This window comes from Variovorax sp. CCNWLW235, assembly GCF_037204085.1.
Taxonomy (GTDB): Bacteria; Pseudomonadota; Gammaproteobacteria; order Burkholderiales; family Burkholderiaceae_C; genus Variovorax.
On the sequence record NZ_JBBCBW010000001.1, the window covers coordinates 166608 to 277387 of the forward strand.

Below are 110780 nucleotides of genomic sequence, written 5' to 3' on the forward strand. Positions count from 1 at the left end.
CAGCGCGGCGGACAAGCGCGGGTCGGCCAACCCGCGGAGCAGCCCCGGCGGCGCGCGCTCCCCGGGCGTGGAGCGCAGGGCTTCGATCAGCAGCAGTTCGACAAGGCGTTCGAGTACGAGGTCGCGCCCGGGTTTCTGTTGGAGCGATTCCTCCCTTACGAGCTGCACCAGCACCGAAAGGCGCCCGATGTCCCTTACATGCAGCAGCGTGGGGAGCAGCGACGCCAGCAATGAGGCGTCTGGCGAATCGAAGGCAAAGTAGCCGCCGAGCATCCGCATGTCCGGCGGGCCTTCGCGCCTGCCGTGGCGAATTTCTTCCGTTGGCGCGGGCGCCTTCCTGGCGTCTACAAACACCGGCGCCGCCGGTTCGAGGCCCGACATGGTGAACCCCGGCGTGGCCGGCATGAGCACGAAGTCGCCGGCGGCAAGGGCAAGCGGCTCTTGCCCGTCTACCGCAAGGACGCATTCGCCCTCGAGCATGGTGCAGAAGCTGGGCTCGCCGAAAGCCGAATAGCGAACCGCCCAAGAGCCCGCGCCGCTGATGACCTTCGAGTACACCGCGCGCGGACGCAGCAGCTTGACGACATCGGCGAGCGGATCGGGCATGCCGGACTCCTGCAAATAAAACAAGGACTATAGGTTATTCAAAGTCCTGCCCTACGCCGATATCGTGACGCACCTTCACCAATCTCAAAGGAACCCAATGAAGACCGTCCTGATCACCGGCTGCTCGTCTGGCTACGGCCTGGAAACCGCGCGGCACTTTCACGCGCAAGGCTGGCATGTCATTGCCACCATGCGCACGCCGCGCGCCGAACTCCTGCCTTTGTCGGAACGCCTGCGCGTGCTGCCGCTCGACGTGACAAAGCCCGGGAGCATTGCCGCCGCGGTCGAAGCCGCCGGGCCCATCGACGTGCTGGTCAACAACGCGGGGCTGGGGCTCTTCGGCGCGTTCGAGGCAACGCCCATGGCCACCGTGCGCGAGATATTCGAAACCAACACCTTCGGCATGATGGCGATGACCCAGGCCGTGCTGCCGCAGTTCCGGCTCCGGAAGTCGGGCGTGGTCATCAATGTCACATCCACTGTCACCCTTGTGCCCATGCCCCTGGTGGCGGCGTACACCGCAAGCAAGACTGCCATCGAAGGCTTCACCGAGTCACTGGTGTTCGAGCTCGCCCCTTTCAACATTCGCGCAAAGCTCGTCGAGCCGGGCTATGGGCCGGGCACGCAATTCACGGCCAACGGCGCGGAGCGCATGCAGGGCCTGGTTCCCGAGGCGTATGCACCTTTGGCGCACAGCGTGTTCGCAGAATTGGGAAACCCGGCGGCAGTGACCACCGCAGCCGATGTGTCCGAGGCGGTGTGGCGGGCAGCGCATGACCCCGCCTCTACGTTGCGGTATCCGGCAGGCGCGGACGCGGTTGCGCTTTCCGGCGGCAAGTAAAGGCGCCGCGACGTCTACCGGCACATGGCCGCACATCAGGAGGCCACGTCAGACTACAGCCGGTTGGCCGCGAGCCTTTTAGCGTTCTGTTTTTTGCCGAGCCGCAGCATGGCGATCCGCTCCCGCTCGGCCTTGCATCGGAGCGCTGGCCTTGAACCCTTTGGATGATCCGGCAGAGACGAGTTTTTCAAGCCGCAAGCGCTGGCTCGGCAAGGCGTTTGCATGCGCCACGCTCGCTGCACTTTTGCTGGGCGCGTGGGCCGTCGCGACCGGCAGGCTCAAGATCCCCGACCGCTTCAATCCATGGGCGCCGCTCGACGTGACTGCGCCGCCCGGCTGGCTGACCGGCTACAAGCTTTCGCGCGCCCGCAGCGAGCCTGGGCGTTGCCTTGCTGCACTGGCGCAAACCGGCATGCAGTACGACCTGTTGCCGGACCGGGTCACCGGCCCGGGCTGCGGCTTCAAGAACGCGGTGAGGCTGCGCTCTGCCGGCGTGCGGCTCGGCACCGCGCCTTCGCTGAGCTGCCCCATGGCGCTGTCCTTCTTCATGTGGGAGAGGCACGCACTGCAACCCGCGGCCATGCAGCACTTCGGCCAGCCTGTGGCGGCGGTCGAGCACCTGGGCAGCTACGCCTGCCGCAACGTGAACCGCGGTGAAGGCGCCGTGCCGGGTGCTTCGCGCAGCCGCCATGCGACAGCCGATGCGCTCGACGTTGCGGGCCTGACGCTTGCCAACGGCCGGCGCATCACGGTGCTGCAGGCCTGGCCACGCAGCGGCTCCGCCGATGCGGCAAGCACCAATGATCCCGCAGCCCTGCTGGTGCGCGATGCGCACCGCGGCGCCTGCCGGTTCTTCAACGGCGTCCTGGGGCCCGACTACAACGCGGCGCACCGGGACCACCTTCATCTGGAAACCGGCGGGTACGACGTGTGCCGCTGACAGCGGCTTCTCTCCAAACACGCGTCATAGAGAAGGCGTGTTGATGCGCCTTGCGGAACAGATGAGAACCTTGGAGCTACATCGTCCGCGCTTCCCTGAAAAGAGCTAGGCGGCCGCATGGGATTCACACACAATCCCGCCGGTGTTGAAGTTTGCGCACGGCAAACACCCACCGCTCCCATCGCGAAGCTACCCAAGGACCGCCAATGCATTGCCCGATCCGCCGCTCCCTTGCCACAACCGCCGCGGCCCTGAGCCTGGCAGCCCTGCTGGCCTCGTGCGGTGGTGGTGGCGGCGGCGGGGGTGGAGGCGGCGGAGTGATCGGTGTTCCGGCGGCTCCTCCGCCCACCACGGCCCAGCTGCCCGAACGCGAAGCGCTCATTGCCCGGGCACGGGCGCTCGAACTGAACACGCCCTATGTGCCTCCGCCCGGCAACGTGCTGGAGCACCACACCTCCGGCTATGCCAAGACGATGTGTTCCGCCGTGTTCATCACGGGCATCGACATCGACGTTGCCGCCGAGAGCCTCGGCTACTTCGTGGCCCCCTATGAGCAGCGCAAGAACGTCGGCCAGCCCGTGGTCGACCGCGTGAAGAAGGAGGTCCGCATCTCGATTCCCAACGGCCCGACGCTCGTGGCGCGCTACCTTGGCTCGCAGGGCTGCGTCACGCTGCCGGCAGGCAGCGACGGCGTTTTCTTCACGCCCGTCGAGGTCAAGACCACCCTGCCCGACCCTGCGACGCAACCCTGGCCAATGGGCGACGTGCTCCCCGGCGACCCGCCACCCGCGGAAGTCAACATGGCGAAGGTGAACGAGGCGGTCGAGGCGGCATTCGGGGTGCCGGAGGCCTACACGGCGGCTTTCGTGGTCACGCACAAGGGGCGCATCGTTGCGGAGCGCTACATGAACGGCATCGGCCCGACGACGCCGCTCGAATCATGGTCGATGGGCAAGAGCGTCGTCGCCACCATGATGGGCGTACTCATCAACCAGGGGGTGTACAAGCTCGACCAGCAGGCACCGATTCCCGAATGGCAAGGAGCCGGCGACGGCCGCCAGCAGATCAAGATTTCCGACATCCTGCAGATGTCGAGCGGGCTGCGCATCAAGGCGCCCGACGACCCGGACTTTGACCCCAACGGCACCTATCCCGATCACACCTACTACTACACGGGCCGGATCAACGCCTTCAACTACGCCGCCACGCGGCCGCAGCAATGGCCGCCCGGTGCGGTGGGCCGCTACCGCAACACCGACCCCGTGCTTGCCAACTACCTGGTGCGGCTTGCGGTGGAAAAGCGCGGCGAGGAGTACCTCTCGTTTCCGCAGCGCGCACTGTTCGACAAGATCGGCATTCGCTCGATGGTGATCGAGACCGACCCCTACGGCAACTTTCTCACGCAGGGCTACGACTTCATGTCGGCACGCGATTGGGCCCGCCTCGGCAACCTCTACCTGCAGGACGGCGTGTGGAACGGCGAGCGCATCCTTCCCGAAGGCTTCGTCAACTTCGTGAGCAGCGTTGCACCGGCGTGGGCCGCGGACAAGCGCCCCATCTACGGCGGCTTCTTCTGGATCAACGGCATGAGTTCGCTGGCCGCGCCGACGTCGGCCTACTACATGCTTGGCGCGGGAGGCCAGTTCGTGCTGGTGATTCCTTCGCACGATCTCATCGTCGTGCGGATCGGGCATTCCAAGGGCCAGTGGTTCGCAACCTCAACGCTGAACAAGGCGCTTGCGCTGCTGACCGCCGCGGTGCCGCGCGTGCGCTGACAGCGGCAAGCAATCAGGACGCGGGCGCGCCCTTGCGCAAGGTGGGCAAGCCCACGCCTGCGGCATCGAAGCCGCCGTCCACCGCAAGCACCTGGCCGTTGATGAAGCTGGCCTCGTCGCTGCACAGAAAGCCCACCGTGTTGGCCATTTCTTCGGTCGTGCCGTAGCGGCCCAGCGGAATGGTGTCGTAGTAGTCGGAGCGGATTGCCACGGTGTGCACGAGCTTGGCCATTTCGGTTTCGACCGGCCCCGGGGCGATCACGTTCACGCGCACGCCGGCGTTGCCGAGTTCGACCGCATGCTGCTTGGTCAGGTGGATGAGCGCCGCCTTGCTGGTGCCATAGGCAACCCGCAGCGTGCTCGCGCGCAGGCCGGAAATGGAGGCGACGTTGACCACCGCGCCACGCCCGCGCGCCACCATCAGCGCGCCGAAGGCCTGAGTGCACAGGAATGCGCCGTCGAGGTTGGTGCCGAGCACCGTGCGCCACTCTTCGAACGACGTCTGGAGCACCGGCTTGAACACCGCCACGCCCGCGTTGTTGACCAGCGCATCGACATGGCCGAAGCGCTCGACCACGGCCTTGGCGGCAATGGTGACCTGCGACGGATTCGAGACGTCGCAGTGCAGGCCGAGCACCCTCTCGGGTTGAGCCAGATCGGCCACCGCCTGATCGAGCGTGGGGGCATCGATGTCGAGCAGCGCCACGTTGTAGCCATGCGCCAGAAACCATCGGCCGATGGCCAGGCCGATGCCGCGTGCACCTCCGGTGACGACAGCGACACGAGACGAAGCGAGGAGATCGGTCATGGAAGTTTCTAGCGTGAGCGGAGTGGTGCAGGCGGAATTGTGCGCCCCGTGGGCCAGTAGTCAGCGACCGAACACCAACAGCAGGTTGTTCGCAGGCATTGCACGGCGTTCACGCAACGAGAGGCCAGCTGCGCGCGCTTCTGCCGCCACGTCTTTCAGGCGGCGAATGCCCCAGGCAGGGTTGCGTGAACGCAAGTCTTCGTCGAACGCCAGGTTGCTGGGCGCGGGTGCGGCGTCTTCTTCGAAGTAAGGCCCGTAAGTGATCAGCAACCCGCCGGGCAGCAGATGCTGCGCGGCCCCTTGCATCAACGCGGCGCATGCGGCCCATGGCGCGATGTGGAGCATGTTGGCGCAGTAGATTGCGTCGAACTTCGTTTCTTCTTCGCCTTGGACGAGCGCAGCGCCTTGCGGTAGCCATTGCGGCGCCATCACGTCGAGCAGGAGCGGCGGCCGGAGATTGGGCAGCGCGGCTGCTTCGACGCGCCTCTCAAGAGCGGGGAGCATGCGGGCATCCGCGTCGGTAGGCTGCCATGTCCACTGAGGCATTGCCGCCGCAAACCAGGCGGCATGCTGGCCGGTGCCGGATGCGATTTCCAGCGCGGCGCCGCGCTCGCCGAGGATGCGTGCCAATGCCTCGAGGATGGGCTGCTTGTTGCGGTCGGCGGCTGGGCTGTGGGGTAAATCGGGCATTCTGGAATCGGCGCGGATGGAATGATCTGAAGGGTATCAGGACGAGGCTCGCTCGACGGTGTGAGCGGATCGGCACTGAATTTGAGCGACTTGGCGCCTTGCGCGCCTTCAATGCGTGCCTAAACTCGCTGCCTTGTCACATCGTCCAAAAGCATAAAAGGAGATACCAATGTTCAATCACATCATGATCGGCAGCAACGACATCGAGCGCTCTCAACGCTTCTACGATGCGGTTCTTCGCGTGATCGGCGCGGAAGGCGGGCCTGTCCGCAACGTTGCGGCGACGGGCCATGTTCGCCTGTTCTACCGGCACGACGGAAATACGCTCGGAATCAGCGAGCCCATCGACAACCAGCCTGCCACGTGCGCAAACGGAGGAATCATCGGCTTCAAATGCGCGACCCCCGAGCTGGTGAAAGAGTTCCATGACGCCGCGGTGGCGCATGGCGGCGTATCGATCGAAGATCCGCCGGGTTTGCGTGACGAGGCGCTGGGCCGCTATTACCTTGCCTACGTGCGCGACCCCGATGGAAACAAGCTGTGTGCCATTCACCGGGTGCGTTCCTAGCCTTCGTCACAGCTGGTCGTGACGAAGCACGTCTCGGTCAGGTCCCTGGTCTCGCGCCCTGAGATCGGCACCACGGCCGTGCCGGCCGGTGGCCAGAGCTTCGAGATGGCGCGCACCGGCGCTTCGGATCCCCTGCCTTAAAAACAAGCAGGCGATCAACCCCCCACTTTGCCTGCCCCGCGCTCCTGCAGCATGAGCGCGAACAGCTCGCTGCGAAAGTGGATTCCGAGCCTGCCGAAAGCCCGGTTGCGATAGGTCTTGACCGTTGGCAGCGCAACGCCCATATCCGATGCGATGCCCTCCTGCGTCATGCCGCGCAGCAGCCGGAGGCACACGTTCAGCTCCTGCGTCGTAAGGGCCGGACAACGGGCCACCAGCCGCGCCCTGAGTTCGTCGGCCGCGCCGCTCACGTCGACGCGTGTCAGGGCGATGTGCTTGCGCGTGAGCGCCATGAGCAGGCGCCCGGCAACGCCAAAGTCGGCCAGCTGCGCATCGCTGAGCGGACGCTGGTGAGTGTGCCGATAGAAATTGACTGCAAACAACGCATCGCCGCAAGCCGCGGGCTCCTCCTCGACCACCGACACGCGCTCCACCACCCCATGGGCTTCGTACACCTTGGCACGATGTTCCGCAGGCACCTCCGGCGCGGTGATGTGGCACACGCGCAGTTGCGGAGCGCTCGCTTCGCGCAAGGTACGGTCGCTTCGAATGGGGCCTGAAAGGTAGGCGCGCCAACAGTCCTGGGTGGTGTCGGGCATGCCCCGGCTGCCGCTCAGAAAGATCGACGGCCGCGCCCCCGTGCGGTAGACCGAAAACGAGCCCACCGGCAGTGCCGACGCCGTCGCCTCGAGAAGGCAGGCGCCGAACCCCGGCTCGCCCACCGCAGGCACCACCATCGGCAGGCACTGCAACAGCGGCGCTCCGACAGGTTCGGCGGGCAGATCGGGAATCCAGGTGCGCATGGGGCAATACGGGGAATCCCGTCATCTTCCAGGATGACAGCGCCGCCCGGCCACCGGACTTACGCTAGGGCATGGCTTCCATTCTTCAGCAAAACGATCCGCTTGCCGCACCCCGGCTCACCTGGTTTGCCGACATATCCGTCGACGTGGGCGAGCCGATGGTGCTCAGCGAAGGTGCCCAGGGGCTGCGCCGCGTGGTGCCCATTCTGGGTGGCCATGCCAAGGGCGAGGGCTGGACGGGACGAGTGCTGCCAGGCGGTGCCGATTTTCAGCGCATCGCGAGCGACACGGTCTCGGAGCTCGACGCGCGGTACGGCCTGGAGACGGATGCCGGAGACCGCATCTACGTGCGCAACCGCGCGATGCGCACTGCGCCGGCCGAGGTGATGGCGCAACTGCTGCGCGGCGACCCTGTGGCCCCGTCGCAGGTCTATTTCCGCTGTGCGCCCTCGTTCGAAACGCGCAGCGAGTCGCTGCGCTGGATCACCGAGCGGATGTTCGTCGGGGTCGGCGTGCGCCACCCGGCCCAGGTCGTCATGCGCTTCTTCGCGCTTCAGTAATTCCACGCGCCGGCCACGTCCCAATTTCAATACCGACAGGAGACCTGAATGACAACCGCCCTTCCCGCGGGCGCGCGCCGCCGCGCGCTCATCGCCGCCACCACGTTGATTGGGCTCGCAGGCATGTGCTGGGTGTCGCAGGCGGCCGCCCAGACAACGGCCGTTTATCCCCAGCGGCCGGTGCGCCTTGTTGTCGGCTTTCCGGCCGGCAGCGGTCCGGACATCGTGGCGCGGCTTCTGGCCCAGAAGCTGTCCGAGGGATGGGGAAACCTCGGCGTCATCGTCGACAACAAGCCGGGCGCCGGCGGGCTGATCGCCGCCTCTGAAGTGGCCCGCGCACAGCCCGACGGCTACACGCTCATGCTCGGCGAAACCGGCCAGCTGGCCATTGCGCCCAGCAGCTACAGCAAGCTCTCCTACGACGCGAAGAAAGACTTCGTGCCCGTGAGCCAGGTGGTTACCTCCAACTTCATGCTGGTGGTCAACCCGGCCAAGGTGCCGGCGCGCGACGTAAAGCAGTTCGTGGAATGGAGCCGCGCACAGAAGGGCCTGTTCATGGGCACCTTCGGCGCAGGCACGCCAGGCCACTTCGGCGCCTTTCTCTTCGGCGACGCCATCGGCGTCAAGCCGGAGCCGGTGCACTACAAGACCACGGGTGATGCGCTGGGCGGCCTGTTCAGCGGCGATGTGTCGGGTGCCTTCGCGAGCGTGGGCCTGTCGGCAGCCAACGTGAAGGCCGGCAAGCTGTTGGCACTGGCCTCCAGCGGCGATACGCGCAGCGCCAGCCTGCCCGACGTTCCGACCTTCCGCGAGCAAGGCTTTCCGCAGCTGGCTTTCAACTCTTGGTTCGGCGTCGTCGCGCCGGCCAGGACGCCGCCCGAGATCATCGCGCGGCTCGAGGCCGACATCCGCAAAGCCGTTCAGTCGGCCGAAGGCAAGGCCAAGCTGGAGGATGCGGGCTTCAGCGTCACGGGCACCACGTCGCAGGAGTTCGCCCGCGTGATCGCCGCGGACACGGCAAGCTGGGGCAAGGTGGTCGCCGCGACAGGCTTCAAGGCGGATTGAGCCGAGTGGAGGCTCGCATCACGTTTGCTTCTCGGCCAGAAAGTCGATCAGCGCACGCGACGCGGACGAGAGCCGGCGGTGCGGCGCATAGATCACCGAGAACGGCCGTGTGCGCCCGCGTGACTGTGCGAGCACCTCGACCGCCCGGCCCTGCGCCACGAGGTCTCGTGCGATGAAGTCATAGGTCTGGCAAATGCCCAGGCCGTTCAGGGCCAGCGAGACCACACCCAGCACATCGTCCGACACCTGCAGGCTGCCGTGCGGCAGCCAGTCGAGGTCGCGTCCATCCTCACGCAGCAGCCAGGGCGACACACGGCCGGTGCTTGGCATCACGAAAGGCAGGCAGCTGTGGTGCGCGAGTTCGGCCACGCTGCCCGGCGCGCCTGCGCGCTCGATGTAGGCCGGCGCCGCGATCAGGCACATCGGCGCGTCTTCGAGCTTGCGGGCGACCATGCCGCTGTCGGGCAACTGGCCCAGCCGGATCGCGAGGTCGTAGCCCTCGGCCACCAGGTCTACGTTGCGGTTGGTGATGTTCAGTTCGACGCGCACTTGCGGATGCCGCGCAGAAAACCGCAGCAGCAGCGCCGGCAGCCGGTGGTGGCCGTAGGTGGTGGGCACGCTCAGGCGCACGCTGCCCACCAGCGCATCGCCCGGGCCCTGCATCGCCCGCTCGGCGTCGTCGATCAGCGCGAAAGCCGCGCGCGACTGTTCGAGGTAGGTGCGCCCTTCTTCGGTCAGGCCCAGGCGCCGTGTCGTGCGGCGCAGCAGCTGCACGCCAAGCCGCGTTTCGAGCCGGGTAATGGCGCGACTGAGCACCGACGGCGTGGTGGCCAGCGCCACGGCAGCGGCGGTCATGGAGCCCTTCTCGACCACTGTGACGAAGGTTTCCACATCTCCCAGGTGATCGAATCGCCGCCCCATCTTGACTCCTGAAGAACAAATGTTTTCCTTGGAGCCCAGTTTATCGCCTGTGCAGCCATCAATACAGTCGAACCATGACTTGGGCCACGGCCCGAGCCCTGAAACAAGGCATCAAGGAACACACACATCATGGATCTGCAACTCAGCGGCAAGACCGCCATAGTCACCGGAGCAACGGCCGGCATTGGCCTGGCCATTGCGACCACGCTCGCGCGCGAGGGCGTGTCGGTCACCATTACCGGGCGCGGCGGCGACAAGCTGGACGCCGCAGTGCAGCGGATTGCAGCCGCGGCGCCGGGCAGCCGGCTAACCGCCGTGGTCGCCGACCAGAGCAGCGCAGAGGGCGCGGCACGGCTGATCGAAGCACAGCCGGACACGGACATCGAAGCGCACTTCTTCCAGACCTACCGGCCCAGCTCGCTCATCGCCCGGATGATCGAGGCCGACGAAATAGCGGCCATGGTGGCGCTTCTGGCCAGCCCGCTGGGCGCAGCGTCCAACGGCGCCGCGGTGCGCGTCGAGGGCGGCTCCTTCCGCTCCATTCTCTGATCCGGAGATTGCACCATGTCGTCTCCGCTCATCGTGCTGGCAGCCGCCTTCGCACTTTCCACCGCGTCCACCGCGGCCTCTGCCGCCGACACCGCACCCCTCGAACGCTGGCGCAGCTACGCCGGCGTGAGCTGGGAGGTGCCGAAGGACGGCGCCGATCCGGCGCCTTTCGAATCGTCGGTCAATGCACCCATTGCGGGCTTGCACTTCGACGCACAAGGCACTGCCTACGTCAGCACGCCGCGCCTGGTGTCTGCCGGCGCACCGGCAACCCTCAGCAAGCTGGACACCCGCGTGCAAGCCGGCCCGGCGCGGCTGACGGCATTTCCTTCGAAAGAAGGCAACGCCGTGAACGGCGCGCCGGACCAGAGCTTGCGCAACGTGCTCGGCTTTCATGTCGACCGCAAGAACGGATGGCTGTGGGCGCTCGACCTGGGCTTTGTGGCCGGTGAATCCGAAGCACCGCCGGGTGCCCAGAAGGTGCTTGTGCTCGACCTGAAGTCGGGCCGCACGGTGAAGCGCATCGGGCTGGACGGCGCGGCCGACCGCAAGGGCAGCTTTCTCAACGACATTGCCGTCGACGAGCAGCGCCGCGTGGCCTACATCTCCGACAGCGGCATGCGCAGCGCCCCCAACAACATGGTGGGCTTGATCGTGGTGGACTTCGCCTCAGGCAAGGCGAGGCGCGTGCTGGACAGGAACCCGAACCTGCAGGTCGAGCCCGGCGTGAAGGTGGTTGCTCACGGCGCCGAGGTTTGGCCGGGCAATCCGCTGCTGCTCGGCGTCAACGGCATTGCGCTGTCGCCCGATGGCCGCACGCTCTACTGGACAGTGACGACGGGCACGCGCGCCCGCGCACTTCCGACGGCGATTCTGCGCAACGCCGATGCGAGCGACGACCAGATTGCAGCGGCGATCCGCGATCTAGGCAGCGTAGGCGGCAACACCGACGGGATCGTGACGGATTCGGCGGGCGGGCTCTACATCACGGACGTTACGCGCAACGGCATCGTGAAGTACGACCCTCGCACGAAGTCGATGTCGCTGATCGCGTCCGATGAAGGCGTGCGCTGGCCCGACACCGCCGCAATCCATCCGGACGGCGACCTGGTCTTCACCTCGAGTGCCTTGAACGATCATTTCGCGGGGGCGGTGAAAAGCGGAGAGGAGCGATATGAGCTGTGGCGCTTGCGGATCGACGGGAGGAAGGCACGGCCGCGCTGATCTATGCGGTAGCACTGCGGTTTCGCGCCACGATTTGCGCGTGCGTCAGTGCGCCGCCTGCTGATGCAAACTCCTTCATCAAGGCATCCCGATTGCGGGGCGCGCGCTCCTTTTGCGCTGCTTCGACCGCCACTTTCAAATCACCGATCGTCAACTCGGTGCAGTACGCGGGCGTCCCCGGCTGCTGGCGCCAAGAGTCCTCGAGGCCCCCGGCGTCCAGCGCGTCAAACCCCGTTTGATCGACCAGTTGGCGGGCTGTCGCCGCTGCCTTCGCATCGTCTCCAGCCACGGGGATCGCAAGACGACCGGGTGTACCTGCAGGCCTTCCCCCTGCTTCCAAGGTCGCAGCCAGAACGGCGTTCCATGCTTTCACCACGGGACGTCCGATCTGTTCCTGGCTCCAGACGCTTTCAGGCTTTCCGGCGTCCACCTCGGCAATTGCGCCATCGCGAGACGGGTAGTAATTGGACGTATCGATGACCACGACCTCGGGCGCCACTTTCTCGAACAAGCTCGCGAGGTCTCGATGGCTGGCAAACGGAATCGCAAGGATGACGACCTCGGCATCTGCCACCGCTTTTTCCTTGGTCACGGGCGTGGCACCGACTTCGGCGGCGAGGTCCCGGATGGTTTGCGGCCCCTTCGAGTTGGCAAGCCTGACATCATGGCCGCTGGCTGCGAGCTTGCGGGCGAGGCACGCGCCGATATTGCCGGCGCCGATGATTCCGATCTTCATGCTCTTTCTCTCCTCGCACTCAGTCGGCGTATTCGCCGGCGTCCTTGATGACCTTCGCCCAGCGGGCCTTCTCGGCTTCCACGAACTTCCTGTGGCCGGCCGGGGCCAGGCGGTCGTCATTCACCACGGTAAGGCCCAGCGCCTCTTCACGCTTGATGAGTTCCGCGTCCTTCAAGGCGACGCGAAGCGCCGCGTTCAGCTTGTCCAGCACCGCGGGCGGCGTTCCCTTGGGCGCATACAAGCCGTGCCAGACCTGCACGTCGAAGTCCTTGAGGCCGGACTCCGACAGCGTGGCGGTGTCCTTGAGCGATGGCAGCGGCAGGCGCTTGAGGCTTGTTACGCCGTAGACCTTGACCTTCTTGCCCTCGATCTGCGGAACGGCGTTGGTGGCCTGCTCGCACATGAGATCGACCTGCCCGCCGATGAGGTCCGTCATGGCCGGCGCGGTTCCCTTGTAGGGCACGGCCGTCATGGTGGTCTTCAAGGCGCTTTGGAACATCAAGCCGCACAAGTGCGACGCGGAGCCCAGCCCCGCATGGGCCAGGTTGACCTTTCCGCCGTTCGCGGCAATCCACTTGCGCAGGTCCGCGAAGTTGTTGGCTTCCAGGGTCGGCTTGCCGATCACCACCGAAGGCGCTTCGTTGATCACGCCCAGCATTTCGAAGTCATCGGGCACCTTGTAAGCGAGCTTGCGATACAACGCGGGCGCGGTTGCCATGCCGATGTGATGCACCAGCAGCGTGTAGCCGTCCGGCGTGGCGCGCGCCACCTTGGCCGAGCCGATGGTGCCGCCCGCACCGGCAGCGTTTTCGACGACCACGGTCTGGCCGAGCGGCTTGCGCAGTGCTTCGGCCAGATCGCGGGCGATCTTGTCGCTCGGGCCGCCGGCTGCGAACGGGACCACCAGCGTGACCGGCTTGTCCGGAAAATCTGCAGAGGCCAACGCAGCCGAAGCGAACAGGCCAATGCCGGCGGCGTAGCGCCAAATGCTTTTCATGGTGTTGTCTCCTTGGGTGGGTTATTTGCCTCAGGCTGAAAGCGCTTGCATCTCCCGGTACAGATCGGCTTTGCCCTCGAAGCCGATCCCCGGCAAGTCAGGCAGGCTCACGAAGCTGTTCTCGACCTTCACGCCATCCGGGAACCCGCCGAACGGCTGGAACAGGTCAGGATACGACTCGTTGCCGCCGAGGCCAAGGCCGGCCGCAATGTTCAGCGACATCTGGTGACCGCCGTGCGGAATGCAGCGGCTGGCCGACCAGCCATGTTCCTTCAACATCTCCAGCGTGCGCAGGTACTCGACCAGGCCGTAGCTGAGCGCGCAGTCGAACTGCAGCCAATCGCGGTCCGGGCGCATGCCGCCGTAGCGGATCAGGTTGCGCGCATCCTGCATCGAGAAAAGGTCTTCCCCCGTGGCCATCGGGTTCTTGTAGAAATTGCGGAGAGCCGCTTGCAGTTCGAAGTCCAGCGGATCGCCCGGCTCCTCGTACCAGAACAGGTCGTACTGCGACAGGGCCTTGGCATAGGCAATCGCGGTTTCCAGGTCGAAGCGGCCGTTGGCGTCGACGCAGAGCTTCTGGCCGTCTTGCAGCACCTCCATGATCGAGTCGATGCGGCGCAGGTCTTCGTCGAGCGAGGCCCCGCCGATCTTCTTCTTCACGACCGTGTAGCCGCGGTCGATGTAGCTGCGCATCTCGTCCTTCAGCTTTCCATGGTCTTGCCCCGGGTAGTAGTAGCCGCCCGCTGCGTAGACGAAGATCTTGCGATTGGGCTTGCCGTCGCCGTAGCGGTCGGCCAGCAACTGAAACAGCGGCTTGCCTTCGATCTTGGCCACCGCGTCCCACACTGCCATGTCGATGGTGCCGATGGCCACCGAGCGCTCGCCATGGCCGCCCGGCTTCTCATTGGTGAACATGGTGTTCCAGATCTTGTGCGGATCGAGGTTGTTGCCGCTGTCGTCGACAAGAGACGACGGGTTCGCTTCCATGATGCGCGGAATGAACCGCTCGCGCATCAGCTTGCCCTGGCCGTAGCGGCCGTTCGAGTTGAAGCCATAGCCGACGACTGGCTTGCCATCGCGGATCACGTCGGTGATCACCGCGACAAGGCTCAGCGTCATCTTGCTAAAGTCGATGTAGGCGTTGCGAATGGGCGAGCTGATAGGGATGGTCTTCTCGCGGATTTCGACGATCTTCACGGTTGTCTCCAGAACGGGTGAGTGGGAGACTGAATGGTCGGCCGTGCCGTCTTTTTCTGCCAATGTTCAATTTCTCAACTTCTATGCGCTGGACGAACCGGACATGAACCTGATCTGGCTTGACGACTTCCTGGCGTTGGCGGCAACCGGAAATTTCTCGCGTGCGGCAGATGAGCGCCACAGCTCCCAGCCCGCATTCAGCCGCCGCATTCGTGCGCTGGAAGAGTGGATCGGCGCCGACCTGTTCGACCGCAGCACGCAGCCCGCCACGCTCACCGAAGTTGGCGAGTGGTTTGCCGGCGTGGCGCAGGAATTGATCGCAAGGGTGGCCCGCGTACCGGGCGATGCCAGGAAGGTTGCGGAGGCGAGTTCGGTCACCCTGCGCATTGCGTGCACGCATGCGCTTTCCATGACCTTCCTGCCGCGATGGATTCGCAGCCTCGAATCGAGCATCACGCTCGGACCGGTGCAGCTCATGTCTGACGTGCTTCAGCGTTGCGAATCGCTGATGCTGCAAAGCAAGGTCCAGTTCGTTCTGAGCCACGCACATCCCGATGCGCATGGCGCGCTCGATGCAGACACATACAAATCAGCCCGGATCGGCGGGGACATGCTGGTCGCAGTGTGCGCACCCAATGGCGCCGGCAAGCCGCTGCACCAGCTTTCACGCAAGGGCGCATCGGCGGTGCCGGTGCTCTTTTACAGCGAGGAATCGGGGCTGGGGCGCATCATGCGTGCCTTGGTGAGCCGGCGGCTGGAGTCGCTCAATGTCCAGGTCGTTTTCACAGCCCACCTGGCCTCGGTGCTCAGGACGATGGCGCTGGACGGCAGGGGCATCGCATGGCTGCCGCAGACCCTTGTGGAAGAAGACATCGGCCAAGGGCGCCTTGTCGCCGCAGCGAGCAGCGAGTGGGCCGTACCGCTGGAGATCAGGCTCTATCGGGACAGCGAGCTCCTGGGGAAGGCGGCGAATGAATTCTGGAGTGCTGCGATCAAGTGAGCAGCCAGTCGCAGTCGTTGACCGAGATTGTTGAGAATGGATGCTCTATGCGATACCGCTTCAACGTTTTCGGGCGAATCATTGCCATCGAGCGAGTCGGTGACGCATGGGCCGCTCACCTTTCAGGGGACGATGGCAAGCGTCGCCCGGCAGGACTCGCGATTCCGTCCGATGTGCCTCACGCCGAGCTGGCGCAGTATCTCTACGACATCTACCATGAGTCGGCGACGCCCACGAACGGCGATGTCTTCGAGATCGAGCCCCGCCGCGACGCCTAGCGCCGCTGGCCCACGCCCGGAACCAGCTACATTGGCCAAGAACAGCCATCCGCGCTTCGTTCCGAAGCCGAGCACCAAAGCATGATTTTGCGAATCCTCAAGTTCTTTTTCTTGATCGCAGCGATTCTCTCCGTGGGAGCCTTCGCCTTTCTGCACGGATTCAAGGCATGGCGTGCCGGACAAGTTGTCGTCTCGCGCAAGGGAAGCGAACCTTTTATTGCGACTGCTGACGGGGCTTTTCCCATCACGTTCGCTACGGAGGTTTGGGGATGGATGATCCTCGGGGCGGCCGTTGCCCTGTGCGGCATCGCAGGCATCGTCAAGTTCATCGTCGATACACCGGACCAGCGACGAGCAACGCTGGCCCGGTTGGGTGGTGTTCCGCCTCGCGCTCATAGCGACACCGACATTTCGTGGCCGACGGGGCTCGCAATCATCGGCGCTGTCGTCGCTTTTTTCCTTTATCTGGGATTTAGAGTCCATACGCAATAGGATTTCTTCCTTCTTGGCCGATGAAATTCGACACCATTCCCCAGGTCTGTCTCGTTGATGAGACGCTTGCAATTCGCGTTTTGGACCTTCGCCCCGGAGAGGTAGTCACCTTGAAGCTCTGGAGCAGCTTCAGCGATGTTGTTCTCTTGTCGAGTGCCGCTTTCAAGGCTGACGCCAACGGCGTTGTGGACCTCGGCAGTCATGCGCCGATTTCGGGGTCATACGAAGGTGTGGATGCCATGGGGCTCTTCTGGTCTCGGGCGCCGGTGGACGGAGACACTGCCAAGGGCTTCGCGCGCACGAGCAGTGACCCTCTGGTCTCGACGCTGGTTGCGGAACGAGAAAGCGGCGTCGCATCGACTATCTCCTGTCCCATTCGGCGCGTCTATGTCGGTCCCGGCGTGGTGTCGCGAGATGTGCGAGTGCGCGGGCTTTTCGGCAAGATGTACGAGCCCGCCCAACCCGGTCCGCACCGGGCTGTGCTTGTAGTCGGCGGTTCCAACGGTGGGCTGGCCTGGTCCCAGGAGGTGGCGGCATTGCTGGCGTCCCACGGGTATGCGGCGCTCGCGTTGGCGTATTTCGCTGCAGAAGGTTTGCCGCTGACGCTCGACCGCATCCCGCTTGAATACTTTGGCACGGCACTGGAGTGGCTATCGGCCCAGACGAGCGTCGCCGCGAACAACATCGGCGTCTTGGGTGTTTCGCGGGGCGGAGAGCTTGCGTTGCTTCTAGGTGCCACCTACCCCGAAATTCGGGCGGTGGTCGCCTACGTTCCCAGCGGCATCCTTTGGCCGGCGTACCCCGAAAGCGGATACGGCGCGTGGACGCAGAACGGCGAAGAGATTCCTTATGCCCGAACGCTTACCCATGAGCAATGGGACCAAGCACTGGCCGCCGGCGATGCACGAAAGGACAGCTTCGACTGGTATTTCATCCCTTTGAGAGATGCTGCATACGCGAACAGGGCTTCCATCCGCGTAGAAAAGATCAATGGGCCCGTCCTCATGATTACCGGCATCGACGACAAGCTTTGGCCGTCGACCGAATTGACAGAGTTTGCTGTGGAGCGCTTCAAGCAACAAGGCTTTCGCCATCGCGTGGAGCACCTTGCGTACGCGGGTGCGGGACACAGCATCGCTTGGCCAAACGGCCCGACAACGATGCTCAAGTCGAAGCATCCGGTGTCCGGCGAAGAGATGGACATGGGTGGAACGGCTGAAGGGACCGCGCATGCACGAGAGGACTCATGGCCAAGAATGCTCGCGTTCCTGCGCAGTGCCCTCGTGGACCACTAGGCCACAAATGACGAAGCACTCATCCGGGGGATTGACCATGTGGTGGTTCGCACTGGCGACGCTGCGCCGCTCTACGAGCTGTTCAGCGTTCATCTTGGCCTCCCCGTGACTTGGCCGCTTGAAGTCGCTGCCTTCGCGGAAGAGGAGGGCGTGTTGAACCTACTGCGGCCGATGGCTTGACGCCGGCTCCGCTGCCTCATTCGAGAGGGCACACGATATCCCGCGGCCCAGCAGCTTTCGCGATGATCCTCTTGGAACTCGTGTAGAAAGCGGAGCTGCGATGGTGGCAGCGCTCTTGCGAGCGACCGATTCTGACGGTGCCGGGCGAAAATCTCCTGTGCCAAGTCCACCCTTCCGCTCCCCCAGTTTTCCGCGGTTCTTCAGGCTCCCGTGACATCAACCGAACTCCAGGGCTTCATCCTTACCCGCCACTGGCGTGACGCGCCCGCCGGTACAGAGATCGAGTACTGGCTGGCAACCGATGCAGGGCCGAGAAAAGTGGTGCTGACCTCACGCCGCAGCGTCGCGTTCGTCGCCAGCCGGCACCGGACGGCGGTGGAAGCCCACCTCACGGCCGCGCCGGACGTGCAGTTGCGTGAGCTTGAACTGAAGACATTCCATCAGGAACCTGTCCTCGGTGTGTATGCGAAGCACTTTCGCCAGCTTGGCCGGCTGGCGCGCGCCCTACAGGCCCAGGGCATTTCCTTGCTCGAGGCCGACGTGCGCCCGCACGACCGCTACCTGATGGAACGCTTCATCACCGCCGGCGTGCGGGTGGAAGGTGGGCGGACAGAGCTCGCCACCATCGTCGACTGCAAACTGAAGCCCGCGCCCGAATACCGGCCCGTGCTGAAGGTCGTGTCGCTGGACATCGAAACGAGCCAGAACGAAGCGCTCTATTCCATTGCGCTGGACGGCACGCCGGAGCGCGTCGTCTTCATGCTGGGCGAGCCGCCGCCAGCGCCGGCAGCCGGGTCTGACGAGCCCATGGCCTTTTCGCTGATCTATTGCGCTTCCCGCAAGGCCATGCTCGAAAAGCTCAACGACTGGTTCGAGCGGAACGACCCTGACGTCATCATCGGCTGGAACGTCATCCAGTTCGACCTGCGCGTGCTCCAGAAGACCGCCAACGACTGCGGCGTACAGCTCCTCCTGGGACGGGAGCGCCGCCCGATCGAATGGCGAACCCATCCGGGCAAGCAGGGCTATCTGTTTGCGCCTACGCCGGGCCGAATCGTCATCGACGGCATTGACGCACTCAAGGCCGCGGTGTGGAGCTTTCCGTCGTTCAGCCTCGAGACCGTCTCGCAAGCGATGCTCGGCGAGGGCAAGGCCATCGGCGACGAATACGACAAGATGGCGGAGATCGAGCGGCGATACCAGGAAGACAAACCCGCGCTCGCGCTCTACAACATCCGCGACTGCGAGCTGGTGCTGCGGATCTTCGACAAGGCCAAGCTGCTGCAGTTCGTGATGGAGCGAGCCCAGACCACGGGCCTGCAGGCCGACCACTTCGGCGGCTCCATTGCCGCATTCAGCCACCACTACATGCCGCGGATGCACCGCCTGGGTTACGTGGCGCCGAATGTGGGCGAAATTGCGAGCAAAGCCTATCCGGGCGGGTACGTGATGGACTCGAAACCGGGCTTCTACGACTCCGTTGTGGTGCTGGACTACAAGAGCCTTTATCCGTCCATCATCAGGACCTTTCTGGTCGATCCGGTGGGGCTGGTCGCGGGCTCGAACGCCGGCGACCCGACCCTGTGCGTCAGGGGCCCGAAGGGGACCGTCTTTTCGCGCGAAAGGCACTGCCTGCCCGCCATCGTGACCACACTCTGGCGCGCCCGGGATGAGGCCAAGCGGGCGAAGAACGAGCCGCTGTCGCAAGCGCTGAAGCTGCTCATGAACTCCTTCGCCGGCGTGCTGGGCGCGGCCGAGTGCCGCTTCTTCAACCCCGAGCTGGTGTCCGCCGTCACCCTGCGCGGGCACGAGATGATGAAGCTCACGCGCGAGTTTGTGGAGAAGCGGGGGTATGAGGCCATCTATGGCGACACCGACTCCATCTTCATCTGGCTCAAGCGCACCCACACCAACGAGGAGGCGCACGCCGTTGCGGCAAGCCTGGCGGCCGACATCAACAGCTGGTGGACACATACCCTCCGCGACGAGCAGGGCCTGGAGAGCTTTCTCGAGATCGAGGTCGACACCCACTACAAGAAGTTCTTCATGCCCACCATTCGCGGCTCGGAGGTCGGCAGCAAGAAGCGCTACGCGGGCCTCAGTGTCGATGCCGCGGGCAAGGAGGAGATGGTGTACCGCGGCCTGGAGATGGCGCGCAGCGACTGGACCCCGTTGGCGCGGCAGTTCCAGGAGGGCCTGCTTTCACGCATTTTTCAGGGCGAGCCCTACAGGGAGTTCGTGACCGACTATGCGAGGTCGACACTGGCCGGAGCCAAGGACGACCTGCTCATCTACCGCAAGCGCCTGCGCCATCGGCTCGACGCCTACCTGGTCAACGTGCCGCCGCAGGTGCGGGCCGCTCGCATTGCCGACGAGCACAACGGTCGGATCGGCCGGCCCAAGCAATACCAGAAAGGCGGCTGGATCCAATACGTCATGACGCAGAACGGACCGGAGCCGCTGGAAACCCGCCATTCGCGCATCGACTACGAACACTACCTGACCCGGCAGCTCCAGCCGATTGCCGATGCCATTCTCCAGCCCATCGGAGAGAGCTTCATGGCTTTGACGACTTCACAGCGCGGGCTTTTCTAGCCGAGGTCGAAGTGGCGAATGCAGGCAGAATGCGGCACGGTCTCCTCGCTTTCGGTCATCTACCTTGTCACTGCTCTCGAAGGCACCTATGCGTCTGGCTGAGTTCATCAACATCCATAGCGAGACGATCGTCGCCGAGGCGGCACGGTACGCGCGTACGCTGGCGCCCCTTGCACATGAATCGGAGCTGACCCTCAGGGACCACATCCCCAAGATTCTCGAGGCGATCGTGCTCGACCTGGAGAACAGCCAGTCGTCCAACGAAGCGCATGCCAAGTCCCTGGGCCAAGGGGCGGCCCTTTCGGGCACCGAAGATTCCGCTGCTCAAACCCATGGGCGCCAAAGAGCGAGAAGCGGCCTTCAGATGACCCAACTCGTCGCCGAGTACCGCGCCCTCAGAGCGGGTGTGCTCAGGCTGTGGGCAGAAAAGGAGCCTGTTGCGGTTTCTGTGGTCGATGTCATACGGTTCAACGAGGCCATCGACCAGGCCGTGGCGGAGTCCGTCGAGTTCTTTTCCGAGGAAACCGATCAGCTCAGGAATGTATTCCTGGGTGTACTCGGGCATGACTTGCGCGGCCCGCTGAATGCGATTCTTCTCACCGCAGAACTCATTTCGAGGAAGACCAAAGAATCGCCGATGTCCGAGGTGGGTGTGCTGATACGCAGCGGCCGGCGAATGGCGTCGCTCCTGGACACTTTGCTGCAGTACAACAGGTCAGCGCTGGGTGGAGGCATGAAGATTCACCGGGAGCTCACCAACCTGGGCGAACAATGTGCCGCAGAAGTCGAACTGTTGCGCGCCGCACTTCCCGACGCGCACATCGATTTTTCGGCAGAGGCGGATACAGAAGGATTGTTCGACGCCTCAGCCGTGCGCGAAGCATTGGGAAACCTGGTCAACAACGCGGCGACCTACGGCGATGCCGGACCTATTTCGGTGACATTGACGGGCGGCGTGGATGCCGTCTTGCTGAAGGTGGCGAATACGGGTCAGGAGATTCCTTCCGCCGAAATTCCGAAGTTGTTCAAGGCCCTCGAGCGAGGTTCTACAGCTGACGCCGCCGGCAACCGGACAAATCTTGGGCTTGGGCTCTTCATCGTGCAGCAGATCGTTGCCGCGCATGGCGGACAGGTGCGATGCGTGAGCTCGCCGGCGGGCACGAGCTTCGAGCTCGAACTGCCCCGGGTCGAGGCGAACGCATTGCCGACTGCCTAGGCCCGACGGCTCACCCGCCCCCGAACTCCCGCGCATGCTCCACCGCGTACTTGATCAGTTCAGCCTGCCCCTCGATGCCCAGCCGCCTCTTGATGCTCTGCCGGTGCGCCTCCACGGTGCGAACGCTGAGCCCGAGGTCGCGCGCAATCTGCTTGCTCGATTCGCCCCTGCCCAGCGCGGTGAGTATTTCGCTCTCGCGCGGCGTGAGCAGCGGCTTGGGTGCCTGGTTGCGAAACAGCTTTTTTGAAACGGCCGGGCTCAGGAAGGTGCCGCCAGCCGACACGGCCTCTATGGCGGCAACGATTTCGGCAGCGGGCGCGTCTTTCAGCACGTAGCCGCGCGCGCCCACCTGCAAGGCCTTCTGCACGTACTCGGGGTTGTCGTACATGCTGAGCATCACCACGTGCGGCGCGGGCTGGCGTTGCAGCACGAGCGCGGCCAGGTCGATGCCGTTCATGTCTTTCATGCCGACATCCATCAGCAGCAGGTCGGGGCGCAGCTCGTCGACAAGCGCAAGCGCCTCGGCTGCGCTGCCCGCCTCGCCGACGATCTCGAGGTTGGGCATGGAGCCGAGCCGCGCGCGCAGGCCGTCGCGCACCAGCGGGTGGTCGTCGACCAGAAAGAGGCGAATGGTTCGGGCGGCGTCGTTCATCGCGTGATTCGGCTAGTCAGGCTTGGCACTCTGGGTCGGCACTTCGGCCACGATGGTTGTTCCGCCTTCGCCGGACCGCACGCTGAGCCGCCCGCCGATCGACTCCATGCGCTCACGCATGTTGCGCAGGCCGATGCCGCGGCGCGGGTCCAGCTGCATGGCGTCTACATCAAAGCCCTCGCCGTCGTCGCCAATCTCGAGCCGCACACCGTCTTCGTCCGAGAAGCCGAGGGCGATGTGCACGCGGTGCGCCTTTGCATGTTTGCGCACGTTGGTGAGCGCCTCTTGCGTGACGCGGAAGAGCGCGGTCTTGGCTTCTTGCGAGAGCTCGAAGGCCTCGCCTTCGATCATGATGGACGCATCGATGGTGCCCTCTTCCGCAAACTCGTCGCCCAAGCGTTGCAACGCGGCGGGCAGGCCAAGGGTGTCGAGCAGCGCCGGCCGCAGGCGGTGTGAAATGCGGCGCACTTCAAGCAGCGAATCGTTAAGCCTTTGCAGCGCCTTGGTCAGTGCGGGCGGTGCGGCCTGGCTTCCACGGTCGAGCGCGTCTACCGCGGATTCGATGAGCAGCTTGGCGGACACCAGCGTCTGGCTGGTGCCGTCGTGCAGCTCGCGCGCCAGGTGGCCGCGCTCTTCTTCTTGCGACTGCACCACGCGCCGCGCGAGCAGCCGCAGCTTGGCCTCGGCCACGCGGTGTTCGCTGAGGTTGAGCAGCAGCCCGGTGGCGCTCACCACGCCCAGGCACAGCGCGGCAATGCCGGCAATCCAGAGAAGCGTGGTGGTGACATTGGCGCTCATCTGCCGGTCGAGCGCCTGCATGGTGGTTTCGATGTCGTCGAGGTACAGGCCGGTGCCGACCATCCAGTTCCAGCGCGGCAGCGCCGTGACGTAGCCGAGCTTGGGCGCCATCTGCTCGCTGGAGGGTTTGCGCCATTCGTATTCGACATAGCCGCCGCCCGCGCGCGCCCCCGCAATCAGGTCTTGTATGGTGAAGCGGCCGCGGGAGTCGCGCATGTCCCAGAGGTTCTTGCCCACGAGGTCGGGTTGGCGCGAATGCATGAGGGAGCGGCCCTGCATGTCGTAGACGAAGAAGTAGCCATCGTCGCCGTAGTCGAGCGCGGCCAGGCGGCGCAGGGCTTCGTTGCGGGTTTCTTCGTCGTCCAGGCCCGCGTCGTACAGCGGCCGCACGATGCTCACGGCCAGGTCGACATAGCTGCGCAGTTCGCTGCGCCGCTGGTCCATATAGCTTTTTTCGATGAGCGCACGCTCTCGCCGCGCCAGGTCATGCTCCTGGTGGCGCACCGCCAGGGCAACCAGCACCAGCGCGATGAGCAGCGGTGCAACGGCCAGCGCGACGATCTTGGTGCGGAGGTTCATCGGGGGGCAAGACTACCACCGGGACGGGGAATGTCCTGCCCGATGACGCGGCTGGACTGATCAGTGCAGGCTGGTGGGCCGGCCAGAGGCCACCCAGGCGTCGAGCCCGCCGGTGAGCGGCAGTGCACGGCGCGCGCCGCGGGCCAGCAGCACGCGGGCGGCTTGGGCGGCCGACACTTCGTTGGGGCAATTGCAGTAAAGCACCACGTCGCGCCCGCCCACCAGCGGCAGTTCCCCGTGCCGCTGCTGCAGCGCCTTGAGCGTGTACGACAGCGCACCCGGAATGCGGCGCGGGTCGACCTGCAGGCCGGCCTCGCCGCGCACGTCGATGATCAGCGGCGGCGCCTCGCCGGCCAGCAGATCGTGCAGCTCGTCCACGGTGATGCGCGGCATGCCGGTCAGCCGCATGAACGCACGGCGGCGCCAGTAGCGCACCACCAGCATCACGGCCAGCACCACCACCAGCGCCAGCGTTGCAATGCCGCCGGCCTGCGCCAGCATGGCCAGCACCTCCTGGATCTGCTCGCGAAAGGCCCAGCCGAGCCCGAGGAAAACGCCGGTCCAGATCAGCGCGGCACCAATGTCGAACCCGATGAAGCGCCACACCGACATGCCCAGCGCGCCGGCCATTGGCGGCGCCACCACCGAGACCCCGGGCACGAACTTGGCGGCCACCAGCGAGAGGCCGCCCCATCGGCCGATGAGCGATTCGCCGCGCCGCACGCATGAGTCGGGCGACAGCGAGATGCGGCACAGAAGGCGCATGAAGCGGTAGCCGAAGCGGCGCCCCGCATAGAACCACGCGCCGTCGCCCAGCAGGTTGGCCAGCACCGCAGCCAGCACCACGCCCACCACCGAGACATTGCCAGCCGCCAGCAGCGCGCCCGAAACCACCAGCACGGCTGCGGCGGGCACCGGCAAGCCGAGGCGCGCGGCAAAGCTCGCCGCGAAGACGATCGCGATCGCGTTTTGCACCAGCAGCGACATCAGCTGTGCCATGGCAGCAGCGCGAGGTGGGGGTTCACTCGTTCAGGGCCTAGCGGGGCGCGTCGCCCTTGCGGTATTCAGCCGTGAGCTCGTCGAGCTTCTGCTTCAGGGCTGGCTCCAGCTTGTACTCGGCGGCTGCCAACGTGGCGTCGAGCTGTTCGGGCCGGCTGGCGCCCAGCAGCGGCGCGGTGATGAGCGGGTTGGCCATGACCCACGCGACCGCCAGCGTGGCCAGCGGCACACCAGCCTCATCGGCGAGCTTGTGCAGCTGCGTCACGGTGTTGAAGCTGCGCTCGTTCCAGTAGCGGTCCTGGTACATGCCACCGGCGGTGCCCAGGGTGAAGCGGGTGTTTTCCTCGGGCTTGGCGCCGGGCTTGTACTTGCCGGTGAGCAGGCCGCCGGCCAGCGGGTTGTAGGGAATCACGCCCAGGCCTTCTTCGTTTGCAAGCGGCAGCAGCTCGCGTTCGATTTCGCGGAACAGCAGGCTGTAGCGCGGCTGCACCGACACGTAGCGCGTGAGCTTGTGCAGCTCGGCCTTGCCGAGCGCGCGGGCCAGCCGGTAAGCCAGAAAGTTGGACACGCCGATGTAGCGCGCGCGGCCCGACTTGACGATGACGTCCAGCGCCTCCAGGCTCTCTTCGAGCGGTGTTTCGCGGTCGTCGCTGTGCAGCTGGTACAGGTCGACGTGGTCGGTCTGCAGCCGCTTGAGCGAAGCGTCGATGGCGTCGAGCAGGTGCTTGCGCGATGCGCCCTGGTCCCAGCTGTTGGGGCCGACCTTGCCGACGGCCTTGGTGGCCACCACGAAACGGCGGCGTCCGGAGGGGCCTTGCTTTTGCAGCCAGCGGCCGATGATCTCTTCGGTGCGGCCCGTGGTCTCGACGGTGCCGCCCAGCGGGTACACGTCGGCCGTATCCAGAAAGTTGATGCCGCCTTCCGCGGCCTTGTCGAGAATGCTGTGCGACACGGCCTCGTCGGTCTGCAGGCCGAAGGTCATGGTACCGAGTGCAAGGCGCGACACGGTCAGGCCCGTGCGGCCGAGCCGGGTGGTGGGAATGCTCATGGTGGTCTCGATCCGAAGCGATGAGAGAGGTGTGGAAGGGCGGCGGTCATCATAGACACGGCCGCGCAATCCTGCATGCCCCGGCTTTTCAGGTGGCTTCGAGCCGGCCGCCCTGCCGCGCGCCGGCGCGCGCGCTCATCACCGCCCAGCCGAAGATGCCGATGCCGGCCAGCGCCAGCAGCGCCCCGACCCACCCGGTCGAGGTCCAGCCCAGGCCCGCCGCAATGGCCACGCCGCCGAGCCACGCGCCGAGCGCGTTGGCCATGTTGAAGGCCGAGTGGTTGAGCGCGGCGGCAAGCGTCTGTGCGTCGCCGGCCACGTCCATCAGGCGGATCTGCAGCGCCGGGCCGATGGCGACGGTGGTGCCGATGAGAAACACGTTGAACGCAGCGGTAAAGACGTTGTGCGCCGCGAACGTGAACATGGCGAGCACCAGTGCCGCATACACCAGCAGGCCACCGATGGTGCGCATGAGCGACTTGTCGGCCAGCCGCGAGCCGACGAGGTTGCCCGTGACCATGCCCAGGCCGAATAGCGCAAGCACGAAGGGCACGCCGCCCAAAGGCAAGCCAGCCACTTCGATGAGCGTGGGCTTGATGTAGCTGAACACCGAGAACATGCCGCCAAAGCCGATGGCGCCGATGCCAAGCGTGAACCACACCTGCTTGCGCTTGAGCGCGCCAAGCTCGCGCCACGGGCTGGCACCCGCGGGCGCCGCAAGATCGGGAATGTCACGCCGCAGCAGCGCCACGGCAATGAGCGCGATGACGCCGACGAACACGAAGGCCGCGCGCCAGCCGAACAGTTGGCCGAGCCAGGCGGCAATCGGCACGCCGACAAGCGTGGCGCCAGTGAGCCCCAGCATGACAAGGCCCACGGCCCGCGCGCGCCGTCCGGGTGGCGCAAGCGTGGCCGCCACCAGCGCGGCAACGCCAAAGTAGGTGCCATGCGGCAGGCCGGTCGCAAAGCGCAGCAGGTTGAGCGACATGTAGCCCGGCGCCATGGCGCTGGCAAAGTTGCCGGCGGCAAAAATGGCCATGAGCGCAATCAGCAGTGCGCGCCGGCGCCAGCCCGCGGCAAGCACCGCGAGCACGGGCGCGCCGATGACCACGCCGAGCGCATAGGCGCTGATGACGTGGCCCGCCTGCGGAATCGTCACGTCGATGTCGCGTGCAACCTCGGGCAGCAGGCCCATGATCACGAACTCACCCGTGCCAATGGCAAAGCCGCCGACGCCGAGCGCGAGCACGGCCCGCAAGAAGTTGACGGGCCGAGGCGGTGCAGACGAAGAAGAAGAAATGTCGGTGTCCGCGCCGGCATCGGGCGCGGGTGGGGAGGCGTTCAAGGCCAGGCTCCTGGGAGGGTGCCCGGCGGCGACGGGCAAGGCCCGATTTTAGGGTAAACCCTGAATTGCTGCCGATACGCAGATGGCGAGGGGCCGATACCGGGATGGGCCTTCTTGATGCCGCCCCGGCGCGGTCAAATGGCGACGAGCTGCCGCACGCCCTGTGCTTCCATGTCCTTGCCCAGGCCGCGCGCGATCACCTCGCCGCGTTCCATCACAAGGTAGTCGTCGGCCAGCTCCTGGGCAAAGTCGTAGTACTGCTCGCACAGCACGATGGCCATGTCGCCCCGGTCGGCCAGCATGCGGATGACGCGGCCGATGTCCTTGATGATGCTGGGCTGAATGCCTTCGGTGGGCTCGTCGAGGATCAGGAGCTTGGGCTTGGGTGCGAGGGCGCGGGCGATGGCCAGCTGCTGCTGCTGGCCGCCCGAGAGATCGCCGCCTCTTCTGTTGATCATCTGCTTGAGCACGGGGAACAGCTCGAAGAGTTCCGCGGGAATGGGCGTGCTGCCGCTCTTGTACGCCAGACCCATGCGCAGGTTTTCCTCGACGGTGAGTCGCGCGAAAATTTCGCGGCCTTGGGGAACGAAACCGATGCCGGCCCTTGCCCGTTCGTACGGCGTGGCCTTGTGGATCGGCTTGCCTTCGAGCTCGATGCTGCCGCTCTTGATGGGCACCAGGCCCATCAGCGACTTGAGCAGCGTGGTCTTGCCTACGCCGTTGCGGCCCAGCAGCACCGTGACCTTGCCGAGCGTGGCCTCGAAGCTCACGTCGCGCAGGATGTGGGAGCCGCCGTAGTACTGATGGATGTTTTTTACTGTCAGCATTTTGTTGACGCCTTCCTTTGTCTTTGTTGGCGGCGCCCGGTATGCGGCACGGCGCGGTCGGCCCCACTATGCCGGCCCTTCGGGCTCCCCTGTGGTGCTCGCGTTTCGCGGGGTCTCGCAGAACTCGCTTCGCTCAAACAGCTGCGAGCCCTGATCCGCGAAACGCTGCGCTCCTCGGCGGCACAGAGGGGCCGCCCGCACCGCGCCGCATACCGGGCGCTGGTCGTGATGTTGAGGCCGTCTGCCCTCACCCCAGCCCTCCCACAGAGGGAGAGGGAGGAAGTCAGGGAGCGCACCACCGCTCTGACCACAGCCCTCGTCGCCGAGCCCCGGACAACAGCAGCGACGAAATCACCGCCCAAGATAAACCTCGATCACGCGTTCGTCCGACTGCACCTCGTCCAGCGTGCCTTGCGCCAGCACCGACCCATCGCACAGCACCGTCACGATCTCGGAAATGGTGCGGATGAAGCTCATGTCGTGCTCCACCACCATCAGCGAATGCTTGCCCTTGAGCGTGAGGAACAGCTCTGCCGTGCGAGCCGTCTCTTCGTCCGTCATGCCGGCCACGGGCTCGTCGAGCAGCAGCAGCTTCGGGTCCTGCATCAGCAGCATGCCGATCTCGAGCCACTGCTTCTGGCCGTGGCTCAGGTTGCCCGCAAGGCGCGACACGCTGTCGGCTAGGTGGATGGTGTGCAGCACTTCCGCCAGCCGGTCGCTCTGCGCCGAGTCGAGCCTGAACAGCATCGACGCGCGCACGCCCTTGTTGGTCTTGAGCGCGAGCTCGAGGTTCTCGAACACGGTGAGATGCTCGAACACCGTCGGCTTCTGGAACTTGCGGCCGATGCCCAGCTGGGCGATTTCGGCTTCGCGGTGGCGCAGCAGGTCGATGGTGCTGCCGAAGAACACCGTACCCGAGTCGGGCCGCGTCTTGCCGGTGATGATATCCATCATCGTCGTCTTGCCCGCACCGTTGGGGCCGATGATGCAGCGCAGCTCGCCCGGCGCAATGTCGAGCGACAGCTTGTTGATGGCCTTGAAGCCGTCGAAGCTCACGCTCACGTCTTCGAGGTAGAGGATGCGGCCGTGCGTAATGTCGACTTCGCCCGGCGTTGCGATGCGGCCGAAGTCGGCGGAACGGCCGCCCGACTCGGTGCTGCCGCTCACGTAGTGCATGCCTGCCGCGCGGGCGGCGCGCTCGGCGCCGGCTTCCATCAAGTCGGGCGTCATGCGCGCGCTCCCTTCACCTCGGCGGCCAGCGGCGCATGCAGCGCCTCGGGCTCCATGCCTTGCGCGGCGGCCATGGCGCGCTGTGCTTCTTCGCGGCCTGCGCTCGGCGCCGCCTTCTCGCGCGACAGCCACTTCTTCACCAGACCCACGATGCCGTTCGGCAGGAACAGCGTGACAGCAATGAACAAGGCACCCAGGAAGTAAAGCCAGTACTCGGGATAAGCCACAGTGAGCCAGCTCTTCGCACCGTTGACGATGAAGGCGCCGATGATCGGCCCGATGAGCGTTGCGCGACCGCCCACGGCCGCCCAGATCGCGATCTCGATGGAATTGGCCGCGCTCATTTCGCCGGGGTTGATGATGCCGACCTGCGGCACATAGAGCGCACCGGCCACGCCGCACATGATGGCGGAGATGACCCAGATGGTGAGCTTGTACGGCAGCGGGTTGTAGCCCGAGAACATCACGCGCGTTTCCGCATCGCGAATGGCCTGCAGCACGCGGCCGAACTTGCTGCCGATGAGCCACCTGGCAAAGAGAAAGAAGCCCAGCAGCGTGATGCCCGTGAGCGCGAAGAGCGTCATACGCATTTCCTGCGTCGCAATCGGAATGCCGAGGATGCGCTTGAAGTCGGTAAAACCGTTGTTGCCGCCGAAGCCCGTCTCGTTGCGGAAGAACAGCAGCATCGCCGCAAAGGTCATCGCCTGCGTGATGATCGAGAAGTACACGCCCTTGATGCGCGAGCGGAACGCGAAGAAACCGAACACGAAGGCGATGAGGCCCGGCACCGCAACGATGAGGACGAGCGTGGCGATGAAGCTGTCGCTGAAGGTCCAGTGCCAGGGCAATGTCTTCCAGTCGAGAAACACCATGAAGTCCGGCAAGTCGCTCTTGTAGTTGCCGTCGCGGCCGATCTGGCGCATGAGGTACATGCCCATCATGTAGCCGCCCAGCGCAAAGAAGAGGCCGTGGCCCAGCGAGAGGATGCCGGTGTAGCCCCAGATCAGGTCCATGGCCAGCGCGCAGATGGCGTAGCACATGATCTTGCCGACGAGCGCCACGGCGTAGTCGCTCATGTGCAGCGGACTGTCCGCAGGCACCCACATGTTGAGCACAGGCGCCACTGCGCACACCACGATCAGCGCGACGAAGAAGGCTGTCCAGCCCTTGCCGCTCAACAGCGGGCCCTTGGTGGGTAGTACGACCTTGCTCATGCTTCCGCGCTCCGGCCCTTCATGGCAAAGATGCCCTGAGGTCTCTTTTGAATGAAGATGATGATGAAGACAAGCACCGCGATTTTCGCGAGCACCGCGCCCGCCCAGCCTTCGATGAACTTGTTGAGAATGCCGAGCCCCATGGCCGCATACACCGTGCCCGCAAGCTGGCCCACGCCGCCCATCACGACCACCATGAAGCTGTCGACGATGTAGCTCTGTCCGAGGTCTGGACCCACGTTGCCGATCTGGCTCAGCGCGCAACCCGCAAGGCCGGCAATACCGGAGCCGAGCGCGAAGGCGTAGGTGTCGATGCGCGCGGTGTTCACGCCCATGCACGAAGCAATCGGGCGGTTCTGCGTCACACCGCGCACGAACAGGCCTAGCCGCGTGCGGCCGATAAGCCACCCCATCGCAAGCAGCACCAGCGCCGCAAAGATGATGATGCAGATGCGGTTCCACGGCAGCGTGACGTTGCTCAGCATGGTGAAGCCGCCGCTCATCCAGCCAGGGTTTTCGACGCCGACGTTCTGCGCGCCGAACAGCGATCGCACGAGCTGCTGCAGCATCAGGCTGATGCCCCAGGTGGCGAGCAGCGTTTCGAGCGGGCGGCCGTAAAGAAAGCGGATCACACCGCGTTCGAGCACCGCACCCACCAGCGCCGATGCAAGAAAGGAAACCGGAATGGCCGCCACCAGGTACCAGCCGAAAGCCGCCTCGGGCATGTAGCGCTGGAAGATGCCTTGCATCACGTAGGTGGCATAGGCGCCGATCATCATCAGCTCGCCATGCGCCATGTTGATGACGCCCATCAGGCCGTAGGTGATGGCCAGGCCCAGCGCGGCCAGCAGCAGCACCGAGCCCAGGCTGATGCCGCTGAACACGGCGTTGATGCGGTCGCCCCACACCAGCGAGCCGTCGATGCTGGCAATGGAAGCGACGATGGCGGCCTTGACGTCCGCTTCGGTCTCGTCGGCCAAGCGCTGGTTGAGCAGCAGCTTGGTGTCGGGACTGCTGTTGGCGCCGAGCTCCTTGGCCGCAGCCAGGCGCTTGGCCTTGTCGGCGCTGGTAAGCATGCTGGCGGCGCGCACCAGCTGGAGCTGCGCCTTGATGCCGGGGTTGGTCTCGGCGGCCAGCGCCTTCTCGACCATCGGCACGCGCGATTCGTCGGGCTCCTTGAAGAGCGCCTGCGCGGCTTCGGCGCGCACCGCGTCGTCCTTGCTCGTGAGCTTGAGCGCGGCCTGCGCGGCATCGAGCGCACCGCGCATCAGGTTGTTGTTGACCACGTCCTCGGCGGTGTCGGGCACCTTCAGTTCGGCGCCGGTCACCGGGTCATAGCCTTTGTCATCCTTCATCACGAAGACCTTGTCTTCGGTGTACTTGACCGCGTCTTCCGACATGGCCTGGATGAAAGCGGCGGTTTTTTCGTCGGCTGTGAGCACGGCCTTGTTGAGCGCGGTGATGCGCGATTCGGATTCGCCGGAGGCTATGGCCTTGGCTTCGTCGGCGGTCAGCGCGTGGACGGCCGTTGCCATGAGGAGCATGGCGGCGAGTGCGCAGTGAAGGGATCGTCGAAGCATCGTGAAATTCGTGTTGCTCCCTCTCCCCCAGGGGAGAGGGTTGGGGTGAGGGCCAGCGGCCTTCCAACAGAGACGGCGGCCGAATGACCGCCGCTGCCCTCACCCCCGCCCTCTCCCCGAGGGGAGAGGGAGCAAGGCAAGGGACTTGCTGATGATTTACAGCGACTTGCCAGCCGGCTGATCCGGCTTCTTGTCGTTGCCTTCGATGTACGGGCTCCAAGGCTTGGCCTTGACCGGGCCCGGCGTCTTCCACACCACGCTGAACTGGCCGTCGGCCTTGATCTCGCCGATGAACACGCTCTTGTGCAGGTGATGGTTCTTCTCGTCCATCTTCGACACGATGCCGGAGGGCGCCGTGAAGGTCTGGCCGGCCATGGCGGCAATCACCTTGTCGGTGTCCGTGCTCTTGGCCTTCTCGACCGCCTGCTTCCACATGTGGATGCCGATCCAGGTGGCTTCCATCGGGTCGTTGGTGAGCGGCTTGTCCTTGTGGCCGGCAATGTTCTTGGCCTTGGCGTAGTCGCCCCACTGCTTGATGAACGCCGTGTTCGTCGGGTTCTTGATGGACATGAAGTAGTTCCATGCGGCCAGGTGGCCGACCAGCGGCTTGGTGTCCACGCCGCGCAGTTCTTCTTCGCCCACCGAGAAGGCCACCACGGGCACGTCCTTGGCCTTGAGGCCGGCGTTGCCGAGTTCCTTGTAGAAGGGCACGTTTGAGTCGCCGTTGATGGTCGACACCACGGCCGTCTTGCCGCCGGCCGAGAACTTCTTGATGTCGGCAACGATGGTCTGGTAGTCGCTATGGCCGAAGGGGGTGTACTTCTCGTCGATGTCGGTGTCCTTCACGCCCTTGCTCTTGAGGTAGGCGCGCAGGATCTTGTTGGTGGTGCGGGGGTACACGTAGTCGGTACCCAGCAGCACCCAGCGCTTGGCGCCGCCGCCTTCTTTGCTCATGAGGTAGTCGACGGCCGGAATGGCTTGCTGGTTGGGCGCTGCGCCCGTGTAGAACACATTCTTGGAGAGCTCTTCACCTTCGTATTGCACGGGGTAGAACAAGAGACCGTTCATTTCCTCGACCACCGGCAGCACCGACTTGCGCGACACCGACGTCCAGCAGCCGAAGATCACCGAAACCTTGTCCTGGCCGAGCAGCTGCTTGGTCTTTTCGGCGAACAGGGGCCAGTTGGAAGCGGGGTCGACCACCACGGGCTCGAGCTGCTTGCCCAGCACGCCGCCCTTCTTGTTGATGTCGTCAATGGCCATCAGCACCGTGTCTTTCAACACCGTTTCAGAAATGGCCATCGTGCCCGACAGCGAGTGCAGCACGCCGACCTTAATGGTGTCGGCGGCAAAGGCCGGCGCAGCGGAGATGCTGGCCAGGGCGACAGCGGCGGTGAGCGCCTTGAGGGTGAAACGACGTTGCATGTGGACTCCTGCTCCGGGGTGGTTGAAACCTTGTCGCCGGGCTCGCCGGACGATGGAGGGGAGTCTGCGGATTCGACCGCGCGCGAGAAATACGCCGGGTGGCGTACACGGAGGTACTCAGGGGCTGGCCTGGCCCCTAGCGGGGTATCAGGTCAAGCTCCGGCGCTGCGCGCTTGAACTGCGCCGCCGCAAAGGCCCAGACCATCCGCGTCGCGTCCGGCCCGGCCGGGTCGCTGAAAAGCAGGCTGGCGGCGCCGCCGCTCCAGGCGTGGCCCAGGCCCGCAATCTCGCACAGCGTGACCAGCGTGCGGCCCTTGCGCCGGAACTGAGTCACCCGCATGGGGTGCCGCTTGCCGCGCTGGAGCGTGCGCGCGAGGCCCGGCTTTGCGCCCACCGCCGTGGCCCACACGGCCGCGCTGTTGACGGCGTTGCTCGGCGCCACCACGGCGTCGGCATCGCCATGCAGCACCAGCATCGGCGGCAATGTCGCGAAGACGGCAGCGGCGCCCATTGCCTTTCCGACGGCGGTGGAGGGCATCGGCGGCGTGTGCTGGCCGCGCATCGCGCCCAGGGCGGTGGCCGAAGACTTGGCGGCGCCCGGCGCCACACCTGAATGCATGACCACGGCGCGAAAGCGCAGCGGGTAGCGCGTTGCCAGCAACGCGGCCATGCTGGCCCCGGCCGAGAGGCCGGCCAGCGCAATGCGCTCGCGGTCTACCGGATACAGCACGCAGGCCTGGTCGATAGCCGCCATCAGCGTGGCGGCCTCGGCGTCGGCCTTGCCCGAGCGCCGCTCATACCAATTCCAGCAGCCTTGCGGATGGGCCAGCCTGTCTTGCTCCAGGTAGAGCACCAGAAAGCGCTGCCGCACCGCGAGCGCGTTCATGCGCGTGCTGGCCGCAAAGTCGCGCCCGGTCTGGCCGCAGCCGTGCAGCATGACCATGAGCGGCAGCCTTTCGCCGGGCTTCAGCTTCAGGTCGGCCGGGCGAAAGAGGTGATAGCCCCGCGCGCCGCCTGGGCCCAACGCCATGCCGCTGAGCCAATCGCCCCGGCCCGGCGGCGGCTTGAGGCGCTTGGCGGTGGCGCGCTGCACCTGCCCCGTCACGCGCTTGCTGTTGCTCAGCGTGAGCTTGGTCAGGGCTTTCAGGTTGCGCTCATAGGCGCGGGCAAAGAGAGAAGCAGTGGTGGAGCGACGAACCATGGGCGCAGTGTGAAGGCAAAGCGCCGGGCGTCCAAACGAGGCGGTGAAGGCCTGGAGCCCCGCCCCGTGCCTCAGTAGATTTCCGGCACGATCATGCTCGCCGGCACCGGCTGGCGCAGGTAGTCGGCATGGCGCTCCCGCGCGGGCAGCTGAACCGGCGGATGCGCAACCTCCTGGTAGGGCAACTGGCCCAGCAGGTGGCTGATGCAATTGAGCCGGGCCTTCTTCTTATCGACCGCCTGCACCACCCACCAGGGCGCCTCTGGAATGTGGGTGCGCTCCAGCATGATTTCCTTCGCCTTGGTGTATTCCTCCCAGCGGCGGCGGCTTTCGAGGTCCATGGGGCTCAGCTTCCATTGCTTGAGCGGATCGTGAATGCGCCCGAGAAAGCGCATGTGCTGCTCGTCGTCGGTAATGGAGAACCAGTATTTGATGAGCTTGATGCCCGAACGCACCAGCATCTTCTCGAACTCCGGCACGGTGCGGAAGAACTCCTCGTACTCGTCGTCGGTGCAAAAGCCCATCACGCGCTCGACGCCGGCGCGGTTGTACCAGCTGCGGTCGAACAGCACCATTTCGCCGGCCGCGGGCAGGTGCGCGGCATAGCGCTGAAAGTACCACTGGGTGCGTTCGCGGTCGTTGGGCGCCGGCAACGCGGCCACGCGCGCCACGCGCGGGTTCAGGCGCTGGGTAATTCGCTTGATCACGCCGCCCTTGCCCGCCGCGTCACGGCCTTCGAAAAGAATGACCACCTTCTGCTTGCTGTGCTGCACCCAGTCCTGCAGCTTGACGAGCTCGCCCTGCAGGCGGAACAGTTCCTTGAAGTAGGCTTGCCGCGCGGCCTTGTCGGTGGCGCGGGCGGCGGGATCGAGGTCGCCGATGTTGCGGTCTTCGATCTCCAGCTCCAACTCCTCGTCATAGCTGTCGATCAAATCGCGGGCGATGCGTTGCATCAGGTCTTCGTGGTCTGGAAGTGCGCTCGTCAGCATCATGGCTAGCAAAGAGGGATGTGTGAGGTGGAACGGGGCATGCTGCACGCAGCGTATGACCGTTGCGTGACGGATTGGCGTCGGCGGACACGAGGTTGTCATATAGGTCGAACACCATCCGGGGGCACACCCCTTTGGCCTTCCTGATCCACACGCACCTTGCCGGCACTCCATGACCTGGCCGCCAACTCGTACGGCGGCGACGAAGCCGGGCTGATCTGCGGCTATTTGTTCGACGCCGCCGCGCCGGAGCCCGTGCGGTCAATCGACTCGGCGCAGGCCGCGGCGTGGCTGGGCACCGGCGCGCCGCCCTCGTCGGACTCCGCATTCTTGTGGTTGCACTTCAACCTGAGCCATGCCCAAGCCGAACGCTGGCTGCTGCGCCATACGCAGCTCTCCGACACTTTTTATGAGGCGCTGCACGAGGGCCTGCCCTCCACGCGCATCGAACGCGCCGACGATTCGCTGATTGCCGTCATCAACGACGTGCACTTCGAATTCAGCTTCGAGCCCTCGGACATTTCCACGCTCTGGATCAGCGTGGGGCCGCGCCTGGTGGTTACGGCGCGCGCCAAGCCGCTGCGCTCGGTCGATGCGCTGCGAACGGCGGTCAAGGCCGGAGACGCGCCGCGCTCGAGCACCGAACTGCTCGAGCACCTGCTGCGCGCCCAGGCCGACGTGCTGGTGAAGATCGTGCGCGGCGTCACTTCGCGCATCGACCGCATCGAGGACGAACTGCTCGCCGGCCGGCTCGACCACAAGCGCGCGCGGCTCGGCGTGCTGCGCCGGCTGCTGGTGCGGCTGCAGCGGCTGCTCGCGCCCGAGCCCGCCGCCCTGTTCCGGCTGCTTCAGGGGCCGCCGGCCTGGATGGCCGAGCCCGACGCGCAGGAGCTGCGCGGCTCCACCGAAGAATTTTCGGTGGTGCTGCGCGACATGCAGGCGCTGCAGGAGCGCATCAAGCTGCTGCAAGAAGAAATTGCCGCCAACGTCAATGAAGACAACAACCGCAGCCTGTTCGTGCTGACGGTGGTAACCGTGCTTGCGCTGCCCATCAACATCCTCGCTGGCCTGTTCGGAATGAACGTGGGCGGCATTCCGCTGGCCGAGCACAAGCACGGGTTCTGGATCGTGGTGGCCATCGTCGCCAGCTTTACCGCCGTGGCCGCATGGACGGCTTTTCGCAAGAAGCGCTAAGCCGCATCGGCTGCGGCAGTAATGCTATTTATTTAATAGCAACCACAATAGCATCCATGCGCCCGCATCGGTGTTGCAGACCCAATAGAATGATCATGTGTCCTCTATTCTCAATGCCGATCTGCACTGCCATTCCGTGGTTTCCGACGGCACGCTGACGCCCGAAGAACTGGCAGCGCGCGCCGCCGCCAACGGGGTCGAACTCTGGGCGCTTACCGACCATGACGAAGTCGGCGGCCAACACCGCGCGGCCGCAGCGGCGCGCGCCAATGGCATCCGTTACCTAACCGGCACCGAGATCTCGGTGACCTTTGCCGGCGAGACCGTGCACATCGTCGGCTTGGGCTTCGACCCGGACGACGCCGCCATGAGCCAGGGCCTCTACGACACGCGCGGAGGCCGCGGCAAGCGCGCGCAGGAAATGGCCGAGGGGCTGGCCAAGGTCGGCATTCACGGCGCTTACGAAGGCGCACTCAAGTTCGTCGGCAACCCCGAGCTGATCTCGCGCACCCACTTTGCGCGCTTCCTGGTCGAGCAAGGCCATTGCCGCGACACGCCAGAGGTGTTTCGCAAGTACCTGACCGAAGGCAAGCCTGGCTATGTGCCGCACCGCTGGGCCTCTCTGAAAGACGCAGTCCAGTGGATCACGGCCGCCAAGGGCATGGCCGTCATTGCGCACCCGGGTCGCTACAAGTTCACCGCCAACGAGGAATACGCGCTGTTCCTCGAGTTCAAGGCGCACGGCGGGAAGGCGATCGAAGTCGTCACCGGCAGCCATACGACAGCCGAATACGTCGAATACGCCGACAAGGCGCTCGAGTTCGATTTCGCCGCCTCGCGCGGCAGCGATTTCCACAGCCCCGACGAAAGCCATTGCGATCTCGGCAAGCTGCCACCGTTGCCCGGCGCGCTCACGCCGGTGTGGGAACTGCTCAGCCACCGCATTCAGCAGTGAGCCAGAGCCCCGGGCCCGGCACTGACAGCGCGGCAACGGCCGCACTGGCGAATGCCCGCGCCGCTGCGCAGCAAACGCGCGACGTCGAATCCGAACGCATCCTCGCGGGCATTGGCCTGGTGCTGGTGGCGGTGGCCTGCTTTGCCACGCTCGACACGGCCACCAAGACATCGACCGCCGCCGTGCCGATTCTCATGGGCGTGTGGTTTCGCTATGCCTTTCAGGCCGTAGCCACCACGGCGGTGCTGCTGCCCAAGCACGGCACGGCGCTGCTGCGCACTCAGCATCCGCGCTACCAGCTGCTGCGCGGCGCGCTGCTGCTGGCGTCGAGCACGCTGGCCTTCTTGAGCCTGCGCTACATGCCGCTGGCCGAGTTCACTTCCATCGTGCTGATAGCGCCGCTGGTCATTACGCTTCTGGCGGCCACCACGCTGAAAGAGCACGTTTCGGTGCTGCGCTGGGCGCTGGTGGCGGGCGGCTTTGCCGGCACCTTGGTCATCTTGCGGCCGGGCGGCGATGCATTCAGCTGGGCTGTGCTGCTGCCCATCGGGCTGGTGCTGACCAATGCATGGTTCCAGGTGCTCACAAGCAAGCTGGCGCAAACCGAGAACCCGCTCACCATGCATTTCTATACCGGCTGGGTGGGCACGTTGATCGCGTCCCTGGCGCTGCCGTTCGTTTGGACGGCCCTCCCCTCGTGGCACTGGTGGGCATTGCTGTGCCTCATGGGCTTCATGGGCACGGTGGGACACTTCATTCTTATCCTGGCCTACCAGCGCGCGCCGGCTTCCACGCTGACGCCCTACCTTTATGCCCAGATCGCCTTTGCCATGCTGGGCGGTTGGCTCGTTTTTTCACACGTGCCCGACCGCGTCTCGCTCATCGGCATTTCGATGATTGCGGTTTGCGGCGCGGCCGGCGCCTGGCTCACGGTGCGCGAGCGCCGCGTGCCCATCGAGCCGGCGGAATCGTAATCAGGAGTCTTTCATGGCCCAGTACTTCGAAGTCCACCCGGACAACCCCCAGCAACGCCTGCTCAAGCAGGCCGCCACGCTGTTGCAGCGCGGCGAGATCGTGGCCGTGCCCACCGACTCGAGCTACGCACTCGCCTGCCACCTCGACGACAAGGATGCGGTCGACCAACTGCGCCGCATCCGCCAGGTCGACGAGAAGCACCATCTCACGCTGATCTGCCGCGACCTGAGCGAGCTGGCCAACTATGCGCGCGTCGACAACAAGCAGTACCGCCTGCTGAAGGCCGCCACGCCGGGCCCCTACACCTTCCTGCTCGAAGCCACCAAGGAAGTGCCGCGGCGCGTGAGCCACCCGCAGCGCAAGACCATCGGCCTGCGCGTGCCCGACCACAAGGTGCTGCTCGAACTGCTGGCGCTGCACGGCGCGCCGCTCCTGGCCACCACCCTGATCGCACCCGGCGAAACCGAAGCACTGAACGATGCGCAGACCATTCGCGAGCGTTTCGAGAAGCAGATCGGCGCCGTCATCGACGCGGGCGCCTGCCCTTCGCAGCCCACCACCGTGGTCGACCTCACGCCCATGGGCACGGGCGACGATCCGGTCGTGGTGCGGCAAGGCCGCGGCGCGCTGGCGGTGCTTGGCCTCTGACGAGCGGCACCGAAGCTTCCAGTCTGTCTGACACAATCGCCCAGTGGATATTACAAGTCAGATTCAAACCGTATTGATCCTGGCATTGCCAGTGCTGTTTGCCATCACAGTGCCCGCAGTGGTCAGGGGTCGCACGGCGGCCCGTTTCGGTGATCACACAGCGGCAGTCATGGGTCGGCTTACGCTCAATCCGATCAAACACATCGATCCGATTGGCACGCTGCTGATTCCTATCGTTCTGTACTTCGCGACCTCGGGAGCACTGCTGTTTGGCTATGCCAAACCCATTCCGTTCGACCCGGACAATCTACGCAATCCGAAGCGCGATCTGATCTGGGTGTCACTTTCAGCGCCGGCGGCCAACTTTGCAATGGCTTTGGCATGGGCCATATTCTTCGTCGTGCTGCGGGCCATGGATATTTCCGAACCTTTTTTCGTACAAATGGCTCAGGGCGGCGTACTGGTCAACCTCGTGATGTGGGCCTTCAATCTTTTTCCACTGCCTCCGCTCGACGGTGGCCGTATCCTTGCCGGTCTGCTGCCAGATGGTCCTGTGCAGAACTTCCTTGCGCGCATCGAGCCCTACGGATTTTTCATCGTGATGGCATTGGTGCTGACAGGTGTTCTTCGAACCTTTTGGCTCAATCCATTGATGACGGCAGGGTCCGAGATCATCAAGATATTCCTCATTCCGTTCGCGGCATTAATGCTCTAAGCCCCAAGTCCATCACATGGCTTCGTCTTCTCCAGCTCCCCTGCGCGTCCTGACCGGCATCACGCCGTCCGGCACGCCGCACCTCGGCAACTACGTCGGCTCGATCCGCCATTCGGTGCGGCAGAGCGTGGCGCCAGGCGTGGAGAGCTTTTTCTTCCTGGCCGACTACCACGCGCTCATCAAGGTGCAGGAGCCGGCGCTCATCCAGCGCTCCACGCTCGAAATTGCGGCCAGCTGGCTGGCTTGCGGGCTCGACCCCGAGCGCGTGACGTTCTACCGCCAGTCGGACATTGCCGAAATTACCGAGCTCACCTGGTTTCTGACCTGCGTGACCGGCAAGGGTGTGCTCAATCGCGCCCATGCCTACAAGGCCCAGCTCGACAAGAACGTAGCCAAGGGCGAAGACCCGGATTCCGACGTGACCGCCGGCCTGTTCATGTACCCGGTGCTGATGGGTGCCGATATCCTGATGTTCAACGCGCACAAGGTGCCCGTGGGGCGCGACCAGGTGCAGCACATCGAAATGGCGCGCGACATGGCGCAGCGTTTCAACCACCAGTACGGCGAGCACTTCACGCTGCCCGATGCCGAGATCGACGATGCCGTTGCCACCCTGCCCGGCCTGGACGGCCGCAAGATGAGCAAGAGCTACGGCAACACCATTCCGCTGTTTGCGCCGCGCGGCCAACTGCAAAAGCAGATTTCGAGCATCGTCACCGACTCGCGCGCCCCCGGCGAGCCCAAGGACACCGAAGGCTCGGCGCTGTTCCAGATCTACCAGGCCTTTGCCACCGCCGAAGAAACCGAAATGCTGCGCAAGGCGTACGCCGACGGCATCGGCTGGGGCGACGCCAAGCAGATGCTGTTCGAGCGCATCGACCGCGAAGTGGCGCCGCTGCGCGCCCGCTACGACGAACTGATGAACAACCCGGCCGAGATCGAGCGCATTCTGCTTATCGGCGCCGAAAAGGCCCGCAAGCTCTCGCGCCCCTTCATGACCGAACTGCGCCATGCGGTGGGGCTGCGCAACCTTGCGGCGGGCCGCGACAAGGGCGGGGCCCGCAAGGCGGCCAAGGTCGCCAAGCCGAGTTTCAAGCAGTACCGCGAGCGCGACGGGCTGTTCTATTTCAAACTGCTCGATGCGAACGGCGCGGCGCTGCTGCAAAGCCGTGGTTTCGCGTCGCCGCAGGAAGCCGGGCGTGCGATTGCCGCCTTGCAGCAACAGCGCGGCGCAGCATTGACCGCGCTCGCCGACCAGCTGGAGCCGGTCGGCACAGAAGAATTGAGCGCCGCGAATGCGGCGCTGGAAGCACTGGCGGAGGCAACGACCGCGACCAGCGGAAGTTGATCCGGCATATGTCCATCGGCTCACCCGCCGGGGACAGACGAGAGTAGACGGGCGATCACAAAGGAAGAAAACATGAGCATTTATGTCATCGACGACCATCCCCTGATGCGCGACGCCATCGTGATGGTGTTGCGGCGCCTGCGGCCGGCCGAAAACATCGTCGAGCTCGAGCGGCTGGACAAGCTCGCGAGCTCGGTTCAGCAGCGCGGCGCGCCGACCCTTTTCTGCCTGGACCTGAAGCTGCCCGACACCAACGGCGTTTCTGGTGTGGTCGCAGTCAAGCAGGTCTATCCCAACGTGCCGATCGCCGTTTACTCGGCGGCGCCGGCTGCGGACATGGAAGACGCGTGCATCGAAGCGGGCGCCGACACCTACATCGAGAAGTCGGCCAGCTCGGCCGAACTGGCCGCTGTGCTGCGCGGCCTCTTGATGGCCGGTTCGGAAGAAGCGGACGAGCCGGCGCTGGCCAACAACAGCAAGCTGTCGAAGCGCCAGACGCAGCTGATCGCCATGCTCGACAAGGGCATGAGCAACCGCGACATCGCAACCGACCTGGAGATCAGCGAACACACGGTGAAGGTGCACCTGTGGCGCCTGTTCCGCCGCCTGGGCGTGAAGAGCCGCACGCAGGCGCTGCACTACGCGCGGACCAACGGGCTGATTTCGAGTAACTGAGGCTCGCCCCCAGTCTGCGCGCACTTCGTGTCGCTACGCCAACCCCCTACCGGGGGCAACACCTGAGGCCCGGCAAAGCCGGTTCCTCGGTGTTTCTGGAAGGGAGACTGGGGCGAATTGTTGGCTGCCGAAAACCGCGCTGGGCGCGGTTTTTTTATGGCTGCAACCGGGCTGGCAGTCAGCCGCCGCCGGAGGCGCTGACGCGGGCTTGGGCTACGGCTTCGTCGGCATCGTGCAGCGCAACGCGGAACACGCTGCCGCTGCCGAGGCGGGAGCGCACGCTGACGGGGTGGCCGAGCACGTGGGAGAGCCGGGCGACGATGGCCAGGCCGAGGCCGAAGCCGTCGGATGTGCCGGCATGGTCGGCCACCTTGTAGAACTCCAGGAAAACGTCGCGCAGGTGTTCGGGGGCAATGCCGATGCCGGTGTCCCACACTTCGATGCGCATGCCTTCGCGCGTTTGCCGCGAGGCGAGCAGCACGCCACCGTCGGAGGTGTACTTGATGGCGTTTGCGAGCAGGTTGCCGATCATGCGGCGCACGCGAATGGGGTCGGTCAGAAAGCTGCCTTCGGTCACGTGCACGCGGAAATCGAGCCCGCGGCTTTCGGCAACCGGCCGGTACTGCAGCTCGAGGTCGTGCAGAAGTTCTGCCACATCCACACGCTCGATGTGCAGGCGCACCTGGCCTGAATCGATGCGCGCCAGGTCGAACATCGAATCGAACAGCGCATTCACCGCGTGCGTGGCGCGAACGATCTTGGGCGCGAGTTCCAGCACCAGTTCGGGCTCGTTGCGCAGCCAGTCGGCATAGAGCGAGAGCGCCAATACCGGCTGGCGCATGTCGTGCGCAGCGCTGGCAAGAAAGCGGTTCTTCATGGCCACGGCAGCCACCGCGGCCTGCCGCTGCTGCGTGAGCGACTTGATCAGGATATGGTTGTGGAACAGCAGCTCCAGGCTGTTGCGCGCCGTCTCGTGAATATGCCGGCCGGCGCGCAGCAGCAAGAACCAATGCAGGATCGGCAGGATCGGCATCAAAAAGCCGTACTGGAAATGCGGCTCCACGATGTTGATGCTCACCAGCCGGATCAGCACCGCCCCGAGCATCGTAATGAACAGGGTGTTGACGTAGCGCTTGAGCAGCGGCGGGTGCAGCGCCAGCCCGTTGAGCGGGAACGTGCCCACGCCGGCCACGATGAGCCAGCTCATGAACTGGTTGACCTGCGGCGTGCGCTCGAAGAACAGCAGGATCGATGCGCCCCATACGATGGCGCTGGTGCTCCACACGAAGCCGTAGCGCTCGGTGAACTGCAACTGCGCCGCGGCGCTCCGGCCGGCGTAGCGCACCGCATAGACCCTGGCCCCCCACGCGCGGAAACCAGTGGCAGCGAAGCCGAAGGCAAGCCACGTGAGCAACTCCCAATGGGGCACGTAGCTCCAGTTCAGGCCAACCATCAACGGCATGAGCGCCGCCGACACGATGTAGGAGCCGCGCGCAGAGCGCATCAGGCTGCGGATCAGCTCGCCGCGCACCCACGATTCGGCCTCGTCAGCCGAAGCCGGGACCGGTGTCACGCTTGCGATCGACGCATTGGCCATGTGGCGCTTCGCCCCCTCTTTATTCGACTACAGGAAATCCCTCAGCATGCCGGGCATGAAGAGGTGGCGATCTTAACGGCCCGATGCCGCTGTTTTGGGGGAAGAACGGGGTGCGGAGCGCACGAGGCAAAACGATTCTGCCGGCACGAAAACGAAAGTCTCCGCTTTGGGTCGCACAGCCGCCTGCAACGGTGCCGCGTCTGGCCGGTTGCTGCCTCAGTACTCCTCGGGAAACAGCAAGCGAGTGCTGGCCCTGTTTCCGCCGCGGCTGGCAGCCTCCGTGACCACCCAGACCACGACATGCCCGACCACGTGGACTCCCATCAGCCGCGCGCCTGACGTCAGGGCTCGATCATTGGCTTTCGCTTCGTTGTGGCCCACGCTGCCCCAGTCGCCGTACTGGTGGCGAGACAACAGAGCCGCCGGGCAGATCGCATGCTTCGCTAGAAATGCCAGGACGGCCGGCGTAATCACCACCGCGCCGGTGTCGAACAGAGGCGCGGCGGCCTTGAGGACTTCAGTGCCTCGCGCGGGCGGAGATACGCGGTCGATAGGCATCAAGGCTCCGGCGGTAGAAAGGCAAAGAAGTCGACAGGCAGAACGGGAACACGTACTATAGTCGCTGGCGTACTATAGTGCGCCCCCGGAAACTGCAGGCCGATGCCGCAGTCCGCAATTGATCCGTTCGAACAAGCCTTGCGGCGGATGTTCGCGAACGCCATCAGCAAGTGCCGCAGGGATCTCGACCTCAGCCAGGAGGCGCTTGCCGAGCTGACCGACATGAGTACGAGCTACATCAGCCTCCTGGAACGCGGGCAGCGCAATCTGACGATATTGGCCGCCTCCAGAATTGCCAACGCCTACGGCATGAAGCTGTCCGACTTTGTGGCTCTGGCGGAGACCTATGGCGAAGGCGGGTGAAACGGATCCCCCGGCAAGTTCCGAAAGCCAGACGGACCTGGCAACCAAGGAAGAAGTCCAGATTGGCTTTGGTGACGCGGTTCGGTCGTTGCGCGGTGACGCTGAACTGACGCAAGAACAACTTGCCGCATCTAGTGAAATGCACGTGACCTACATCAGCCAGATTGAACGGGGGCTCACGAATTTCTCGCTGTTCAACCTCTACCGGATCGCTTTCGCGCTGGAAATCTCGCCGGCAAGATTGTTGGAGGAGGCCGGCAGGCAACAAACCGGTTCAGGTACGCATTCGACAGGAAGGTAGGGATCGGCCTGCTTGCGAGCTGCCGGCGATGAGTCTGGTGTTCTTGACTCTGGCCCCGCTCCGAGGGGAACAGGCAAAAAAATAGCCCCTTTGCGGGGCCATTCTTGGAGGAGAGGGAGGGATTCGAACCCTCGGTACTATCGCTAGTACGCCTGATTTCGAGTCAGGTACATTCGACCACTCTGCCACCTCTCCGGTGCTGTCGAGCCTGCGATTCTAGCAGACAAAAACGGGGCTTTTGAAGCCCTGGGCGTCAGGCGCGCAACACTTCCAGCCCGCCCAGGTAGGGCCGCAGCGCCGCGGGCACGTTGATCGAGCCGTCTTCGTTCTGGTGGTTTTCCAGCACCGCGACCAGCGTACGGCCCACGGCCAAGCCCGAGCCGTTGAGCGTGTGGACCAGTTCGTTCTTGCCCTGCGCATTCTTGAAACGGGCTTGCAGTCGGCGGGCCTGGAAGGCTTCGCAGTTCGAAACCGAGCTGATCTCGCGGTAGGTGTTCTGCGCCGGCAGCCACACCTCGAGGTCGTAGGTCTTGGTGGAGCCAAAGCCCATGTCGCCGGTGCACAGCAGCACCACGCGGTACGGCAGTTCCAGCGCCTGCAGCACGGCTTCGGCGTGGCCGGTCATCTGCTCGAGCGCGTCGTAGCTCTTTTCGGGGTGCACGATCTGCACCATCTCGACCTTGTCGAACTGGTGCTGGCGGATCATGCCGCGCGTGTCGCGCCCGGCGCTGCCGGCTTCGGAGCGGAAGCACGGCGTGTGGGCTGTCAGCTTGATTGGCAGCTGAGCCTCGGGCACGACTTCTTCTCGCACGAAGTTGGTCAGAGGTACTTCGCTGGTCGGGATGAGGTACAGCGCCGAGTGGTCGGGCGCGGGTTCTCCGTCTTGCCCGCCCTTCTTGGCCGCGAACAGGTCGCCTTCGAACTTGGGCAGCTGGCCGGTGCCGCTGAGCGTGGCGGCGTTGACGATGTACGGCACGTAGCACTCGGTGTACCCATGCTTCTCGGTCTGGGTGTCGAGCATGAACTGCGCGAGCGCGCGGTGCAGCCGGGCAATCGGCCCCTTCATCACGGAGAAGCGCGAGCCCGAGAGCTTGGCGCCCATTTCAAAGTCGAGCCCGAGCGGTGCGCCCAGGTCGACATGGTCTTTTGGCGTGAAGGTCAGCGGCGCGGCATTGGCGCCGGCTCCGCCCTGGGGACTCCAGCGGCGCATTTCGACATTGCCCGTTTCGTCTTCGCCGATCGGCACGCTCGCGTGCGGCAGGTTCGGCACTGCCAGCAGCAAGGCATGCAGTTCGGGCTGGATTTCTTCCAGGCGCTTGGACTGCGATTCCTGCTCGGCCTTGAGCGCGTTGACCTCGGCCATCAGCGCATCGACCGATTCGCCCTTGGCCTTGAGCGGGCCGATCTGCTTGTTCAGCGTGTTGCGGCGGGCCTGGATTTCCTCGGTGCGGGTTTGCAGCGTCTTGCGCTCGGCCTCGAGCGCGGTGAACGCCGAAACGTCGAGGTAAGGCTGGTTCTTCTTGCGTTTTTCGAGGCCGGCCACAGCGGAGGCCAAATCTTTGCGGAGCAGGGTGATGTCGAGCATAGGGAGATTTTAGGTGTCCCGTCGCATCGTGCTCCCACCTGCGCCGTCAGCCGACCGTAGCCGGATCGACATTCGCCCCGCAGACGATGAGGCACACTTTCTCGCCTTCGCGCGGCACGTAGGCGCCGGTCTGCAGTGCTGCCAGCGGTAGTGCGGCGGCGGGCTCGACGGCCAGCTTCAGTTCCTTCCACAGCCACTGCTGGGCGGCGCGGATGGATTCGTCGGACAGCAGCAGCGCGTCCTTCACGTATTTCTGGGTAATTTCCCACGAGATGGCGCCAATGCGCCGCGCGCCGAGCGAATCGGCGGCAATGCCGCCCACGTCGACATCGACCGGCTCGCCGGCCTGGCGGGCGCGGAAAAGCGTCGGCGCTTTTTCGGGCTCCAGCGCCACCACGCGGGCGCGCTGTTCGAACCAGCCGGCCAGGCCGCCGATCAGGCCGCCGCCGCCCACGCTCACCAACACTGAATCGGGCAGGCCGCCCTGCGCTTCGATCTCGACGCCCAGCGTGCCCGCACCCGCCACCACCTCCGGCTGGTCGTAGGCATGGGTCAGCAAGGCGCCGCTTTCCTTCTGGCGGACCAGGCAGGCAGCCAGCGCGTCGGGGTACAGCTCGCCGACCACGACCACCTCGGCACCCAGCGCGCGCAAACGGGCGCGCTTGGCTTCGGGCGAGACGCCGGGCAGGAACACCTGGCAGCGCACGCCCAGCGCCTTGGCCGCCGCCGCGGTGGCAATGCCGGCATTGCCGCCCGAGGCCACGACCACGCCGCTTTCGGGAATGTCGTTGGCCAGCAGGCGGTTCATCATGCCGCGCGCCTTGAAGCTGCCGCTCACCTGCATGTGCTCGAGCTTGAGCCACACCTCCACGCCCGGCACCTCGATGCCGAAGGCGGAGGCCGGCAGCTTCCAGAGCGGGGTTTCGCGCAGGAAATGGGCGGCGCCTACGCGCAGCCTGCGGGAGGCGCTCTCCGTTTCAAGGCGCCAGTTCGTCGTTTGATTGTTCAAGAGATGTGTCCCGGGGGAGGAATGTCGTCGAGCTTGAGGCCCTTGGGGAGCGGAAACTTGATAGTCTCCTCGATGCCGTCCATCTTGCGAACCGACACCGCGCCGAGCGCCCTCACGCGTTCGATCACCTCGCGTACCAGCACTTCAGGCGCCGAGGCGCCGGCCGTCAGGCCTACCCGGGTCTTTCCTTCGAACCACTCCGGCTTGAGCTCTTCGGCCGAATCGACCATGTAGCTTTCGGTGCCCAGGCGCTGTGCCAACTCGCGCAGCCGGTTGCTGTTGGAGCTGGTGGGGCTGCCGACCACGATCACCAGGTCGACCTGGGGGCTCAATATCTTCACCGCGTCTTGCCGGTTCTGCGTGGCGTAGCAGATGTCCTGCTGCTTGGGCTCGCGCACCATCGGAAAGCGCGCGCGCACGGCGGCCGCGATTTCGGCGGCATCGTCCACGCTGAGCGTGGTTTGCGTCACCACGGCAAGTTTTTCGGTCTGCGCGGGCGACACCGTCGCCACGTCTTCCACGTCTTCGACCAGGTGGATGCCGCTGGAGAGCTGGCCCATGGTGCCTTCGACCTCGGGGTGCCCCTTGTGGCCGATCATGATGAACTCGTAGCCTTCCTTGGCGAGCTTGGCGACCTCGACGTGCACCTTGGTCACCAGCGGGCAGGTGGCGTCGAAAACGTCGAAGCCGCGGTCGCGCGCCTCCTGCTGCACCGCCTTGCTCACGCCATGGGCGCTGAACACGAGCGTGGCACCGGGCGGCACGTCGGCCAGGTCTTCGATGAAGATCGCGCCCTTGGCCTTGAGCTCGTTCACCACATAGGTGTTGTGCACGATCTCGTGGCGCACGTAGATGGGGGCGCCAAACTTGGCCAGCGCGCGCTCGACAATTTCGATGGCGCGGTCCACGCCAGCACAAAAGCCGCGCGGCTCGGCAAGAACGACTTCTTCGAGGCCCTTGTTCATAGAACTCCGATCAGCCGCACCTCGAAGGTCACGGGCTGTCCGGCCAAGGGGTGGTTGAAGTCGAAGCGCACCGCGGTCTCGTTCGATTCGACCACCGCGCCGGCGTAGCTGCCCATGCCGTCGGGCGTGGGGAACTGCACCACGTCGCCGACCGCGTATTGCTCGTCGGGGTCGCCCATCTGGGCCAGCAGCTTCCTAGCCACCCATTGCTGCATTTCAGGGTTGCGCTCGCCGAAAGCCTCGCCTGCGGGCAGCTCGAAGGTGGCATGCGTGCCCTCTTCCAGGCCCATGAGCCGCTGCTCCATGGCCGGCGAAAGCTCGCCGGTGCCCAGCGACAGGGTCGCGGGCTTGTCGGCGAAAGTGTTGATGATGTCGCCCGCCGGACCGGCCAGCCGGTAATGCAGGGTAAGGAACGAGCCGGAAGTCACGACGTGGGACATGGGTGCAGCGGAGGTAGGCAAAGACAAGGTGGGTGTCCCGATAAACTGGACTGCATTTTAAGGAGCCGGGGCTTCCACCCGCTCTTTCAAGGTTTCACCAGGTTTTCGATGGCATTCAAGGATCTCCCCGCCCACGCCCGCCCGCGCGAAAAGCTCATCGCGCGAGGCGCCGCCGCGCTGGCCGACGCCGAACTGCTGGCGTTGCTGCTGCGCACAGGCGTTGCCGGAAAAAACGTGCTCCAGCTCGCCCAGGAGCTGCTCGACCACTTCGGCGGCCTTTCGGGCCTGCTGCAGGCCGGCGCCGACGACCTGAAGGTGATCAAGGGCATGGGCGGCGACGCCAAGCGCGCCGAGCTCATTGCGGTGCTCGAACTGGCGCGCCGCGCCATGGCCGAGCGGCTGAAGGAGCGCGCGGTCTTCGATTCGCCCGGGGCCGTGAAGGAGTATCTGCAGATGCACATCGGGTCGCGCCCGTACGAGGTGTTTGCGGTGCTGTTTCTCGATGCGCAGCACCGGCTGATCGTGCTCGAAGAACTGTTTCGCGGAACGCTCGCCCAGACCAGCGTCTACCCGCGCGAGGTGGTCATGCGCGCGCTGCACCACAACGCTGCGGCCGTGGTGCTTTCGCACAACCACCCGAGCGGCAGCATCGAGCCCTCGCGCGCCGACGAATCCCTGACGCAAACGCTCAGGGCGGCGCTTTCATTGATCGACGTGCGCGTGCTCGACCACGTGATCGTCAGCGCCGGCCAGAGCTTTTCAATGGCCGAGAAAGGGCTGCTCTGATGGCTTCCCGCACGCCGCCCATCAAGAACCTGGCAGACCTGAAGCAGGTGCAGCGCGCGCTGGCCGAAACCCGCGAGCGCGAGGCGGCCGCCGCAGCCGCCAAGGCCGCGGCCGAACGCAAGCGCGCGGCTGAAAAAGACCTCTTCACGCGCGCCATCGGCGCCACGGAGCCGCTCCGCCGCAAGGCGGCCGTGGTGCCGCTTGCGCCGGAGCCGCCCGCGCCCATCCCCGTGCAGCACCAGCTCGACGAACAGCGCGTGCTGCGCGAATCGCTTTCCGACGAGTTCGACGTAACCACCCTGCTCGATGTCGACGACGCCATGAGCTTTCGCCGCCCGGGCATCGGCACTGACGTGACCGCACGGCTGCGCAAGGGCGACTGGAGCATCCAGGCGCAAATCGACCTGCACGGCCTGCGCAGCGACGAGGCCCGCGAGGCGCTCGGCGGGTTCATTCGCAACGCGTACAAGCAGGGCCTGCGCTGCGTGCGCGTGGTGCACGGCAAGGGCTTGGGGTCACCCGGCAAGCAGCCGGTGCTCAAGACAAAAGCGCAGCGCTGGCTCATCCAGAAAAACGAGGTGCTGGCCTTCGTGCAGGCCAAGCCCGCGGAGGGCGGCGCAGGTGCGCTGGTGGTGCTTTTGGCGCCAGCGCGGCGCTGACGCTGAACGCTGCGCTGCGGCTTAGGTCAGGTGGTTCTTCAGCGGAACCGACGCATCCGCCACCGCCGCCGCATCCGGACTGCGCCCTGCCCCGAGCAGCTTGCGGCTCATCATGTGATCGACCGGCGCATTGACCGATTCGACGCACACCAGCTGTCCATCCACATAGTGGAAAAGAGAGAACGCGTCGGGCTTGGGCCCGGCGCGCCGCACGCTCGTCAGCCCCGGAGTCCCCTCGGCCGGCATCAGGCCGACCATCTGCAGCCGCAGGCCGCCCTGGTCCGACCAGAACCACGGCACCACGTCGTGCGGCCGCGCGGCGCCGGTCAGCGTGGCCACGGCCGTGCGCGCCTGGTCGTTTGCGTTCTGCACCGACTCCAGCCGCAGCGCGCGGCCTGCGCGCCGATCGGGGAAGCGCGTGCAATCGCCTACTGCGAGCACGTCGGCCGCGCTGGTCTGCATATGGCTGTCGACCACGATGCCGTCCGCGCATTCGATGCCCGCAGCCTGCGCCAACGCGGTTTCAGGCACAGCGCCAATGCCGAGCAGCAGCAGGTCCACCGGCTGCTTCGCACCGTTGACCTGAATGGACAGCAGCCGGTCGCCTTCGACCTCGAACGCACCGGTACGCGCACCAAGCACGATGTCGATGCCCGCCGCGCGATGCGTTGCGAGCACGTGCGCCGACAGCTCGGGCGACACGGCTCGGCCCAGGAGGCGCGGCGCGCTTTCGATCACCTGCACACGCTTGCCGAGGGCATTGGCGATGGCCGCCACTTCAAGCCCGATGAAGCCGCCGCCCAGCACGGTGACCTGCTGGGCTTCAGTCAGCCGCTCGCGCAGGCGGTGCGCCTCGTCGGCGGCGCGCAGGGTCGCAACGTTTTCAAGGCCCGGCTTCAGGTCGGGCATCTGGCGTGCACGCGTGCCGGTGGCCAGCACCAGCCGCTCCCATGGCAGAACGGCACCCGAGCGCAGCGTGACGGTGTGCGCCTCGCGGTCGATGGCTACGGCCGCATCGCCCAGGTGCAGCGTGATGCCCGCTTCGCGGTACCAGTCGGCGGCCTTGTGCGGTTGCCTGGTTTCCTCGGCACTCTTGAGAAATGCCTTGGAAAGCGGCGGCCGGTGGTACGGCTCGCACGCTTCCTCGCAAACCAGGTGCACGCGCGCGCCCTGCCCGGCTTCAGCCAGGCCCGCGCAAAGCTGGGCCGCGGCATGGCCGCCGCCGATGATGACGATTGAATTCATTGAAGAGAGTCTCTTTCGGAGTCGTTGTCTGTCTTATTGCTCACCGCGATTGCGCATCCAGTCCGCGGTCTGGAAGAACGAATCGCGCAGCCTGGCGCGCAGCCCCTCGGGCACGCCGGTTTCGCCCATTGCCTGGTCCATGCAGGCCAGCCACTGGTCGCGCTCCTTGATGCCGATGCTGTGCCCGCCAATGCTCTGCGGCAGATGCCGCGCGCGCAGCATCGGGTGGCCGAAGCGGTCGGTGTAGTGCTGCGGCCCGCCGAGCCACCCGCACAAGAACCAGAAGAGTCGCTGGCGCGCGTTGTCTAGGCTGGTGCCGTGCACCGCGCGCAGTTGCGCATAGGCGGGGTCGAGCTCCATCAGGTCGTAGAAGCGGTCGACCAGCGCCTGTACCTTGGGTTCGCCGCCGATCCATTCGAAGGGGGTGTCGACGGGGGGCTTTTCGTGAATCTGCATGGCGGGAGTATCCCTCCAGCCGCGCTCCGGGGCCGCACGCGGCTTGAATTCTTGCGAATCCAGTACCGGCATCAGGACCATTCGGCCACCCATATGTATATGTCGATTGGGGATTTAATAATCCACGGTTTTATTGATATGGTGCCGTCCTGTTTTCCAAGAAGGAGAAGAACATGCGCTTGAACCTCATTGCCGCGGCCCTCGCCGCCTCCGCCCTCTTCACGGGCATTGCCGCCCATGCAGACCAGCTTGCCGACATCAAGAAAAAAGGCGAACTCGTGGTGGGCGTGCTCGGCACCGACGAGCCCGCGACCTTCATCGATCCGAAGACGCGCCAGATCGTCGGCTACGAAGTCGACCTGGTGAACGCCATCGCGAAGAAGATCGGCGTCAAGCCGGTGCTCAAGCAGATTGCCGTGGCCGCGCGCATTCCCGAGCTGCAGCAGGGCCACGTGGACCTGGTGGCCGCCGGACTCACGCACAACAAGGAGCGCGAGGCGCAGATCGACTTTTCGCTCACCACCTTCGTCACCGGCCAGAAGGCCATCGTGAAGAAGGACAGCGGCATTACCGACGTGCCGCAACTGGCCGGCAAGAAGGTGCTGACCATCCGCGGTGGCACGCAGGAGCCGAACATCCGCAAGGCCGTGCCCACCGCCGAAGTGGTGACCTTCGACACGAGCCAGCAGGCCTTCCAGGCGCTGCAGCAGGGCAAGGGCGTGGGCTATGTGGACGACGAGGCCGCGCTGCTGCGCAGCTACGCCAAGCTCGGCCCGCAGAAGGCCAAGTACGTGGTGCTCAAGCAGAACCTGAGCACCGAGGCACTGGCCATCGGCATCAAGAAGGGCGAGAGCGGCCTGAAGGCGGTGGTGGACGACACGCTGCGCGAGCTGGAGAAGTCGGGCGAAGCGCAGAAGATCTTCGTCAAGTGGTACGGGCCGAACACGGCGTCGGGCTTCCAGACGCGGGACTTCAAGTTCGAGAGCGACAAGATCGACTGACCCCGCGTTTCTCCTTCCCCTTTTGGGGGAAGGCAGGGATGGGGGCTGACAGCTTTCGCACAGGCGCGACACATTCAGCGCCGTCGTGCCCCCACCCCAACCCTCCCCCAGCGGGGGAGGGAGCAAATCCCATCGCGGCGGTGATACTGTCGCCCCTCATGCCCCTGTTCGACTATTCGCTGCTGCTCACCGGCCAGTACCACGACATGCTGGTCGCGGGCCTGCTGCTTTCGCTGCAGTTGCTGGCAGCCTCTTTGCTGCTCGCCCTGCCCATCGCGCTGGTGGTGGCGCTGCTGCGCCTTTCTCCGCTTGCCCCGCTGCGCTGGCTCGGCTTTGCGTACGTGGAATCCATCCGCAACATTCCGCTGCTCGCGCACATGCTGTTCTGGTACTTCGGCGCGCCCGAGCTGCTGCCCGAGGGCATCAAGCAGTGGCTGTATGAAGGCCACATCGAAGCGTACAGCGCCATCATCGCGCTGGCGCTCTACACAGCCGCCTTCATGGCGGAAGACATCCGCAGCGGCATTCGCGCGATTCCCGCGGTGCAATTCGAGGCCGGCCGCGCGCTGGGCTTCGGCTTCATGGGCACCATGCGCCGCGTGGTGCTGCCGCAAGCGCTGCGGGTGACGGTGCCGCCGCTCATCTCGCAGACGCTGAGCCTGTGGAAGAACACCTCCATCGCCACCGTGATCGGCGTGGCCGAGCTGATGTACCAGGCCGGGCAGGTCGAGAGCGCGACATTCCGCAGCTTCGAGTCGTTCGCATTCGCGAGCGCGGCCTACCTGACCGTGTCGCTCGCGATCACGGGGCTGGCCACCTGGTACCACCACCGCTTTCCGGTAAGAACCATCTAGAGCGGCTGGCCAGATGCTCGAAATCATCAACGACTACTGGGTGTACTTCCTCATCGGGCAGTACCCGAACGGGCCGCTCGGCGGGCTGGTGCTCACGCTGCTGCTTGCCTCCTGCGGGCTGGTGCTCGCGCTGCCGCTCGGCATCGTGCTTGGCCTCGCGCGCGTGAGCCCGTGGCGCTGGCTGCGCTGGCCGGTAACGGGCTTCGTCTTCGTGGTGCGCGGCTTGCCGTTGCTGATGGTGATCTTCTGGGCCTACTTCTTCCTGCCCAGCGTCACAGGCGTGAAGACCGACCAGTTCACCACCATGCTGATCGCGCTCGTAATCTTCGACGCGGCCTACCTGGCCGAAATCGTGCGCGCCGGCATCCAGGGCCTGCCGCGCGGGCAGATGGAAACCGCGCGTGCGCTGGGCCTGGGCTACGGCCGTGCGATGCGGCTGGTGGTGCTGCCGCAGGCCCTGCGCAGCATGCTGCCCTCGCTGGTGAACCAGTTCGTCTCGACCATCAAGGAAACCTCGCTCGGCTACATCATCGGACTGGCCGAGGTGTCGTTCATCGCCACGCAGATCAACACGCAGGTGTTCACCAAGCCGGCCCAGATCTACCTGATCCTGGGCCTGACCTATTTCATTCTCTGTTTCGGGCTGTCGCGCTTCGCCTACTGGCTCGAACGCCGGCTCGCGCGGCGCGGCATGTCCATCGCCGACCCCGCCACGGCTCCCAAGGTGTCCGCATGATCGAACTCCAGAACGTCAACAAGTGGTATGGCAGCTATCACGCCCTGGTCGACATCAATGAGACCATCCACAAGGGCGAAGTGGTCGTGGTGTGCGGGCCCTCCGGCTCGGGCAAGTCGACGCTGATCCGCACCTTCAACCGGCTGGAGCCGATCCAGTCGGGCCGCATCCTCATCGAAGGCAAGGACATCCACGCGCCGGGCACCGACGTGAATGCGTTCCGCTCGCGCATTGGCTTCGTGTTCCAGCAGTTCAACCTGTTTCCGCATCTCACCGTGCTGCAGAACTGCACGATGGCGCCCATGCAGCTGCGCGGCCTCTCGCGCAAGGAAGCCGAGGAGCGCGCAATGGCACTGCTGCAGCGCGTGGGCCTGGCGCACAAGGCGAATGCGTGGCCGAGCGAACTCTCTGGCGGCCAGCAGCAGCGCGTGGCCATTGCGCGCGCGCTCGCCATGCAGCCGCCGCTGATGCTGTTCGACGAGCCCACCAGCGCGCTCGACCCCGAGATGGTGGGCGAGGTGCTGCTGGTGATGCGCGATCTCACGCGCGACGGCATGACCATGGTCTGCGTCACGCATGAGATGGGCTTTGCGCGCGAGGTGGCCGACCGCGTGCTGTTCATGGACGAAGGCAAGGTGCTAGAGCGCGCAACGCCCGACGACTTTTTCAACCGGCCGCAGCACCCGCGCGCGCAGCAGTTTCTTTCGGACATCCGTTCGCCGTTCTCGCGCGGCGCATGACATGCTCTCCACGCCCATGACAGACACGCAGACTCTTCCGTTGATCGATGTCGCGCCGCTCGTGGCCGGCGCGCCTGAACGCGACCGTGTGGCCGCGCAGATCGGCGCCGCGTGCCGCGCGCACGGCTTCTTCTATGTCACCGGCCACGGCATCGACCCCGCGCTGGTGCAGCGGCTCGAACTGCTGAGTCACCGCTTTTTCGAGTTGCCCGAAGAAACCAAGATGCAATGGCGCATGGCACTGGGCGGGCGCGCGTGGCGCGGCTACTTTCCGCTCGGCGGCGAGCTGACCTCGGGCCGGCCCGACTGGAAGGAAGGCCTGTACCTGGGCACCGAACTGCCGGCCACGCACCCGTTGGTGCAGGCAAAAACGCCGGTGCATGGGCCGAACCTGTTTCCCGACGTGCCGGAATTTCGCGAAACCATCCTCGACTACATGACGGCCGTGACGCAGTTGGGCCACCGGCTGATGGAGGGTATCGCGCTGAGCCTCGGCCTGCCCGCCACGTATTTCGCCGAGCGCTACACCGCCGATCCCTTGGTCTTGTTCCGCCTGTTCAACTACCCCTCGCAGCCCGTGCCCGAAGGCCTGGACGTGCAATGGGGTGTTGGCGAGCACACCGACTACGGCCTGCTCACCATCCTGCACCAAGACGATGTGGGCGGCCTTGCCGTGCACACGCCAGGCGGCTGGATCGACGCACCGCCGATCGCCGGATCGTTCGTCTGCAACATCGGCGACATGCTCGACCGCATGACGGGCGGGCTCTACAAATCGACCCCGCACCGCGTGAAGCGCAACACCTCGGGGCGCGACCGGCTTTCGTTTCCGCTGTTTTTCGATCCGAATTTCGAAGCCCGCGTGCAGCGCATCGAAGGGCTCCAAGGTGCAGAGGCGCTCGACGACAGCGCCGAGCGCTGGGATCGCGCCAACGTGCACGCCTTCAGCGGCCGCTATGGCGACTACCTGCTCGCCAAGGTGTCGAAGGTGTTCCCGCAGCTGCGCGACGAAGTGCTCTGAGCCGGCAGGTCAGGCGCGCTCCGGCGCCCGCGTGGGAAACCACAGCGGCACATGCGCCATGGCGTCGTGCAGCGAATCGAGCACACGAAACGCCTGCCCGATGATCAACTCCGGCGGGTGCTTGAGGTCCGGCACGATGACGACGCGCAGGCCCGCGGCCAGCGCCGCCTTGGCGCCGTTCTCGCTGTCCTCAAAAGCGACGCATTCCGCCGGCTCCACGCCGAGGCGCTCTGCCGCAAGCAGGTACAGCGCCGGATCGGGCTTGGCGCGGGCCACTTCGTCGCCGCCCGCAAAAGCCTCGAAATGGTGCAGCACATCGAGGCTGCCGAGGCAGGCCTGGATCTGCCCGCTAGAGGACGATGAGGCAACCGCGCAGCGTGTGCCGCGTCCGCGCAAGGCGGTGAGCAGCTCGGCCGCGCCGGGCTTGATGGGGAAGAGTGGCCGCAGGTCGCCGTCGGCGCGCTGCAGCCGTAGCGCGGCGGTCACTTGCGTCGCCGCATGCTGGTAGGCGGCCGCGCCGCCGAGCAGCGCAGCAAGGATCTGCTTCGACTCAACCATGGCCAGCCCCACGCATTGCAGGTACTGGGCGTGCGAAAGCTCGATGTCGAGCGTGCGGGCGGCTTCGATCCAGGCGGCCATGATGGGCCGCTCCGAATCGATGAGCAGCCCGTCCATGTCGAAAATTGCGGCGGCGAACATGAGGCGAATCCTAAGCCAGCCCGCGTTGCGGCGCCTGAAACGCAAAAGGGGCCGACCGGCCCCTTTTTTTCGAACACCCGCGTTTGACGGAGATCAGTCCCGCACCAGCGCCCGGTTCAAGCCCAGGGCCGCCAGGGTGCCGACCGCGCCCGAGAGCAGGTAGACGCTGACATACGCCAGCCCGAAATTCGCCGACAGGCCCAGCGCCACCAGCGGCGCGAAGGCCGCACCGATGAGCCAGGCCAAGTCGGCCGTGAGGGCCGCGCCGGTGTAGCGGTACTTGGGTTCGAAGTTCGAGGTCACCGCGCCAGCGGCCTGGCCGTACGACAGGCCCAGCAGCACGAAGCCCAGCAGAATGAAGATGTCCTGCCCGATGCGGCCGCCGTCGAGCAGCGTGGGCGCAAAGCCGCTGAACACCGCGATCATCGCGGCCAGGCCGCCCAGCGTGAAACGCCGTCCCACGCGGTCGGCAATCAGGCCCGAGGCCACGATACCGCCAGCGCCCAGCACTGCGCCGATCATCTGCACCACCAGGAATTCGGTGATCGACTGGTCCGAATACAGCGTGATCCACGACAGCGGGAACACCGTGATCAGGTGGAACAGCGCATAGCTCGCCAGTGCCGCGAACGCGCCGATGAGCAGGTTGGCGCCTTGCGAGCGGGTCAGCTCCAGAACGCTGGTGGGCTGCAGCTCGCGCTCTTCGAGCAGGCGCGAGTACTCATCAGTAGCCACCAGCCGCAGGCGCGCGAACAGCGCTACCACGTTGATCGCGAACGCCACATAGAAGGTGTAGCGCCAGCCCCAATCGAGAAAGTCCTTGAGCGCCAGGCTGCCGTAGAGATACGCAAAAAGCGCGCTGGCCACGAAGAAGCCGAGCGGCGCACCGAGCTGGCCGAGCATGGCGTACCAGCCGCGGCGGTTCTGCGGCGCATTGAGCGCCAGCAGCGAGGGCAGCCCGTCCCACGAGCCGCCGAGCGCCAGGCCCTGGGCAAAGCGGAACACCGACAGCAGCACGATGGATGTGAACCCGATGCTCGCGTACCCCGGCAAGAAGGCGATGCCGGCGGTGGAGGTTCCCAGAAGGAACAGCGCAATGGTCAGCTTGGCCTCTCGCCCGAACCGCCTCTGGATGCTCATCGAAATGACGGTTCCGAATGGCCGTGCAATGAAGGCGAACGAAAAAACCACGAAGGCGTAGAGGGTTCCTTCGAGGCGCGCCTCGAACGGAAAGAACACCGCCGGAAACACCAGCACCGAGGCAATGCCGTAAACGAAGAAATCGAAGTATTCCGATGCCCGCCCGATGATCACGCCGACGGCGATTTCGCCCGGCGCGATGTGGGAATGCTCGTCGCCCTGCCGGGCGCCGTTGTCGGACGTGTTCGGCACCGGCGGTGCGCCTTGCGGAAGGATGCTGGACGTCGTCGTCATTGCGTTTTGTAATTCGGGTGTCACGTGCAGTGACAAAGGTAGACCATGAACAGGGAGGCTCCAAGCGTCTCACCGAACGGGGATTCCCGCCATAGGACAAAACGTCCAATAGCGGGGCGCAACCTTTGGTCGTAGATTGTGGGGTCTTTGCGCAGCCCCTGCACTTCTTTCTTTCGGCATGCCCACCCTCAAATCTCTTCGGCGATGGTCCCTGTTGCTCCCCCTTGCCTTGCTGGCAGGCTGCAACACGGTGCTCATGAATCCTTCCGGCGACATCGCCAATCAGCAGGGGCGGCTCATCGTCGTCTCGACCGTGCTGATGCTGATCATCATCGTTCCGGTGATCGCGCTGACGCTCTTCTTTGCCTGGCGCTATCGCCAGTCGAACAAGGAGGCCGACTACAGCCCCGACTGGGACCACTCCACCCAGCTCGAGCTCGCGATCTGGGGCGCGCCGCTCCTGATCATCATTGCGCTGGGCGCAATCACCTGGATCAGCACGCACACGCTCGACCCGTACCGGCCGCTGAGCCGGCTCGACGCCGAGCGCCCGATTCCCGCCGAAGCCAAGCCGCTGGTGGTCGAAGTGGTGGCGCTCGACTGGAAGTGGCTCTTCATCTACCCCGAGCAGGGTTTTGCCACGGTGAACGAAATGGCCGCGCCGGTCGACCGGCCGATCACTTTCAAGATCACGGCCTCTTCGGTGATGAACTCCTTCTTCATTCCCGCGCTGGCCGGGCAGATCTACGCCATGCCGGGCATGGAAACCAAGCTGCACGCGGTCATCAACAAGCCCGGTGAGTTCGAGGGCTTCTCGGCCAACTACAGCGGCGCCGGCTTCTCGGGCATGCGCTTCAAGTTCCACGGCCTGAGCAACGCCGACTTCGACCAGTGGGTGCAGAAGGTCAAGGCCGGCAAGGACGGCGAACTCACGCGCGAGCAGTACAAGAAGCTCGAAGTGCCCAGCGAGCGCGAGCCGGTGCGGCACTACGCCACGGTGGCCCCCGACCTGTACGACGCCATCCTCAACCTGTGCGTGGACCGCAACAAGATGTGCATGAAGGAAATGATGGCCATCGACGCGAGTGGCGGGCTGGGCAAGCCCGGCGCGTTCAACATTGCCACCATGCAGGCCTGGCAGGCTGACACCCTCATCAATTCGCCAACGCGCAAGTACGTCACGGCGATGTGCACCACCGAAGAATGACGATGCTCGAAAACCTTGACCTGACGAAGCTTGTCTTCGGCCGCCTCACGTGGGAGGCGATTCCCTACCACGAGCCCATTCTGCTGGCGACCTTTGCGGCCGTGGTGCTGGGCGGCCTTGCCATCCTCGGCGCCGTCACTTACTTCAAGCTCTGGGGCACCCTGTGGCGCGACTGGATCACCAGCATCGACCACAAGAAGATCGGCATCATGTACATCGTGCTCGGCCTTGTCATGCTGCTGCGCGGCTTTGCCGACGCGCTCATGATGCGGGCCCAGCAGGCCGTTGCCTTCGGCGACAACGCCGGCTTTTTGCCGCCGCACCACTACGACCAGATCTTCACCGCGCACGGCGTGATCATGATCTTCTTCGTGGCCATGCCGCTGGTCACGGGCCTCATGAACTTCGTGGTGCCGCTGCAGATCGGCGCGCGCGACGTGGCTTTTCCGTTCCTGAACAACTTCAGCTTCTGGATGACCACCTTCGGCGCCGGCCTGGTGATGGCGTCGCTGTTCGTGGGCGAATTCGCCAAGACCGGCTGGCTGGCGTATCCGCCGCTCTCGGGCATTCTGTTCAGCCCCGACGTGGGGGTCGACTACTACATATGGTCGCTGCAGATAGCGGGGGTAGGTACCCTGCTCTCGGGCGTCAACCTGCTGGCCACCATCGTGAAGATGCGCGCGCCGGGCATGACGATGATGAAGATGCCGGTGTTCACCTGGACCGCGCTTTGCACCAACGTGCTCATCGTGGCCGCCTTCCCGGTGCTCACCGCCGTGCTCGCGCTGCTGTCGCTCGACCGCTACGTCGGCACCAACTTCTTCACGAACGATCTCGGCGGCAACGCCATGATGTACGTGAACCTGATCTGGATCTGGGGCCACCCCGAGGTGTACATCCTCATCTTGCCGGCCTTCGGCATCTTCTCCGAAGTGGTGTCCACCTTCAGCGGCAAGCGCCTCTTCGGCTATGCCTCGATGGTGTACGCCACCATCGTGATCACCATCCTGTCGTACCTCGTCTGGCTGCACCACTTCTTCACCATGGGCTCCGGCGCCAGCGTGAACTCGTTCTTCGGCATCACGACGATGATCATCTCGATACCGACGGGCGCGAAGATCTTCAACTGGCTCTTCACCATGTACCGCGGCCGCATCCGCTTCGAGCTGCCCATGATGTGGACCGTCGGCTTCATGGTCACCTTCGTGATCGGCGGCATGACGGGCGTTCTGCTCGCAGTGCCCCCGGCCGACTTCGTGCTGCACAACAGCCTGTTCCTCATCGCGCACTTCCACAACGTGATCATCGGCGGCGTGCTGTTCGGCATGCTGGCGGGCATTACCTACTGGTTCCCCAAGGCCTTCGGCTACAAGCTCGATCCGTTCTGGGGCAAGTGCTCGTTCTGGTTCTGGCTCGTGGGCTTCTGGGTCGCGTTCATGCCGCTGTATGTGCTGGGCCTGATGGGCGTTACGCGCCGCATGAGCCACTTCCAGGACGTGTCGCTGCAGTTCTGGTTCCAGGTTGCGGCCTTCGGTGCGGTGCTGATCGCACTGGGCATTGCATCGTTCCTGATCCAGCTGGTGGTGAGCTTTGTGCGCCGCGAATCGCTGCGCGACACCACGGGCGACCCGTGGAACGGCCGCACGCTCGAATGGTCGACCTCGTCGCCGCCGCCGGCCTACAACTTCGCGTTTACGCCGCGCATCCATGACAACGACGCCTGGACCGACATGAAGCGCCGCGGCTACGCCCGCCCGCTCGAAGGCTTCACGCCCATCCACATGCCCAAGAACACCAGCGCCGGCTTCATCATCGCGGCCCTGGCGGCGGTCTGCGGCTTTGCGCTGATCTGGCAGATGTGGCTCGTGGCGGGTATCGGCTTTGTCGCCATGCTGGCCGCCGTGATCATCCACACCTTCAACTACAAGCGCGACTACTACATTCCCGCGGAAGACGTCGTCCGTACCGAAGCCGATCGCACGCGCCTCCTGGCAGCAGCCCATGTCTGATACCACCGCCCTCCACTCCCCCGCGGCCGGCCACGCCCACAGCGACCAGACGGGCAAGCCGCCCGTGTTCGAGCTGTTCCACGTCGGCAACGACCACCACCCAGAGAACGGCACGCTGCTCGGGTTCTGGCTCTACCTGATGAGCGACTGCCTCATCTTCGCCTGCCTGTTCGCGGTGTACGGCGTGCTGGGCCGCAGCTACGCAGCCGGCCCCTCGGGCGCCGACCTGTTCGACCTGCCGCTGGTGGCCGTCAACACCTCGCTGCTGCTGCTGTCTTCCATTACCTACGGCTTCTCGATGCTCGAGATGCAGAAGAAACGCATGGGCGGCACGCTGGTGTGGCTGGCCGTTACGGGCCTGCTGGGCGCGGGCTTCATCGGCCTGGAGATCTACGAGTTCGCGCACCTCATCCATGAAGGCGCGGGCCCGCAGCGCAGCGCATTCCTGTCGTCGTTCTTCGCGCTGGTCGGCACCCACGGCCTGCACGTGACCTTCGGCATCATCTGGCTCGTCGTGCTGATGTTCCAGCTGCCCAAGCACGGCTTCACCGCCGCCAACCGCCGCCGCCTGATGTGCCTTTCGATGTTCTGGCACTTCCTGGACGTGGTGTGGATCGGCGTCTTCACCTTCGTCTATCTGATGGGATCGATGGCATGAGCACCGCCCACACCAACACTGCCGCCGCGCACGGCCACGACGCGCACCACGAGCACCATGCACACGACGACCATCACGACGATGGCCCCGTGAGCCACAGCACCTTCAAGGGCTACATGACCGGCTTCGTGCTGGCCGTGATCCTGACCGCGATTCCGTTCTGGCTCGTGATGGGCAAGGTGCTGGTCAACACGCACACCACCTCGCTCATCATCCTCGGCTTTGCCGCGGTGCAGATCGTGGTCCACATGATCTACTTCCTGCACATGGACGCCAAGTCCGAGAGCGGGTGGAACATGCTGGCGCTGATCTTCACCATCGTGCTCGTCGTGATCACGCTGGCCGGCTCGCTCTGGGTCATGTACCACATGAACGCCAACATGATGCCGATGTCGGTGCACGACATGAAGAACATGCCTTGACGACGACCCTGCCGCCAGACCACAGCACTCGCAACACAATGGCCGGACGGCAGCGCTCCACGGCCGCGCGGGTGATCTTCATGGTCTGCGCGGCGCTTGCCTTTGCCGGTTTTTTCGCACTCGGCAACTGGCAGGTCGAGCGCAGGGCCTGGAAGCTCGATCTCATTGCCCGCGTCGAACAACGCGTGCACGCCCCGGCCTCCGAAGCCCCAGCACGAGACCGTTGGCCGCAGATCAACGCGGCCGCCGACGAATACCGGCACCTGCGCATCAGCGGCACTTTTCTGCACGACAAGGAAACCCTGGTGCAGGCCAGCACCCGGCTCGGCGCCGGCTTCTGGGTGCTGACGCCGCTGCAGGCCGCCGATGGCACCACGGTGCTGGTCAACCGCGGCTTCGTGCCGCCCGAGGCACGCGAGCGCTCGTCGCGCACGGCCATCGAGCCGAAAGGCGAGACCGCCGTGACCGGCCTGCTGCGCATCACCGAGCCCAAGGGCGGCTTCCTGCGCAAGAACGACCCCGCCGCGAACCGCTGGTTCTCGCGCGACGTGCAGGCCATTGCCGCTGCGCGGGGCCTGAACAACGCCGCGCCCTACTTCGTCGATGCCGAGGCCGCGGCCACCGCGCCCGGCGCAGCACCCTCCTGGCCCGCCGGGGGCCTGACGGTCATCGCCTTTCCCAACAGCCACCTCGTCTACGCCATCACCTGGTACGGCCTGGCGCTGATGGTCGCGGGCGCGGCCTGGTTCGTGTGGCGTGACGATCGCCGCCGCCGCCGCAAGCTCGCCAACCCAGCCGACAGCAACGGCGACAATGCCTCCCATGCCGACGGAAGACATCGCCAAGACGACCGCCGCCCCGACTGAGGCCTCCGCCGTGGCGGGGGAACTGCACGCGCCCCGCGCGGGCGTGGCAAGCCTGGACAACGCCACCGGCCACAAGAACATGCAGCAGCTGATCCAGCTGCGCTGGTTTGCGGTGGTCGGGCAGGTGATCACCATCCTGTTCGTGCACTACGGCTTCGGCATCCGGCTGCCGCTCGATCAGATGCTGCTGGTGCTGGCGTGCCTGGCTCTTTTCAACGTGGTGAGCCTGCTGCGCTCGCGCACCCTTCGTAAGGTGACGAACGGCGAACTGTTCCTCGCGTTGCTGGTCGATGTGGCCACGCTCACCGCGCAGCTTTACCTCAGCGGCGGCGCGACCAATCCGTTCGTTTTTCTGTATCTCTTGCAGGTCATTCTGGGCGCGGTGCTGCTCAAGGCATGGTCGACATGGACCATCGTGGTCGTCACCAGCCTGTGCTTTGCAGGGCTGGCGCTTTTCTCGCGCCCCCTGGCACTGCCGCTCGACCATGACCGCGGGCTCTGGAGCCCTTATGTTCAGGGCATGCTGATCTGCTTTGCGCTCAACGCGGCGCTGCTGGTGGTGTTCATCACGCGCATCAGTCGCAACCTGCGAGCGCGCGACGCACGGCTGGCCGACCTGCGCCAGCGCGCATCGGAAGAAGAGCACATCGTGCGCATGGGCCTGCTCGCATCGGGCGCCGCGCACGAGCTGGGCACGCCGCTTGCCACGCTGGCGGTGATCCTCGGCGACTGGCGCCGGCTGCCGCATTTCAGCTCCGACCCCGAGCTGTTGACCGAAGTGGCCGAGATGGAGCTGCAGATCCAGCGCTGCAAGAGCATCGTGAGCGGCATCCTGCTGTCGGCAGGCGAGGCGCGGGGCGAATCGTCCGAAGAAACGACGGTGAGCACCTTCCTCGACGAACTGGTGGAGGAGTGGCGCACCACGCGCCCCGTGGAAGAGTTCGACTACGACAACCGTTTTGGCCGCGACCTGCCCATGGTTTCCGACTCGGCCGTGAAGCAGATGATCTGCAACGTGCTCGACAATGCACTGGAAGCCTCTCCGCACTGGTTGCGCCTGGAAGTGGCGCAAGACGCCGATGCGCTGACGCTCACGGTCACCGATGCGGGGCCGGGCTTTCCGCCCGCAATGCTGAAGCAGTTCGGCAAGCCCTACCAGTCGAGCAAAGGCCGACCGGGCGGCGGGCTCGGGCTGTTCCTGGTGGTGAACGTGGCTCGCACGCTCGGAGGCCGGGTGGCGGTGCGCAACCGGCCCGAGGGCGGCGCCATCGTGTCCATTGCGCTGCCGCTCGCGGCCGTGGTGCTGGAGGAAGAGGACGACGACGAGGCCATCGACGACACCGTTGCAATGACCGGAAACACGAGCAGCCCATGACCGAACCCGCCGAAGCCGAGCGCCAGTTGCTGATCGTCGAGGACGACGCGGCCTTTGCGCGCACGCTCGGCCGCTCGTTCGAGCGCCGCGGTTATGCGGTCACGCATGCAAGCAATGCCGACGAGGTCGAAGCGCTGCTGCAAGACCATTCGCCCGGCTACGCGGTGGTCGACCTGAAGCTCAACGGCGAAGCCTCGGGCCTGGCGTGCGTGCAGATGCTGCACCGGCACAACCCCGAGATGCTGATCGTGGTGCTCACGGGCTTTGCAAGCATTGCCACGGCCGTGGAGGCCATCAAGCTGGGCGCCTGCCACTATCTTGCCAAGCCCTCCAACACCGACGACATCGAAGCCGCCTTCGGCCGGGCGACGGGCACCACCGAGGTAGAGTTGACCAACCGCTCGACATCGATCAAGACGCTGGAGTGGGAGCGCATTCACGAAACGCTTGCCGAAACGGGCTTCAACATTTCAGAGACCGCGCGGCGACTTGGCATGCACCGGCGCACGCTGGCGCGCAAGCTCGGCAAGCAGCAGGTCAAGTAGCAAAGCGAATCGACGAACATGAGTTCCGGCAAGCCGACATCCGCAGTGCGTGACCAGACTACGCTGGAAGAAATCTTCAACGCGCTGAGCCACGGCCTCGGCCTGCTGCTGGCCATCGTGTCGCTGCCGATCCTGGTCTACAGCGCCGCGCAGAAAGGGCAAGCCGCCAGCATCGTCGGTGCATCTCTCTTTGCAGGAACGGCCATCGTGCTGTATCTCATTTCGACGCTGTACCACGCGCTGCCTACCGGCAAGGCCAAGGCGTGGTTCAACCGGCTCGACCACGCGGCGATCTACTTGTTCATTGCGGGCAGCTACATGCCGTTTCTGTTCGGCGTGCTGCGCGGGCCGTGGGGCTGGACGCTGTTCGGAGCCATCTGCGCGGCGGCAGTGCTGGGCGTGGGTGCCAAGCTGTTCAACCGGCTGCAACATCCGCTGTGGTCGACCGGGCTCTATGTGGCAATGGGCTGGATGGCGTTGATGGCCGCGGTGCCGCTGTACGAACGCATGTCGCCGGCGGGCCTGGGTTGGCTCGTGGCCGGTGGGCTTTTCTACACGGCGGGTGCGGTGGTGTTCTTGTTCGACAACAAGGTGCGATTTGCGCACTTTGTATGGCACTTGTTCGTGCTGGCCGGAAGTTCTTGCCACTTCTTTGCTGTGCTCTGGCATTCGCACGGCTGATCTTGTTCTTGGCGCTGTTGTTCAGGGCGTGTGCAAAGGCCACCGGGTACTCCCCTCCGCGAATGTCCCCCGGGGCTGCGCCCCTCCTCCTTTATTTCGCTGCGCGGAGCACCCGATGCCCTGTGCACTTGGGCACGCTGCTGGTGCAACGCTGATCAACGACTGCTCTGCCCAACGCACCTGCTGGCGGGGTGCCTTGCGCAGCGAAATAAAGGAGGAGGCCGCAGGCCGGGGGACATTCGCGGAGAAAGGTACCCCGTCGGCGGGTGCGCCGCCCTGAACAAGCGGCGTCCCGAAAACAGCAATCGCAAGCAGAGTTCTCAGTAATGCGGCGGCAACTCGTCCCGCAAGCTGCGCGCCGCCCCCTCCTGCCCCGCATTCTGGCTCTGTTGCTTCAGCTGGGTCACCTGAAGAATCAGGCTGTCGATCTGCTGCTGTTGGCGATAGATCGTCATATTCAGCTGCTCAAGCAGATCCTCGGCGTAACTCGACTTGATCTCGAGTTCGGTCAGCCGCTCTGCAATGTCGTCCGGTAGGTGTTCCATGGCTCTATTGGACAGGAACCGCCGCCAGAGCACTTTCGTCGACTGGTGCAGCGGCCTCGTTCACCATGCGGCTCAGCATGAGCGCGGCCCGCAACGGGTACAGCGTGCGCTCATCCCCCTCTGCCTTGTTGCTCACGATGGTGCCGGTCGAAGGCCCCATGCTGGCCGTGCGCACCGCATCGGGCCGATGAACCGGCACCATGAACGGCGAGTGCGTGGTGTAGATGATCTGGTTGCCGAAGTCCCGCTCGAAGTGCTCGAGCAAGTCGGCCTGCGAACGCGCATGCAGGTGCAAGCCGGGCTCGTCCAGCAGCAAGATGGCATCGCCTGCACGGCCGCCCTTGGTGTCCGCAAAGAAGGTGATGTAGAACGAGAAGAACCATTGAAAGCCGCGGCTGCGCTCGTCGAGGTTCACTTCCACCTCGTAGGTGTCGTCGGGGTCGGACACCAGCGTGTCCATGTACGGGCCGTCGAGGTTGAAGCGCACCTTGAGTTCGCGGTCTTTCCAGAGCCGGCGGATTTCCGAAGTGACGACGGCGCCCGCGCGATTGACAAGCTGGTTGCGCGTGGCCAGATCGTTCTTGTCGAGCAGGCCCTGAAGCTGCTGCGGGTCGAGGCCGGCCGCCTTGCAGAGCTTCTCGAAGCCCTGCTGCTCGGGCACTGCCTGGCCCCAGCCCTTGCGCACCAGGTAGTCGGCAATGTTCTGCCGGCCGGGCAGCGCCGGATATTCGTCCACGTAGATGAAGCGGGGCAGCTTTTCGAGCACCCATTGTTTTGCCTTGGCAAGCGCCGGCGTGTCGTTGGCAATCGCGCGGGCCATGTCCTCCAGCTCGACCAGCATCTGCTCCTGCTTGTCGCTGAGCTCGGCATCCGCAGCGGCCAGCGCCTTGCGCAAGGTTTGCAACGCCTTCACTGCGCCTTCCGACCACCGGATGTAGTCGGGGCTCAGGATCATCGCGGCGTCGAAGGCGTCGGCCTCCTGCTCCAGCGCCGCCCTTGCCTCCTCGGCGACTTTCTCGGCCGCAGCCTTCACCGCCGGCACGATCTTGCGCACCTTGCCCTTGATGTCCGACACGTCGAGCGACAGCTCCGCCAGGCCTTCGAGCCCCGTCCAGCGCGCCGTGCCGTAGCCGCGGCCTGCGGTCACGTGGCGCACGTTGGCCGCGCGTGGAAGCATCTCCGTGAGTTCGGCTCGCTCGCTCTCGTCGAGGGCCCAGCGTGTAGCGACGACCGGTGTATCGGCCTGGCACTCTTCAAGGCGGCGGTGCCGCGGAAAGTCGTTGATCGGGCTGAGCTCGGTAATGCCTTCAGCAGGGTTCAGGCTGTGCAGCGCGCGCAGCAGGTTCGACTTGCCGCTGTCGTTGCGGCCGAGGATCGCGGTGAGCTGTGTGGAATCGATGGAGCCGCTGTCGTTGATCGAGCGAAAGTTGGTGATCTGGAATGACGCCAAGCGCATGTAGGGGGGTTCTCATCGAATGAATGCAGGGCCGGGGAATGTATTGCATTCCCAGGCCCTTCCCGCCCGCGGCTAAAGAAAAAAATCTATCTCTAGCAATTACTCGGCCGCGCGCCGCAGCGTGTCCACCACCGGCCTGCGCAGCACGTCGCGTAAGCCCCACCATCCCGCGGCCAGCGCCAGCACGGCACCCGCGAGGGCACCGGCCACCGGCACCACGGGCGATGCGGTCCAGGTGAAGTCGAACACGTAGCGCGCCAGGCCCCAGCCGATGACCGAGGCCACGATGCTCGCCAGGAAGCCGGCGAGCAGGCCGACACCGGCCAGCTCGGCGCGCTGCACCTGGCGCAGCAGGCTGGCGCGGGCACCCACGGCGCGCATTACCGCGAACTCGCGGGCGCGCTCTTCGCGCGTGGCGGTGACCGCGGCAAACAGCACCACAAGGCCCGCCGCAAGCGTGAAGCCGAACAGGAACTCGACCGCGCGGATCACCTGGTCGAGCACGCGCTGCACCTGGTTGATGGTGGCGCTCATGTCCACGTTGGTCACGTTGGGGTAGCTGCGCACCAGCGCGTTGTCGAAGCCACGGGTTTCGGGTGCGCGGAAGGCGCCCATGTAGGTGACGGGCACGTCGGGCAATGCGGCCACCGTGTACATCACGAAGAAGTTCGCATGCATCGAGCCCCAGTCGACCTTGCGCAGCGAGGTGATGCGCGCGTCGTTCTGCATGCCGCCGATGTCGAAGCGCAGCACGTCGCCCAGCTTCAGGCCGAGCGTTTCGGCCAGGCCTTCTTCCACGCTCACTTCGCCGGGCGCATCGGGCTTCCACGCACCCGCCACGATGCTGTTGTGCGCCGGCGCCTCCACGCTGTTGCTGAGGTTGAACTCGCGGTCCACCAGGCGCTTGGCGCGGTCTTCCACGTAGTCGTCGGGCGACACCGGCTTGTCGTTGATGGCCACCAGCCGGCCGCGGATCATCGGGTACCAGTCGAACTTGCGCACGCCGGCGTCGCGCAGCGATTTCTGGAACGCCGTGCTCTGGTCGGGCATGACGTTGATGACAAAGCGATTGGGCGCATCGGGCGGCGTCGCCTTGCGCCAACTCGCGACGAGGTCGGTGCGCAACAGCACCAGCAGCACCAGCGCAAGCAGCCCGACTGCAAGCGCGCTGACTTGCACCACCGCATAGGCCGGACGCGCCGAGATCTGGCGCGTGGCCAGCACCAGCCAGCGCGGCGCGGTGGTTTCATTGACGCTGCGGCGCAGCACCTTCACGGCGAGCCAACTCAGCAATGCGAACACGGCCACGGCGCCCGCGAAGCCGCCGACGGCGATCAGGCCCAGCTTCAGGTCGCTGCTGGCTGCGATCAGCAATGCCGCAAAGCCGGCCACGCCAATACCCAGCACCGCGAGCGATGCGGGCTTGAGCCCGCCGACATCGCGCCGGATCACCCGCAGCGGGGGCACCTTGGCCAGCTGCAGAACCGGCGGCAGGCCGAAGGCGAACAGCAGCGTGAGCCCCATGCCCAGGCCGAAGGCCACGGGCCACAAGGTGGCCGCCGGCAGCGCCGTTTCGACCAGCCCGGCAAGCAGCACCACGAACACGTAGTGCACGGCAAAGCCGATGGCCACGCCGAGGCCGCTGGCCACGATGCCGACGACTGCGAATTCGAACGAATACGCCATGGCGATGGTGCGCTGGCTTTGGCCGAGCACGCGCAGCATGGCGCAGTCGTCGAGATGGTTGGCCGCAAAGCCGCGCGCGGCCAGCGCCACGGCCACGGCGGAGAGCAACGCGGCGAGCAGCGCGACCAGGCTCAGGAATTTCTCGGCGCGGTCCAGCGTCTGGCGCATTTCGGGGCGCCCGCCTTCGAAGGAGTCGAGCCGCACGCCGCGCAGCTCGCCCTTCTTGATGGTGGCCTCGGCCCAGTCGGAAAAGCGCTTGACGTCTGCATCATCGCCCGCCACCGCATAGCGATAGCCCACGCGGCTCGCGGGCTGTACGAGGCCGGTGCGCGGCACGTCGGCCTGGTTGAGCATGACGCGCGGCGAAAAGCTCATGAAGCCCGCGCCACGGTCGGGCTCGAGCGTGATCACGCGCCCGATGCGCAGGCTGCTGTCGCCAAGAAGAAGCATGTCTCCCACCTTGAGCGCGAGCGAGTCGAGCAGCGAGGCATCGACCCAGACCTCGCCCGCCGGGGGAATGTCGCGCGTGATGCTGCCGGGCGCATCGGCGGCATTCGAGGTTTGCAGGTTGCCGCGCAATGGGTAGCCCGCGGTCACGGCTTTCAGCGCCACCAGCTTGCTGGCACCGCCCTGGGCGTCGTCGGCCCGCGCCATGGTGGGAAAGCCGTAGGTGCTGGTGCCCTGGAGTCCGTACGCGCGTGCCTGCGCGATGAAGGCCTCGGGCGTGGGGTTGTCGCTCACTATCACCGCGTCGCCGCCGAGCAGCTGCCGCGCGTCGCGCTGCAAGCCTCCCTGCAATCGGTCGGCAAAGAAGCCGACGGCCGTGAGTGCGGCCACGGCCAGCAGCACGGCAACGATCAAGAGGCGCAGTTCGCCGGCGCGCAAATCGCGCCAGAGGGTGCGCCAGCCAAGGCGGAGGGAGGCATTCATGGGCGAGACGATAGCCGACGCGGGCGCGCCGGCGCCTTTCAGGGACTTACCGCGAGTAGGGAGAACAGCCCTTAGGCCGGATTGCGGCGCGCGAGTTCCGGCTGCAGCACCAGCCGGTCGACACCCGCATAGCAGACGAAGTGCCGGTTGGTCGCGCGGCCGATGGCGCAGAGCCCGACGCGCGTGGCCACCTCGTGGCCCATTTGCGTGATGCCGCTGCGCGAAACCACGATGGGCACGCCCATCTGCGCCGACTTGATCACCATTTCGCTCGTGAGCCGGCCCGTCGTATAGAAAACGCGGTCACCCGCCAGCGCGCCTGCCGGTTGCATGGCGCACCAGCCCGCAATGGTGTCGATGGCGTTGTGCCGGCCCACGTCTTCGACGAAGCAGTGCATCGTGGCCTCGGTACCGCCGGGCTCGAGCGTGAACAGCGCACAGCCGTGCACCGAACCGGCCGACTTGTAGGTGCTCTCCTGGAGGCGGATGGCGTTGACCAGCGCGTAGAGCTGCGCCTGCGTCATGCGGGTGGGCGGCAGCTGGAGCTTGTCGATGTCGGCCATCAGGTCGCCGAACACGCTGCCCTGGCCGCAGCCGGTGGTCACCACCTTCTTTGCGGTGCGCTCTTCGATGCGGTCGATGCCGGCGTGCGTCTTGACCGCCGCGGCGCCCACCTCCCAATCGACCGTGACCGACTCGACGTCGCTGGCCGATTCGATGAGGCGCTGGTTCAGCAGGTACCCCAGCACCAGCAGTTCAGGCTGGGCGCCGAGCGTCATCAGCGTGACCAGCTCGCGCCGGTCCACATACACCGTGAGATCGCGCTCGGCCGGAATGGAAACGGTGCCGCGCGCGCCATGTTCATCGACGACCTCGACCTCGCACGTGAGCGCGGCGCGGGCCTCGGTAAGACGGGGAAGCTGCAACGGCAAACGCGTCGTCACTGCGCCTTGGGCGTGGGATTGACGGTAGCCGCCGGCTGGTTGGTGCTGGGCGGCGATGCGGCCGTGGGGGCGGGCGAATGCGCGCCCGAAACCTCGAGCGGCTTGGCTTGTTCCACCGGCGGCGTAAAGGCGAAGGGCCCGGGGTCGGCGCAAGGGGGCGTTGCGGCAGCCGTGGGCACCGGCTTGCCGGCCGCGGCTGCACTGGCACGGTACTTCGCGGCCACGCGGTCCTGCGCCAGGCAGAGCTTGTACGAATCGACCTTGCCGCTCCACGCCGTCTTGGCGGCGGCTTCGGCTGCCTTGGCCTTGGCTTCGGGAGTGGCGGGCGCCGGTGGCAGCTTGGCCCATGCCACGGGCGCGGCCAGCGCGAGCACCAGCGCGGAAAGTTTCAGCGACACAGACAGCTTCTTCATGAGGACGTTCCTTCGGCGGGCCGCGGCGCCCGCACTGCAACAGGCGGCGACGCATCGGCCGGGGCCGTGCGCTGCGCGGGAATCTTGCCCGCGGCAATGTCGTCGTACCAGAGTTCGTGGTGTTCCTTGGCCCATGTCTCGTCGACGTAGCCGGTGCGCATGGCCTTGTAGGCGCCCGTCATGCCCAGCGTGCCGATGTAGATGTGGCCCATGATCATCGCCATCATCAGCAACGTTGCAACGCCGTGGACCATGTGCGCCACCTGCATCTCGCCGCGGGTGTAGACGAAGCCCGGCAGCAGCTTGTCGAGAAAGAGGCCCGAGCCGATGACGAAGAGTCCGAGAAACAGCACGCCGCCCCAGAAGACCAGCTTCTCGCCCGCGTTGAAGCGGTGCGAAGGCACTTCCTTGCCGCCGAAGAGGCCGCCGAAGCGTGCAAGCCATTTCAGGTCCATCGCGCGCGGAATGTTGTCGCGGATGAAGGTGAACACCATAAACACCGTCGTCACCACGAACAGCGGGCCGACAAAGTTATGGACGTTCTTGAGCGCGTAGGTAATCCAGCCGAACAGCGTCAAGCCCATCCACGGCAAGAGGAAGAACTTGCCGAACGCCATCACGATGCCGGAAATGGCGAGCGTGACGAACGCGATGGCGTTCGACCAGTGCGTGGCCCGCTCGAACGGCGTGAAGCGCTCGATCGTGCGGCCGGTTTCCTGGCCGTGCAGGCGAATGGGTCCGCGCGTGAAATAGAAGATGGCCAGCGCCAGCAGCGTGACGAACAGCAGCGCCGCGCCGTAGGGAATGAGCCAGTCGTTGCGCACCTGGCGCCAAGCTTCGCCGGCATTGGTGAAGCGCGAGCCGGGGTACTGCACGAACGGCTGGATCAGGTTGCCGGCCTCGGGCGCCTCGCTTTTCGGCAGGCTGCTGTAGCCGGTAACGCCCTGCCCCACCTGCCGCCACATGGGCGCGTTGTTGCCGGGCTGCACCTTCATGCGCTCGCCGTTGGTCTGGTTCGGGTAGTTGGGGTCGGCGCTCGCTTCGGGCTTGACCTCGAAGATGTTCTGGCCGCGAATGCCGCCCGCGGCGGGCGCCGGCGCAGCGGCTGCGGCAGGTGCCGGTGCGGCCGTCGTTCCCGGTGCGGCCGGCGGCTGCGCCTGCGCAAAGGCCGAGCCCAGCGCGGCGGAAAGAACGAGAGCGGTCAGCGCTTGCTTCATGGGCTCTCCGTTCAGTTCTCTTTGTTGTATTCGTTCTGCCCGTTTTGCGTGCGGGTCTTGAGCTGCTGCTGCCAGGCGGTCTTGTCGCCGACCTTCCAGTCGGGCGCGGTGAACACCGTGCCGGCGTTCTCCTTGGTGCCGGTGCCGCTCCACGGAACGGCGTCGTGCTTCACGCCCTGCGCGTTGGTCTGCGGCTTTTCGCCGCAGGCCGCCAGGCAGGTTGCGACCAGCGCAACGCCGAGGACGACGAGGCCCTGCCGCTTCACTTCTGCACCCCGTTCGCCGGCGGCTTGCCTGCTTGCTGCGAACCGTAGGCGGTGCCCCAGCCCCACACTTCGGCGCCCTTGCCGCGCTGCACGACGCGGGTGCGGAAGATGTCGGCCACCACGTCGCCGTCGCCGGCCAGGAGGGCCTTGGTCGAGCACATTTCGGCGCAGGCCGGGAGCTTGCCCTCGGCCAGCCGGTTGCGGCCGTACTTTTCAAACTCGGCTTCGGAGCCGTTGGCCTCGGGGCCGCCGGCGCAGAAGGTGCACTTGTCCATCTTGCCGCGCACGCCGAAGGTGCCTTGCGAGGGGAACTGCGGTGCGCCGAACGGGCAGGCATACGAGCAGTAGCCGCAGCCGATGCACACGTCCTTGTCGTGCAGCACCACGCCTTCGTCGGTGCGGTAGAAGCATTGCACCGGGCACACGGCCATGCAGGGTGCGTCGGAGCAATGCATGCAGGCCACCGAGATCGACTTTTCGCCCGGCACTCCGTCGTTCAGCGTGACCACGCGGCGGCGGTTCACGCCCCACGGCACTTCGTTTTCGTTCTTGCAGGCAGTGACGCAGCCGTTGCATTCGATGCAGCGTTCCGAATCACAGACAAATTTCATTCGCGCCATGGTGCTTCCTTATGCCTTTTCCACATTGCAGACCGTGGTCTTGGTCTCTTGCATCATGGTCACGCTGTCGTAACCGTAAGTCGTTGCGGTGTTGATGGCTTCGCCGCGTACCACCGGGGCAGCGCCCGCCGGGTAGTAGCCGAGCATGTCGACGCCCTGCCAGCGGCCCGAGAAGTGGAACGGCATGAAGACCGTGTCGGGGCCCACGCGCTCGGTGACCAGGGCCTGCACGTTGAGCTTTGCGCCGGTGGGCGTATGCACCCAGGCGCGCTCGCCGTTGCGAATGCCCTTCTCGGCCGCGACCTTCGGGTTGATCTCGATGAACATCTCCTGCTGCAGTTCCGCGAGCCAAGGGTTCGAGCGGGTTTCCTCGCCGCCGCCCTCGTACTCGACCAGCCGGCCCGAGGTCATGATGTACGGGAATTTCTCGTGCACCTTGTCGGCGATGTTCTTCTGCTGCACGGTCTTGTAGAGCGTGGGCAGGCGCCAGAACGCCATCTTGTCGTCGTGCGTCGGGTACTTGGCCATCAGGTCGGGCCGGTTGCCGTACAGCGGCTCGCGGTGCTGCGGAATGGCGTCCGGAAAGTTCCAGACCACTGCGCGCGCCTTGGCATTGCCGAACGGGTGGCAGCCGTGGTTCTTCATGAACACGCGGATCATGCCGCCCGAGCTGTCGGTCTTCCAGTTCTTGCCCTCGGCCTTCGGCTTTTCGGCCTCGGTGAGCTCGTCCCACCAGCCCAGCTTCTTGAGCAGCACGTGGTCCAGCTCAGGGTAGCCGGTGGTGATGTCGGCGCCGACCGAATGCGAGCCGTCTTCGGCCAAGAGGTTCTGGCCATCGCGTTCCACGCCGAAGTTCGCGCGGAAGTTGCCGCCGCCGTCCATCACGTGCTTGGAGGTGTCGTAGAGATTCGGCGAACCCGGGTGCTTGAGCTCGGGCGTGCCGAAGCAGGGCCACGGCAGGCCGAAGTAGTCGCCCGTCATGTCGTAGCCGTTGATCTTGTCCTTGGTGCCGCCCTTGGCCTTGAGCGTGCGCACGTCGAAGGCGCCCATGTTGCGCATGTGAGCCTGCAGCCGCTCGGGGCTCTGCCCCGTGTAGCCGATGGTCCAGACGCACTTGTTGATTTCGCGCAGGATGTCGTCGGGCACGGGCTCGTCCATGCCCTTGACCTTCTGCATCTTGAAGTTCTTGCTCAGTTCCTTGCCGAAGCCCAGGCGGTCGGCGAACTGCTGCATGATCATGTGGTCGCTGCGGCTCTCCCACAGCGGCTCGATCACCTTCTCGCGCCACTGGATCGAACGGTTCGACGCGGTAACGGAACCGCTGGTCTCGAACTGCGTGCAGGCCGGCAGCAGGTAGACGGCGCGGTTCGGATTCTGGTCTTCCGGCCGGCCGGGCATCGCGGCCATGGCCGCCGTTGCCGAAGGGTACGGGTCGACCACCACGAGCAGGTCGAGCTTGTCCATGGCGCGCTTCATCTCGAGACCGCGCGTCTGCGAGTTGGGCGCATGGCCCCAATAGAACACGCCGCGCAGGTTCGAGTCCTGGTCGATCAGTTCGTTCTTCTCGAGCACGCCGTCGATCCAGCGCGACACCGTGATGCCGGGCTTGGTCATCATGGCGGGCGATGCGAAGCGGCCCTTGATCCATTCGTAGTCGACGCCCCATGCGGAAGCGAAGTGCTTCCAGGAGCCGTCGACGATGCCGTAGTAGCCGGGCAGCGAATCGGGGTTGGGGCCCACGTCGGTGGCGCCCTGCACGTTGTCGTGGCCGCGGAAGATGTTGGTGCCGCCGCCCGACTTGCCGACGTTGCCGAGCGCAAGCTGCAGGATGCACGACGCGCGAACCATGGCATTGCCGATGGTGTGCTGGGTCTGGCCCATGCACCAGACGATGGTGCCCGGGCGGTTTTCGTTCAGCCAGGTCGCTACCTTGAGCACCTGGGCTTCAGGAACGCCGCAGGCCTCCTCGACCTTGTCCGGCGTCCACTTGGCGAGCACGTCCTCGCGCACCTTCTCCATGCCGAAGACCCGGTCGTTGATGTACTTCTTGTCTTCCCAGCCGTTCTTGAAGATGTGATGAAGCACGCCGAACAGGAACGGAATGTCCGAGCCCGAGCGGATGCGCACATACTCGTCGGCCTTGGCCGCGGTGCGCGTGAATCGCGGGTCGACCACGATCATCTTGCAGCCGTGCTCCTTGGCATGGAGCATGTGCAGCATGCTGACGGGGTGGGCCTCGGCGGCGTTGGAGCCGATGTACAGCGCCACCTTGGCGCCGCGCATGTCGTTGTACGAATTGGTCATGGCGCCGTAGCCCCATGTGTTCGCAACGCCCGCAACGGTGGTCGAGTGGCAGATGCGCGCCTGGTGGTCGCAGTTGTTGCTGCCCCAGAAGCTCACGAACTTGCGCATCAGGTACGACTGCTCGTTGCTGTGCTTGGACGAGCCGATCCAGTAGATCGAATCGGGGCCGCTGGCCTGGCGCAGCTCTTTCAGCCTGGCGGTGATTTCGTCGAGCGCCGTGTCCCAGCTGATGCGCTGGTACTTGCCGTCGACCAGCTTCATCGGATAGCGCAGCCGGTACTCGCCATGGCCGTGCTCGCGCAGCGCGGCGCCCTTGGCGCAATGCGCGCCCAGGTTGATGGGCGAGTCGAACACCGGCTCCTGGCGCACCCACACGCCGTTCTCGACCACGGCGTCGGAGGCGCAGCCTACCGAGCAGTGCGAGCACACGGTGCGCTTGATTTCAACCTTGCCGGCGCCCACCGCGGTGGGACGGGCATCGCCTGCCGCCTCGGCCTTGCGCATCAGCGTGAGTTGGCTGGCAGCCAGCCCCACGCCCACGCCGAGCCCGGAGCGGCGCAAAAAGGCACGCCGGTCCATGGTGGGCAGCGCGCCCGAAAGGCCGCGCCGCAGGCTGTGAATGAACGGAGAAGACTCGCGTTCCCCTTGCCGCGACACGCTGTTCGCGGGGGTCGTTTTCTTGGTCAGCAACATCGTGGGTGTCCGCTTCAGGCCGAAGCGGTCTTGTAGTAGTGCTTGACGTGTTCGCTGAGCGAATAGCCGCCGCCTTTTTCAGGCGCGGGCTTCAGCTCGGGCGCGGCAGCCTCGATGGCTGCGGGGGCCTCGGCCACCTTGGGAAGCACCGAAACCGCGGCGACCGCTGCACCTGCGGTGGCGGCGCCAAAAAAGAAACCTCGACGCGAGGCCGGCTTGATACCGGCCGCTTGGCTGTCCTGCATGTGATCTCCAGGAGTGGCTGGGGGCAAATCAGATGTGAACTGATCTTCGTACATCTGGATACTAGTCTAGACCCTAATTTCTAACAATCGTATTTCTACGGAGCAAAAAGCTCAGTCGAGCATGTCGAAGCCCTGGACTTCGACCTCGGCAAAAGCGCGGGTGAATCCCGCCAGGGACGCGTAGAAATGCGCCTTGGGATGTTGCGCGACCGCGTCGCACAAGGTCGGCAGCCAGGACTGCAGGTGCGCCGCAAAAAACGCCTGCTGCTGCGCGAGGTTGGACACCGCCGCGTCGTCACCGGCAATAAGGTAGCGCATCACCTCGAACAGGCAGGCGACGTGGTCTTCGCTTTCGGACACGGCCTCGTCCCGCGCGAGGCCCAGCCGCGCCAAGTCGGTGCGCAGCTGCGCCAGTGGCTTGTCGTTGAGAAAACCGCTCAGGTAGTGTGAGCCGAACAGGTAGACCTCGGGCTTGCCCATGCCGCCGAAAAGCGCGTCGTATTCGGCATGCACCGCGGCGGCATCGGTGCCGCGCGCCGTGCCGACCAGCTGGCGCCAGGGTTCCTCGAGAAAAGCGCCGGCGGCGGGCGCCTCGGTGGGCGCCACGCTGAAGGCGCCGAGCAACTCGGCGTCGGGCGCGGCATACCAGAGGCGCGCGAGCAGGCCATAGACCTCGGCACGCGCAATCTCCTCGTCCAACGCGGAGGTCATCGGGGGAAACTGGCTCATAGCTGCGTGATCTTCATTTCGTTCTGCGCGCTGTACAGGTCGATGACCCGGCAGTCGCTGCACATCTTGAGCCGCTCGAGCGCCTCGCCCTGGAACATGGCGTGGCCCGCCAGCTTGCCGAGCATCGCTTCGATGGCTTTCTGCGTGCCGAAGGGTTTGCTGCAGCGGATGCAGGCCCAGGGCTTGGCCTCGTTGAGCACCACAGGCTGCTTGCGCTCGGGGGCGGCCAGCAGGCGCGGCACGAGCGCAATCGCGTTCTCGGGGCAGGTGGTTTCGCACAGACCGCACTGCACGCAGTTCTTTTCGATGAGGCGCAGCTGCGGGGCATTCTGGTTGTCTTGCAGCGCGCTGGCGGGGCAGGCGCTCACGCAGGCCAGGCACAGCGTGCAGGTGTCCTTGTTGACGGTGATCGCGCCGAAGGGGGAACCGGCGGGCAGCGGGATTGAGAGGGGTGCGGCGGCATCGTTCGATGGCGCCGCGAGCACGGGCGCTTGCGCCATCAGGTGGTCGAGCGTCATCTCCAGCGTGCCGCGCTTTTCGCCGCCGACGGCAAAGCGTGCCGCAGCGCCCGGCACGCGCTGCCGCGTGGCGCGCAGGCCGGCCAAGGCCGCGTCGAGCGCGGCCGGCGTGGCGGCCTCGACCAGGTGGAAATGCGTTCCGGTGTAGCCCAGGCCTGTGAGCAGCGCCTGCGCAACGGCCATCTGCTTCTTCAATGCGTCGAGGTATTGCGGCGCTTCTTCACCGGTGGAAAGCACCACCACTTGCGAGGCCCCGAAGGCAACGGCACTGAGCCAGAGATCGATGCCGGTGCTGGCGACATGCATCAGCGCCACGGGCAGCACATGCGCGGGCACGCCGGCCAGGCCGTCGCGCTTGCCGCGCTCGAGCTGCGCCGTACGGCCGAGTTGCTCGACCAGCGCCTGCCCGCCCTCTTCGTTGTGCAGCAGCACCGCGGCATCACGGCCGCCGGCTCCCGTGTAGGTAGACAGCAGCGTGCGCAGCTTGCGGCCCTGGTCGGGCGTGCGCGGGTAGGTGTAGCCCAGCGCGCCGGTCGGGCACACGGTGGTGCAGGCGCCGCAGCCCACGCAAAGCTGCGGATTGACGACGATGCGCTGGCGCTCCTTGTCGCTGGAGATGGCATGCGCCGAGCACACCTCGACGCAGGCGTTGCAGCCCACCACCTCATTGCGGCTGTGGGCGCAGAGCTTCTGCTTGTAGTCGAAGAACTTCGGCTTCTCGAACTCGCCCACCATTTCGCGCAGGCGAAGCAGAGTCGACAAGCCCTCGGCATGCGCGAGCCCGCCGGCCAGGTGGAAATACCCCTGCGGCGGCGCATGCCAGTCGATCAGCGCGCTCACGCCCAGGTCGAGCACCAGGTCGAAATCGGCATCGAGCGCCTCGGGCGCGCGGCTGAAGTTGATGGCGCCGGCCACGGTGCAGGCTTTTTCGCAGTCGCGGTTCGAGCCGCATTTCGCCAGATCGATCTGGTAGTCGAGGCCGATCGCCTGGTCGGGGCAGGCGCTCAGGCAGGCGTTGCAGCGCGTGCACAGGTCGAGGTCGATGGGGTTGTCGCGCGTCCAGCGCAGCGAGAACTTGCCCAGCCAGCCTGTGAGCGAGCCGATGCGCCCCGCCATCACGGGCCAGCGGCGCTCCTGCGCGCCGCCGGCGGCGCCCGGGCCGGTGGAAAAGATGGAGACCTGCAGCGAATCCGCCACCAGCGCCGCGGCCTTCTCGGCCTGGTCGAGCGGGCCGACGATGAGCAGCCGGCCCTGGCTCACGTAGCTCACGGTCGAAACGGGCTCGGGTTCGGGCAGTTGGGCCAGCGCCAGCAAGGCGGCAATCTTGGGGCTGGCGTTCTTCGCGTCGCGGCTCCAGCCGCCGGTTTCGCGGATGTTCACGAAGCGGATCGGCGAGGTCGCGCCTTCGGTCTGCTCGGCCAGCTCGGTGAACAGCTTGCGCTCCTGCGTGCAGGCAACCACCACGTCGTCGCCCGAACGGATGGCGCGCTGGAAAGCGGGCGCCTCGCGGCGGCACAGGGTGGAGTGAAGGGGCAGCGACTCAGCCAGCGCCGCGCCGAGCGTCTTCGGCTCGAGCGGCATCGTCTGGTTGCAGTCGCAGATCAGCGTTGTGGTCATCGGTCTTCTGGCTTGCGGGCTGCGCATCGGCAACCTGCTGGCTGGGGAGGGAATCTCCCGGGTGCTCTGACTGTGCCACGTCCGTGGGCGCAGCGTCTTGCGGGGTTTCCGCTGATTTTCCGGCAGTTTCCTGCGCTTTTTTTTCTTCGTCCTCGTCGTCGTCGAACAGCTTCAGGAACTTGGCGCTCGCCATCTGGCGCAGCACGTTGCCCGGTATCGGCGTCGACTGGGAGTAGTCGTCTATATAAGTGTCCATGCCGTCCATCACGTTGAACTGCGGGTCGGCAAAGAGCTTCTTGAAGGCGGTGTTCTTCACCTCGGGTGCGACGTTCCTGCCAACGAAGGGGCGAAAGTCGGACTCGGGCGTGAGCGCCTGGGCGTCGGCCAGCGTGGGCTGGGGAATTTCGGGCTGGCTTTCGGCGGGAAGGGCTGCCGCTGCCTCGGGCGCAATGGGCACGGGCATGGCGGTTCCGGCGAGTGCATCCGCCGGGTGTTCGGCCTCTTGCGCAGCAGCAGGAGCCGGTGCCTCTTCACGGGCTTCCTTCTTGCGCCGCGACCACCGGTCGAAAAAATTCTCAGGCATCGCCTGCTCCGCGTCCGCGCTTTTTCTCGGTCGACACGCTGGCCGCGTTGCCGAAGCGGTCGACCAGCGGGCGGAAACTCTCGGGCCGCTTGCGGCGCTTGGGCTCGATCACGTAGTGCGCCTGGACGAAATCGCGCATCCACTCGATCACCTCTTCGGGCGCGGGCACCTGCTCCACGGTTTCCTGCGCATCGAGCCAGCGGCCGGCCTCGTTGTAGCTGAGGCTCACCACCACCGGCCTTGCCAGCGGCTCGTCGGCGATGGTGGGCTCTTCGTCCATGCGCCACAGCACAAACCAGCAGGGCGCGGGCGTGGTGGCGTTCAGGTGGTAGCCCTCCACATCGTCGCGGAACAGTTCGGTCTTGAAGCCCGGGTGCAGCCAGCGCTGCGTGTTTTCTCCCGCTTCGAGCAGGCGCGGCTCGGCGCCGAAACCGGGCTGGTCGGGGCCGACGCTTTCAAGAATCCAGCGCCAGGACTGCCAGCGGCTTTCGACGCGCTCGCGGCGCATCACGACGGCAACATCAATGGAGGGATTCATCCGCCAATCGTAGCGCCGCGGCATGGCGCTTCTGGTTTGAGGGTCATCCGCGGTGGCTGGCCGGCTTTGCGTTGCTCAGGCGCTCGCCGCGCCCTGCATCAGCAGGCTGCGCAGCTTGCGGTGCAGGGGCGTGGCTTCGGCGGCCGGCACGCCGCCCGCTTCGCGCAGCGCAATGTCGCGGCTCTCGGCGTTGTGCAGATCGATCTCGCGCACCACGCGGCCGTTGTCGTAGACAAACGCCACGTCGGCCAGGGCCAGCACGTCTTCGATGTCGTGCGTGATCATCAGCACCGGAATTCCCCATTCGCGGCGCACCTGGGCCAACTCGCTCCGCAGTTCGCTGCGCAGCATGGGGTTGAGCGCGGCAAAGGGCTCGTCGAGCAGCAGCACCTGCGGCTGGCAGGCCAGCGCGCGGGCCAGCGCCACCCGCTGCTGCTGGCCGCCCGACAGCTTTTGCGGCCGACTGTCGGCCAGCGCCGCCAGACCGAAACCTTCGAGCAGCGACTGCACCATCTCCGCCTCGCGCGGCGGCAGCTTGCGCCGGTGCCACGCGGTCAGGCCGAAGGCCACGTTCTCGCGCACCGACAAATGCGGAAACAGCGCGTAGTTCTGGAACAGGTAGCCGATGCGCCGCTCCTGCGTGGGCACCTCGATGCCGCGCGCGGAATCGTAGAGCGTGCGGCCGTCGAGCCGCACATGGCCCGCGGAAGGATGCAGCAGGCCCGCAATGGCCTGCAATGTGAGCGTCTTGCCAGCGCCCGAGGGACCGTAGAGCACGGCAAAAGGCACATCGGTCGCGAAGCGCGCCGCCAGATCGAAGCGGCGGGTGCCGTCGGTGACCGTGAGCTGCAGGTCGACGTCGATCATGGCCTGGTGAACCCGTAGCGCGCAAAGATTTCGCGCGCGGCATCGCTGGAAAGAAAGGCGATGAAGTCCGCGCCCAATGCCTTCTGCCTGCTATCGGCCACCACGGCGGCGGGATAGGTCACGGGCATGTGGCCTGCGGGCGCGAACGCAACCTTGACCTTGTCGCCCGCCATGGCCGCGTCGGTGCGGTAGACGAACCCGGCCTCGACCTCGCCGCGGGCCACGTAGTCGAGCACCTGGCGCACGCTGTCGGCCTGCACGAACTTCGGCTCGAGCACGCTCCAGAGCCCCGCCCCTTCCAGCACCTGCCGCGTGTAGCGGCCGACCGGCACGGTCGCCGTCTTGCCGATCGCGATTTTTCTCACGCCCGCGCCGGCCAGGTCCTGCAGCGATTTGATGCCGGCCGCATCCCTGAGCGGCTCGATGAGCACCAGGCTGTTGCCGGCGAAGTTGCGGCGCGTGTCCGCGTCGACGAGCTTCTGCACGGCGGCACGGTCCATGGTTTCCTGGTCCGCGCTTGCGAACACGTCGACCGGCGCGCCCTGCGCGATCTGCTGCAGCAGCACGCCCGAGGCCGCAAAGTTGAAGCGCACCCTGGCGCCCGGCTGCGCGGCTTCGAACCTGGGGCCCAACTCCTTGAATGCGTCCGTCAGGCTGGCTGCGGCGGACACGGTGATCTGCTGCGCCGCCGCGCCCAGCGGCAGTGCCATGGCCAGGAGAAGAGAAAGGAGGCGGAGCGGGCGCATGTGGTTTTCGGGTTGGAGAGGGTCCGCTCAGCGCAGCGAGAAGAACCGGTTCGACAGCACCAGCACCGTGATCGACAGCAGCGAGGTCACCGCCACCAGCAGCAATGCCAGGTCGTCGTTGCCGGATTGCGCGGCGTCGTAGATCGCCATCGAGAGCGTCTGGGTCTGCTTGGGAATGGAACCCGCCACCATGAGCGAGGCGCCGAATTCACCCATGGCCCGCGCAAACGCGAGCAGCGTGCCGGCCAGGATGCCTGGCCAGGCCAGCGGCAGCGTGATGCGCACGAACACCGAGAACGGCGACTGGCGCAGCGTGCTGGCCGCCGCTTCGAGCGAGCGGTCCACGCCCGCAAACGCGGCGCTGGCCGACTTCAGCACCAGCGGCAGCGCCACCACTGCCGACGCGACGACGGCGCCGTGCCAGCTGAAGATGATGCTGTAGTCCAGATGCTCGCGCAGCCAGCTGCCCAGCGGGCTGCGGCGCCCCGCGGCCACCAGGATGGCGTAGCCGATGACGGTGGGCGGCAGCACCAGCGGCAGCATGCATACGGCTTCGAGCACCGAGCGGCCCGGAAAGCGCTTGCGCGCGAACACCCAGCCGAGCGCCACGCCGGCAATGAGCGCCAGCAGGGTCGCGACCGAGGCCACCTTGAGCGACAGCACCAGCGGAAACCAGTCGGTCGAGGCGATGAGGGCATTCGTCGTATTCATGAAGATACAACGCAATTGTTGCACGAACGCCCTGCCCCTCGAACAGGCCTTTGTGGAAGATGCGGGAAGACGCCGCCGATATCCCTCCGGATACAGCGCGCGGGAGAGCGAATCAGGGCGCGAGCAGGCGCGTCAGCGCGCGGACGTCCGCCGCCGTGGCCAGGCGGGCGGCGTTTTCGATGGCCCGGTAGTGCTTGACGATTTCTTCACCCACGGGCGTGAGCGCGGTGCCGCCGCCGCGCGAGCCGCCGGCCGCGGTGTTCACGGCCGGGGAACTGAGGGCGTTGTTCATCTCGTCGATGAGCATCCAGGCGCGCCGGTACGACATGCCCAGCTTGCGCGCCGCTGCCGAGATCGAGCCGGTCTCGGCCACGGCTTCCAGCACGTCGATCTTTCCGGGGCCGAAGGCGATGCTGTCGTCCCTGTAGATGCGAAGGCGAAACTGGACTCTGGTTTTCATGCCGGTGGTGGTGAGCGGTGCGGAAGACGGGCAAAGGTTAAACCATACCCGCGCCCACGCCCTCACCTCCGCCCGCGTCAATCCACCTTTGCCAGCACGCCTGAACCGGTTCCGTACCCAGCCGCCGCTACCGGCTGGCCGCCGCGTGCAATGCGCACCGCGCAGTACTTGAACTCCGGAATCTTGCCCATGGGGTCGAGCGCGGCGTTGGTCATCAGGTTGGCCGCCGCCTCATAGTAGGCAAAGGGCACGAACACCGCGCCGCTCGGCGTGCCGTCGTCGCGCCGCACGTGGATGGCCACTTCGCCGCGCCGCGACTGCACCGTGATCACGTCGCCGGCCTGGAGCCCCAGCTTCAGCAGGTCGGCCTGGTTCATCGAGGCGGTCGCCATGGGCTCCAGCGCGTCGAGCACAGTAGCGCGGCGCGTCATGCTGCCGGTGTGCCAGTGCTCGAGTTGCCGGCCCGTGATGAGCACGAACGGGTATTCGGCATCGGGCCGCTCGTTGGCCGGAATGATGTCGGCCGGCACCAGCTTCACGCGGCCGTCGGCGGTCGGGAAGTCGTCGATGAACACGGTCGGCTGGCCCGGGTCTTCCTCGCTCAGGCAAGGGTACGTCACGCTCGAATCGCGCTGCAAGCGCTCCCAGCTGATGCCGCTGATCACCGCATGCATGGCCTGGCGCATTTCCTCGTAGACCGCGGCCACGCCCGCTTCTTCGCCCTGGTAGTTCCACGCGAGGCCCATGCCCTTGGCAATCTGCTGGATGATCCAGAGATCGGGCCGCGCATCGCCCGGCGGGCTGAGCGCGCGCTTGCCCAGCTGCACCATGCGGTCGGTGTTGCTCACCGTGCCGGTCTTCTCGGGCCAGGCGCTCGCGGGCAGCACCACGTCGGCGAGCCACGCGGTCTCGGTCATGAAGATGTCCTGCACCACCAGGTGCTCCAGGCTCGCGAGCGCATGGCGTGCATGGTTCAGGTCGGGGTCGCTCATGGCGGGGTTCTCGCCCATGATGTACATGCCGCGCACCTTGTGCGGATCGGTATCCGGCGCCAGCGCCTTGTGCATGATCTCGACCACGGTGTAGCCCGGCGTTGCGTCCAGCGGCGTGCCCCAGAAGTTCTCGAACCACGCATGCACCGCCGGGTTGTCGACGCGCTGGTAGTTGGGAAACATCATCGGGATCAGGCCCGCGTCGCTCGCGCCCTGCACGTTGTTCTGGCCGCGCAGCGGATGCAGGCCCGAGCCGGGCTTGCCGATCTGCCCGGTCACGGTGGCCAGCGCAATGAGGCAGCGCGCGTTGTCGGTGCCGTGCACGTGCTGGCTCACGCCCATGCCCCAGAGGATCATCGAGCCCTTGGCGGTGGCAAAGGCGCGCGCCACTTCGCGCAGGGTTTCGGCCGGCACGCCGCAGATGGGTGCCATCGCCTCGGGGCTGTAGCCCTTCACGTTCTCGCGCAGTGCCTCGTAGTTGCTGGCGCGCGTGCGCACGAACTCCTGGTCGACCAGGCCTTCGTCGATGACGGCGTGGATGAGCGCATTGAGCATGGCCACGTCGGTGTCGGCCTTGAACTGCAGCGTGCGCCAGGCGTGGCGGCTGATGTCGGTGCGGCGCGGGTCGGCCAGCACGATCTTCGCGCCGCGCTGCGCTGCGTTCTTCATCCAGGTGGCGGCGACCGGGTGGTTGGCCGTCGGGTTGGAGCCGATGACGAAGATCAGCCCCGCATGCTCCACGTCGTTGACCTGGTTGCTCACCGCACCCGAGCCCACGCCTTCGAGCAGCGCGGCCACGCTCGATGCGTGGCACAGCCGCGTGCAGTGGTCGATGTTGTTGCTGCCGAAGCCCGTGCGCACGAGCTTCTGGAACAGGTAGGCCTCTTCGTTGCTGCCCTTGGCCGAGCCAAAGCCCGCGAGCGACTTGGCACCGTAGGTGTCGCGCAAGCCCGAGAGCTTGCCGGTGGTGAGCGCGAGCGCTTCTTCCCAGGTGGCCTCGCGGAAATACTCGCTCCAGTCGTCCGGCCGCGGCGTATCGCCAAAGTCCTTCGGCGCGCCGGCCTTGCGGATCAGCGGCTTGGTCAGGCGCTGCGGGTGGTGCGCGTAGTCGAAGCCGAAGCGGCCCTTCACGCACAGGCGGTTGTGGTTGGCCGGGCCGTCGCGGCCGTCGACGCTGACGATTTTTTCGTCCTTCACGTTGTAGGTCACGAGGCAGCCCACGCCGCAAAACGGGCACACCGAATCGACCTTGCGATCGACCTCCTGCGAGCCGATGTGGCTCTTGGGCATGAGCGCGCCCGTGGGGCAGGCCTGCACGCATTCGCCGCAGGCCACGCAGGTGCTGTCGCCCATCGGGTCATCCAGGTCGAACACGATCTTGCTGTCCGCGCCGCGCATGGCGTAGCCGATAACGTCGTTGACCTGCTCTTCGCGGCAAGCGCGCACGCAGCGGTTGCACTGGATGCAGGCGTCCAGATTGACGGCCATGGCCGGGTGCGAAATGTCGGTCTTGGGCTGTTCGCGGCGCAGGGCCTTGAGCTCGGGTCGCACCGCGATGTCGAGCTTTTTTGCCCAAGCGCTGAGCTCGCCGTGCTGCTGGGCGGCGTCGTCGCCGATCCATTTGTAGCCCTGGTCGGGCATGTCGGACAGCAGCATCTCCACCACCATCTTCTGGCTCTTGAGGGCCCGCTCGCTGGTGGCCTTTACTTCCATGCCGGCCGTCACGTTGCGGCAGCAGCTGGGCGCGAGCGTGCGCTCGCCCTTCACCTCGACCACGCAGGCGCGGCAGTTGCCATCGGGGCGGTAGCCGTCCTTGAAGCACAGGTGGGGAATCTCCACGCCGTGGCGCTCGGCCGCCTTGTAGATGGTCTCGCCGTCAAAGGCCTGAATGGGCTGGCCGTCGAGCGTGAATTCGATGGTTTGCGGCATGAGCTCCGCGAGCTTGGACGGGGCGTTCATACCACCTCCTCCGGAAAATATTGCTGGATGCAGCGAATCGGGTTGGGGGCCGCCTGTCCGAGTCCGCAGATGGAGGCATCGCCCATCACCTGCGCCAGGTCTTCGAGCGTGGTGTTGTCCCATGTGGGCGCCTGCATCAGCGCCGCGGCCTTGGCGGTGCCGACACGGCATGGCGTGCACTGGCCGCAGCTTTCATGCTCGAAGAAGCGCATCACATTCAGCGCGGCATCGCGTGCGCGGTCATGCTGGCTCAGCACCATCACGGCGGCCGATCCGATGAAGCAGCCGTAGGGCTGCAGCGTGTCGAAGTCGAGCGGAATGTCGTTCATGCGCGCCGGCAGAATGCCGCCCGACGCGCCGCCTGGCAGGTACGCATACAGCGAGTGGCCATCGAGCATGCCGCCGCAGTATTCGTCGATGAGTTCCTGCACCGTGATGCCCGCGGGGGCGAGCTTGACGCCCGGGTGCTTCACCCGGCCGCTCACGCTGAAGCTGCGCAGGCCCTTGCGGCCGTTGCGCCCGAAACCGCTGAACCAGGCCGCGCCTTTTTCGACGATGTCGCGCACCCAGTAGAGGGTTTCGAAGTTGTGCTCCAGCGTCGGGCGGCCGAAAAGGCCCACCTGCGCGATGTACGGCGGGCGCATGCGGGGTTCGCCGCGCTTGCCTTCGATGCTTTCGATCATGGCCGACTCTTCACCGCAGATGTAGGCACCCGCGCCGCGCCGCAGTTCGATGCGCGGCAGCGCGCACGGCGGATCGGCCTGAAGCCGGGCCAGCTCCCGTTCCAGCAGCGCGCGGCAGTCGTGGTATTCGTCGCGCAGGTAGATGTAGCACTGCTCGATGCCGACGATCTGCGCCGCCACCACCAGGCCTTCGAGAAAGCGGTGCGGATCGCGCTCGAGGTACGTGCGGTCCTTGAAGGTGCCGGGCTCGCCTTCGTCGATGTTCACCGCCATGAGCCGGGGCGCAGGCTGGTCGCGCACGATGCGCCACTTGCGCCCCGCCGGAAAGCCCGCGCCGCCAAGGCCGCGCAGGCCCGAGTCTTCCATCGTCTTGATGATGGCCTCGGCGTCTTTCTTGCCGTTGACCAGCGCTGAAGCGAGTGCGTAGCCGCCGTTCGCGCGGTACGTGGCGTAGTCGGTGAACGCCGGCATGCGCTCGATGGCGCCGGGCAGCGGCGAGACGCTTTTCAGCGCGAACTCGGCCGCATCGAAATACGCAACCGTGGCTTCATCGGGGTCGGACTTCAGCGCCTGCAGCACCTTCGCCGTGGTCGCGAGCGGCACCGCCTGGCGGTCGACGACCACCGCGGGCGCCTGCTCGCAGCGGCCGACGCAGGGCGCCGCAATCACGCGCACATCGTCGCCGTCCACGCCCAGCAGTTCGGGCAGCCGCGCCAGCAGATCCTTGGCACCGGCCAGCTCGCAGGCCAGGCCGTCGCACACGCGCACGGTGAGGCCCGGCACTTCGTCGCCGCCGCGCACCACTTCGAAGTGGTGATAGAAGGTCGCGACCTCGTACACCTCGGCCATGGGGATGTTCATTTCCTTCGCCAACGCCACCAGGTGGCGGTCGTGCAGGCACCGGAAAGCGTCGTTCAGCTTGTGCAGGTGCTCGATGAGCAGGTCGCGCCGGTGGCCCTCGGCGGGGCGCACGCCGATGAGCGTGCGCACTTCGAGCAGCGCCGCCTCCTCGGGCTGCCGGCCCTTGAGCTTGCTCTTGCGGCGGATGCGGTCGCGCATCTCGTCGGCAGTGGCAAGCGGCACGATGGTGTGCGTCGGGGCCGCCTTGGTCGTCTCGCGGGTCGTGGCTGGGTGGTTGTTCACTGCCTGGGCCTTTTCTCGATGTCTCGGAACTGCCCCCAATGCTTGAGGGTTGACCGAGTGTGTGGGGCGGCCCTGGGCCCGTCAAATTCGATCGGAGCATCGATCGATTCAATAACTAAATGGTGGGCCGGGCCTGGGCCCGCCGCGCCCGCCGGCCGGTTATTCGCCGAGCGCGCCGCTGTGCAGCCGCACCTGCTCGCGCCAGGCCGGCGTCTGCAGGAATACCAGGGCGGCATCGAGCGCCCGCGAGGGGCGCACGCCGGTCTGGGTCATGAAGCCGAGCGGCGTCTTGACCTCCGGCCCCACGAGCGGCAGGGCCTCCAGCTCACGGTAGCTGCGCACGGCCGCGACCATGGCGCCGGGCAGCACGCTGCTCACGGTGCCCGCCAGCACAGCCAGGGCAAGGGTAAGTACCGAGTTGGTCTCGATGGCCGGGGCCACGGCCGTGTCGGCTTCGCGCAACGCCTGGTCGATGATGGAGCGGTTGTGCATGTCGGGCGTGAGCAGGCACAGCGGCAGCTTGCCGGCATCGGCCCACGACATCGGCTGGCCGATGCGCAACCGGTCGGCCGAGGGCCGCTCGGCGCGCCGCAGCAGGTAGTAGTGCTCCACGCTCTGCGGCCAGGCCGTGAGCTTGATGCCCGGCAGGTGCATGCGTTCGGTGTAGCCGAGCGCCAGGTCGACCGAAAGGCTTTCGAGCCCTGTTTCCAGCTCTTGCGAGCTCATCGACAGCACGGCCGGCACGATGCCCGGGTGCAACTCGTGCAGCATTGCGGCAAAGCGCGACAGCATGGGAATGGCGGTGGGCACCGCCGCCATGCGCAAGCGCCCGCGCGGCTGGCCCTCTTCGCTGCGCAGCTCCTGCAGCAGCACCTCGTTGTCGCGCAGCATGCGCTGCGCCGTGGCCAGCACCCGCTCGCCCTCGTGCGTGAGGCCCACGTACACGCGCCCCCGCTTCACGATGACCACGCCGAACTCGCTTTCGAGCGAGCGCAGCGCGTTCGACAACGCCGGCTGCGTGATGTGGCAGGCCTGCGCCGCGCGCCCGAAATGCTTGTGCTCGCTCAGCGCCACCAGGTAGCGCATCGAAGCAAGCAGATTCACTTCGCCTGCTCCGGCACGCGTTCACTGAAGCGGGGCAGGCGCACCATTCTTCAGGTGTTCTTGCTGATGGAGATGGTCGGGAACTTCGACGAGAAGTCCTTGGCCTTCTCGGCGATACCCACGGCCACTTGCCGCGCAACGGCCTTGTAGATGCCGGCCACTTCGCCGTCGGGGTCGGCCACCACGGTGGGCTTGCCGCTGTCGGCCTGCAGCCGGATGTTGATGTCCAGCGGCAGCGCGCCGAGGTATTCCATCTCGTACTGCGCGGCCATCTTCTTGCCGCCTTCGGAGCCGAAGATGTGCTCCACATGGCCGCAGTTGGAGCAGATGTGCACCGCCATGTTTTCGACGATGCCCAGGATCGGCACGCCGACCTTCTCGAACATCTTGATGCCCTTCTTGGCGTCGAGCAGCGCGATGTCCTGCGGCGTGGTGACGATCACCGCGCCGGTCATGGGCACGCGCTGGCTCAGCGTGAGCTGGATGTCGCCGGTGCCAGGCGGCATGTCGACGATCAGGTAGTCCAGGTCTTTCCAGTTGGTCTGGCGCAGCAGCTGCTCCAGCGCCTGGGTGGCCATGGGGCCGCGCCAGATCATGGCCTCGTCCTGGTCCACCAGAAAGCCGATCGACATGACCTGCACGCCGTGGTTCTCCAGCGGCTCCATGGTCTTGCCGTCTTCGCTCTCGGGCCGTCCTTCGATGCCCAGCATCATCGGCTGGCTCGGGCCGTAGATGTCGGCGTCGAGCAGGCCCACGGCCGCGCCTTCGGCCGCCAGCGCCAGCGCCAGGTTGGCGGCCGTGGTGCTCTTGCCCACGCCGCCCTTGCCGGATGCCACCGCAATGATGTTCTTCACGTTGGGCATCAGCTGAACGCCGCGCTGCACGGCATGGCTGATGACCTTGGTGACGATGTTGACGGAGACGTTGCTCACGCCCGGCGCCGTCTTGGCCGCCGCCACCAGCGCCTTGCGCAGGGCCGCGTGCTGGCTCTTGGCCGGGTAGCCGAGCTCCAGGTCGAACGACACGTCGCCGTCTGATATCTGCAGGTTCTTGAGCGAGCGCGTCGCCACGAAATCCTTGCCGGTGTTCGGGTCCTGGACGGCCTTGAGCGCGTCCATGAGCCCTTCTGGGGTGAGTGCCATTGATCTAACTCCTGAATGGCGGGTAGTCTAGTGGCTCGCCCGGCGCCTCCGCGCACTTCGTGCGGCTTCGCCTTCCTGCACCTGGGGGCAACGCCGGCGGCCCGGCGAGGCAGGATTTCCCGAGAACCCGGGAGCGCAAGCCCCTTTTCAACAGACAACAGCAACAAGAAGATGCCCGAGACACCCCCCGCCACCGGTCTCCTGCTCACCGGAGGCGGCGCCCGGGCTGCCTATCAAGTCGGCGTGCTCGAAGCCATTTCCGAAATGCGGCGAACGGCCGGTTTCGCAGGTGGGCCCAATCCCTTTCCCGTGATCACCGGCACCTCGGCCGGGGCCATCAACGCCGCCGCGCTGGCTTGCGGCGCCGACGATTTCGACGGAGTGGTCGCGCACATTGCCCAGGTCTGGCGCAACTTTCACGCCGGGCAGGTCTACCGCGCCGATTCGCTCTCCGTGCTCGGCAGCGGCACGCGCTGGCGCATGCTGCTCGGGCTGGGGCGATTTGCGGCCAACTGGATGCGCATCAAGCCCCGCTCCCTGCTCGACAACGCGCCGCTGGCCGACCTGCTGGCCCGCATGGTGCCGCTCGACCGGCTGCCGCAGCTCATGCAGCAAGGCCACCTGCAGGCGCTGGCCGTAACCGCGTCGAGCTACAGCTCGGGCGAGCACGTCACCTTCTTCGAGGCCGCCGCGCCGATGGAACCCTGGGTGCGCTCGCAGCGGCTCTCCGTGCGCGACCGCATCAGCCATGCGCATCTGCTGGCCTCGTCGGCCATTCCCTTCGTGTTTCCGGCCACCGAGCTGCCGATGCAGGGGCATACCGAATATTTCGGCGACGGCTCGATGCGGCAGTCGGCCCCCATTGCCGCGGCAATCCACCTGGGCGCCCAGCGCATCCTGGTGATTGGCGCGGGCCGCATGCATGAGCCGCGCGACACCGACGCGCCCAACACCTACAGCGGCTATCCCACCATGGCGCAGATCGCGGGCCATGCGCTGTCGAGCATCTTTCTCGATGCGCTGGCGGTGGACATCGAACGCCTGCGGCGCATCAACCACACGCTCGGCCTCATTCCCGAGGAAGCCCGCAAGTCCAGCTCGCTGCGCCCGCTCGACCTGCTGGTGATTTCTCCGTCGGAGCGGCTCGACGTGATTGCTGCGCGCCATGTCGATGCGCTGCCCGGCGCGGTGCGCCACCTGCTCGGTGGCTCCAAGGTTGCGGCCGACGTGAAGGGCGGCGCGCTTGCGAGCTACCTGCTGTTCGAATCGGGCTACACGCGCGAGCTGATGGCGCTGGGTCGGGCCGATGCGATGCGGCAGAAGGATGAAGTTCTGCGGTTCTTCGGGTGGGACGCCGCCGCCTGAGGCAGATCAGCGCGCGCCGCCGCCGTTTGCGGACAGGCCCGCCAGGAGCAGATCCAGGCTCGCATGGAACTCGCTGTCGGCCGTGCTGCTGGCGGCCGCGTTCGCAATGTCGATCAGGTGCGCGAAACGCTCTTTCGGCAAGGCCCTGAAACGCGCGATGGTGAGCTCCGCCGATTCCGCGGCCCGCAGCGCCAGCGGCCCGGCCAGCTCGGCTTGCGCAAGCCCCGTGATCAGCGCCGACACCGCGCGGAATGCGACAAGCAGCCCCTCCCCCGAGCGCCCGCTGCGGGCCAGCGCGCGCAGCATCGCCTCGGTCACCTCGAACACCGCCGGCGACCGGCTTCGGCGCGTGAGGATCAGCGGAATGGCATGCGGATGCGCCCGCACTGCCTGCCACAAGGCGGTAGCGATCGCACGGACTTCGTCCTGCCACAGCGGGTAGGCGTCGGCCGCCCAGCGCGCCTCGCCGATCACCGCCTCCACCACCAGCAGATCGATGTCCTCGCGCTGCTTCACGTAGTTGTAGAGCGTCATGGCGCCTGTGCCGAGTTCGGCGGCAAGCGCGCGCATGGAAAGCCCCGCGAGCCCTTCCCGGTCGACAAGGGCCAGTGCGGCGGCCTGGAGCTGCGAATGCGTGAATTTGGCGGGTCGTCCCATGGAGGCGGATGTTGACGCAGTTTGAAAGAGGCGAGTATATTTGAATACGTACACCGTACGTTTAAGGAAATTCAAATGAAACTCGCGCCCGGGGATGTGGCCCCCGTCATTGCCGCAAGCACCATCCATGGCAAGCCGGTCGATCTTCCGGACCCGATGTCGCGCTATGTGCACCTGCAGTTCCGTCGGTTCGCGGGCTGCCCCGTGTGCAACTTCCACCTGCTCACCATGGGCAGGCGCCAGGCGGAAATTGCCGCCGCGGGAATTCGCCAGGTCGTCTTCTTTCATTCGTCGCGCGAAGAAATGCTCAAGTACCAGGCGCAGCTGCCGTTCGACTGCGTTGCGGACGCTGGCAAGAAGCACTTCAAGGCGTTCGGGGTCGAGACGTCCGTGCGGGCGCTGCTGAACCCTCGCGTCTTCTGGAGCGGGCTGCGGTGGGTCCTGGCGACCAGGCGCTTCTATACCCGGGCCGAGAACGGCATGCTGGGCCTGCCGGCGGACTTTCTCGTCGACTCACACGGGCGCATCGCGGCCTGCAAGTACGGCGTGCACGCCGACGATCACTGGGACGTGGACGAATTGCTGCAACTGGCCAGGAAGACGCAGGCTGCGTCGGCGAACCCGGACGACGCGCCAGTCGTGCCGGCTTGACCAGGCCGACGTGACCAGACCGACGTGAAGGGCGGCGAGCTCGCGAGCAATCTGCTGTTCGAGGCGGGCTACACGCGCGAGCCGATGGCCATACCCTCGCGCGCCAGCCACTGCCGCTGCGCCTCGACGACCTCTTCGCCCGAACGCCCGGTCAGCGTGCGGTACACCCCGGGCGCGGTCGCGCCTTCGGTGCTGATCAGCAGCACGCGCGCATCGGCACCCAAGCCAGCGGCGCAGCGGGCTTCAGGGTCGGCCGCCAGCACCTGCAGCGCCGCCAGGCCGGCCGAGCCGGATTCGCCGCTGAGCACGGGCACGTCGCCCGCCTCGCCGCTCGCAAGTGTGCGCATCGCCCGTTCGGCCTGTGCGTCGGTCACGGTCATGAATACATCGACAGCCGGTTGAAGAAAGCGCCACGCGAGCGGCGAGGTTTCGCCGCAGGCCAGCCCCGCCATCACCGAATCGACCGAACCCGTTGCACGATCAGCCCGGCCGTTGCGCGCACTTTGCAGCAGGCAGTCGGCCTGCTCGGGCTCCACCACGATGAAGCTCGGCCGCGCCGCGCCGTAGCGCTCCCAGAAATGGCTCACTACGCCTGCGGCCAGCCCACCCACGCCGCCCTGCACGATCACGTGGGTGAACGGGCACGGCGCGCCGGCAGCCACGTTTTCGAGCAGTTCGTCGGCTAGGATGCCGTAGCCCTGCATGACGTCGCGCGGCACCTCTTCGTAACCGTCGTAGGAGGTGTCGGAAACCACCTCCCAGCCATTGACCCGGGCAAGGCGCGCAGCCTCTTCCACCGACTCGTCGTAGTTGCCGGCGATGCGTACGATCTCCGCGCCGAGAGCGGCAATCGGCGTTTCGCGTTCCTTGCTGACCTGTGCGTGCAGCACGATGACGCAACGACAGCCGAGGCTTTGCGCGGCCGCTGCGAGCGCGCGGCCGTGGTTGCCATCGGTGGCACTGACAACCACGAAGTCGCGCAGCGATGCCGCGTGCCTGCCTGCCAGCAGTTCCAGGGGCGTCCATCCCCGGTCGGACCAACGACGCAGCACGAGGCGCAGCAGTGCAACGGGCGCGCCCAGCACCTTGAAGCTGCCGAGCGCCGAGCGTTTCGACTCATCCTTGACGACCAGCTGGCCAACGCCCAGTTGCGCTGCCAGCCGGGGCAGAGGCCATGCCGGCGTCGGATGCGGCTGAAGCCGGCTCCAGTGCGACAGCCACTGCCGGCTCTGCTGGCCGCGCGCGATGTTCATCACTTCGCTCAACGATTCGTCATATGCGCGGCGCCGCGCCCGGGGGTTGGTGAACAGCATGCGGTCAGTCTTTGGTTGCGGTGTTTCGGGGAAGGCGCAGCCGGACGATCTCCGCGAAATAGCGGGCGCCCGTTGCAAGCACCTCGTCGTTGAAGTCATAGCTGCCGTTGTGCAGCGGCGTGCCGCCCGGCTCGCCCTCTGCACCGTTGCCCAGGAATACGAAGGCGCCAGGCACGGCTTTCAGGAAGGCACCGAAATCTTCGGAAATCATCATCGGCGCCACGTTGGCATCGATGTTCCGGGCGCCCACGATGGCCGTGGCGGCGGCCATCGCCGTCGACACGCATTCGGCCCAGTTCACGGTTGGGGCAAACTCGTGCGTGTAGCTGAAATCGCATTCGGCACCGTGCAGGCGGCAGATGCCCTCGCTGATCTCCTGCATGCGCTTGGCCAGCATCTGCTGCACCGCCGGGTCGTAGCTGCGCGTATCGCCCTTGATGACCACGTTCGACGGAATTGCATTGCGAATACCGTCGGTGATGAACTCCGTGCAAGAGACCACCGCCTGCGCGCCCGGGTCGAGCGTGCGCGACACGATGGTCTGCAGCGCCAGCACGATCTGCGCACCGATGACGATCGGGTCGATGCCCATGTGTGGCCGCGCGGCATGCGTGCCGCGGCCCTTCACGTGGATCACGAAGTTGTCTTCGCTTGCCATGAGGCCACCGACTCGTGTGGCGATGGTGCCCGCGCGCATACCGGGCATGTTGTGCAGGGCGTAGATCTCGTCGACCGGAAAGCGCTCGAACAGGCCGTCGTCCATCATCGCCTTTGCGCCGCGACCGTGTTCCTCGGCGGGCTGGAAGATGAAGCGCACGGTGCCATCGAAATCCTGCCGCTCGCGCAGCAGCTGTGCCGCGCCGAGGATGATCGACATGTGGCCGTCGTGGCCGCAGGCGTGCATCTTGCCGGGAGTGCCGGAGGCGTAGGCGCGGTCGGTCGGCAGCTCGGTGATGTCGAGCGCGTCCATCTCGGCGCGCAGGCCGATCACGCCCTTGCCGTGGCCCACCTTGAGGTTCGCCACGAGGCCGGTGCCACCGATGCCGGTGTGCACCTCGAGGCCCAGCGCCTTCAGCACCCGCGTAACGAAAACCGAGGTCTTCGCTTCCTCGAAGCCGGTCTCGGGAATGGCGTGAAGCTGCCGCCGCCAGCCGGTGAGCGTTTTGCGCAGGGGTGCATCGATGAGGTTCATGGTGAGATGCTATTGACAACGCGGCGGGATGGGCGCGCAAAATCGCCGCCTTCGACGCAACGTTTTTGCGTCGCATCCTCTTTCATGACGCCACTGGACACTCTCGACCTTCGCCTTCTGGAACTGATCCAAGCTGACAGCCGCATGCCGCAGAGCGAACTTGGCGAGCGCGTGCACCTATCGACCGCGGCGGTGAACCGGCGGCTCAAGCGCATGCGCGACGAAGGCGTGATCCAGCGCTACGGCGCCGTGCTGTCGCCCGCTGCGCTGGGCCACCCGCTGACCATCGTGGCGGAAGTGGAAACGGAGAGCGAGCAGATCGATCTGCTCGACGCGATGAAAAAGAGCTTCAAGGACTGCCCGCAGGTGCAGCAGTGCTACTACGTAACAGGCGAGTGGGACTTCATCCTCGTCTTCGTGGTGCGCGACATGGCGCAATACACGGCGTTGACGCGGCAGCTTTTCTTCCAGAGCAACAACGTGAAGCGCTTTCGCACGCTGGTCACCATGGACGCTGTGAAGCTCAGTCTCGACGTACCTGTTGCCGCGGGCTGAGCGCGCTCCGGATCGCTTCTTCGACCGGACTGAGGCGCCCATCGGCAGGCGACGCCGCGTCCACATCGAAAGATCCCGCGGGCAGCAACGGCGGCTGCGCCATGAAGCGCGGCTGCGTGCCGCGGTGCGGCTGGGCCGAATGCACCAGGAACGGATGGCACAGGTACACGGTGCCCGCCGTGCCCGTCGCCAGCACCTCGGGCCGCGAGGCGGACTCTGCAAAGCCGTTGCGCGCCAGTTCACCGAGCGACAAGCCTTCCTCGCCCGCCGGCGCCAGCACGCGGGCGATGTCGGCATGCGAGCCGGCGCGAATGCGCGTGGGTGCGTCGTCCTCGCCCACATCCGAGAACAGGAAGAGCATCAGCAGCGCCCGCCCCTTGGAGCGCACGTTCGCGCGCCATGACATGAAGTCCGGGTTCTCCAGCCCGAAGCTCACATCGATGTGCCAGCCGGCATCGCCCGGATCTTCGGCCGAAGGAAAGCGCACGGGAAAGGTGCCCATGCTGCGGCACGGCTGCCACCGGCCCGGGCCGACGAGGAGGTTGAACGCATCGTGCAGAAGCGGCGTGTTCGCTGCCTCGACGAAGGGCCGCTGCGGGTACATGCCGAGCCTGACAACGGGCTTGGTCCAGGTCGACGGATCGTCCGGATTGCATCCGGTATCCCGCCAGAGAATCGCGCGGGCCTCTTCTGCGAGTTCACGGGAGAAGGCGTTGTCGATGCGAAGGAAGCCGTCTCGGATGAAGGCTTCGGAGCGCGGGTCGTTCGCCGACTGAGTTGAATGCCCTGGCACTTGGGTCAATTGAGTCCGAAGAGAACGATGATGCCCGTGACGAACCAGTTGGCGGCCGTCGCACGGGCTGCGCTTTCTTTCGAGATGGGCACCAGCTTCGCGCGCTTCCACGCTCGCAGATTGCACGCGATGGCAAGGGCCAGTCCGCTGAAAAAGAACAGGAACGAATCCAGCCCGAGCCCGCCGATCAGCGCCACAACCAGGATCACGACACCTGCGGCCCAGATGCCGTTCGAAGTGCTTTCCAGCACATGGCTTAGAGCGCCGCAGACTTCACAGGTGGCGGGAGCGCCACGGCTGGACCAGCGCTTTGCCAAGCCGCGGATCCCTGGCTTGCGGCAGCTTGGGCATGCATGTTTCATGTGCCGCGCAAGATACCGCAATTCAGCCGCATCGCACAACCGGCTGCCATTGGCTGCGCATCCGCTACCCCGCCTCGGACATCCCAAGCTCCGAGCACACCCGCCCGACCAGCGCCTTCAGCGACGCAAGCTCGGCCTCGAGCCGCGCCACGTTGGCCTTGAGCGCCGCCACCTCGCCGAGCGATGCGTCGTGCGACGCGTAGGCTCCATCGGTCGAAGCGCCGCCAGGTCCGGCGACCTCTTCGGTCGGCGCACCGCTCAGCAGATGCGCCCAGCGGCTTTCGCGCGCACCGGGCAGGCGCGCGAGCTTGACGACCAGTGCACCGGCCGGCCGTTCCGCGAGCTCGTCGAGAAAGCCCTCGACCGAAGAGATGTCGGCAAAGTTGTGCATGCGGTCGCAGGCAATGCGCAGCTCGCCGGCCGTTTGCGGGCCGCGCAGCATCAGCACGGTGAGCAAAATGACCGACTGCGAGGGAATGCGCAGCACGCGGTCGATGTTGTGCTCGTAGCGAAACGCGCGGCCGCCGCTGGTTTCCGCCACCAGGCTGTAGCCCTTCAGGCTGTCGATGGCAGCCTGCACCTGCGCCTCGCTCAGGTCGAGCACGGGGTTGCGACTGGTCTTCTGGTTGCAGCCCGATACCAGCGAATTGAGCGTGAGCGGATAGCTGTCGGGCACGGTGCGCTGCTTTTCGGCCAGCACGCCGAGCACGCGGGTTTCGACGAGCGAAAGAATGGGTAGGGCCTGGGTCATGTCTCGATAATTCTGGATGAAAACGTTGGCGGCAACGGCCGGCTCATGGTGCGGTCACGCCGAATATCGGACCCAGCTCCCTCGTGAGATCGCTGCGCCGCAAGGCAAGCGAATACAGCGCCGACACGGTGCCGTCGAGGTAGAGCGCATCGCGGCAATGCAGCACGTCGCGAAAGTAGAGCGCGAACTCGTAGAAGTTCACCGGCTGCTCGCTGATCACAAAAATTGCCGTGTGGCCCGACACGCCCACGCCGTTGCGAATCTTGCGCGAGTCCGAATGCGGAATGAAGGCCGGATGCACCACGCCATGGCGCAGCAGCAGCGGGCCCGATTGGGTCGCCAGCCGAACACCCTGCTTCGAAAGCGCCGGATATTCCGACGATTCGACCACGCGCGGCCCGGCATCTGACACCAGAAACACGCCGTTCGGCTTGAGAAAGAAGTTGCCCGCGCCCGCCGACAGGTTGAGCGGCGAAACCTCGCGCCCGTCCTGCACCAGCAGCCCCACAGGCGAAAAGTCGGCGTGGTACATGCCGGCATTCATCGCGAACAGCAGTTGCCGGTTTCGCCCCGCAAGCCAGGCTTCGAGGCGTTCGAGGCTCTTGAACTCCACGCCGGCGTCGTCGCGCAGGAACAGCTCGAGCCGTTCCGTGCGCAGGTCGACCCTGACGACGGTGTAGCGCGGCGGATCTTCCGCCGCGGCTGCCGTGGCGGCCAAGCCGGCCGCACTGGCCACGCCGGCCGCGCAGAGCGCCAGCAGGAGCAGCAGCTTTCTCATGAAGCGATGGAAAGCCGCCTGCGCTTCAGCCGTTCTGGATGCGGCTGACCAGCGCCTTGGTGAACGCCGCCGTGTTGGCGGTGCCGCCGAGGTCGCCGGTGCGCACCTTGTCGATATTGAGCGTGTCGTCGATGGCCTTGCGCAGGCGTGTGGCCAGGTCGGGCAGCTTGACGTGCTCGAGCATTAGCGCGGCGGCCAGCAGCAGCGCGGTCGGATTGGCGATGCCCTTGCCGGCGATGTCGGGCGCGGAGCCGTGCACGGCCTCGAAGATCGCGGCATCGGCGCCGATGTTGGCGCCCGGTGCCATGCCCAGCCCGCCGACCAGACCGGCCACCAGGTCGGAGAGGATGTCGCCGAACAGGTTGGTGGTCACCAGCATGTCGAACTGCCACGGGTTGAGCACCAGCTTCATTGCGCAGGCGTCGACGATGATCGAGTCGAGCTCGAACTTGCCCTTGTACTTTCTCTCGTACAGGTCGAGGCCCGTCTCCAGGAACAGGCCGGTCAGCACCTTCATGATGTTGGCCTTGTGGACCAGCGTGACCTTCTTGCGGCCGGTGGCAATGGCGGTCTCGAACGCGTATTCGAGCAGGCGAAGGCAGCCCTGGCGCGTGTTGATGCCGGTGGCCATGCCCACGGCATGCGGGTCTCCATCAATGCGCACATAGTGCTCGTGGCCGATGTAGAGGCCTTCGAGGTTTTCGCGCACGACCATCAGGTCGATCTTGTCGAAACGGCCGCCCGGAACGATGGTGCGGGCGGGGCGCAGGTTGGCATAGAGCTGGAACTCTTCGCGCAGGCGCACGTTCGACGAGCGGTAGCCGCCGCCCGACGGGGTTTCGAGCGGGCCCTTGAGCGCCAGGCGGGTGCGGCGGATGCTGTCCAGCGTGGCCTGGGGCAGCGGATCGCCCGAGGCCTTGACGCCGCCGAGGCCGGCAATCTGGCGGTCCCACTCGAAAGGAGCCTTCAGCGCATCGAAAGCGGCCAGCGTAGCGTCGACGATTTCGGGGCCGATGCCATCGCCGGGAATCAGGGTTGCGGGAATGGGGGTGGTCATCGGAAAACTCGCTTTCTGTGTATCTATCTTGTATATCTCTTCGCCATATCAGGAGGAAGCGTTGGCGAAATGCGCGGGGTGGAGCATACGTCGCGCCGGAGACACCCCGCCGGCTTTCGGGTCACTCGGATCGCGGCAAAGCGCCAAATCCGACAGCCGCGGGGGCAATTCCAGCAAGTGCGGGCGCTGAGATCGGGGGCATTCGGCAGGGTGCGATGCAGCCACCTAAAATGCCCGGTTCCCGGAAGCGGCCGCTGGCTGCCTCCGCAGCCAGTCAGCCACTCCCCGAAAGCGCCCTCCCCGATGTCCGCCCCGCGCAAGCTCTTCGTTACCACCGCCCTGCCGTATGCCAACGGCAAGTTCCATATCGGCCACATGATGGAATACATCCAGGCCGACATCTGGGTGCGGAACCAGCGAATGAATGGCGCCGAGGTCAACTTCGTCTGCGCCGACGACGCACACGGCGCGGCCATCACCATTGCGGCCGACAAGGCCGGCGTGACGCCGCAGGCCTTCGTGGCCGAGATCGCGGCGGGCCGCAAGCCCTACCTCGACGGCTACTACATCTCGTTCGACAACTGGCACTCGACCGACGCGCCCGAGAACCACCAGCTCGCGCAGGACATCTACCGCGACCTGCGCGCCAACGGCTTCATCAGCACCAAGAGCGTCGAGCAGTTCTACGACCCGGCCAAGGGCATGTTCCTGGCCGACCGCTTCATCAAGGGCGAGTGCCCCAACTGCCACGCAAAAGACCAGTACGGCGACAACTGCGAGGTGTGCGGCGCCGTGTACGCGCCCACCGAGCTGATCAACCCCTACTCGGCCCTGTCGGGCGCCAAGCCCGAGCTGCGCAGCTCGGAGCACTTTTTCTTCAAGCTCTCGGACCCGCGCTGCGAGGCCTACCTGAAGGACTGGACCGCCGCCCCCGGCCATGTGCAACCCGAGGTGCAGAACAAGATCCGCGAGTGGCTCTACAAGGACGACGAGGGTAAGGGCGGCCTGGGCGACTGGGACATCAGCCGAGACGCGCCCTACTTCGGCATCGAGATTCCCGATGCGCCGGGCAAGTACTTCTACGTGTGGCTCGACGCGCCCGTGGGCTACCTGGCCTCGCTGAAGAACCTGCTCGACAAGCGCTGCATTGAACTGGGCGGCGACGGCATCTCGTACACCGAGTACATGGCCGACCCGGACCTGGAGCAGGTGCACTTCATCGGCAAGGACATCATCACCTTCCACACCCTCTTCTGGCCCGCGATGCTGCATTTCAGCGGCCGCAAGGCGCCCGATGCGGTGTACGTGCACGGCCACCTGACGGTGAGCGGCGAAAAAATGAGCAAGAGCCGCGGCACCGGCATCGATCCGCTCAAGTACCTGTCGATCGGGCTCGACCCCGAATGGCTGCGCTACTACATCGCGGCCAAGCTCAACGGCCGCAATGAAGACATCGACTTCAACCCCGAAGACTTCGTGGCGCGCGTCAACAGCGACCTGGTCGGCAAGTACATCAACATTGCGAGCCGCGCGGCCGGCTTCATCGGCAAGCGCTTCGGCGGCAAGCTGGGCGAGATTTCGGCGGACGGCGACGCGCTGCTGTTTGCCCTGCGCGACGCGGCGCCGCAACTGCATTCGCTGTACGACGGCCGCGACTACGCCCGCGCGCTGCGCGAGGTGATGGCACTGGCCGACAAGGTGAACGAGTACGTCGACCAGAACAAGCCCTGGGAGCTCGCCAAGAAGGAAGGCCAGGAGGCGCGGCTGCACGATGTGTGCACGGTGTGCATCGAGGCTTTCCGCCTGCTCACCCTGTACCTGAAGCCGGTGCTGCCGGCGCTCGCCATCAATGTCGAGGCCTTCCTCCAGATTGCGCCGCTGACCTGGGCCGATGCCGCGCAGGCGTTGCCCGTCGGCCATGCCATCGGCGAATACAAGCACCTGATGCAGCGCGCCGACGCGAAGATGGTCGACAAGCTGTTCGATGCGCCTGAGCCGGTAGCGGCAGCGGCCATTGAAGCCACCACCGGTGCGCTGCCCGGCGGCGAAGCCATCGCTCCCACCATCACCATCGACGACTTCGCGAAGATCGACCTGCGCATTGCGAAGATCGTGGCCTGCGAGAAGGTCGAGGGCTCGACCAAGCTGCTGCGCCTGACGCTCGATGCGGGCGAAGAAAAGACGCGCAACGTGTTCAGCGGCATCGCCTCGGCCTACCAGCCCGAGCAGCTCGTGGGCAAGCTCACGGTGCTGGTTGCCAACCTGGCGCCGCGCAAGATGAAGTTCGGCATCAGCGAAGGCATGGTGCTGGCCGCCAGCCATGCCGACGAAAAAGCCAACCCGAGCATCCATGTGCTCGAACCCTGGCCCGGCGCCACGCCCGGCATGCGGGTTCGCTGATTTTCGAGAGGACCGCACCATGCTGAAGCGCACCATCCTTCTGTTGTCATTCGCGGCCATGCTGAACGGCTGCGCGGTGGTGACTGTGGCGGGTACCGCCGTGAGCGTGGGTGCCGGCGCGGTGGGCTTGGCGGCAGACGCTGCCATCGGCACTGCGCGCATCACCGGCAAGGCCGTGGGTGCGGCGGCCGACGCGGTGATTCCCGACAGCGACTGACCGACAGCCTGGCAGTGGGCCGGCCATGCCGGCGCGGGGTACACAATGGGTGCCCCATGCATTCACCGCTCAACATCACCCGCTTTCGCCCGCGTCTGCTGGACGCCATGGCAGGCTACGACCGGGGGCGGTTCTTCAAGGACCTGGGCGCCGGGGCCACCGTCGGCATCGTGGCGCTGCCGCTGGCCATGGCCTTTGCCATCGCCTCCGGGCTCAAGCCCGAAGCGGGCATCTGGACGGCGATCATCGCGGGCTTCCTGATCTCGCTCCTGGGCGGCTCGGCGGTGCAGATCGGCGGACCGGCCGGCGCCTTCATCGTGATCGTCTACGGCATCGTCGAACGCTACGGCCTTGCCAACCTGCTGATATCGACCGCCTGCGCCGGGGTGCTGCTGTTCGCGGCGGGGCTGTTCGGGCTCGGCCGGCTGGTGCGCTTCGTGCCGCTGTCGATCGTGGTCGGGTTCACCAACGGCATTGCGGTGCTCATTCTGCTGTCGCAACTCAAGGACCTGCTCGGCCTCACGGTGGAGAAGATGCCGGCCGACGTGTTCTCGCAGCTGCACGCCATGGCGCTGCAGATGGGCACCTTCAACCCTTATGCCTTCGCGCTGGGGCTGGCCTGCGTGGCCGGGCTGGTGATCTGGCCGCTGCTGCTGCGGGGTGAATCGAAGGTGGGCCATGCGGTGCAGCGGCTGGCGGGGCGCCTTGCGCGAACGCGCGCGGTGCAGGTGGGCGCGCGCATGCCGGGGCCCATCGTCGCGCTGGTCACCCTCACGCTGGTGTCATGGGGTTTCGAGCTGCCAGTGGAAACCATCGGCACGCGCTTCGGCGGCATTCCCGAAGGCTTGCCGACCTTCGCGCTGCCCGACTTTTCATGGGAAACAGTCAAGCAGCTGGTCACGCCCACGCTGACCATCGCGCTGCTGGGCGCCATCGAGTCGCTGCTGTGCGCCCGCGTGGCCGACCAGATCAGCGGACAGCCGCGCCACGACCCGAACCAGGAACTGATGGCGCAAGGCATTGCCAACTTGGTGACGCCGTTCTTCGGCGGCATGCCGGCCACCGGCACCATTGCGCGCACCGTGACCAACATCCGCTCCGGCGGCAACTCGCCGGTCGCGGGCATCGTGCATGCGGTCACGCTCCTGGTGGTCGTGCTGCTGGCGGCGCCGCTCGCGCGCCATGTGCCGCTCGCGGTGCTGGCGGGCATTCTGGTGTTCGTGGGCCTGAACATGGGCGAATGGCGCGAGTTCACGCCCGGCCAGCTGCGGCACTTCAGCCGCCACTACCGGCTGCTGATGCTCGGCACCTTCTTTCTCACCGTCGTTTTCGACCTGACGGTGGCGGTGCAGGTGGGCATCGTGCTGGCCTGCGCGCTTTTCATCCGGCGCATGAGCGGGCTTTTCAGCGTCGAACTGGTCACCCTGCAGCCGCCGGTGCTCACCTACCGGCTGTACGGCGCCCTGTTCTTCGGGGCTGCGGCCAAGCTGGACGAGGCCGTGAACGCGGCCGAGAGCGCGCCGCGCGGCATGACGGTGGTGCTCGACGCCACGCACCTCATCTACCTGGACGCGACCGGCGTCGATGCGCTGCGGCAGCTGCACCGTGCGGTGCTGGCGCGCGACGGGCTGCTGCGGCTGGAGTCGCTGCAGCCGCAGCCGCTCGAGGAGATCGTGCGCTCGGGCTTTGCCGATGAGCTGACGAGCGGCCGGCTGCACGACGCGGAAGGCTAGTTCTCAGTTTGCCTCGGTGCTCCGGTCGGGCGAAGAACCGCTGCGCACCACGCGCTGGTCGTCGTTGAGCGTGGCGGTAAACACCATCGGCGAACTGGGCGGCTGCACCCAGCGCCATTCCCATTCGGTTTCGCGCCTGAGCGCGTAGGGCGTGACCTTGGCGGGCTTGCCGAGCAGCTTGCGCAGGTCTTCCATCATCATGCCCGGCTGCACCTTGGCAAAGTTCTCGGACGTGAGCACCTGGCGCAGCGCGCTCATCTTGCCGTCGGCACCGATGGTGATCATGTAGTTTTTCTGGCCCTGCGGCTGGCGGTTGTACTCGAGCACGCGGCCGTTGGGCACGTCCCAGATGTTCTCGGGCTCGCCGAACCGGGCCCGCACATCGGCCTCGGTGGACACGCCTTCCTCCAGTTCGCCAATGCGCTGCGGGTCGCATCCCGCAAGCCCCAAGACCACCGCCAGCAAGGCCGCTGCCGTGCCGATCCGCCACTGTTGTCGTCGCTTCATGCCATCCCCGGTAAAATTCGCGCTACAAAGGTCCAGTCTATGTCCATCTTCCGCCGCCCCCACTACACCTCCGAGATCACCAGCTTCATCGAGGAGATGAAAGAAAAGAAGCCGACGCTGGAAGCCGAACAGCGCGCCGGCCGGGCCCTGCTGTGGGACAAACACCTCGACCGCAGCCTGCTCGAGGAATACAGCGAAGCCCGCGTGCCGCAACAGCCGTACGTCTACCAGACCCAAAGCAAGTAATGGTGCCCAGCCGGCATCCATCGTTGGCCCTCATCGCGCCCGCAGCTATTGAAATGATAGCAAGCGCCCGATGAAGGACAACGAGGACAACGACACGCTCGTGGCCAGCATGCCGGAGGTGGTCGACCAGGTCGCGCTCGCCAGGCTCTATGGCGAGCCGTTGTTCGCGATGCCGAAGGACCTGTACATCCCGCCCGAGGCGCTGCAGGTTTTCCTGGAGGCTTTCGAAGGCCCGCTGGACTTGCTGCTCTACCTCATCAGGAAGCAGAACTTCAACATCCTCGACATCCCGATGGCGGGGCTCACGCGGCAATACCTGAGCTACGTCGACGAGATTCGCCAGACCAATCTGGAGCTCGCGGCCGAGTATCTGCTGATGGCCGCGATGCTGATCGAGATCAAGTCGCGCATGCTGCTGCCGCCCAAGAAGGTGGCGGAAGGCGAAGAGGCCGAAGACCCGCGCGCGGAGCTGGTGCGGCGGCTGCTCGAATACGAGCAGACCAAACTGCAGGCCGCCTCCATCAGCGCCATGCCGACCTACGGGCGCGACTTCTGGAAGGGGCAGGTCTACATCGAGCAGTCGCTCAAGCCCCGCTTTCCGGACGTGAACGTGGTCGAGCTGCGCGACGCGTGGGCCGACATCATGAAGCGCGCCAAGCTCGTGCAGCACCACAAGATTTCGCGCGAAGAGCTCAACGTGCGCGAGCACATGAGCATCGTGCTGCGGCACTTGCAGGGGCAGCGCTTCGTCGAATTCGAAAAGCTGTTCGATGTGTCGCGCGGTGCGCCGGTGCTGATCGTCACCTTCATCGCGATGCTCGAGCTCGCGAAGGAAACGCTGATCGACATCACGCAGGCCGAGGCCTTCGCACCCATCTACGTCCGGCTGGCGTACTCGCCGGCCTGAGCTTGCCGGCTTTCGCCCCCGTGAACTCCGCCGTGCGCGACTTCGACGTCCTCATCGTCGGCAGCGGCCTTGCAGGCCTCTCGGCGGCGCTGCACCTGGCGCCGACGCACCGGGTGGCGGTGCTGACCAAGCGTGCGCTCAACGACGGCTCGAGCGCATGGGCGCAAGGCGGCATTGCGGCCGTGCTGGCCGCAGGCGACAGTTTCGATGCGCATGTGGAAGACACGCTGGTGGCCGGTGCCGGGCTTTGCGACCCCGAGGCCACGCGCTTCGTCGTGGAGCATGCGCCCGAGGCCATCGACTGGCTGCGCGAACTCGGCGTGCCGTTTTCCGCCGAAGCCGATGGCGGGCTGCACCTGACACGCGAAGGCGGCCACAGCCAGCGCCGCATCGTGCATGTGACGGACGCCACCGGCGCGGCCGTGCAGCAGACGCTGATCGAGCGCGTGCGCCGCACGCCCAGCATCACTCTCTTCGAGCACCACACGCTGGTCGACCTGATCACCGGGCCCAAGCTGGGCCTTGACGACCCGGCTTGCCTGGGCCTGTACGCGCTGGACGACGAAACCGACGAGGTACTGAGCTTTCGCGCGCCGCACACCATCCTGGCGACGGGCGGGGCCGGCAAGGTCTACCTGTACACGACCAATCCTGATACCGCTACGGGCGACGGCATTGCCGCGGCCTGGCGCGCGGGCTGCCGGGCGTCGAACATGGAGTTCATCCAGTTCCACCCCACGTGCCTGTACCACCCGCATGCCAAGTCATTCCTGATCAGCGAAGCGGTGCGCGGCGAAGGCGGGCTGCTGAAGCTGCCCGAATCGGCGGGAGGCACCCGCTTCATGCCCCAGCACGACGAGCGCGCCGAGCTTGCGCCACGCGACGTGGTGGCGCGCGCCATCGACTTCGAGATGAAGAAGCACGGGCTCGACTGCGTTTACCTGGACATCTCGCACCAGAGCCCGGCGTTCCTGAACGAGCACTTTCCCAACATCCTCGCGCGCTGCGCGGAGCTGGGCATCGACATCACGCGCGAGCCCATTCCCGTGGTGCCGGCCGCCCACTACACCTGCGGCGGCGTGCTGAGCGATCTGGCCGGCCGCACCGATGTGCCGGGCCTCTACGCCATTGGCGAAACCGCCTGCACGGGCCTGCACGGCGCGAATCGCCTCGCGAGCAACTCGCTGGTCGAATGCATGGTGTTCGCGCGCGCCGCGGCCAGCGCAATTGCGGCTGCGCCGGGGCGCACCGGCATCGCGTTGCCGCAGTGGGACGACAGCCGCGTGACCGATGCCGACGAGGCCGTGGTCATCTCCCACAACTGGGAAGAGCTTCGGCGCTTCATGTGGGACTACGTGGGCATCGTGCGCACCAACAAGCGGCTGGAGCGCGCAAGCCACCGCATTGCACTGCTGCAGGCCGAGATCCACGAGTTCTACGCCCACTTTCACGTCACGCGCGACCTGCTGGAACTGCGCAACCTGGTGCAGGTGGCCGAACTCATCGTGCGCTCGGCGCAAGCCCGGCATGAAAGCCGCGGGCTGCATTTCAGCCGGGACTATCCTTCGCTTGCCGAGCCCACCGCACCGACGGTGCTGACGCCGCCGGGGCGCTGACACCCCACCGCTTTTCAACTTTTCTTCACTCAAGGATGCCCGGCCACCGACGCCCGCAGGGAGAAACCCAACCATGTCGAACACCACCGCAACCCCTTCTTCCGAAACGCCGGCGGCCGCCACGCCCTACGGCACGCTGCCACCGGCCTCGCCGCCGGCATCGCGCAAGCCGGTGAGCCTGCCGCGCCTGGCCGACATGCATGCACGCGGCGAGAAGATCTCGATGCTCACCGCCTACGACGCCACCTTTGCAGCCATGGCCGACGCGGCAGGTGTCGATTGCCTCCTGGTGGGCGATTCGCTCGGCATGGTCTGCCAGGGCCTGAACAGCACCGTGGGCGTGAGCCTGGACACCATGTGCTATCACACCGACAGCGTCTCGCGGGGCCTGCGCCGCGTGCAGGGCACGGCCTGGCTGATTGCCGACCTGCCCTTCGGCAGCTACCAGGAGTCGCGCGAACAGGCCCTGCGCAGCGCCACGGTGCTGATGCAGGCGGGTGCGCACATGGTCAAGCTCGAAGGCGGCGGCTGGACCACGGAAACGGTGCGCTTTCTGGTCGAGCGCGGCATTCCCGTTTGCGCCCACCTGGGCCTGACGCCGCAGACCGTGCATGCGCTGGGCGGCTACCGCGTTCAGGGCAAGGGCGATGCGGCCGGCGCGCTGCTGAAGCAGCATGCGCACGCATTGCAGGATGCCGGCGCCACGATGCTGGTGCTCGAGATGGTGCCGGCCGCGTTGGCCGCCGAACTCAGCGCTGAACTGAAGCACTGCGCCACCATCGGCATCGGCGCGGGCAAGGGCACTGCCGGCCAGGTGCTGGTGTTGCACGACATGCTGGGCATCAACCTCGGCAAGATGCCGAAGTTCGTGCGCAACTTCTTGGCCGATTCCTCAAGCATCGCGCAGGCCCTCGAAGCCTATGTGCGCGCGGTGAAGGACGGCAGCTTTCCCGACGACAGACTGCACGCCTGGTAAGGAGCACAGACCATGTACATCGCACACACCATCGCCGAACTGCGCGAGCACCTTTCGGCTTTCAAGCGCCCGGCCTTCGTGCCCACCATGGGCAACCTGCATGACGGCCACCTGGCGCTGATCGAACAGGCCAGGCCGCTGGGCGACGTGACCGTGGCCAGCATCTTCGTCAACCGGCTGCAATTCTTGCCGCATGAAGATTTCGACACCTATCCGCGCACCTGGGACAGCGACTGCGAGAAGCTGCGCGCAGCGGGCTGCAACGTGCTGTTCGCGCCGGATGAAAAAGCGCTCTACCCCGAGCCGCAGACCTGCAAGGTGCACCCGGACCCGGCGCTGGCCGACATTCTCGAGGGCCACTTCCGCCCCGGCTTCTTCATCGGCGTGTGCACCGTGGTAATGAAGCTCTTCCAGTGCGTACAGCCGCGCGTGGCGGTGTTCGGCAAGAAGGACTACCAGCAGCTGATGATGATCCGCCACATGGTGCGGCAGTTCGCGTTGCCCATCGACATTGTCGGCAGCGAAACCTTCCGCGCGGACGACGGCCTCGCGCTGTCGTCGCGCAACGGCTACCTGAGCGACACCGAGCGCGCGGAGGCCGTGCAGCTCTCGAAGGCGCTGAAGGCCATGGCCGCAGCCGTGCAAGCCGGCGAACGCGATTTGGCCGCAATCGAAGCGCGGGCAATGCAGACGCTCACAGAGCGCGGCTGGCAACCGGACTATCTTGTGCTGCGGCGGCGTGCCGATCTGCAGGCACCCACTTTCGGGCTGGCCGGCGAGCCGCTGGTGGCGCTGGCGGCGGCGCGGTTGGGCGCTACGCGGCTGATCGACAACCTCGAGATCGAGAACGAGGCTTCTTCATGACCTACAGCGTCAAGGAAATCTTCTACACCCTGCAAGGCGAAGGCGGCCAGGCGGGCATGCCGGCCGTGTTCTGCCGCTTTGCGGGCTGCAACCTGTGGACGGGCCGCGAGGAAGATCGCGACACGGCCGTTTGCCGCTTCTGCGACACCGATTTCGTGGGCACCGACGGCACGCTGGGCGGCAAGTTCAAGACCGCCGATCTGCTGGCCGACACCATCGCCGCGCAATGGCCGGCCGGCGATGCCGAGCACCGCCTGGTGGTGCTCACCGGCGGCGAGCCGCTGCTGCAGGTGGACGCCGCGCTGGTCGACGCGCTGCATGCCCGGCGCTTTCGCATCGCAGTGGAAAGCAACGGCACGGTCGTGGCGCCCGAGGGCATCGACTGGCTCTGCATCAGCCCCAAGGCCGGTGCGCCGTGGGTGCAGCAGCGAGGGCAAGAACTGAAGCTGGTGTGGCCGCAGACCGAATTCGACCTCGACACCATGGCGCGCACGGGCGATTTCACGCACCGCTTTTTGCAGCCGATGGACGGGCCCGACCGCGTGGCAAACACCGAACTGTGCATTGCCGAGTGCATGCGCCAGCCCGCATGGCGCCTCAGCGTGCAGACCCACAAGATCACCGG

General features: G+C 65.9%; 112 protein-coding genes and 1 tRNA gene (2 of these 113 cut by a window edge). 51 read left to right on the forward strand and 62 right to left on the reverse strand.

Features of this window, described 5'->3' with window-relative positions; genetic code table 11:
- Window positions 1–606 carry the 5' portion of an AraC family transcriptional regulator gene (locus V9L21_RS00825; RefSeq protein ID WP_337308321.1) on the reverse strand. The gene continues 291 nt to the left of window position 1, outside the view, so only the first 606 of its 897 coding nucleotides appear in the window; it begins with the start codon at window positions 604–606; its stop codon lies beyond the left edge, outside the window.
- A gap of 97 nt (window positions 607–703) precedes the next feature.
- On the opposite strand from V9L21_RS00825, the gene V9L21_RS00830 reads away from it, so the two are divergent.
- The 3 genes from V9L21_RS00830 (at window position 704) to V9L21_RS00840 (ending at window position 4162) form a co-directional block, all read left to right on the forward strand.
- Window positions 704–1447: an SDR family oxidoreductase gene (locus tag V9L21_RS00830; protein ID WP_337308322.1), complete on the forward strand. Its 744-nt coding sequence runs from the start codon at window positions 704–706 to the stop codon at window positions 1445–1447.
- A gap of 151 nt (window positions 1448–1598) precedes the next feature.
- Window positions 1599–2387: an extensin-like domain-containing protein gene (locus V9L21_RS00835; RefSeq protein ID WP_443304485.1), complete on the forward strand. Its 789-nt coding sequence runs from the start codon at window positions 1599–1601 to the stop codon at window positions 2385–2387.
- Between the two features lie 206 nt (window positions 2388–2593).
- The gene (locus V9L21_RS00840; RefSeq protein WP_337308323.1) at window positions 2594–4162 is read left to right on the forward strand and encodes a serine hydrolase domain-containing protein; all 1569 of its coding nucleotides are present in this window, start codon (window positions 2594–2596) and stop codon (window positions 4160–4162) included.
- Between the two features lie 13 nt (window positions 4163–4175).
- On the opposite strand, the gene V9L21_RS00845 is transcribed toward V9L21_RS00840, so the two are convergent.
- Together V9L21_RS00845 and V9L21_RS00850 are read right to left on the reverse strand one after the other, a co-directional pair.
- Entirely contained in the window at window positions 4176–4970 is a 795-nt protein-coding gene (locus V9L21_RS00845; protein WP_337308324.1) for an SDR family NAD(P)-dependent oxidoreductase, read from the reverse strand.
- Between the two features lie 60 nt (window positions 4971–5030).
- Complete coding sequence (locus V9L21_RS00850) at window positions 5031–5660, reverse strand: DUF938 domain-containing protein (protein WP_337308325.1); 630 nt, start codon at window positions 5658–5660, stop codon at window positions 5031–5033.
- A 169-nt stretch (window positions 5661–5829) separates the two neighbouring features.
- Between V9L21_RS00850 and V9L21_RS00855 the strand changes: the two genes are divergently transcribed.
- Both V9L21_RS00855 and V9L21_RS00860 read left to right on the forward strand, forming a co-directional pair.
- Entirely contained in the window at window positions 5830–6228 is a 399-nt protein-coding gene (locus V9L21_RS00855) for a VOC family protein (RefSeq protein ID WP_337308326.1), read from the forward strand.
- Window positions 6229–6246: 18 nt separating this feature from the next.
- Window positions 6247–6369: a hypothetical protein gene (locus tag V9L21_RS00860; protein ID WP_337308327.1), complete on the forward strand. Its 123-nt coding sequence runs from the start codon at window positions 6247–6249 to the stop codon at window positions 6367–6369.
- Window positions 6370–6383: 14 nt separating this feature from the next.
- On the opposite strand, the gene V9L21_RS00865 is transcribed toward V9L21_RS00860, so the two are convergent.
- Window positions 6384–7190, reverse strand: coding sequence for a helix-turn-helix transcriptional regulator (locus tag V9L21_RS00865; protein ID WP_337308328.1), 807 nt, complete (start codon window positions 7188–7190; stop codon window positions 6384–6386).
- A 71-nt stretch (window positions 7191–7261) separates the two neighbouring features.
- Between V9L21_RS00865 and V9L21_RS00870 the strand changes: the two genes are divergently transcribed.
- Together V9L21_RS00870 and V9L21_RS00875 are read left to right on the forward strand one after the other, a co-directional pair.
- The gene (locus V9L21_RS00870; protein ID WP_337308330.1) at window positions 7262–7750 is read left to right on the forward strand and encodes a DUF3237 domain-containing protein; all 489 of its coding nucleotides are present in this window, start codon (window positions 7262–7264) and stop codon (window positions 7748–7750) included.
- 48 nt (window positions 7751–7798) lie between these two features.
- Window positions 7799–8815 (forward strand): Bug family tripartite tricarboxylate transporter substrate binding protein, encoded by a 1017-nt coding sequence (locus tag V9L21_RS00875; protein ID WP_337308332.1) that lies wholly within the window; start codon window positions 7799–7801, stop codon window positions 8813–8815.
- An 18-nt stretch (window positions 8816–8833) separates the two neighbouring features.
- On the opposite strand, the gene V9L21_RS00880 is transcribed toward V9L21_RS00875, so the two are convergent.
- Window positions 8834–9736 carry a LysR family transcriptional regulator gene (locus tag V9L21_RS00880; RefSeq protein ID WP_337308334.1) on the reverse strand — a complete coding sequence of 301 codons (903 nt, stop codon included), beginning with the start codon at window positions 9734–9736 and terminating at the stop codon, window positions 8834–8836.
- Between the two features lie 129 nt (window positions 9737–9865).
- On the opposite strand from V9L21_RS00880, the gene V9L21_RS00885 reads away from it, so the two are divergent.
- Together V9L21_RS00885 and V9L21_RS00890 are read left to right on the forward strand one after the other, a co-directional pair.
- A complete protein-coding gene (locus V9L21_RS00885) occupies window positions 9866–10285 on the forward strand; it encodes an SDR family NAD(P)-dependent oxidoreductase (protein ID WP_337308335.1) in 420 nt (139 codons plus the stop codon).
- Window positions 10286–10300: 15 nt separating this feature from the next.
- Complete coding sequence (locus V9L21_RS00890) at window positions 10301–11509, forward strand: L-dopachrome tautomerase-related protein (protein ID WP_337308337.1); 1209 nt, start codon at window positions 10301–10303, stop codon at window positions 11507–11509.
- 1 nt (window position 11510) lies between these two features.
- Here the strand turns inward: V9L21_RS00890 and V9L21_RS00895 are convergent, their stop codons facing one another.
- The 3 genes from V9L21_RS00895 to V9L21_RS00905 are packed head-to-tail and all read right to left on the reverse strand — an operon-like array spanning window position 11511 to window position 14439.
- The gene (locus V9L21_RS00895) at window positions 11511–12245 is read right to left on the reverse strand and encodes an NADPH-dependent F420 reductase (protein WP_337308339.1); all 735 of its coding nucleotides are present in this window, start codon (window positions 12243–12245) and stop codon (window positions 11511–11513) included.
- A 19-nt stretch (window positions 12246–12264) separates the two neighbouring features.
- The gene (locus tag V9L21_RS00900; protein WP_337308342.1) at window positions 12265–13242 is read right to left on the reverse strand and encodes a tripartite tricarboxylate transporter substrate-binding protein; all 978 of its coding nucleotides are present in this window, start codon (window positions 13240–13242) and stop codon (window positions 12265–12267) included.
- A gap of 30 nt (window positions 13243–13272) precedes the next feature.
- Window positions 13273–14439 (reverse strand): mandelate racemase/muconate lactonizing enzyme family protein, encoded by a 1167-nt coding sequence (locus V9L21_RS00905; protein WP_337308344.1) that lies wholly within the window; start codon window positions 14437–14439, stop codon window positions 13273–13275.
- 103 nt (window positions 14440–14542) lie between these two features.
- Here V9L21_RS00905 and V9L21_RS00910 point away from each other — a divergent pair, with 103 nt between their 5' ends.
- From V9L21_RS00910 to V9L21_RS00935, 6 genes are all read left to right on the forward strand, one after another.
- Window positions 14543–15439 (forward strand): LysR substrate-binding domain-containing protein, encoded by an 897-nt coding sequence (locus tag V9L21_RS00910; protein WP_443304490.1) that lies wholly within the window; start codon window positions 14543–14545, stop codon window positions 15437–15439.
- A 47-nt stretch (window positions 15440–15486) separates the two neighbouring features.
- Window positions 15487–15717 carry a DUF7661 family protein gene (locus tag V9L21_RS00915; protein ID WP_337308348.1) on the forward strand — a complete coding sequence of 77 codons (231 nt, stop codon included), beginning with the start codon at window positions 15487–15489 and terminating at the stop codon, window positions 15715–15717.
- An 81-nt stretch (window positions 15718–15798) separates the two neighbouring features.
- Window positions 15799–16209: a hypothetical protein gene (locus tag V9L21_RS00920; RefSeq protein ID WP_337308349.1), complete on the forward strand. Its 411-nt coding sequence runs from the start codon at window positions 15799–15801 to the stop codon at window positions 16207–16209.
- Between the two features lie 20 nt (window positions 16210–16229).
- Window positions 16230–17504, forward strand: coding sequence for an acyl-CoA thioesterase/bile acid-CoA:amino acid N-acyltransferase family protein (locus V9L21_RS00925; RefSeq protein ID WP_337308351.1), 1275 nt, complete (start codon window positions 16230–16232; stop codon window positions 17502–17504).
- A gap of 390 nt (window positions 17505–17894) precedes the next feature.
- Entirely contained in the window at window positions 17895–20279 is a 2385-nt protein-coding gene (locus V9L21_RS00930; RefSeq protein WP_337308353.1) for a DNA polymerase II, read from the forward strand.
- An 88-nt stretch (window positions 20280–20367) separates the two neighbouring features.
- Window positions 20368–21495 (forward strand): sensor histidine kinase, encoded by a 1128-nt coding sequence (locus V9L21_RS00935; protein WP_337308355.1) that lies wholly within the window; start codon window positions 20368–20370, stop codon window positions 21493–21495.
- 10 nt (window positions 21496–21505) lie between these two features.
- Here V9L21_RS00935 and V9L21_RS00940 read toward each other — a convergent pair whose 3' ends face one another.
- From V9L21_RS00940 to ppk2, 12 genes are all read right to left on the reverse strand, one after another.
- Complete coding sequence (locus V9L21_RS00940; RefSeq protein ID WP_337308356.1) at window positions 21506–22147, reverse strand: response regulator transcription factor; 642 nt, start codon at window positions 22145–22147, stop codon at window positions 21506–21508.
- 12 nt (window positions 22148–22159) lie between these two features.
- Window positions 22160–23524 (reverse strand): cache domain-containing protein, encoded by a 1365-nt coding sequence (locus V9L21_RS00945; protein WP_337308357.1) that lies wholly within the window; start codon window positions 23522–23524, stop codon window positions 22160–22162.
- Between the two features lie 60 nt (window positions 23525–23584).
- Window positions 23585–24523, reverse strand: coding sequence for a VTT domain-containing protein (locus V9L21_RS00950; protein ID WP_337308359.1), 939 nt, complete (start codon window positions 24521–24523; stop codon window positions 23585–23587).
- Between the two features lie 37 nt (window positions 24524–24560).
- Window positions 24561–25571: an aldo/keto reductase gene (locus V9L21_RS00955; protein ID WP_337308361.1), complete on the reverse strand. Its 1011-nt coding sequence runs from the start codon at window positions 25569–25571 to the stop codon at window positions 24561–24563.
- 88 nt (window positions 25572–25659) lie between these two features.
- Complete coding sequence (locus V9L21_RS00960; RefSeq protein WP_337308363.1) at window positions 25660–26916, reverse strand: MFS transporter; 1257 nt, start codon at window positions 26914–26916, stop codon at window positions 25660–25662.
- 134 nt (window positions 26917–27050) lie between these two features.
- On the reverse strand, window positions 27051–27743 hold the full coding sequence (gene urtE / locus V9L21_RS00965) for an urea ABC transporter ATP-binding subunit UrtE (protein WP_307699560.1): 693 nt from the start codon (window positions 27741–27743) through the stop codon (window positions 27051–27053).
- Window positions 27744–28094: 351 nt separating this feature from the next.
- Window positions 28095–28973, reverse strand: coding sequence for an urea ABC transporter ATP-binding protein UrtD (gene urtD, locus V9L21_RS00970; protein WP_337308368.1), 879 nt, complete (start codon window positions 28971–28973; stop codon window positions 28095–28097).
- Entirely contained in the window at window positions 28970–30187 is a 1218-nt protein-coding gene (urtC, locus tag V9L21_RS00975; protein WP_337308370.1) for an urea ABC transporter permease subunit UrtC, read from the reverse strand. The genes urtD and urtC overlap by 4 nt, the downstream gene beginning before the upstream one ends.
- Window positions 30184–31731, reverse strand: a complete 1548-nt coding sequence (urtB, locus tag V9L21_RS00980; RefSeq protein ID WP_337308372.1) for an urea ABC transporter permease subunit UrtB — start codon at window positions 31729–31731, stop codon at window positions 30184–30186. Before urtB ends, urtC begins: the two co-directional genes overlap by 4 nt.
- A gap of 192 nt (window positions 31732–31923) precedes the next feature.
- Window positions 31924–33192: an urea ABC transporter substrate-binding protein gene (urtA, locus tag V9L21_RS00985; protein ID WP_307699557.1), complete on the reverse strand. Its 1269-nt coding sequence runs from the start codon at window positions 33190–33192 to the stop codon at window positions 31924–31926.
- Window positions 33193–33328: 136 nt separating this feature from the next.
- A complete protein-coding gene (locus V9L21_RS00990) occupies window positions 33329–34393 on the reverse strand; it encodes an extracellular catalytic domain type 1 short-chain-length polyhydroxyalkanoate depolymerase (RefSeq protein WP_337308374.1) in 1065 nt (354 codons plus the stop codon).
- 71 nt (window positions 34394–34464) lie between these two features.
- Window positions 34465–35382, reverse strand: coding sequence for a polyphosphate kinase 2 (ppk2, locus tag V9L21_RS00995; protein WP_409514024.1), 918 nt, complete (start codon window positions 35380–35382; stop codon window positions 34465–34467).
- Between the two features lie 159 nt (window positions 35383–35541).
- On the opposite strand from ppk2, the gene V9L21_RS01000 reads away from it, so the two are divergent.
- From V9L21_RS01000 to V9L21_RS01030, 7 genes are all read left to right on the forward strand, one after another.
- Window positions 35542–36576, forward strand: coding sequence for a transporter (locus V9L21_RS01000; protein WP_337308377.1), 1035 nt, complete (start codon window positions 35542–35544; stop codon window positions 36574–36576).
- Between the two features lie 97 nt (window positions 36577–36673).
- On the forward strand, window positions 36674–37531 hold the full coding sequence (locus V9L21_RS01005; protein ID WP_337308379.1) for a 3',5'-nucleoside bisphosphate phosphatase: 858 nt from the start codon (window positions 36674–36676) through the stop codon (window positions 37529–37531).
- Window positions 37528–38505, forward strand: a complete 978-nt coding sequence (locus V9L21_RS01010) for a DMT family transporter (protein WP_157615235.1) — start codon at window positions 37528–37530, stop codon at window positions 38503–38505. Before V9L21_RS01005 ends, V9L21_RS01010 begins: the two co-directional genes overlap by 4 nt.
- A gap of 13 nt (window positions 38506–38518) precedes the next feature.
- Window positions 38519–39154: an L-threonylcarbamoyladenylate synthase gene (locus V9L21_RS01015; RefSeq protein WP_258501941.1), complete on the forward strand. Its 636-nt coding sequence runs from the start codon at window positions 38519–38521 to the stop codon at window positions 39152–39154.
- Window positions 39155–39197: 43 nt separating this feature from the next.
- The gene (locus V9L21_RS01020) at window positions 39198–39869 is read left to right on the forward strand and encodes a site-2 protease family protein (protein ID WP_337308383.1); all 672 of its coding nucleotides are present in this window, start codon (window positions 39198–39200) and stop codon (window positions 39867–39869) included.
- Window positions 39870–39885: 16 nt separating this feature from the next.
- Window positions 39886–41217, forward strand: coding sequence for a tryptophan--tRNA ligase (locus V9L21_RS01025; RefSeq protein WP_337308385.1), 1332 nt, complete (start codon window positions 39886–39888; stop codon window positions 41215–41217).
- Between the two features lie 72 nt (window positions 41218–41289).
- Window positions 41290–41892 (forward strand): response regulator transcription factor, encoded by a 603-nt coding sequence (locus V9L21_RS01030; RefSeq protein ID WP_258501945.1) that lies wholly within the window; start codon window positions 41290–41292, stop codon window positions 41890–41892.
- 178 nt (window positions 41893–42070) lie between these two features.
- On the opposite strand, the gene shkS is transcribed toward V9L21_RS01030, so the two are convergent.
- Both shkS and V9L21_RS01040 read right to left on the reverse strand, forming a co-directional pair.
- On the reverse strand, window positions 42071–43489 hold the full coding sequence (shkS, locus tag V9L21_RS01035) for a surface-behavior sensor histidine kinase ShkS (RefSeq protein WP_258501946.1): 1419 nt from the start codon (window positions 43487–43489) through the stop codon (window positions 42071–42073).
- A gap of 216 nt (window positions 43490–43705) precedes the next feature.
- Window positions 43706–44047: a hypothetical protein gene (locus V9L21_RS01040; RefSeq protein ID WP_337308388.1), complete on the reverse strand. Its 342-nt coding sequence runs from the start codon at window positions 44045–44047 to the stop codon at window positions 43706–43708.
- Window positions 44048–44149: 102 nt separating this feature from the next.
- On the opposite strand from V9L21_RS01040, the gene V9L21_RS01045 reads away from it, so the two are divergent.
- Window positions 44150–44410: a helix-turn-helix domain-containing protein gene (locus tag V9L21_RS01045; RefSeq protein ID WP_337308390.1), complete on the forward strand. Its 261-nt coding sequence runs from the start codon at window positions 44150–44152 to the stop codon at window positions 44408–44410.
- The gene (locus V9L21_RS01050; protein ID WP_337308391.1) at window positions 44394–44711 is read left to right on the forward strand and encodes a helix-turn-helix domain-containing protein; all 318 of its coding nucleotides are present in this window, start codon (window positions 44394–44396) and stop codon (window positions 44709–44711) included. Before V9L21_RS01045 ends, V9L21_RS01050 begins: the two co-directional genes overlap by 17 nt.
- 105 nt (window positions 44712–44816) lie before the next feature.
- On the opposite strand, the gene V9L21_RS01055 is transcribed toward V9L21_RS01050, so the two are convergent.
- From V9L21_RS01055 to V9L21_RS01075, 5 genes are all read right to left on the reverse strand, one after another.
- Window positions 44817–44906: transfer RNA gene (locus tag V9L21_RS01055), tRNA-Ser, on the reverse strand.
- Window positions 44907–44964: 58 nt separating this feature from the next.
- Window positions 44965–46296 carry a serine--tRNA ligase gene (serS, locus tag V9L21_RS01060; protein WP_337308393.1) on the reverse strand — a complete coding sequence of 444 codons (1332 nt, stop codon included), beginning with the start codon at window positions 46294–46296 and terminating at the stop codon, window positions 44965–44967.
- A 46-nt stretch (window positions 46297–46342) separates the two neighbouring features.
- Window positions 46343–47305 (reverse strand): threonine/serine dehydratase, encoded by a 963-nt coding sequence (locus V9L21_RS01065; RefSeq protein WP_337308395.1) that lies wholly within the window; start codon window positions 47303–47305, stop codon window positions 46343–46345.
- On the reverse strand, window positions 47302–48270 hold the full coding sequence (ispH, locus tag V9L21_RS01070) for a 4-hydroxy-3-methylbut-2-enyl diphosphate reductase (protein WP_337308397.1): 969 nt from the start codon (window positions 48268–48270) through the stop codon (window positions 47302–47304). The genes V9L21_RS01065 and ispH overlap by 4 nt, the downstream gene beginning before the upstream one ends.
- On the reverse strand, window positions 48267–48710 hold the full coding sequence (locus tag V9L21_RS01075) for an FKBP-type peptidyl-prolyl cis-trans isomerase (protein ID WP_337308399.1): 444 nt from the start codon (window positions 48708–48710) through the stop codon (window positions 48267–48269). The genes ispH and V9L21_RS01075 overlap by 4 nt, the downstream gene beginning before the upstream one ends.
- Before the next feature lie 108 nt (window positions 48711–48818).
- On the opposite strand from V9L21_RS01075, the gene radC reads away from it, so the two are divergent.
- Window positions 48819–49496, forward strand: coding sequence for a RadC family protein (gene radC, locus V9L21_RS01080; protein WP_337297117.1), 678 nt, complete (start codon window positions 48819–48821; stop codon window positions 49494–49496).
- Window positions 49496–50155 (forward strand): Smr/MutS family protein, encoded by a 660-nt coding sequence (locus V9L21_RS01085; protein ID WP_258501962.1) that lies wholly within the window; start codon window positions 49496–49498, stop codon window positions 50153–50155. Before radC ends, V9L21_RS01085 begins: the two co-directional genes overlap by 1 nt.
- Before the next feature lie 21 nt (window positions 50156–50176).
- Here the strand turns inward: V9L21_RS01085 and V9L21_RS01090 are convergent, their stop codons facing one another.
- The gene (locus tag V9L21_RS01090) at window positions 50177–51400 is read right to left on the reverse strand and encodes an NAD(P)/FAD-dependent oxidoreductase (RefSeq protein WP_337308401.1); all 1224 of its coding nucleotides are present in this window, start codon (window positions 51398–51400) and stop codon (window positions 50177–50179) included.
- 33 nt (window positions 51401–51433) lie between these two features.
- On the reverse strand, window positions 51434–51856 hold the full coding sequence (locus tag V9L21_RS01095) for a group II truncated hemoglobin (protein WP_337308402.1): 423 nt from the start codon (window positions 51854–51856) through the stop codon (window positions 51434–51436).
- A gap of 173 nt (window positions 51857–52029) precedes the next feature.
- Between V9L21_RS01095 and V9L21_RS01100 the strand changes: the two genes are divergently transcribed.
- The 5 genes from V9L21_RS01100 (at window position 52030) to V9L21_RS01120 (ending at window position 56208) form a co-directional block, all read left to right on the forward strand.
- Window positions 52030–52857, forward strand: coding sequence for an ABC transporter substrate-binding protein (locus V9L21_RS01100; protein ID WP_337308404.1), 828 nt, complete (start codon window positions 52030–52032; stop codon window positions 52855–52857).
- A 158-nt stretch (window positions 52858–53015) separates the two neighbouring features.
- A complete protein-coding gene (locus V9L21_RS01105; RefSeq protein ID WP_337308406.1) occupies window positions 53016–53711 on the forward strand; it encodes an amino acid ABC transporter permease in 696 nt (231 codons plus the stop codon).
- Window positions 53712–53724: 13 nt separating this feature from the next.
- Window positions 53725–54447 carry an amino acid ABC transporter permease gene (locus V9L21_RS01110; protein ID WP_337308408.1) on the forward strand — a complete coding sequence of 241 codons (723 nt, stop codon included), beginning with the start codon at window positions 53725–53727 and terminating at the stop codon, window positions 54445–54447.
- A complete protein-coding gene (locus tag V9L21_RS01115) occupies window positions 54444–55187 on the forward strand; it encodes an amino acid ABC transporter ATP-binding protein (RefSeq protein WP_337308410.1) in 744 nt (247 codons plus the stop codon). The genes V9L21_RS01110 and V9L21_RS01115 overlap by 4 nt, the downstream gene beginning before the upstream one ends.
- 1 nt (window position 55188) lies before the next feature.
- A complete protein-coding gene (locus V9L21_RS01120; protein WP_337308412.1) occupies window positions 55189–56208 on the forward strand; it encodes an isopenicillin N synthase family dioxygenase in 1020 nt (339 codons plus the stop codon).
- A gap of 9 nt (window positions 56209–56217) precedes the next feature.
- Here the strand turns inward: V9L21_RS01120 and V9L21_RS01125 are convergent, their stop codons facing one another.
- Window positions 56218–56907, reverse strand: a complete 690-nt coding sequence (locus V9L21_RS01125) for an HAD family hydrolase (RefSeq protein WP_337308413.1) — start codon at window positions 56905–56907, stop codon at window positions 56218–56220.
- Between the two features lie 93 nt (window positions 56908–57000).
- On the reverse strand, window positions 57001–58341 hold the full coding sequence (locus V9L21_RS01130; protein WP_157615274.1) for an MFS transporter: 1341 nt from the start codon (window positions 58339–58341) through the stop codon (window positions 57001–57003).
- Window positions 58342–58519: 178 nt separating this feature from the next.
- Between V9L21_RS01130 and cyoA the strand changes: the two genes are divergently transcribed.
- From cyoA to trhA, 8 genes are read left to right on the forward strand one after another with little or no spacing between them, the layout of a single operon-like run.
- The gene (gene cyoA / locus V9L21_RS01135) at window positions 58520–59548 is read left to right on the forward strand and encodes a ubiquinol oxidase subunit II (RefSeq protein ID WP_337308416.1); all 1029 of its coding nucleotides are present in this window, start codon (window positions 58520–58522) and stop codon (window positions 59546–59548) included.
- Complete coding sequence (gene cyoB, locus V9L21_RS01140; protein WP_443304486.1) at window positions 59545–61557, forward strand: cytochrome o ubiquinol oxidase subunit I; 2013 nt, start codon at window positions 59545–59547, stop codon at window positions 61555–61557. Before cyoA ends, cyoB begins: the two co-directional genes overlap by 4 nt.
- Window positions 61550–62215: a cytochrome o ubiquinol oxidase subunit III gene (cyoC, locus tag V9L21_RS01145; protein ID WP_337308420.1), complete on the forward strand. Its 666-nt coding sequence runs from the start codon at window positions 61550–61552 to the stop codon at window positions 62213–62215. The genes cyoB and cyoC overlap by 8 nt, the downstream gene beginning before the upstream one ends.
- Window positions 62212–62637: a cytochrome o ubiquinol oxidase subunit IV gene (gene cyoD, locus V9L21_RS01150; RefSeq protein ID WP_207309881.1), complete on the forward strand. Its 426-nt coding sequence runs from the start codon at window positions 62212–62214 to the stop codon at window positions 62635–62637. Before cyoC ends, cyoD begins: the two co-directional genes overlap by 4 nt.
- 38 nt (window positions 62638–62675) lie before the next feature.
- Window positions 62676–63503, forward strand: coding sequence for an SURF1 family protein (locus V9L21_RS01155; protein ID WP_337308844.1), 828 nt, complete (start codon window positions 62676–62678; stop codon window positions 63501–63503).
- Window positions 63460–64878 carry an ATP-binding protein gene (locus V9L21_RS01160; RefSeq protein ID WP_337308424.1) on the forward strand — a complete coding sequence of 473 codons (1419 nt, stop codon included), beginning with the start codon at window positions 63460–63462 and terminating at the stop codon, window positions 64876–64878. The genes V9L21_RS01155 and V9L21_RS01160 overlap by 44 nt, the downstream gene beginning before the upstream one ends.
- Window positions 64875–65423 carry a response regulator transcription factor gene (locus V9L21_RS01165; protein WP_337308426.1) on the forward strand — a complete coding sequence of 183 codons (549 nt, stop codon included), beginning with the start codon at window positions 64875–64877 and terminating at the stop codon, window positions 65421–65423. Before V9L21_RS01160 ends, V9L21_RS01165 begins: the two co-directional genes overlap by 4 nt.
- An 18-nt stretch (window positions 65424–65441) precedes the next feature.
- Window positions 65442–66104 (forward strand): PAQR family membrane homeostasis protein TrhA, encoded by a 663-nt coding sequence (gene trhA, locus V9L21_RS01170; RefSeq protein ID WP_337308428.1) that lies wholly within the window; start codon window positions 65442–65444, stop codon window positions 66102–66104.
- Between the two features lie 320 nt (window positions 66105–66424).
- On the opposite strand, the gene V9L21_RS01175 is transcribed toward trhA, so the two are convergent.
- The 22 genes from V9L21_RS01175 to apbC form a co-directional block, all read right to left on the reverse strand.
- Window positions 66425–66649 carry a SlyX family protein gene (locus V9L21_RS01175; RefSeq protein ID WP_126748443.1) on the reverse strand — a complete coding sequence of 75 codons (225 nt, stop codon included), beginning with the start codon at window positions 66647–66649 and terminating at the stop codon, window positions 66425–66427.
- 4 nt (window positions 66650–66653) lie between these two features.
- Entirely contained in the window at window positions 66654–68105 is a 1452-nt protein-coding gene (locus V9L21_RS01180) for an AAA family ATPase (protein WP_337308430.1), read from the reverse strand.
- A 99-nt stretch (window positions 68106–68204) separates the two neighbouring features.
- Window positions 68205–70721 carry an ABC transporter permease gene (locus tag V9L21_RS01185; RefSeq protein WP_337308433.1) on the reverse strand — a complete coding sequence of 839 codons (2517 nt, stop codon included), beginning with the start codon at window positions 70719–70721 and terminating at the stop codon, window positions 68205–68207.
- A gap of 71 nt (window positions 70722–70792) precedes the next feature.
- Window positions 70793–71665 (reverse strand): formate dehydrogenase accessory sulfurtransferase FdhD, encoded by an 873-nt coding sequence (locus tag V9L21_RS01190; RefSeq protein WP_337308435.1) that lies wholly within the window; start codon window positions 71663–71665, stop codon window positions 70793–70795.
- Window positions 71662–72078, reverse strand: coding sequence for a hypothetical protein (locus tag V9L21_RS01195; protein ID WP_337308437.1), 417 nt, complete (start codon window positions 72076–72078; stop codon window positions 71662–71664). The genes V9L21_RS01190 and V9L21_RS01195 overlap by 4 nt, the downstream gene beginning before the upstream one ends.
- A complete protein-coding gene (locus V9L21_RS01200; RefSeq protein WP_337308439.1) occupies window positions 72075–73295 on the reverse strand; it encodes a formate dehydrogenase subunit gamma in 1221 nt (406 codons plus the stop codon). Before V9L21_RS01200 ends, V9L21_RS01195 begins: the two co-directional genes overlap by 4 nt.
- A gap of 11 nt (window positions 73296–73306) precedes the next feature.
- The gene (locus V9L21_RS01205) at window positions 73307–73561 is read right to left on the reverse strand and encodes a hypothetical protein (RefSeq protein ID WP_126748437.1); all 255 of its coding nucleotides are present in this window, start codon (window positions 73559–73561) and stop codon (window positions 73307–73309) included.
- Complete coding sequence (gene fdh3B, locus V9L21_RS01210; protein WP_337308441.1) at window positions 73558–74181, reverse strand: formate dehydrogenase FDH3 subunit beta; 624 nt, start codon at window positions 74179–74181, stop codon at window positions 73558–73560. The genes V9L21_RS01205 and fdh3B overlap by 4 nt, the downstream gene beginning before the upstream one ends.
- A gap of 9 nt (window positions 74182–74190) precedes the next feature.
- On the reverse strand, window positions 74191–77178 hold the full coding sequence (locus V9L21_RS01215; RefSeq protein WP_337308443.1) for a formate dehydrogenase subunit alpha: 2988 nt from the start codon (window positions 77176–77178) through the stop codon (window positions 74191–74193).
- Between the two features lie 14 nt (window positions 77179–77192).
- Window positions 77193–77423 carry a formate dehydrogenase gene (locus V9L21_RS01220; protein WP_337308445.1) on the reverse strand — a complete coding sequence of 77 codons (231 nt, stop codon included), beginning with the start codon at window positions 77421–77423 and terminating at the stop codon, window positions 77193–77195.
- Between the two features lie 111 nt (window positions 77424–77534).
- A complete protein-coding gene (locus V9L21_RS01225; protein ID WP_337308446.1) occupies window positions 77535–78152 on the reverse strand; it encodes a TorD/DmsD family molecular chaperone in 618 nt (205 codons plus the stop codon).
- Window positions 78149–80287, reverse strand: a complete 2139-nt coding sequence (locus V9L21_RS01230; protein ID WP_337308448.1) for a 4Fe-4S dicluster domain-containing protein — start codon at window positions 80285–80287, stop codon at window positions 78149–78151. The genes V9L21_RS01225 and V9L21_RS01230 overlap by 4 nt, the downstream gene beginning before the upstream one ends.
- Complete coding sequence (locus tag V9L21_RS01235) at window positions 80211–80870, reverse strand: DUF3306 domain-containing protein (RefSeq protein WP_337308450.1); 660 nt, start codon at window positions 80868–80870, stop codon at window positions 80211–80213. The genes V9L21_RS01230 and V9L21_RS01235 overlap by 77 nt, the downstream gene beginning before the upstream one ends.
- A complete protein-coding gene (locus tag V9L21_RS01240; protein ID WP_337308452.1) occupies window positions 80863–81432 on the reverse strand; it encodes a DUF3305 domain-containing protein in 570 nt (189 codons plus the stop codon). The genes V9L21_RS01235 and V9L21_RS01240 overlap by 8 nt, the downstream gene beginning before the upstream one ends.
- A gap of 51 nt (window positions 81433–81483) precedes the next feature.
- On the reverse strand, window positions 81484–82275 hold the full coding sequence (locus V9L21_RS01245) for an ABC transporter ATP-binding protein (RefSeq protein ID WP_337308454.1): 792 nt from the start codon (window positions 82273–82275) through the stop codon (window positions 81484–81486).
- On the reverse strand, window positions 82272–83021 hold the full coding sequence (gene modA / locus V9L21_RS01250) for a molybdate ABC transporter substrate-binding protein (protein WP_337308455.1): 750 nt from the start codon (window positions 83019–83021) through the stop codon (window positions 82272–82274). Before modA ends, V9L21_RS01245 begins: the two co-directional genes overlap by 4 nt.
- A gap of 27 nt (window positions 83022–83048) precedes the next feature.
- Complete coding sequence (gene modB, locus V9L21_RS01255; RefSeq protein WP_337308457.1) at window positions 83049–83732, reverse strand: molybdate ABC transporter permease subunit; 684 nt, start codon at window positions 83730–83732, stop codon at window positions 83049–83051.
- Between the two features lie 112 nt (window positions 83733–83844).
- Window positions 83845–84192 carry a winged helix-turn-helix domain-containing protein gene (locus tag V9L21_RS01260; protein ID WP_157615313.1) on the reverse strand — a complete coding sequence of 116 codons (348 nt, stop codon included), beginning with the start codon at window positions 84190–84192 and terminating at the stop codon, window positions 83845–83847.
- Window positions 84193–84269: 77 nt separating this feature from the next.
- On the reverse strand, window positions 84270–87143 hold the full coding sequence (gene fdhF, locus V9L21_RS01265; RefSeq protein ID WP_337308459.1) for a formate dehydrogenase subunit alpha: 2874 nt from the start codon (window positions 87141–87143) through the stop codon (window positions 84270–84272).
- Window positions 87140–88885 carry an NAD(P)H-dependent oxidoreductase subunit E gene (locus V9L21_RS01270; protein ID WP_337308846.1) on the reverse strand — a complete coding sequence of 582 codons (1746 nt, stop codon included), beginning with the start codon at window positions 88883–88885 and terminating at the stop codon, window positions 87140–87142. The genes fdhF and V9L21_RS01270 overlap by 4 nt, the downstream gene beginning before the upstream one ends.
- Before the next feature lie 243 nt (window positions 88886–89128).
- On the reverse strand, window positions 89129–90073 hold the full coding sequence (locus V9L21_RS01275; RefSeq protein WP_157615319.1) for a LysR substrate-binding domain-containing protein: 945 nt from the start codon (window positions 90071–90073) through the stop codon (window positions 89129–89131).
- Between the two features lie 50 nt (window positions 90074–90123).
- Window positions 90124–91215 (reverse strand): iron-sulfur cluster carrier protein ApbC, encoded by a 1092-nt coding sequence (apbC, locus tag V9L21_RS01280; RefSeq protein WP_337308461.1) that lies wholly within the window; start codon window positions 91213–91215, stop codon window positions 90124–90126.
- 171 nt (window positions 91216–91386) lie between these two features.
- Here apbC and V9L21_RS01285 point away from each other — a divergent pair, with 171 nt between their 5' ends.
- Window positions 91387–92580, forward strand: coding sequence for a patatin-like phospholipase family protein (locus tag V9L21_RS01285; RefSeq protein WP_337308463.1), 1194 nt, complete (start codon window positions 91387–91389; stop codon window positions 92578–92580).
- A gap of 6 nt (window positions 92581–92586) precedes the next feature.
- Here the strand turns inward: V9L21_RS01285 and V9L21_RS01290 are convergent, their stop codons facing one another.
- A complete protein-coding gene (locus V9L21_RS01290; protein WP_337308465.1) occupies window positions 92587–93237 on the reverse strand; it encodes a TetR/AcrR family transcriptional regulator in 651 nt (216 codons plus the stop codon).
- Between the two features lie 75 nt (window positions 93238–93312).
- Between V9L21_RS01290 and V9L21_RS01295 the strand changes: the two genes are divergently transcribed.
- On the forward strand, window positions 93313–93888 hold the full coding sequence (locus tag V9L21_RS01295; RefSeq protein ID WP_337308467.1) for a redoxin domain-containing protein: 576 nt from the start codon (window positions 93313–93315) through the stop codon (window positions 93886–93888).
- 68 nt (window positions 93889–93956) lie between these two features.
- On the opposite strand, the gene V9L21_RS01300 is transcribed toward V9L21_RS01295, so the two are convergent.
- Together V9L21_RS01300 and V9L21_RS01305 are read right to left on the reverse strand one after the other, a co-directional pair.
- A complete protein-coding gene (locus V9L21_RS01300) occupies window positions 93957–95201 on the reverse strand; it encodes a diaminopropionate ammonia-lyase (protein WP_337308469.1) in 1245 nt (414 codons plus the stop codon).
- 4 nt (window positions 95202–95205) lie between these two features.
- Window positions 95206–96393 carry a M20 aminoacylase family protein gene (locus V9L21_RS01305; RefSeq protein ID WP_337308471.1) on the reverse strand — a complete coding sequence of 396 codons (1188 nt, stop codon included), beginning with the start codon at window positions 96391–96393 and terminating at the stop codon, window positions 95206–95208.
- Window positions 96394–96477: 84 nt separating this feature from the next.
- Here V9L21_RS01305 and V9L21_RS01310 point away from each other — a divergent pair, with 84 nt between their 5' ends.
- The gene (locus V9L21_RS01310) at window positions 96478–96948 is read left to right on the forward strand and encodes an Lrp/AsnC family transcriptional regulator (RefSeq protein WP_337308473.1); all 471 of its coding nucleotides are present in this window, start codon (window positions 96478–96480) and stop codon (window positions 96946–96948) included.
- On the opposite strand, the gene V9L21_RS01315 is transcribed toward V9L21_RS01310, so the two are convergent.
- From V9L21_RS01315 to V9L21_RS01335, 5 genes are all read right to left on the reverse strand, one after another.
- Window positions 96917–97741 carry a phytanoyl-CoA dioxygenase family protein gene (locus tag V9L21_RS01315; RefSeq protein ID WP_337308848.1) on the reverse strand — a complete coding sequence of 275 codons (825 nt, stop codon included), beginning with the start codon at window positions 97739–97741 and terminating at the stop codon, window positions 96917–96919. The two genes, V9L21_RS01310 and V9L21_RS01315, sit on opposite strands and share 32 nt — an antisense overlap.
- A 5-nt stretch (window positions 97742–97746) precedes the next feature.
- Complete coding sequence (locus V9L21_RS01320) at window positions 97747–98058, reverse strand: hypothetical protein (protein WP_337308475.1); 312 nt, start codon at window positions 98056–98058, stop codon at window positions 97747–97749.
- Between the two features lie 109 nt (window positions 98059–98167).
- The gene (locus tag V9L21_RS01325) at window positions 98168–98854 is read right to left on the reverse strand and encodes a YceH family protein (RefSeq protein WP_337308476.1); all 687 of its coding nucleotides are present in this window, start codon (window positions 98852–98854) and stop codon (window positions 98168–98170) included.
- A 43-nt stretch (window positions 98855–98897) separates the two neighbouring features.
- The gene (locus V9L21_RS01330) at window positions 98898–99632 is read right to left on the reverse strand and encodes a phosphodiester glycosidase family protein (RefSeq protein ID WP_337308478.1); all 735 of its coding nucleotides are present in this window, start codon (window positions 99630–99632) and stop codon (window positions 98898–98900) included.
- A gap of 25 nt (window positions 99633–99657) precedes the next feature.
- Window positions 99658–100689, reverse strand: coding sequence for an isocitrate/isopropylmalate dehydrogenase family protein (locus V9L21_RS01335; RefSeq protein WP_126748415.1), 1032 nt, complete (start codon window positions 100687–100689; stop codon window positions 99658–99660).
- 303 nt (window positions 100690–100992) lie between these two features.
- Between V9L21_RS01335 and metG the strand changes: the two genes are divergently transcribed.
- Genes metG through V9L21_RS01350 form a run of 3 tightly spaced genes read left to right on the forward strand, consistent with a single transcriptional unit; the run spans window position 100993 to window position 105039 of the window.
- Window positions 100993–103089 carry a methionine--tRNA ligase gene (gene metG, locus V9L21_RS01340; protein ID WP_337308484.1) on the forward strand — a complete coding sequence of 699 codons (2097 nt, stop codon included), beginning with the start codon at window positions 100993–100995 and terminating at the stop codon, window positions 103087–103089.
- Window positions 103090–103108: 19 nt separating this feature from the next.
- Entirely contained in the window at window positions 103109–103306 is a 198-nt protein-coding gene (locus V9L21_RS01345) for a hypothetical protein (protein WP_337308486.1), read from the forward strand.
- Window positions 103307–103362: 56 nt separating this feature from the next.
- The gene (locus V9L21_RS01350) at window positions 103363–105039 is read left to right on the forward strand and encodes a SulP family inorganic anion transporter (protein WP_337308488.1); all 1677 of its coding nucleotides are present in this window, start codon (window positions 103363–103365) and stop codon (window positions 105037–105039) included.
- A gap of 3 nt (window positions 105040–105042) precedes the next feature.
- Here the strand turns inward: V9L21_RS01350 and V9L21_RS01355 are convergent, their stop codons facing one another.
- A complete protein-coding gene (locus V9L21_RS01355; RefSeq protein WP_337308489.1) occupies window positions 105043–105546 on the reverse strand; it encodes an outer membrane protein assembly factor BamE in 504 nt (167 codons plus the stop codon).
- A 39-nt stretch (window positions 105547–105585) separates the two neighbouring features.
- Here V9L21_RS01355 and V9L21_RS01360 point away from each other — a divergent pair, with 39 nt between their 5' ends.
- The 6 genes from V9L21_RS01360 to queE form a co-directional block, all read left to right on the forward strand.
- Window positions 105586–105792, forward strand: coding sequence for a DUF3460 family protein (locus tag V9L21_RS01360; RefSeq protein WP_126748409.1), 207 nt, complete (start codon window positions 105586–105588; stop codon window positions 105790–105792).
- A gap of 70 nt (window positions 105793–105862) precedes the next feature.
- Window positions 105863–106699, forward strand: coding sequence for a segregation and condensation protein A (locus tag V9L21_RS01365; protein ID WP_337308491.1), 837 nt, complete (start codon window positions 105863–105865; stop codon window positions 106697–106699).
- A 32-nt stretch (window positions 106700–106731) separates the two neighbouring features.
- Window positions 106732–108315, forward strand: coding sequence for an L-aspartate oxidase (nadB, locus tag V9L21_RS01370; protein WP_337308850.1), 1584 nt, complete (start codon window positions 106732–106734; stop codon window positions 108313–108315).
- Window positions 108316–108388: 73 nt separating this feature from the next.
- On the forward strand, window positions 108389–109291 hold the full coding sequence (gene panB / locus V9L21_RS01375) for a 3-methyl-2-oxobutanoate hydroxymethyltransferase (protein WP_337308493.1): 903 nt from the start codon (window positions 108389–108391) through the stop codon (window positions 109289–109291).
- Between the two features lie 12 nt (window positions 109292–109303).
- The gene (gene panC / locus V9L21_RS01380) at window positions 109304–110155 is read left to right on the forward strand and encodes a pantoate--beta-alanine ligase (RefSeq protein WP_337308495.1); all 852 of its coding nucleotides are present in this window, start codon (window positions 109304–109306) and stop codon (window positions 110153–110155) included.
- A protein-coding gene (gene queE / locus V9L21_RS01385; RefSeq protein ID WP_337308497.1) for a 7-carboxy-7-deazaguanine synthase crosses the window boundary here: on the forward strand, window positions 110152–110780 show its 5' portion. 10 nt of this gene lie beyond the right edge of the window; the window shows 629 of its 639 coding nt (coding positions 1–629); it begins with the start codon at window positions 110152–110154; its stop codon lies off the right edge, out of view. Before panC ends, queE begins: the two co-directional genes overlap by 4 nt.

Excerpts from the sequence above, each read along its gene's own strand:
- V9L21_RS00830 (WP_337308322.1), top strand. The coding sequence starts at position 704 with ATGAAGACCGTCCTGATCACCGGCTGCTCGTCTGGCTACGGCCTGGAA.
- V9L21_RS00840 (WP_337308323.1), top strand. The coding sequence starts at position 2,594 with ATGCATTGCCCGATCCGCCGCTCCCTTGCCACAACCGCCGCGGCCCTG.
- V9L21_RS00845 (WP_337308324.1), bottom strand. The coding sequence starts at position 4,970 with ATGACCGATCTCCTCGCTTCGTCTCGTGTCGCTGTCGTCACCGGAGGT.
- V9L21_RS00850 (WP_337308325.1), bottom strand. The coding sequence starts at position 5,660 with ATGCCCGATTTACCCCACAGCCCAGCCGCCGACCGCAACAAGCAGCCC.
- V9L21_RS00855 (WP_337308326.1), top strand. The coding sequence starts at position 5,830 with ATGTTCAATCACATCATGATCGGCAGCAACGACATCGAGCGCTCTCAA.
- V9L21_RS00865 (WP_337308328.1), bottom strand. The coding sequence starts at position 7,190 with ATGCGCACCTGGATTCCCGATCTGCCCGCCGAACCTGTCGGAGCGCCG.
- V9L21_RS00870 (WP_337308330.1), top strand. The coding sequence starts at position 7,262 with ATGGCTTCCATTCTTCAGCAAAACGATCCGCTTGCCGCACCCCGGCTC.
- V9L21_RS00875 (WP_337308332.1), top strand. The coding sequence starts at position 7,799 with ATGACAACCGCCCTTCCCGCGGGCGCGCGCCGCCGCGCGCTCATCGCC.
- V9L21_RS00880 (WP_337308334.1), bottom strand. The coding sequence starts at position 9,736 with ATGGGGCGGCGATTCGATCACCTGGGAGATGTGGAAACCTTCGTCACA.
- V9L21_RS00885 (WP_337308335.1), top strand. The coding sequence starts at position 9,866 with ATGGATCTGCAACTCAGCGGCAAGACCGCCATAGTCACCGGAGCAACG.
- V9L21_RS00890 (WP_337308337.1), top strand. The coding sequence starts at position 10,301 with ATGTCGTCTCCGCTCATCGTGCTGGCAGCCGCCTTCGCACTTTCCACC.
- V9L21_RS00895 (WP_337308339.1), bottom strand. The coding sequence starts at position 12,245 with ATGAAGATCGGAATCATCGGCGCCGGCAATATCGGCGCGTGCCTCGCC.
- V9L21_RS00900 (WP_337308342.1), bottom strand. The coding sequence starts at position 13,242 with ATGAAAAGCATTTGGCGCTACGCCGCCGGCATTGGCCTGTTCGCTTCG.
- V9L21_RS00910 (WP_443304490.1), top strand. The coding sequence starts at position 14,543 with ATGAACCTGATCTGGCTTGACGACTTCCTGGCGTTGGCGGCAACCGGA.
- V9L21_RS00915 (WP_337308348.1), top strand. The coding sequence starts at position 15,487 with ATGCGATACCGCTTCAACGTTTTCGGGCGAATCATTGCCATCGAGCGA.
- V9L21_RS00920 (WP_337308349.1), top strand. The coding sequence starts at position 15,799 with ATGATTTTGCGAATCCTCAAGTTCTTTTTCTTGATCGCAGCGATTCTC.
- V9L21_RS00925 (WP_337308351.1), top strand. The coding sequence starts at position 16,230 with ATGAAATTCGACACCATTCCCCAGGTCTGTCTCGTTGATGAGACGCTT.
- V9L21_RS00935 (WP_337308355.1), top strand. The coding sequence starts at position 20,368 with ATGCGTCTGGCTGAGTTCATCAACATCCATAGCGAGACGATCGTCGCC.
- V9L21_RS00940 (WP_337308356.1), bottom strand. The coding sequence starts at position 22,147 with ATGAACGACGCCGCCCGAACCATTCGCCTCTTTCTGGTCGACGACCAC.
- V9L21_RS00945 (WP_337308357.1), bottom strand. The coding sequence starts at position 23,524 with ATGAACCTCCGCACCAAGATCGTCGCGCTGGCCGTTGCACCGCTGCTC.
- V9L21_RS00950 (WP_337308359.1), bottom strand. The coding sequence starts at position 24,523 with ATGGCACAGCTGATGTCGCTGCTGGTGCAAAACGCGATCGCGATCGTC.
- V9L21_RS00955 (WP_337308361.1), bottom strand. The coding sequence starts at position 25,571 with ATGAGCATTCCCACCACCCGGCTCGGCCGCACGGGCCTGACCGTGTCG.
- urtE (WP_307699560.1), bottom strand. The coding sequence starts at position 27,743 with ATGCTGACAGTAAAAAACATCCATCAGTACTACGGCGGCTCCCACATC.
- urtD (WP_337308368.1), bottom strand. The coding sequence starts at position 28,973 with ATGACGCCCGACTTGATGGAAGCCGGCGCCGAGCGCGCCGCCCGCGCG.
- urtC (WP_337308370.1), bottom strand. The coding sequence starts at position 30,187 with ATGAGCAAGGTCGTACTACCCACCAAGGGCCCGCTGTTGAGCGGCAAG.
- urtB (WP_337308372.1), bottom strand. The coding sequence starts at position 31,731 with ATGCTCCTCATGGCAACGGCCGTCCACGCGCTGACCGCCGACGAAGCC.
- urtA (WP_307699557.1), bottom strand. The coding sequence starts at position 33,192 with ATGCAACGTCGTTTCACCCTCAAGGCGCTCACCGCCGCTGTCGCCCTG.
- V9L21_RS00990 (WP_337308374.1), bottom strand. The coding sequence starts at position 34,393 with ATGGTTCGTCGCTCCACCACTGCTTCTCTCTTTGCCCGCGCCTATGAG.
- ppk2 (WP_409514024.1), bottom strand. The coding sequence starts at position 35,382 with ATGCTGACGAGCGCACTTCCAGACCACGAAGACCTGATGCAACGCATC.
- V9L21_RS01015 (WP_258501941.1), top strand. The coding sequence starts at position 38,519 with ATGGCCCAGTACTTCGAAGTCCACCCGGACAACCCCCAGCAACGCCTG.
- V9L21_RS01025 (WP_337308385.1), top strand. The coding sequence starts at position 39,886 with ATGGCTTCGTCTTCTCCAGCTCCCCTGCGCGTCCTGACCGGCATCACG.
- V9L21_RS01030 (WP_258501945.1), top strand. The coding sequence starts at position 41,290 with ATGAGCATTTATGTCATCGACGACCATCCCCTGATGCGCGACGCCATC.
- shkS (WP_258501946.1), bottom strand. The coding sequence starts at position 43,489 with ATGGCCAATGCGTCGATCGCAAGCGTGACACCGGTCCCGGCTTCGGCT.
- V9L21_RS01040 (WP_337308388.1), bottom strand. The coding sequence starts at position 44,047 with ATGCCTATCGACCGCGTATCTCCGCCCGCGCGAGGCACTGAAGTCCTC.
- V9L21_RS01045 (WP_337308390.1), top strand. The coding sequence starts at position 44,150 with ATGCCGCAGTCCGCAATTGATCCGTTCGAACAAGCCTTGCGGCGGATG.
- V9L21_RS01050 (WP_337308391.1), top strand. The coding sequence starts at position 44,394 with ATGGCGAAGGCGGGTGAAACGGATCCCCCGGCAAGTTCCGAAAGCCAG.
- serS (WP_337308393.1), bottom strand. The coding sequence starts at position 46,296 with ATGCTCGACATCACCCTGCTCCGCAAAGATTTGGCCTCCGCTGTGGCC.
- ispH (WP_337308397.1), bottom strand. The coding sequence starts at position 48,270 with ATGAACAAGGGCCTCGAAGAAGTCGTTCTTGCCGAGCCGCGCGGCTTT.
- V9L21_RS01075 (WP_337308399.1), bottom strand. The coding sequence starts at position 48,710 with ATGTCCCACGTCGTGACTTCCGGCTCGTTCCTTACCCTGCATTACCGG.
- radC (WP_337297117.1), top strand. The coding sequence starts at position 48,819 with ATGGCATTCAAGGATCTCCCCGCCCACGCCCGCCCGCGCGAAAAGCTC.
- V9L21_RS01085 (WP_258501962.1), top strand. The coding sequence starts at position 49,496 with ATGGCTTCCCGCACGCCGCCCATCAAGAACCTGGCAGACCTGAAGCAG.
- V9L21_RS01090 (WP_337308401.1), bottom strand. The coding sequence starts at position 51,400 with ATGAATTCAATCGTCATCATCGGCGGCGGCCATGCCGCGGCCCAGCTT.
- V9L21_RS01095 (WP_337308402.1), bottom strand. The coding sequence starts at position 51,856 with ATGCAGATTCACGAAAAGCCCCCCGTCGACACCCCCTTCGAATGGATC.
- V9L21_RS01100 (WP_337308404.1), top strand. The coding sequence starts at position 52,030 with ATGCGCTTGAACCTCATTGCCGCGGCCCTCGCCGCCTCCGCCCTCTTC.
- V9L21_RS01105 (WP_337308406.1), top strand. The coding sequence starts at position 53,016 with ATGCCCCTGTTCGACTATTCGCTGCTGCTCACCGGCCAGTACCACGAC.
- V9L21_RS01110 (WP_337308408.1), top strand. The coding sequence starts at position 53,725 with ATGCTCGAAATCATCAACGACTACTGGGTGTACTTCCTCATCGGGCAG.
- V9L21_RS01115 (WP_337308410.1), top strand. The coding sequence starts at position 54,444 with ATGATCGAACTCCAGAACGTCAACAAGTGGTATGGCAGCTATCACGCC.
- V9L21_RS01120 (WP_337308412.1), top strand. The coding sequence starts at position 55,189 with ATGCTCTCCACGCCCATGACAGACACGCAGACTCTTCCGTTGATCGAT.
- V9L21_RS01125 (WP_337308413.1), bottom strand. The coding sequence starts at position 56,907 with ATGTTCGCCGCCGCAATTTTCGACATGGACGGGCTGCTCATCGATTCG.
- V9L21_RS01130 (WP_157615274.1), bottom strand. The coding sequence starts at position 58,341 with ATGACGACGACGTCCAGCATCCTTCCGCAAGGCGCACCGCCGGTGCCG.
- cyoA (WP_337308416.1), top strand. The coding sequence starts at position 58,520 with ATGCCCACCCTCAAATCTCTTCGGCGATGGTCCCTGTTGCTCCCCCTT.
- cyoB (WP_443304486.1), top strand. The coding sequence starts at position 59,545 with ATGACGATGCTCGAAAACCTTGACCTGACGAAGCTTGTCTTCGGCCGC.
- cyoC (WP_337308420.1), top strand. The coding sequence starts at position 61,550 with ATGTCTGATACCACCGCCCTCCACTCCCCCGCGGCCGGCCACGCCCAC.
- cyoD (WP_207309881.1), top strand. The coding sequence starts at position 62,212 with ATGAGCACCGCCCACACCAACACTGCCGCCGCGCACGGCCACGACGCG.
- V9L21_RS01155 (WP_337308844.1), top strand. The coding sequence starts at position 62,676 with ATGGCCGGACGGCAGCGCTCCACGGCCGCGCGGGTGATCTTCATGGTC.
- V9L21_RS01160 (WP_337308424.1), top strand. The coding sequence starts at position 63,460 with ATGCCGACGGAAGACATCGCCAAGACGACCGCCGCCCCGACTGAGGCC.
- V9L21_RS01165 (WP_337308426.1), top strand. The coding sequence starts at position 64,875 with ATGACCGAACCCGCCGAAGCCGAGCGCCAGTTGCTGATCGTCGAGGAC.
- trhA (WP_337308428.1), top strand. The coding sequence starts at position 65,442 with ATGAGTTCCGGCAAGCCGACATCCGCAGTGCGTGACCAGACTACGCTG.
- V9L21_RS01175 (WP_126748443.1), bottom strand. The coding sequence starts at position 66,649 with ATGGAACACCTACCGGACGACATTGCAGAGCGGCTGACCGAACTCGAG.
- V9L21_RS01180 (WP_337308430.1), bottom strand. The coding sequence starts at position 68,105 with ATGCGCTTGGCGTCATTCCAGATCACCAACTTTCGCTCGATCAACGAC.
- V9L21_RS01185 (WP_337308433.1), bottom strand. The coding sequence starts at position 70,721 with ATGAATGCCTCCCTCCGCCTTGGCTGGCGCACCCTCTGGCGCGATTTG.
- V9L21_RS01195 (WP_337308437.1), bottom strand. The coding sequence starts at position 72,078 with ATGAAGAAGCTGTCTGTGTCGCTGAAACTTTCCGCGCTGGTGCTCGCG.
- V9L21_RS01200 (WP_337308439.1), bottom strand. The coding sequence starts at position 73,295 with ATGAAGCAAGCGCTGACCGCTCTCGTTCTTTCCGCCGCGCTGGGCTCG.
- fdh3B (WP_337308441.1), bottom strand. The coding sequence starts at position 74,181 with ATGGCGCGAATGAAATTTGTCTGTGATTCGGAACGCTGCATCGAATGC.
- V9L21_RS01215 (WP_337308443.1), bottom strand. The coding sequence starts at position 77,178 with ATGTTGCTGACCAAGAAAACGACCCCCGCGAACAGCGTGTCGCGGCAA.
- V9L21_RS01220 (WP_337308445.1), bottom strand. The coding sequence starts at position 77,423 with ATGCAGGACAGCCAAGCGGCCGGTATCAAGCCGGCCTCGCGTCGAGGT.
- V9L21_RS01225 (WP_337308446.1), bottom strand. The coding sequence starts at position 78,152 with ATGAGCCAGTTTCCCCCGATGACCTCCGCGTTGGACGAGGAGATTGCG.
- V9L21_RS01230 (WP_337308448.1), bottom strand. The coding sequence starts at position 80,287 with ATGACCACAACGCTGATCTGCGACTGCAACCAGACGATGCCGCTCGAG.
- V9L21_RS01235 (WP_337308450.1), bottom strand. The coding sequence starts at position 80,870 with ATGCCTGAGAATTTTTTCGACCGGTGGTCGCGGCGCAAGAAGGAAGCC.
- V9L21_RS01240 (WP_337308452.1), bottom strand. The coding sequence starts at position 81,432 with ATGCCGCGGCGCTACGATTGGCGGATGAATCCCTCCATTGATGTTGCC.
- V9L21_RS01245 (WP_337308454.1), bottom strand. The coding sequence starts at position 82,275 with ATGATCGACGTCGACCTGCAGCTCACGGTCACCGACGGCACCCGCCGC.
- modA (WP_337308455.1), bottom strand. The coding sequence starts at position 83,021 with ATGCGCCCGCTCCGCCTCCTTTCTCTTCTCCTGGCCATGGCACTGCCG.
- modB (WP_337308457.1), bottom strand. The coding sequence starts at position 83,732 with ATGAATACGACGAATGCCCTCATCGCCTCGACCGACTGGTTTCCGCTG.
- V9L21_RS01260 (WP_157615313.1), bottom strand. The coding sequence starts at position 84,192 with ATGAAAACCAGAGTCCAGTTTCGCCTTCGCATCTACAGGGACGACAGC.
- fdhF (WP_337308459.1), bottom strand. The coding sequence starts at position 87,143 with ATGAACGCCCCGTCCAAGCTCGCGGAGCTCATGCCGCAAACCATCGAA.
- V9L21_RS01270 (WP_337308846.1), bottom strand. The coding sequence starts at position 88,885 with ATGCGCGACCGCATCCGCCGCAAGAGCAAGCTCAAGGGCCGGCAGCCC.
- apbC (WP_337308461.1), bottom strand. The coding sequence starts at position 91,215 with ATGGCACTCACCCCAGAAGGGCTCATGGACGCGCTCAAGGCCGTCCAG.
- V9L21_RS01285 (WP_337308463.1), top strand. The coding sequence starts at position 91,387 with ATGCCCGAGACACCCCCCGCCACCGGTCTCCTGCTCACCGGAGGCGGC.
- V9L21_RS01290 (WP_337308465.1), bottom strand. The coding sequence starts at position 93,237 with ATGGGACGACCCGCCAAATTCACGCATTCGCAGCTCCAGGCCGCCGCA.
- V9L21_RS01295 (WP_337308467.1), top strand. The coding sequence starts at position 93,313 with ATGAAACTCGCGCCCGGGGATGTGGCCCCCGTCATTGCCGCAAGCACC.
- V9L21_RS01300 (WP_337308469.1), bottom strand. The coding sequence starts at position 95,201 with ATGCTGTTCACCAACCCCCGGGCGCGGCGCCGCGCATATGACGAATCG.
- V9L21_RS01305 (WP_337308471.1), bottom strand. The coding sequence starts at position 96,393 with ATGAACCTCATCGATGCACCCCTGCGCAAAACGCTCACCGGCTGGCGG.
- V9L21_RS01310 (WP_337308473.1), top strand. The coding sequence starts at position 96,478 with ATGACGCCACTGGACACTCTCGACCTTCGCCTTCTGGAACTGATCCAA.
- V9L21_RS01325 (WP_337308476.1), bottom strand. The coding sequence starts at position 98,854 with ATGACCCAGGCCCTACCCATTCTTTCGCTCGTCGAAACCCGCGTGCTC.
- V9L21_RS01330 (WP_337308478.1), bottom strand. The coding sequence starts at position 99,632 with ATGAGAAAGCTGCTGCTCCTGCTGGCGCTCTGCGCGGCCGGCGTGGCC.
- V9L21_RS01335 (WP_126748415.1), bottom strand. The coding sequence starts at position 100,689 with ATGACCACCCCCATTCCCGCAACCCTGATTCCCGGCGATGGCATCGGC.
- metG (WP_337308484.1), top strand. The coding sequence starts at position 100,993 with ATGTCCGCCCCGCGCAAGCTCTTCGTTACCACCGCCCTGCCGTATGCC.
- V9L21_RS01345 (WP_337308486.1), top strand. The coding sequence starts at position 103,109 with ATGCTGAAGCGCACCATCCTTCTGTTGTCATTCGCGGCCATGCTGAAC.
- V9L21_RS01350 (WP_337308488.1), top strand. The coding sequence starts at position 103,363 with ATGCATTCACCGCTCAACATCACCCGCTTTCGCCCGCGTCTGCTGGAC.
- V9L21_RS01355 (WP_337308489.1), bottom strand. The coding sequence starts at position 105,546 with ATGAAGCGACGACAACAGTGGCGGATCGGCACGGCAGCGGCCTTGCTG.
- V9L21_RS01360 (WP_126748409.1), top strand. The coding sequence starts at position 105,586 with ATGTCCATCTTCCGCCGCCCCCACTACACCTCCGAGATCACCAGCTTC.
- V9L21_RS01365 (WP_337308491.1), top strand. The coding sequence starts at position 105,863 with ATGAAGGACAACGAGGACAACGACACGCTCGTGGCCAGCATGCCGGAG.
- panB (WP_337308493.1), top strand. The coding sequence starts at position 108,389 with ATGTCGAACACCACCGCAACCCCTTCTTCCGAAACGCCGGCGGCCGCC.
- panC (WP_337308495.1), top strand. The coding sequence starts at position 109,304 with ATGTACATCGCACACACCATCGCCGAACTGCGCGAGCACCTTTCGGCT.